The organism is Blastococcus sp. SYSU DS0753, assembly GCF_054051175.1.
Map to the genome: position 1 here is coordinate 1 of NZ_JBJHAT010000009.1, position 112605 is coordinate 112605.

A 112605-nucleotide genomic window follows, 5' to 3' on the forward strand; every position below is an offset into this window, starting at 1 on the left:
AAAGACAAACACCCCCCCCCCCCGGCCCCCCCGCCGCCGGGGGGGCCCCCCCCCCCCCCCCCCCCCCCCCCCCCCCGCACCCCGTTTGATCAGGTCACCTGATCATCAGAGGTCAGTCGGCGATGAGGGCCTCGATGGTGGCGAGCAGGGTGCGGACCGGGACGCCGGTTCCGCCCTTCGGCGTGTAACCCCAGGGCGCCGAGGTGTTGTAGCTCGGGCCGGCGATGTCGATGTGCGCCCACGGCAGCCCGGCCGGCACGAACTCGGCGAGGAAGTGGCCGCCGACGAGCATCCCGCCCATCCGGTCGGTGTTGGCGTTGACGAAGTCCGCGACCGTCGAGTCGATCCCCTTCCGGAGCTCCGGCGGCAGCGGCATCGGCCACATCGACTCGCCGCTGCGGTCCGCCGCGGCGATGACCGCGTCGCGCAGGTCGTCGCTGCCCATCACGCCCGAGGTGCGGGCGCCGAGGGCGACCATCTGCGCGCCGGTGAGGGTGGAAGTCTCCAGCAGGACGTCGGGGGAGTCCTCGGCCGCGCGGGCGATCGCGTCGGCCAGCACGACCCGCCCCTCGGCGTCGGTGTTGGTGATCTCGGCCTTCTTGCCGTTGCGGAAGGTGATCACGTCGGCCGGGCGGTAGGCCGTGCCGCTGGGCAGGTTCTCCGCCATCGGCACGGTCGCGACGACCTCGACCGGCAGCCCCAGCTGTGCCACGAGGCACACGGTGGCGATCACGGCCGCGGCGCCGGCCATGTCGCTCTTCATGTCCTCCATCTTCGCGGCGGGCTTGATCGAGATGCCGCCGCTGTCGAAGGTGATGCCCTTGCCCACCAGCGCGACCTTCTTGCGCGCGCCCGCGCCGGCGTAGGTCAGGCGCAGCAGGCGCGGCTTGCGGGTGGACCCGCCCCCGACGGCGAGGATGCCGCCGTACCCGCCGGCCGCCAGTGCGTCCTCGTCGAGGATCTCCGCCGTGAGCCCGAGCTTCTCGCCGGCGGCGGCACCGCGGGCGGCCAGCTCGGCCGGGTACAGGTCGTTCGGCGGGGTGTTCACCAGGTCGCGCACGAGGGCGACGGCGTCGGCGACGGCGCGGACGCGGCGCAGGGCCGCCTCGGCGGCACCGGCGCCGGGCACGACTATGGTGATTTCGCTCGGCGGGGCCGGGCGGTCGGCGGGCAGCTGCGACTTGTAGGCGGTGAACTCGTACGCACCCAGCAGGGACCCCTCGCCGACGGCGTGCAGCCGCTCGGCGTCGGGCGTCCCGCCCACGGCGGCCAGGAGGCTCACCACCGAGCGCCGGCCGCGCAGTGCGCGGCTGGCCGCACCGGCGGCCCGGCGCACGGCCTCGGCGCGGTAGCCGCCGGACGGCTCGGGTGCGCCCAGGCCCACGACGGCGACGACCGGGAAGGGCCCCTGGCCGAACGAGGGCAGGCGGGTCACCTCGTCCTCGGCGCCGCGGGCGCCCAGGTCGGTCAGCGCGGGGAGCAGGCGGCCGCCGAGCAGGCGGTCGAGCGCCTCCGCGCCGGGTGTCGGGAGCGGCCCGTCGGGCCCCTTGCCGACGGCGACGACGACGGCGTCGCCGGTCAGCTTCTCGAGCGGGTGGTCGGTGGCGGAGATCGTCGGCGGCACCCATCGATCCTAGAAGGACCCCGTCGCCCCCCAGCACTCGCTCCGCCCGCGCCGGGTTCCTGCGACGGGGCCGTTCCAGCACGTCGCCGGGCTCGCGCCGGGTTCCTGCGACGGGGCCGTTCCAGCACGTCGCCGGGCTCGCGCCGGGTTCCTGCGACGGGGCCGTTCCAGCACGTCGCCGGCTCGTGCCGGGTTCCTGGGACGGGGCCGTTCCAGCACGTCACCATGCGGGGCCGCGCTAGCGTCCCTCCCGTGACCCCGCTGACCTCGCCCCTCCACGACCGGCACGTCGCCGCCGGAGCCAAGCTCGCCGACTTCAGCGGCTGGTCGATGCCGATCGAGTACGCCGGCGGGGGTGTTCTCGCCGAGCACGCCGCCGTCCGGGAGGGCGTGGGGGTGTTCGACGTCTCCCACCTGGGCACCGGCACGGTCCGCGGGCCGGGCGCCGCCGCGTTCGTCGACTCCTGCCTGACCAACGACCTGTCCCGCATCGGGCCTGGCCAGGCGCAGTACACGATGTGCTGCGTGCCCGACGGCGAGGCCGGCGCCGGGGGAGTGGTGGACGACCTGATCGTCTACCTGCACGGGCCGGACGACGTCCTGCTGGTGCCCAACGCGGCGAACGCCGCCGAGGTGCTCGGCCGGCTCGCCGACATCGCTCCGGCGGGCGTCGCGGTGGCGGACCGGCACACCGAGGTCGCCGTCCTGGCCGTGCAGGGCCCGCGGTCGCTGCAGGTGCTGGAGCTGCTCGGCGTCCCGGGCGAGATCGGCTACATGTCGTTCGTGACGGGCACCGGGGGGGCCGGCGCCGAGGTGACCGTGTGCCGCACCGGCTACACCGGCGAGCACGGCTACGAGCTCCTCGTCGGCGCCGACCGGGCGGGGGAGATGTGGGACGCCCTGCTGGAGGCGGGGCAGGACCTCGGCATCCGGCCGTGCGGGCTCGGTGCGCGGGACACGCTGCGGACCGAGATGGGATACCCGCTGCACGGGCACGAGCTCTCCCGCGAGATCAGCCCCGTCCAGGCCCGCGCCGGCTGGGCCGTCGGCTGGCGCAAGCCGGCATTCTGGGGGCGCGCGGCCCTGCTGGCCGAGAAGGAGGCGGGCCCGGCCCGGCTGCTCTGGGGCCTGAAGGCGACCGGGCGCGGGATCCCGCGCCCGGGCATGGCGGTGCTCGGCGCCGACGACGCCCGCGTGGGCGAGGTGACCAGCGGGACCTTCTCGCCGACGCTGCGGACGGGCATCGGGCTGGCGCTGCTGGACACCGCCGCCGGTGTGGTCGAGGGCGACCGGCTCGCCGTCGACGTCCGGGGTCGTCGGGAAGCCGTCGAGGTCGTGCGCCCGCCCTTCGTGCCCTCGCACGTGCGCTGAGCGGGACCGCTCGCTAGGGCGCGTTCTTGCGGGTGGGGTCGCTGTCGCCCTTCTCCGGCTCCGCCTTGGCCGGCAGGGTGTCGGCCTTCACGGCGTCCCGCTCACCCATCGGCAGCGGCTCGCCGTCGGTGGTGTCCATCCCGGTCTGGTGCTCGGCCTCGGAGTTGATCTCCGCGCCGAGGAGGACCAGGTAGCAGGTCAGGTACAGCCACAGCATCAGGACGATGACGCCGGCGATCGCGCCGTAGGTCTCGTTGTAGGAGCCGAAGTTGTTGACGTAGAAGCTGAAGCCCAGGCTCACCACCGCCCACACCAGGGTGACGACGACCGAGCCGAGGCTCACCCACCGCAGCCGCGGCGCGTCCCGGTCGGGGGCGACCCGGTAGAGGACGGCCAGCGATCCGCTGACGACGAGCAGCAGCAGGACCCAACGGGCGATCTGGGCGAGCACGCTCGCGACCCCGCCCAGCGGCAGCGCGTCCAGCACGAACGGGACGACGGCGACCAGGCCGATGGTCAGGACGACGAAGACGATCGCACCGAGGGTCAGGGCCAGCGAGAGCGCGCGGAGCTTCAGGAAGTTGCGGGTCTCGACCTCGTCGTAGGCGATGTTCACCGCCTTGACCAGGTTGTTCACGCCGCCGGAGGCGGTCCAGAGCGCGGCGAGGATCGACAGGACGAGGCCCCAGGTGAGCGCGCCACCGGCGTCGGTGATGTTGGCGACCTGGGCCTCGATGAGCGCACGGGCGTCCTCGGGGAGCCCGGTGGTCAACTCCTGGACCTGGGCGGCGGCCTGCTCGCGGGAGACGACCAGGCCGTAGATGGAGATCAGCGCCAGGAGCGCCGGGAAGATCGACAGGAAGCCGAAGAACGCCACCCCGCCGGCGATGATCGGCATGTTGTCGGCGTTGTTCTCCGCCCAGGCGCGCTTGAGCACCTGCTTCCAGCCGCCGGCCGGGATCTGCAGCGGGTTCGCGGCCCGGATGCCCGGCAGCTGCTCGGGCGCGGGCGCGTCCGGCGGGAGCCGATCGGGGTCTCCGGACTGCGTGCCGCCGGCTGCGGATCTCGCCGCTGCTGCGCGTCGGGCCGCCTTCTCCTCGACCCGCTGGCGGATCCGGTCGACGGCGCTCTCCCGTGGCCGGGTGCCGGTCATGAGCTCTCCCTGGTGCTGGGCCGGCGACCGGCCGCGGGGTGGTGGGGTCGGCGGTGGCCGGGTGCGGTGCCCGGCCACCGCGCCGGGTCAGTCGCCCGGCCACGCCCCGGTGAGCTTGGTGAAGCCCTGCGCCCCCAGGCGGTCGATGGTCGCCTTGGTGGCCGCGAAGATCGCGCCCTGGAGCGCGGCCGAGACGACGATCTCCCACATCGGGTACTCGCCCTGCAGCGCGTCCGGTGCGTCGTCCTCGCCGCTGATGCGCTTCCACACCTGCTTGAAGACCGCACCCGACACGGCACCGGCCGCGATACCCGCCGCCAGGCCGATCGGCCGGTAGGCGAGCTTGGCTCCCTTGCTCAACGCTTCCTCCTCGCATCCCGACGGGCCTGCTTCTCGGCCCGCTTGGCAGCCTTCCGCGCGGCGGCACGCCGGGCGGCCAGTTCCCGGCGCGCCCGCTTGGCCTCGCGCCTGCGGCCCACGCGCGCACCGACCAGGAGCTCCTCGGTGCTGGCCCGTCGCCGCGCGCGCCGCCGACGCCACAGCACTAGACCCACCAGACCGGCCAGCGCCGCGCCGGCGCCGGCGAACGCCGGGGGGCTCTCGCGGTAGGTCTCGACGGCGGTGTCCTTGGCCCGGGCGGCGCCCTCCTTGGCGCGGGCGGGCACGTCGAGGCGCTGGCTGAGCTCGTCGACCGTGCGGCCGAGCTGCTCGCGGGTCGCCTCGATGTCGGCCCGGATCTCGTCGGGCTGCGTCGGCCCGTTGCTGGACTGTGCGTCGTCGGGTCGCGACCCGCTGGGCGTGCTCACCGGCGTGCACTCTCCTTCACGGTCGTGATGTCGGCCTGGACGCTGGAGATGGCTTCCGTGGGCACCGGCGGGGATCCCTTCTGGACGTCCTTCTTGCCCACGAGGGCGAGGACGCCCGCGATGGCGAAGAGGACCAGGGTGACGATCAGCGCGGCCAGCCAGGCGGGCATGATCAGCGCCAGGGCGAGGATGGCGGTCGTGATGAGGGCGGCCAGCCCGAAGAAGGCGACGAGGCCGGCGGCCCCGAAGAGGCCGGCGCCGACGCCCAGTCTCTTCGCCTTCTGGGTCATCTCCACCTGGGCGAGGCGGGCCTCGTCCCGGACCAGGCGGCTGATCTGCTCGGTCAGCCGGCCGATCAACTCACCGGTGGATGCGTTCTGGGGCTCGGCGTCCACGGCCGCGCGGGTCGCGCCGGCCGTGGGGTCGGGGCGGGGTGTGCTCATCGGTCCTCCGGGTGGGCGGGGTCGATGCAGGTCCATGCCCCCGGCGGCGGGCCCGTAACCGGCGCCGTGATCACAGCCGGGGAACGATGCGCCCGGCGTGGCCCTCGCCACTAACCTGCCTGCATGAGCTGGCACTGGCGTCTCGAGGACCCCGCTGGATCACCTCTCGACCCCGCGGCGGTGGGGGTGGAGGTGCCGGCGGCCGACAACCAGGGCGACGCGGAGTCGTGGCTGGGGGAGAACTGGCGGGAGCTGCTCGACCGCGGGGTGGCCACGGTGACCCTCTTCGACGGCGACGAGAAGGTCTACGGACCGATGGGGCTCGCCGCCACCTGACCCTCCACGTGAGGTGGAGGGTCAGGTGGTGCGGCCTCCTCAGCCGCGGGCGGTCTTGGCGGGGTCCCGTTCCACGACGTCCCCGAGGACCTCGTCGATCCTGGCCATGACCTCGTCATCCAGGCGGACGCCGGCGGCCTTGACGTTGTCGTGCACCTGCTCCGGGCGCGTCGCGCCGATGATGGCGGCGGCGACGTTGCCGTTCTGCAGCACCCAGGCCAGCGCCAGCTGGGCCATCGACAGCCCGAGGTCCTCGGCGATCGGCCGCAGCTGCTGCACCCGGCCGAGGATGTCGTCGGTCATGAACCCCTGCATCGACCGCCCGGCCTCGGCGTGACCGGCCCGGCTGTCGGCCGGCGGCTGCTCGCCCGGCCGGTACTTGCCGGTGAGGATGCCCTGCGCCAGCGGCGACCAGACGATCTGGGAGAGCCCTTCCTTCTCCGACGTCGGCACCACCTCGGCCTCGATGACCCGCCAGAGCATCGAGTACTGCGGCTGGTTGCTGATCAGCTGGATGCCGAGTTCGCGGGCCAGCGCTGCGCCGGACGCGATCTGCTCGGCGTTCCACTCGGAGACGCCGATGTAGAGGGCCTTGCCCGACCGGACCAGGTCGGCGAAGGCGGTCATCGTCTCCTCGAGCGGCACCGTCGGGTCGTAGCGGTGGGCCTGGTACAGGTCGACGTAGTCGGTCTGCAGCCGCCGCAGCGAGGCGTGGCAGCTCTCGATGACGTGCTTGCGACCCAGCCCGCGGTCGTTGCGGCCGGGACCGGTGGGCCAGTAGACCTTGGTGAAGAGCTCGATCGACTCCCGGCGGTGGCCGGCGAGCGCCGTCCCGAGGACGGTCTCGGCGCGGGTGCCGGCGTAGACGTCGGCGGTGTCGAACGTCGTGATCCCGGCGTCCAGGGCGGCCCGGACGCAGGCGTGCGCGGCGTCCTCCTCCACCTGCCCGCCGTGGGTCAGCCAGTTGCCGTACGCGATCTCGGAGATGGTCAGGCCGGAGCGGCCGAGGCGTCTGAATTCCACGGACCGCGACGTTAGGCGCCGCGCCCGACCACCGCCCGATGGCCCCCTCCAGGGGCCCACCCCGAGCGTGCGAGGGGTGGGGAGGAGGGGGTCCTCTTTCAGACCTCGGCGCCCAGCGGGACCTCGGGCTTGGGGAAGCGCCACCGGCGGATCATGGTCGACCGGCTGATGCCGTACCAGACCAGGCCCTTCATCTTGTGGTCCCCGTCGGGGAACCGCTCGCGGACGGTGCGCTTGATCTTCCGCCCGAGCACCACCGAGTCCATGATCAGCAGCAGGAAGAAACCGAGCAGCAGGAAGCTCGTGTAGCTCTTCACCGCCATGCTGGGCACGAAGGTGCCGATGAGGGCCAGCGCGGCGATGGCCAGGAAGAAGCTGCCGATGTTGCGGCGGCTGTCGACGAGGTCGCGCACCAGCTTGCGCTCCGGGCCGCGGTCGCGGGCGGGCAGGTACTCCGTCTCACCGCGGGCGATGCCCTGGCGGGCCTCTGCGCGGCGCAGCGCCTGCTGCTCGCGCATGCGCTTGTAGGCCTCCTTGCGGGTGGTGGGCGGCGGCGGGGGAGGGCCCTGCCGCCGGCCCTGCGCCTCGTTGCGCTTCGGCGTCGGCCGGCCCTTGCCGCCGGCCTTCACCAGCTGCCCGGTCAGCTCGCCGTCGTCGCCGGGCGCGGCGGTGGTCGTCTCGGCATGGTCACGGCGGCCGGGCAGGCGGAGCTTCACGGCCCGGAAGTCTACGTGTGTGAGCAACGGAGCCCCGGACGTCGCGCTCGGAGCCGTACAGTGGGTGCGCACGGGAAGCGGAGCCGTTCCGACGGCGTTCGTCCGCGGCAGGACGCGCCTACGCGGACACCCCGGAGGGAGAGGACGGAAATATGACGGTGCAGGACACCACGGCCACCGGCGTCGTGCTCAGCGACGCGGCGGCAGCCAAGGTCAAGGCACTGCTGGACCAGGAGGGCCGCGACGACCTCCGGCTGCGCATCGCCGTCCAGCCCGGTGGCTGCTCCGGCCTGCGGTACCAGCTCTTCTTCGACGAGCGGTTCCTCGACGGTGACCAGACCTACGACTTCGACGGCGTCGAGGTCATCGTCGACCGGATGAGCGGTCCCTACCTCGGCGGCGCGGTCATCGACTTCGTCGACACCATCGAGAAGCAGGGCTTCACCATCGACAACCCCAACGCGCAGGGCTCCTGCGCGTGCGGCGACTCCTTCAACTGACGAAGGACCCCTCTGCCCCGCCGCTCGCGGCGGGGCAGAGGGGCCGTACGAGGCCCGGTTCCCCTTCTGGGGAACCGGGCCTCGTGGTGTTCGCGGGGACCGGTCATGACGAGGGGAGGCCCGGAGTGTCCGCGCGGGCGTGACGAAACGGCTCCACGTGATCGGGGGACGGCACGTGGCCGCGGTGCGATCGGCGAGGATCGCGGTGTCAGAGCCGGACGGGGTAGACCGTCTCCGGGATCTCGGGCGTGATCCGCTCCTCGACGAAGATGCCGTGCCAGACCATGAAGACCAGCAGGGTCCACAGCTTGCGGGAGTGGTCGACCGGTGAGCCGGCGCGCTGGTTCTGCCGGTGGGCGGTGAGCATGGCCAGGACCTGCTGCTTGTCCAGCCACTCGTCGGTCTGGCTGTCCTCGATGATCTGCCGGGCCCAGTCGTGCAGGTCCTCGGCCAGCCAGTGGCGGGTGGGGACCGGGAAGCCGAGCTTGCGGCGGTTCAGCACGTGCGGCGGCACGATCTGCTCCAGCGCACGCCGCAGGGCGTACTTCGTCGTCTCCTTGGTGACCCGCTGGTCCACCGGGATGGTCGAGGCCACCCGGAAGACCTCGGGGTCGAGGAACGGGACGCGCAGCTCCAGCGAGTTGGCCATGGTCATCTTGTCGGCCTTGACCAGGATGTCGCCGCGCAGCCAGGTGAAGAGGTCGACGTACTGCATCGCGGTGACGTCGTCGTAGCCGGCGGCGCGGGTGCGCTCGTACAGCTCCCGGGTGACCGCGACGTGCGAGAGGTCCGGGTCGCGCTTCTCGAGGAAGGTCAGCTCCTCGTCCCGGAAGATCCGCGCGTTGCCGTAGTAGCGCTGCTCCAGCGGGATCGAGCCGCGCCGCAGCAGGTCCTTGCCCCGCATCCCGTCGGGCAGCTTCGTCGACAGCGTGCCGAGGGCACGGCGGAGACCTCGCGGCAGCCGGTCGAAGGCGGCCAGGGACAGCGGCTCCCGGTAGATGTTGTAGCCGCCGAACAGCTCGTCCGCCCCCTCGCCCGAGAGCACCACCTTGACGTGCTTGCGCGCCTCGCGGGCGACGAAGTACAGCGGCACGAGCGCCGGGTCGGCGACCGGGTCGTCGAGGTACCAGACCACCAGGGGGATCGACTCGGCGAACTCCTGCGCCGTGACGACCGTGGTGATGTGCTCCACCCCGATCGCGGCCGCGGACTCGGCGGCGACGTCGATCTCGGAGAAGCCCTCGCGCTCGAAGCCGACGGTGAACGTCCTGAGGTCGGGGTTGTAGCGCTTGGCCAGCGCCGCGATCGCGGTGGAGTCGATGCCACCGGAGAGGAACGAGCCGACGGTGACGTCGGCCCGCATGTGCACGCGGACGGAGTCGTCGAGGACCTCGGCGATCCGGTCGTACAGCGCCTGCTGCTCGTCCTTCGCCACCGGCCGGAGCGGGAAGTCCGGGTGGAAGTACCGCTGCGTGGTGAGCTCGCCGTCGGCGACGGTGAAACTGGTGCCGCTCTCGATCCGCCGGATCCCCCGGTGCAGGGTCGCGGGCTCCGGGACGTACTGCAGCGTCAGGTAGTGCTGCAGGGACGCACCGTCCACACCCCCGGCGGCGACGCTGCCGCCGAGGAGCTCCAGCAGCGCCTTCTTCTCGGAGGAGAAGGCGATGGCCCCGTCGGCGAGGCGGGTGGTGAACAACGGCTTGATGCCGAAGGGGTCGCGCGCGCCGAACACGGTGCGGGTCTGGCTGTCCCAGATCACGAACGAGAACATCCCGCGCAGCCGGGTGACGACGTCCTGTCCCCAGAGGTGGAACCCGGCCACGATCGCCTCGGTGTCGCCCTCCGTGGCGAAGGTGGCGCCCGCCGCGGCCAGCTCCTCGCGCAGCTCGAGGTAGTTGTAGATCTCGCCGTTGAAGACGATGCGGTACCGGCCGTCGGCGTAGGGCATCGGCTGGTGGCTGTGCTCGATGTCGATGAACGACAGGCGGTTGAACCCGTAGACGACGCGGTCGTCGTGCCAGACCTCGTTCTCGTCCGGGCCGCGGTGGCGCAGACAGTGCAGGGCGCCACGGACGTCGGCGACGACGTCGTCGGTCACGCGGGGGGCGTCGGTGGAGAAGTAGGCGAGCAGGCCACACATGGGGCGCGGGACTCCGGGGGTCGGGGGAGGGGTGGCCAGGTCAGACGCGCTCGCCGGCGCGGGTCTTCGCGGTCGCCTTCCGCTCGGCGAAGAACGACAGCACCGGCACGGTGCCGGCGACCAGCGTGAGCACGGTGCCCTTGAACGTCCAGCGGGCACGGATCGCCAAGTCGACGGTGGCCAGGAAGAAGAGCCCGTACAGGAAACCGTGCGCAGTGCCGAGCACCGCCGACGGCTCCGGGATGCCGGCGAGGTGGTTGAGCGGCACCGCCACGAAGATCAGCAGGATGAGCAGCACGCCCACCACCCAGGCCATGGCCCGGTAGCGCTGCAGCGCCGCTCCGATGCTGCGGTCGTCCCCCCGCCCGGTCGGCGTGGCGGTCCGTTCAGCGGCCATTGCTGCTCCGTTGTCCGAGGGCCCGCTCGTTGAGCTCGGCGAGGTAGGCGTTGTAGGCGGCGAGCTCGGGGTCACCGCTGGTGTCGATGCGCGGGCGCTGGTAGAGCACGACCGCGTTGCCCGGCTGGTCGTCGTCCGGATCGCGGTGGAGCTCGATACGCACCATCCGCACGTAGAACCACAGCCCCATGAAGCCGTACAGCGGCCACTGGAGGGCGTAGCTCCAGTTGACGGCGCCGCCGCCGGCCTCGGCCTTGGAGAGCTGCCAGTAGCCGAGGAAGAAGGTGGCGACGAACAGGGCGACCACGAGCAGGTGCAGGAGCACCCATTTCGGGGTCAGCAGCCGGGAGAACACGGCACCGACTCTAACCGCCACCCAGGCGCGGCCGGTCCGCCCGCACCGGCGCGTCCCGCCGGGCGAGGGCGGCTGATGGGCGGCGGCCGGGGGGGTGAAGCCGCGGACGGGCCGCTGTGGCGGCCGGGGGTGCCGCGCGCCCCGCGGGGAGCGGGCCCGCGACCCGCCGGACCGTCTCCGGTGGTCGGCCGCTGAGGCGGGTCGGCTAGTCTCGGCCCACACTGAGTCCGGCGTGGTTGCACTCTGCCGAGGACCGGTGGAGGGACCCGCTGGAGAGACCGCCCGGACGTCGGGCGGAGGACGAGGAGGCAGCGAGCAGTGGCTCGAGGCAGCAGGCTCGCGCGGCTGGCCGCGCTCGGTCTCCTGGGGGTGCTGACCCTCACCGGATGCGAGCTCGGCGACAGCGCATGGTGGGAACGCAACTTCATCCGGTGGGGCTGGCCGGAGGGCGTCACCGACGAAGCCGAGGCGATGCGGGAGCTGTGGATCGGGTCCACCTGGGTCGCCCTGATCATCGGGCTGATCGTGTGGGCGCTCATCGCCTACACGGTGATCCGCTACCGCAAGAACAGCGACGAGCTGCCGCGCCAGACGGCGTACAACCTGCCGCTGGAGATCGTCTACACGATCTTCCCCTTCCTCGTCATCGCCGGCCTCTTCTTCTTCACCATCACCACGCAGAACCGGGTGATGGAGCGCAGCGAGGACCCCGACGAGGTCATCGCCGTCAACGCCTTCAAGTGGAACTGGCAGTTCGTCTACCCCGAGACGGCGGGCCCCGACGGCGAGCCGGTCGACACGGTGGGCACGAGCACGGAGATCCCCATCCTCGTCGTGCCGACCGACCGCACCGTCCGGTTCGAGCTGGCCTCCGCCGACGTCATCCACTCCTTCTGGGTGCCGGAGTTCCTCTTCAAGCTCGACGTGATCCCGGGCAACGAGAACGGCCGGGACAACGTCTTCGAGGTGACCGTCCGCGAGGAGGGCGCCTACGTCGGCCGCTGCGCCGAGCTGTGCGGCACCTACCACGCCTACATGAACTTCGAGGTCCGCGCGGTCTCCGGCGACGACTACGACGCCTACCTGGCCGCCCGCGAGTCCGGCCTGGGCACCTACGAGGCGCTCGAGGAGATCGGCCAGTCCGGCGTGGCCGGCACCACGACTCCGCTGGACCTGGTGCTGGACAAGACCGAGGAACAGCTGCAGACCGGTGGCTGAGGTCCTCGCATCCGGTAACCGGACCCCACACACGTACGAGGAGGCGCGGCCGTGAAGGTCGAGGCACTGATCTTCAATCTGCTCGCGGTGTTCTGCTTCGTCACCGCGGTCGTCTACGGCTTCTGGGCGCGTGAGCCCATCGGCACCACGGCGCTCGCGCTCTCGGGTGGGCTCACGCTGCTCATCGGTGGCTTCTTCTGGTTCGTCTCCCGCCGGATCGACGCCCGTCCCGAGGACCGCAAGGACGCCGAGATCGCCGACGGCGCCGGTGAGCTGGGCTTCTTCAGCCCCGCCAGCTACTGGCCCTTCACGCTGGCGCTGTGCGCCGGCCTGATGGGTCTGGGCATCGCGTTCTGGTACATCTGGCTGATCCTGCTGGCCACCATCGCGCTGCTGCTCGCCGTCGGCGGCCTGTTGTTCGAGTACTACGTGGGTCAGAACGCGCAGCAGAGCTGAGACCTCTCCCCACCACCAAGGCCCCCTCCACCCGCAGCGGGTGGAGGGGGCCTTAGTCGTCCAGGGGTGCGGTGCGGACGGCGCACAGTGGTTCCCCAGTGCCGTTCGGCCAGCTGGACGGCTGGAGCGGCCGCCACGGACGCCTGCCCGGGGATCACCTGCGCCCCGGCCGCCGGGTACCGGGGCCGTCGAGGGTTGCCGAGCCGGGGGGGGCAGCGGGTGTGGTGTGTCCGCGAGGTCCCAGCACCTCCGTGCGGTGGCCCCTCGGAGCGGCGGACGCGTCGCAGCCCCCCCGATCCGGCTCGTCGGCCCGCACCCTCTCGGCCGGGGCCGTGCCAGCTGGCGGCCGTGGGCGTGCTGGGGCCTGGCTGCCGCTAGCGGTGCGCCCGGCCGCCTGCCAGCCGGGCGGTGATCGGCCGAGGCGCCGCCGGACGCCGACGCGTCGACAGGGCGTGGCGGGGCCTGGCCCGGTCCGCTGCACCCGCCCGGCAGCGGAGTACCCCGGAGCGCCCGGTTGGTCGGTGACGGGCTGCGGGGGAGTGGTGGGAGCCCGATGGCCACGCAGGGCGCGGGTGACCTCGGGTGGTCGTCCCCGCGCCGGCTGCGGGTCGGCAGTCGGCTGCCAGGTCGCGCCCCTCCCGGTCAGCAGATGCAGAAGGGCCCCGGTGGAGATTCCACCGGGGCCCTACTGTCAGACGCTGATCAGTCGCGCGGGTCCTGCGGGCGGCCGCCGTCGGACGGGCGCCCACCCTCGGACGGGCGTCCCGAGGTCGTCAGCTCCCGGTCCGACTCGCTGGCCGAGAGCCCGCGGCCCTCGCCGCGCTGCTCGATCTCGACCGTCGTCGGTTCCTCCACGGGGGAGAAGAAACCGCGGACCGCGCGCCGTGCCGCACCGACCTGGTTCATCTTCTTCGGTACCGGAGCACCGCCGTAGGCGAGCTGCCCGTGGCCGTGGTCATCCACCGGGCCGATCGGCTGGTGCACCTCGATGAACTCGCCGTGCGGCAGTCGCCGGATGACACCGGTCTCGATGCCGTGCTCGAGCACCTCGCGGTCGTGCTGCTGCAGACCCAGGCAGATGCGGTAGGTGATCACGTAGACGATCGGCGGCAGGAGGACCAGGCCGATCCGGCCCGCCCACGTCATCGCGTTGAGGCTGATGTTGAACTTGTCGGCGATGACGTCGTTCCCGCCCGAGAGCAGAAGGATCACGTAGAACGTGATCGACATCATGCCCAGCGACGTCCGCACGGGCACGTCGCGGGGCCGCTGGAGCAGGTGGTGCGATGCGGTGTCACCCGTCAGCTTGCGCTCGATCATCGGGTAGAAGAGCAGCAGCATGAAGATGATGCCGGGCAGAACCGCCGTCGGCCAGAACAGCGCCGGGATCGTGTAGTCACCCGGCAGGTTCAGGTCCCATGCGGGGAACAGTCGGCTGGAGCCGTCCAGCCACATGATGTACCAGTCGGGCTGCGACGCGGCCGAGACCTGCGCCGGGTTGTACGGGCCCCACAGCCAGATCGGGTTGATCTGGGCCAGGCCACCGAGGGCCGCGCAGACCCCGAACACCACGAACAGCAGGCCGGTCGCCTTGCCCGCGAAGGTGGGGAAGAGTCGGTTGCCCACGACGTTGTGCTCGGTTCGCCCCGGACCGGGGAACTGCGTGTGCTTCTGCTTGACGAGGACCAGCAGGTGCACGGCGATGAGCGCCAGCAGGATCGCCGGGATCAGCAGGACGTGCGCGATGTAGAGCCGGCCGATGATCAGCTCACCGATGTAGTCCCCGCCGAAGACCGCCCAGTGCACCCAGGTGCCCACGACCGGGATGGCCAGGATGATCGCCGACATGATCCGCAGACCGGTGCCGGAGAGCAGGTCGTCGGGCAGGGAGTAGCCCGAGAAGCCCTCGAGCAGCGCCAGGATCAGGATCACGACGCCGATGAGCCAGTTGCTCTCCCGCGGGCGGCGGAAGGCGCCGGTGAAGAAGATGCGCAGCAGGTGCACCACGATCGCCGCCACGAACAGCAGTGCGGCCCAGTGGTGCAGCTGGCGCATGAACAGGCCGCCGCGGACGTCGAAGGACAGGTCGAGGGCGGACGCGTAGGCGATCGACATGTCGAGCCCACGCAGCGGGTCGTAGGACCCGTCGTAGGTGACCTCGGTCATCGAGGCCTGGAAGAAGAAGGTCAGGTACGTGCCCGACAGCAGCAGGATGATGAAGCAGTAGAGCGCGATCTCGCCGAGGAGGAAGGACCAGTGGTCGGGGAAGACCTTGTTGAGGGTCCGCCGGACGGGTCCGGCGACGATCATGCGGTCGTCGAACTCGAGCGCGGCCTTGCCGACCCGCGTGGTCGGGGCCCCCGGCGCCGTGGCGGTGCGAGCTGCCATCAGATGCGCTCCCGGTTCCAGTACGTGGGGCCGACGGCCTCAGGGTAGTCACTGCGGGCGACGAAGAATCCTTCGTCGTCCACGGTGATGGGCAGTTGCGGCAGTGAGCGGGTGGCCGGGCCGAAGACCGGCTTGGCGCCCTGCGTCACGTCGAACATCGACTGGTGGCAGGGGCACAGGATGCGGCTGGTCTCCTGCTCGTAGAGCGACACCGGGCAGCCGGCGTGCGTGCAGATCTTGGAGTAGGCGACGTAGTCGCCGTAGCCGTAGTCGGCGTGCCCCTCGCGCGGGCGCAGCGACTGGATCTGCTCGGGGCGCAGCCGGATGAGCATGGTGGGCGCATCGGTCTGCCGGTTGCCGCCGGGGACGGCCGGGAAGACCGTCTCCAGCGAGCCGGGTTCCTGGTCGCCGGGCCGGACCGGACTGCCGTCGTAACGGACCAGGCGGACGCCCTCGGCCCACGCGGTGCGCCCGAGCACGTTCCCGGTGCTCGGGTTGTTGATCAGCCCGCCGAGCGGCGCCAGCAGCATGACGCCGACGCCGGCGCCCATGAAGCCGAGCGACCGGGTGATCAGCTTGCGCCGGGGAAGCCCGCTGTTGTGGTACCCGCCGACCAGCGTGGCGCCGGTCGTGACCCGATCGAAGTGCGAGCCGTCGTGCTTGTCCTGGACGGCGGTCTCGTGGGGGAGCAGCTTCTTGGTGTAGAGGACCAGGCCCACGCCCACCAGCGTCAGGGACAGCCCCATGCACAGGCCCAGGAGCGGGGTGAACAGGGCACTCCAGGTGCTCCCCTCCTCGGCCCAGGACCACTCGGGGAGGAACCAGCCGGAGCCGACGTACACCACGAGGAACAGGAAGGCGAAGACCCCGGCGAGGGCGAACGTCCAGCCGACCTGGCGCACCGCCCGCCGCTCCATGGCGGACCCCGGTTCCGGGCCCGGGTCGACGTGGAGGATCTCCACGCCGTCGTACCGCGCGCCGAGCAGGTCGAGCTCCTCACGGCTCATCGCCGCGAGCTGCTCGGGGGTGTAGTCGTCGTCCGGGCCGCCGTGCAGCGGCCCTTCGGTGTCCGCGCCGCCGGCCGAGCCGGGGCGGGTGTCGCGCGTGCTCACGCCTTGCTCCCCATCCAGAAGATGCCCAACATCAGGGCACTGACGCCGACGACCCAGATGACCACGCCCTCGGCGGCCGGCCCCAGCCGGCCGACGCCCGCGCCGCCCGGGTCGGTCATGTTCGTGATGGTCTGGACGTAGGCGATGATCGAGCGCTTCTCCTCCGGCGACAGCTGGTTGTCCCCGAACACCGGCATGTTCTCCGGGCCGGTCAGCATCGCCGTGTAGATCTCCAGGTCGGTCGCGTCGTGCAGGCTCGGGGCGTACTTCCCCGAGGAGAGGGCACCGCCCTCACCGACGAAGTTGTGGCAGGACGCGCAGTTGAGCCGGAACAGCTCACCGCCCAGGGCGAGGTCCCCGTTGCGCAGGTCACCGGAGGGCAGCGTCGGCCCGCCGCCGTTGGCCTGCACGTAGGCCATCAGCTGGTCGATCTCCTCGTCGGAGAACACCACGGGCTTGTCCGGCGCCTGGGCCTCCTGGCGCACCAGCGGCATGCGCCCGGTGTGCACCTGGAAGTAGACCGAGGCCTCACCGACGCCGATCAGCGACGGGCCGCGGTTGGGCACGCCCTCGAGGTTCGAGCCGTGGCAGGAGATGCAGCTGCGCTCGTACAGCTCGCGCCCGGCCGCCTCGGCCGCCGACTCGGTCTGCGTGCCGGCCGGAGCGGCCTGCGCCGGCGCGAACACCGAGTACAGCGCCCCGGTGAGGATCAGCGAGGCCATCAGGCCGGCGACGTTGGCGAGACGACGGCGGTGCTTGGACCTCCGTCGCGCGCGGGCCCGCTGGTCCGGGCTCGCGGCGTCGGCGAGCGGGGCGTCGGGGTGAGGGTTCGTGGTGGACACCGGTTCCCTATCGGATGAAGTAGATCGTGGCGAACAAGGCGATCCACACCACGTCGACGAAGTGCCAGTAGTACGAGACCACGATGGCGGAGGTCGCCTGGGCGGGCGTGAAACGGCCCATGGTGGACCGGATGAGGACGAACACGAAGGCGATCAGTCCGCCGATGACGTGCAGGCCGTGGAAGCCGGTCGTGAGGTAGAAGACCGAGCCGTAGGTGGACGACGAGATCGTCGTGCCGTGGTGCACCAGCTCGTAGTACTCGTACGCCTGCCCGAGCACGAAGACGAGCCCCAGGGCGAAGGTGATCGTGAACCACCGGCGCAGCCCGTAGACGTTGCCCTCCTCGGCCGCGAACACACCGAACTGGCAGGTGACCGACGAGCTGACCAGGATCAGCGTGATCACGAGCGCGTACGGGACGTTGAGCTCCGTGGGCTCGGGCGGCCAGCCGCTCTCGGCGCCGGCCCGTGCTCGGGCGGTGAAGTACATGGCGAACAGGCCGGCGAAGAACATCAGCTCGCTGGCGAGCCAGATGATCGTGCCGACGCTGACCATGTTCGGTCGGGTCAGGGAGTGCACCCGCGAGGTGTCGAAGGTGCTGCTCGCGACGGGGGCCGTTGTCACGAGGGTCATCATGGCATCGGCAGGACCCCGTCACGACTGCGGGTGGTGACGGCGTGGCGCCAATGTGACCAGCTCGATACCGACTCACCGGCCGGGCCTGCGCAGACGTCTCCGGGCACTAGGCTCGGCGGCGTGAGTGCTGCCGAGAAGCCCGCCGCCCCGGCCACCGTGCTCGTCTACAGCCACCGTCCGGAGGTGCGCGACGCGGTCCGCGCAGCGGTCGGCCGGCGGCCCGCCGCTGACGTGGGTCCGCTGACCTGGCTGGAGTGCGTGACCGGCGACGAGGTGGTCGCCGCGGTCGACGCCGGAGGGATCGACCTGTGCATCCTCGACGGCGAGGCCCAGCCCGCCGGGGGCATGGCCCTCGCCCGGCAGCTGGAGATGGAGGTCGCCGACCGCCCGGCCGTCTGCCTGCTCGTCGCCCGGCAGCCCGACCGCTGGCTGGCGCACTGGTCGCGCGCCGAGGCGACGCTGGCCCTGCCGGTCGACCCGCTGGTGGCGCCCGGGGTGGTGGCCGACCTCCTGCGCGCTCGCGCGGGACGGTCCGTGGCCCGCCGGTGACGTCCTCGTCCGCCCCCACGTGGCCGGGGCTGCTGAACCGCCTGCTCGCCGGCCAGGACCTCACCGCCGAGGACACCCGTTGGGCGATGCGCGAGGTCATGACCGGCGAGGCGACGCCGGCCCAGGTGGCCGGCTTCACCGTGGCGCTCCGGGCCAAGGGCGAGGCGCCGCAGGAGGTCGCGGGACTGGCCGCCGAGATGCTGGCGCAGGCGACGCCGGTGCAGCTGCCGATGGACTGCGTCGACATCGTCGGCACCGGTGGCGACGGCGCGCACACGGTGAACATCTCCACGATGGCCGCGGTCGTGACGGCCGCCGCCGGCGCGCCGGTGGCCAAGCACGGCAACCGGGCGGCGTCGTCCTCTTCGGGCGCCGCCGACGTGCTGGAGGCGCTCGGGGTGGTCATCGACCTGCCCGCCGACGCCGTGGCCACGTGCGTGCGCGAGGCCGGCATCGGGTTCTTCTTCGCACCGGTCTTCCACCCCGGCATGCGGCACGCCGCCGCCCCGAGGCGGGAGATGGGCATCGGCACCGTCTTCAACTTCCTCGGGCCGCTGACCAACCCGGCGCGCCCGGTGGCGGCTGCGATCGGTTGCGCCAACGCGCGCATGGCGCCCGTCCTCGCCGAGGTGCTCGCCGCCCGGGGGACGCGGGCGCTGGTGTTCCGGGGCGACGACGGACTCGACGAGCTGACCACCGCGGCGACGTCGGCGGTGTGGACGGTCCGGGACGGCGCCGTGTCGGCCGAGCGGGTGGACCCGGCTGCGCTGGGCATCGAGGCGCCCGCCCCGGACGCGCTGCGCGGCGGGGATGCCCGGGACAACGCCGAGGTGTTCCGGCGGCTCGTGGACGGCGACCGCGGAGCGGTGCGCGACGCCGTGCTGCTCAATGCCGCCGCGGCGCTGGTGGCGTTCGACGAACGGCCCGCGCGTTTGCACGACGCCCTGGCCGCGGGGATGGAGCGGGCCGCCGCAGCGATCGACGACGGTCGGGCGGCGGCGCTGCTGAACCGCTGGATCGCCGTCAGCCGGGAGGTCGCCCCGCCCGGCCGCTGAGCGCCGGCCGCTCAGGCTTCGGTGTCGAAGCCGATGGAGAAGGCTGCCTCGAGGTCGTGGCGCGAGTAGGCGCGGAAGGCGATGTGGGTGTCGGTGTCGAGGACTCCCGCGACCTTGTTGATCCGGCCGGCGATGACCTCCGCGACCTGCTCGAACTCGCGGACGCGGACGATGGCGATCAGATCGGCATCGCCGGCGACGGAGTAGACCTCGCTGACCCCGTCGAGCTCGGCGACGGCCTGGGCGACCTCGGCGATCGAGTCGGTGGCGGCGTCGATCATCACGATGGCGGTGATCACGCGGGGGATGCTATCCGCTCCGGCCGGGCGCGGGTGCCCAGCGACCGCCCGTCGGCGAAGGGGTCCTGCGCGTCACGCCCGGACTCCACCCGCGCCAGGAACCCGCTGTAGGCGCCGGTGCCGGGTGCGGGGGAGGCGAGGGTGCCGGTCAGTTGCACCAACCGGGTGCCGGGCTTCTCCAGCCAGCGGAGGACGAGCTCGGTCTCGTCGACCGACGTCGGGTCGTCCGCACCGGGAACGGTCTCCGCGGTCGCGAGCAGGCCCGGCAGCACGCTCCGCACGGTGGTGCCACGCAGCGCGTTCCCGGCCGCGGCGAGGCGCCCCAGCCGGACGACGGACAGCTCCCACCCGCCCTGGCCGTCGGGACGGGCCAGCACGAGCTCGGGCACGGCAGCCAGCGACTCGAGCCGTTGCCGACGGCGGAGGGCCCGGACCAGCACGGCGACCCGGTCGCGCAGCACGGCGGCGTCCTCGTAGCGCTCCTCGGCGGCGAGCCGCTCCACCCGGTCCAGCAGCGGGGCGAGCAGGGGACGGGGGTCGTGGCCCACCGCGGCGGCGAAGACCGCCGCCACGCCGGCGTACTCGGGAACCGACTGGGCGCCGGTGCAGGGGGCGCCGCAACGCCCCATGTCGGCCAGCGCGCAGGCGTTGACCGGCGTGCGGGGGGAGAGGCGGGCGGTGCACTGCCGCAGCGGCAGCACCTCGTGGACGGCAGCCACGGCGGCGTCCGCGGCGCGGCGGTCGGGGAACGGCCCGAGGAACACGCCGGCTTCGGGGCGGACCCGGCGGACCACCGACAGCCGCGGGAAGGGCTCGTCGGTGAGCCGGACCCACAGCGCGCGCTCGGGGAAGCGGGACCGCCTGTTGTACCGCGGCTTGTGGCGGGCGATGAGCCGCAGTTCGCGGACCGCGGCCTCGAGCGCGTGCGCGCACGGGATCGGCTCCACCCGCTGGGCGAGGCCGACCATCTCGGTGATGCGGCTGCGCTGCTCGCCCGAGGTGAAGTAGCTGCGGACCCGGCTGCGGAGGTCGCTGGAGGTGCCCACGTAGAGCGGCTCGTCCCCGGGGCCGCGGAACAGGTAGACGCCGGGGCCGCTGGGGACGGCGTCGGCCAGGTGCCGCTTCCGCCGACGCTCCGGATCGACCTGCCGGGTCAGCCCGGTCAGCTCCTCGAGGGTGGTGACGCCCAGGGGGCCGAGCCGCTCGAAGAGGCCGTGCAGCACGTCCACCGTGGCCCGCGCGTCGTCCAGGGCCCGGTGCGTGGGCGAGGTGGTGGCGGAGAAGTACGGGGCCAGGGTGGCCAGCTTGCAGTTGGGCACCTCGTCCCGGCTGAGCAGCCGCCGGGCGAGGACGGCGGTGTCGACGGACGCCGCCGTGGGCCACACCAGGCCGTTCTCGGCGCACGCCGCCTTGAGGAACCCGAGGTCGAACGGGGCGTTGTGGGCGACCAGGACGGCGCCGCGGGCGAACTCGAGGAAGGTGGGGAGCACGGCCCCGATCCGCGGGGCCGTGGCGACCATCGTCGAGGTGATCCCGGTCAGCACGCTGATGTAGGGCGGGATCTCGTGGCCTGGGTCGACGAGGGTCTGGAACTCGCCGAGCACCTGCCCGCCGCGGACGCGCACGGCCCCGATCTCGGTGATGGCGCTGTCCTTCGGGGACCCGCCGGTGGTCTCCAGGTCCACGACGACGAACGTGACCTGCGCCAGCGGTGTCCCGACCTCCTCGATGGAGACCTGCTGGTAGCGCAGCGGTGCGGGGGAGGGGGCCACGGGGCGGACGCTAGGTCGGGGGGCTGACACTCCGGGGGACGCGCGCCGGGGCCGGCCGCGCACCGGCCCCCTGACCGGGGGTCCGGGGCTGCCCGCATCGAGTGGGACCTGGTGTTCCGGCCCCGATCGGGACACCATGCCTGCCAGTGGCCGTCGCGTCCGGTTCGACCGGCCCGCAGGCAGAGGTGGTCGGTGATGCCCGCGCGCTCGAGGTGGCGCCCGCCCGCCCGGGCCCGGCGGTGCGTGGTGGCCGCGGTGCTGGTGGCGGGCGCGGCCGTGCTGCTGCCCGCCGGGCCGGTGGCCGCCGCGCCCAGCGACCAGCCGGGTGGCACCTCCGGCGTGCTGGACAGCCGCGACCTGGACCAGCTGCAACGGCGGGCCGCCGAGGTCCAGGAGGACCTCCGCGCGCGCCAGGGGCAGGTCGTCGCCGCACGCGAGGCGCTGGCCGAGGCGCAGCGGTCGGTGGACGAGGCGAGGGCGGTGCTCGAGGACGCCCGGGGCGTGCTGGCCGGGCACCAGCGCGAGGTCGCCGGGTACGCCGTCGCCGTCTACCGGGACGGTGGCGCCCTCACCCCCCTCACGCTCCTGCTCGCCGGTGGGGATCCGGGGGAGGTCCTCGCCGGCATGGGCTTCCTCGACGCCGTCGACGCGCACCTCGCCCACCTCATCGGCATCGCGGAGAGCCACCGGCGCGCCGCCCTGGACCAGCAGCAGCGCGCCCAGGCCGCGCTCGACGCAGCCCAGGGGCGGGCGGACGAGGTGGCCGCGCGGGTGGCCGCGCTGGAGGCGGCCGCCGACGCGGTCACCACGGAGCTGCACGACACGCTCGCCGTCGTCGACCGGCAGCTGGCGGCGCTCCAGGGGGAGCAGGCGTCGGTGAACGAGCAGACGGCGGCCAGCTGGCGGGCCTACGTCGACCAGCTCCGGACCGCCGGCCTCGCGGACGTGCCCGCCGCTGCGCTGCGGGAACCCGAGCGCAGCCTCCCCGACCGCCTGGCTCCGGTGGGCGCCGCCGGGGGCGGCGCGCAGCGCGGGGTGGCCCAGCTGCCCGGGCGGCCGAGTTCGCTCCTGGTGCTGCCCGCCGAGACCCTCGCCGCCGTCAGCGGCGCGATGGAGGCCCTGGGGCAGCCGTACGCGCCGGGGACGGCGGGGCCGGAGTCCTGGGGCTGCGGCGCACTGGTCCGGGTGGCCTACGGCCGGGCCGGTGTCCAGCTGCCCGCGACGCAGGAGGAGCTGTTCGCGAGCGCCGTGCCGGTGGACCGCGCCGACGTCCTCCCCGGCGACCTGGTCTTCCTGGGCTCCCCGGAGGCGGGGCTCGGGCACGTGGGCATCGCCCTGGACCCGCGGACCATGCTGACCGCTGACGCGCGGGCCGGCGCGGTCGTGGTGCGCACGCTGCCGGGCGACCAGGTGCTGGCGATCGGCCGCCCGGTCCTCGGCCAGCGGCCCCCTGTCGCCGTCCCGGGGCCGGCCGCGGGGGCGCTGCGGACCGAGTGCGGCAACACCGTCTACCCGCCCAGCTACGACGGAGCCCGCGCATGGGGCGGCTACCCGAACGGCCTCATCCCGCCCAGCGCCATGTGCCCGCTGGGCGTCGGCGGGCACGCGCTGCGCTGCGACGCGGCCGCCGCCTACCGCGCCATGTCGGCGGCCTACGCGACCGCCTTCGGCAGCCCGTTGTGCATCACCGACTCCTACCGGACCTACGCAAGCCAGGTGCGGCTGTACGGGGAGAAGCCGGCCCTGGCCGCGGTGCCCGGCACCAGCAACCACGGCTGGGGTCTGGCGGTGGACCTGTGCGGTGGCGTCGAGACGTTCGGCACCCCGCAGTACGCCTGGATGGCTGCCAACGCCGGCCGGTTCGGCTTCCTGCACCCCACGTGGGCCGATCCGGGCAACGGGCGCGAGGAGCCGTGGCACTGGGAGTTCGCGGGCAGCTGATCCGGCGCGGGCCGTCGGTGGCGCGGCGGAAATGTCGGTGGCCCTTCCTACCGTGCGCAGCAACTCACGGAGGAGAAGAAGCGATGCTCATCGATTGCGACACCTGCACCGCCCGCGGGACCGGCTGCGCCGACTGCGTCGTGACCGTGCTGCTGGGAGCCCCGCCCGGGTGGCAGGGGGGCGACCCGGTCGTCGTGCCGATGACCGGGCGGCCGCGTGGCGGGCCGGCCGCGGCCGCCGAGGACGTCGTCGTGCCACCGCCGGGCGTGGTGGTGGAGTTCGACGAGGTGGAACGCAGCGCCGTGCGCGCGCTGGCCGAGGGCGGCCTGGTTCCCCCGCTGCGGCATCCCGACGGGCACGGCGGGGAGCGGTCCGGACGGCGCACCGGCTGATCGCCGCCGCACCCCGCGGCGAGGGCCGGGTGACCACCCGATCGGGTGAATGCCCAGGTGGGCGGCCAGGCGCCCGACGCACACGTCTCAGCTGTCCCTGTTTGTCACAGGCGCATCACGGTCGTAGGGTTCCCTCCGTTCGGCCGGGTGGTCGTCATCCATCGATGGATGGCCTCGACCGGACACCGCCTAATCACCGCGTGGCGCGCACCACTGCGCCCGAGGTGTACCGGGGACCCACCGCACTCTGGGGTGAGTTCTCCCGCCGCCGGCTCGCCGGTGGGTGGGGGATAGGGCCAGTCTTCCCAGCCCGAACCCGTCAGCTAACTCGGTCGGCGGTCGAAGTGGAAGAAACGGAGAGCCGCCGCACGTGGCGACCCCTCACGCACTACTGACGCACGCCCCCGAACAACTCCACACCGCCGGCCGGCGCAGCTCCGCCAGCGCCCGCCGCTTCGGACCGCTCCGTTCGGGGCTCCTGGTCAGCGCCGTCGCAGCCCTGACCGTCACCGTCCTCCCGGGTACCGCGTCGGCGGTCCCCGGCACCGCCGACGAGATCGCCGCCCAGGTGGCCGAGGCCAGCCACGAGCTGGAGGTCGTCTCCGAGCAGCTGAACGAGGCGCGCGTCGTCCTCGAGGGCCACCAGCGCGACGCGCAGGCCGCGAGCGAGGCGGTCGCGGAGGCGGAGGGCCGGCTCGGCTCCCTCGACGGCCACATGCGCCGGCTGGCCCGCAGCGTCTACACCGGCAGCGGCATGTCGCCGCTCGACGTCCTGCTGACCAGCACCTCGGCCGACCAGCTGGTCGACCAGCTGGGCACCCTCGACGCCATCGCCGGGCACACCAGCGAGGTGCTCACCGAGGTGTCGCGCGCGGCCGAGGACGCGGAGCAGGCCCGCGACGCCGCCGAGGAGGCCGCGGCGGACGCCCGGCGGACGGTGGAGCAGATCGCCGCCCAGCAGGAGGAGCTCGAGGCGAAGATCGCCGACTACCAGCGCCGGTACGAGGCGCTCACCGCGCCGCAGCAGGAGCAGGTGGCGCAGGCCCACGGTGGTACCGGCCTCCCGGCGCCCACCGGCGCCGTCATCGCGCCGAGCTCGGCCGCCCAGGTGGCGGTGAACACCGCGCTCGCCCAGATCGGGGACCCGTACGTGTGGGGTGCCGGCGGGCCGAACGCCTTCGACTGCTCGGGGCTGACGTCGTACGCCTACGCCGCGGCGGGTGTGATGCTGCCGCACTCCAGCCGGTCGCAGAGCCAGATGGGCAGGCCCGTCTCGCGCGGCGAGCTGCAGCCTGGCGACCTGCTGTTCTTCTACAGCCCGGTGAGCCACGTGGGCATGTACATCGGCAACGGCCAGATGGTGCACGCCTCCACCTCCGGCCAGCCGGTGAAGGTGGCGAGCGTGGACTCGATGGGGAACTACAACAGCGCCCGTCGCATCGCCGGCTGACGGCTCCGGGAGCATCGCAGCGAGGAACGAGGGCCGGTGATCCCGACAGGGGTCGCCGGCCCTCGCGGTCGCTGGCCGGTCAGGTGACCGAGGGCCCGATCCCGAGGACCTCGGGCAGGCCCGGAGGACGGGAACACGGTGAGGGCGGGCCTCGCGACCGGGTCGAGCAGGATGCCGGCCGCCCAGCACGTCCCCGAACCGGGACGGGCCGCTGCGGTTGGCCCGCCTAGGATCGGCCGGGTGAGCGTTCGCCGGGCCGCCCTGGTGGCCGCGGCCCTGCTGGGGATCGCCGTCGTCGTCGTCATCGTCGTCCGCACCCCGTGGGACGTGCTGCCCGAACCGCCCGGAGGGCACACCGAGCCCGACCCGACCGCTGGCCTGGACCCCGCGGCGATCGAGCGCGCGGAGGCCTTCGCCGCCGCCCTGCGACCCGCGTCGCTGCTCTCCCTCGTCCTCGGGCTGGCGGTCTCGGCCGTGCTGGGGCTCACCCCGCTGGGGGCCCGCCTGATGCGGTCGCTGGGGGCGCGGTGGAGGGACCGCTGGGTCGTGCAGGTGGTGCTGGGGGTGCCGGTCCTGCTCCTCCTGGGCCGCGCCGTGACCCTGCCGATCTCCGCCTACGCGGAGTCCGTGCGCACGCGCTACGGCCTGTCCACCCGCGGCTGGGGGCTCTGGCTGCGCGACGTCGCCGTCTCGTGGGCCATCAGCGCGGCGCTGACAGTGGTCGTGGTGCTGGCCTTCCTGTGGCTGGTCCGTCGCGCGCCGCGCACCTGGTGGGCCTGGGGCGGGGCGGCAGTGGCCGGCTTCGTCGTCGTCGGCTCGTTCCTCTACCCGGTGGTCATCGAGCCGGCGTTCAACTCCTTCGAGCCGCTGCCGGCGGGTGAGCTGCGCAGTGACCTGCTGGCGCTCGCCGAGGAGAACGGCACCCCGGTGCAGGACGTGCTGGTCTCCGACGCCTCCCGGCGGACCACGGCGCTGAACGCCTACGTCTCCGGGTTCGGCTCCACCCGGCGCATCGTGGTCTACGACACCGTCCTCGGCGAGCTGCCCGACGCGGAGATCGAGTCGATCGCGGCGCACGAGCTCGGGCACGTCGCCACCGACGACGTCCTCACCGGCACGCTCATGGGCGCGCTCGGCGCGGGCGCGGCGACCGCCCTGCTCGGCTGGTTGCTGATGTGGACGCCGCTGCTGCGCCGCGCCGGGGCGCCCTCGGCCGGCGACCCCCGCGTGGTCCCCCTGCTGCTGTTCCTCGTCGCCGTGGGCAGCCTGCTGGCCACACCCGTGCAGAACCTGGTGTCGCGCCAGGTCGAGGCCCGCGCGGACCTGCACGCCCTCGACCTCACCCGCGATCCGGAGGCCTTCACCGCCATGCAGCAGCGGCTCGCCACGGCCAACCTCGGCGATCCGGACCCGCCGGCGGCCTGGCACTGGTTCTTCGGCAGCCACCCCACGACCGCGCAGCGCATCGCGATGGCCGAGGACTGGGCGCGCCTGGAGGGGCCGTGAGCCGGACGCTCGTCGTCACCAACGACTTCCCGCCCCGGCAAGGGGGCATCCAGACCTTCGTGGCGGCGCTGCTGGAGCGACGGACGCCGGACTCGCTGGTCGTGCTGGCGTCGGACGCACCGGGCTCGGCCGAGCACGACCGATCCCTGCCCTATCCGGTGGTGCGCCGGCCGACCGGGATGCTCCTCCCGACGCGGGCGACCGCCCGCGCGGCCGTGGAGCTGGTGGAGCGGTACGGCTGCGACACCGCGTTCTTCGGGGCGGCCGCGCCGCTGGGGCTGCTCGCGCCCGCGCTGCGCGCCGCCGGGGTCCGGCACCTGGTCGGCGCCACGCACGGCCACGAGACCGGCTGGGTCGCCCTCCCGGGCAGCCGGCAGGTGATGCAGCGGATCGCCACGGGGCTGGACGTCCTCACCTACATCAGCGAGTACACCCGCGAGCGCCTCGCCCCGCCGCTCGGGGGCCGCACCCGGCTGGCCCAGCTCTCGCCCGGGGTCGACGTCGACCGGTTCGCCCCCGGGGTCGACGGGACGGCGGTGCGTGCCCGCCACGGGCTCGGTGACGCACCGGTGGTCGTCTGCGTCTCCCGGCTGGTCGCCCGCAAGGGGCAGGACGTGCTCGTGGCGGGGTGGCCGCGGGTGCTCGCCCGTCACCCGGGGGCCCGGTTGCTGCTGGTCGGTGGTGGGCCGGACGAGGGCAAGCTGCGTCGTGCGATCGCCGCCCGCGGCCTGCAGGGCTCCGTCGTGCTGACCGGCCCGGTGGACCACGACGAGCTGCCGGCGCACTACGCCGCCGGAGACGTGTTCGCCATGCCCTGCCGCACCCGGCGCGGGGGACTCGACGTCGAGGGCCTCGGCATGGTCTTCCTCGAGGCCGCGGCCAGCGCCCGCCCGGTCGTCGCGGGCACCTCGGGCGGTGCGCCGGAGGCGGTGCGCGACGGCGTCACCGGGCACGTGGTGGACCCGCGGTCACCGGAGGCGGTGGCGTCGGCTCTGGTGGGGTTGCTCGACGACCCGGGGCGCGCCCGGGCGATGGGCCTGGCCGGGCGGGCCTGGGTGGAGCAGCGGTGGTCCTGGACCTCGATCGCCGCGACGTTCGACGAGCTCCTCACGAAGCACTGAGGCCCGCCGCGCAGGGGCGCGGCGGGCCTCGGTACGCGGCGTTCAGCGGCTGTAGAGCGCGTCCACGTCGGAGCCGAACTCCTTCATGACCACGTTGCGCTTCAGCTTCAGGCTGGGCGTCAGCATCCCGTTGTCCTCGGTGAAGTCGGTGGCCAGCACCGTGAACTTCTTGATCGCCTCGGCCTGGGAGACCGCCTTGTTGGCCTCCTGCACCGCGGCGTCGAGCTCGGCGAGCACGTCGGGGTCCTCCCGCAGCTGGGCCGCGGTGAGGGAGGTGTCCTTGCCCCTGGACTCCAGCCACTGCGGCAGCGCCTCTTCGTCGAGGGTCACCAGCGCGGCGATGTAGGGCCGCTGGTCGCCGACGACGATGCACTGGCTGACCAGCCGGTGGGCGCGCAGCCGGTCCTCCAGCACCGCCGGGGCGACGTTCTTGCCGCCCGCGGTCACCAGGATCTCCTTCTTCCGGCCGGTGATCCTGAGGAAGCCGTCCGAGTCGAGCTCGCCGATGTCACCGGAGTGGAAGAAGCCCTCGGAGTCGATGGCCTCCTTCGTCGCCTCCGGGTTGTTCCAGTAGCCGCGCATGACGATGCCGCCCCGGATGAGCACCTCGCCGTCCTCGGCGATCCGGAACGTGACACCGGGCAGCGGCCGGCCGACGGTGCCGATGCGCAGGGCCGCGTCGTGGTTCACCGAGGCGGCCGCGGTGGTCTCGGTGAGGCCGTAGCCCTCGAAGACGGTGACGCCGATGCCGCGGAAGAAGTGGCCGAGCCGCTCGCCCAGCGGGGCACCGCCGGAGATGGCACCCAGGCAGCGCCCGCCCAGGGCGGCCCGCAGCTTGCCGTAGACCAGCTTCTCGAACAGCGCGTGCTGCACGCGCAGGCCCAGCCCCGGGCCGCCGGTGTCCTGGGCGCGGGACCAGTCGATGGCCACCTGTGCGGCCCGGTCGAAGATCTTGCCCTTGCCGTCGCCCTCCGCCTTGGCCTTGGCCGAGTTGAAGACCTTCTCGAAGACCCGGGGGACGGCGAGCACGAACGTCGGCCTGAACTCGCCGAGGTCCTCGACGAGGTTCGTCACGTCGGGCGTGTGGCCGATGACGGTGCGGTTCTTGATGGCGCCGACCTGCAGCACGCGGGCGAGCACGTGGGCCAGCGGGATGAACAGCAGGAGCGAGCCCTGCACGTTCATGAACCGGTCCAGCAGTGTGATGCCGTTGCCGATCTCGAACAGGAAGTTGGCGTGCGTCAGCTCGCAGCCCTTGGGGCGGCCCGTGGTGCCGCTGGTGTAGATCAGCGTGGCCGGGCTGTCGGCGTGGAGCGTGGCCCGGCGGGCGTCGAGCTCGCCGTCGGGCACCTCCCGGCCGGTCGCGGTCAGCTGCTCGACCGCGCCGTCGTCGATGACGAAGACGGCCTTCAGCTCGGGCGCCTGGTCCCGGATCGACTCGATGGCGGCGGCGTGCTCGTCGCGCTCGACGACGGCGACCGTGGCCCCGGAGTCGGAGAGGATCCACGCCACCTGGTCGGCGCTGGAGGTCTCGTAGACCGGGACGACGACCGCGCCGGCGGTCCAGATGGCGTAGTCGAGGACGGTCCACTCGTAGCGCGTCTTGGCCTGCAGGGCGACGCGGTCGCCGGCGGCCACCCCCGCGGCGATCAGGCCCTTGGCGACGCCGCGGACCTCCTCGCCGAACTGCTGCCAGGTCACGTCGGTCCAGCGGCCGTCCACCCGGCGCCGGAGGCCGACCTCGTTCCCGTGCTCGGCGACGTTGGTCGTGAGCATGTCGGTGAGGGCCTCGTCGGGGCCCACCTCGTGGGTTGCTGGAACGCTGAACTCGCGCACGCCCGGTCCTTTCCTCCCCGACCGTCCGGAGGCACCGTCGCCCGCGGCCCCGGTACGGGGACGTCCGAACAATCTAGCGGCTGGTGCTACCCGGGAGTAGCCGAGTGCCGTGGCGTACGGGGGCCGGGCACGGCGGGGAGCGGCTAGCCTGCTGCCCATGGCCGACCAGTCCACCCAGTCGATCGTCGTCGAGGCGCCTGCGGCCGAGGTCATGGCGGTGATCGCCGACTTCCCCTCGTATCCGCAGTGGGTGACCGCCGCGAAGAAGGTCGAGGTCCTCGAGACCTGCGCGGACGGCCGGGCCCGGCGGGTGCACTTCGTGCTGGACGCCGGCGCGGTGAAGGACGACTACGTCCTCGAGTACACCTGGGACGACGACCGCCGGGTCTCCTGGACGCTGGTCCAGGGACAGATGCAGAAGCGGCAGGAGGGCTCCTACACCCTCGCCGAGACCGGCGGCCGCACCGAGGTCACCTACTCGATCACCATCGACCTCTCCATCCCGATGCTCGGCATGATCAAGCGCAAGGCGGAGAAGGTCATCCTCGACACCGCGCTCAAGGAGCTCAAGAAGCGCGTCGAGGGCTGAGCCGAGTGCGCACCCTCCTGGTCACCGGCCCCGGCGGGACGGGCTCCTCGACGCTGGCGGCCGCCGCGGCCGTCCGCGCCGCCCAGGAGGGCCGGCGCACGCTGCTGCTCTCCCGGCAGCCGCCACCCGTGCCCGGCCTCGACGAGGTCCCGGGGCTGCGCACGCTGCGCGTGCAGGGACGCCGGGCGGTCGAGGACCTGTGGGGAGCCCACGCCGGTGCGCTCGGTGCGCTGCTGCCGCACCTGGAGCTGCCGCCGGCCAGCTCGGTGCTGCCGCTGCCGGGCGCCGAGGAGCTCGCGCTGATGGTGGCCCTCGGCTCCGCCGACGCCGACCTGGTGGTGGTCGACGCCGGCCCCCTGCGGGACGGGCTGGCGCTGGCGGCCCTGCCCGGCGTCCTGCGCTGGTGGCTGGACCAGGCGCTGCCGCCGACGGCCCGGGCGCTGGCCGCCGTGCGGACGGCGACGGTGGCGGCGGGGGCGGCCCGCCAGGGACCGGTGGACGCGCTGCTCGCCGCGCTGCCCGGGCTCGAGCGGCTGCTCGCGCGGGAGCGGCTGGCCGATTCGACCGCCACGGCGGTCTGGCTGGCCGCCGCCGCCCGCGGCCCCGCCGTGCCGGAGCTGCGGAACGCGGCGACCGTGCTGGCCCTGCACGGGTTGCGGGTCGCCACCGTGCTCGCCCGGGTGCTGCCGGTCGGCGGTCCGGGGGAGTGGTGGGCGGGACGCATCGCCGAGCAGGACGCCGCCCGGTCCCGGCTGGCGGAGGTGGCCGCCGTGCACGACGTCCCCGAGCTGCCGGCCTCACCGGCGGACGTGGCCGGTGCCCGGGCCCTGCTGGACGGGCTGGATCTCCCGGCGTCCGGCGGGCCGGCGAGACCGGCCCCGCACCGGGGCGGGTCCGGGTGGCAGTTGGTCGTCCCGCTGCCCTTCGCCGACCGCGCCGCCGTGGGGCTGACCCGGTGGGGCGATGACCTCGTGCTGTCGGTAGGGGAGGATCGTCGTTCGCTGCGCCTGGACTCGCTGCTGCGCCGGTGCGAGGTGACGGGGGGACGGCTGCTCGCCCCCGGCACCGCCGACGCCCGCCTCGAGGTCAGTTTCCGCCCGGATCCGCAGCAGTGGCCGGCCGACCTCCTGGCGGCCGAGGGGAGGATCAGATGACCACCGGTGCCGACTGGCTCGACCAGGCCCGCCGCCTGTTCGACGTCGTCCGGGCCAGCGCCGAGCGGCCCGCCGCCGCTTCCGGCGACGGGCATGGCGGGGACTGCCGCTGGTGCCCGGTCTGCCAGGCGGCCGCCGTCGTCCGTGGTGAGCGTCCCGAGGTGACCGCCGCGCTGGCCGACGTCCTCACCACCACCGCGGCCGCGCTCCGGGCGTTCGCGGAGGACCAGGGCGCCGGCGGCGCCACCCCGGCGACCGGCGACCGCGCCCCCGAGCAGCCCCCCGAGCAGCCCACCGAGCAGTCCACCGGCCAGCCGGCCGTCCAGCGGATCGACATCGCGTGACCGGGCCGGGGGTGACGGCCCGCCCGGCGCTCGGCATCGACATCGGCGGCACCAAGGTCGCCGGTGGGCTGGTGGCGCCCGACGGCACGATCGTGGCCACCGCGCGGCGGGCGACGCCCGGCGCCTCGGTGAGCGACACCGAGGACGCCATCGCGGCCGTCGTCGACGAGCTCGCCGGGGGGCTGGGGGACGAGGTCGTCGGCGTCGGCGTGGGTGCCGCCGGCTGGTTCGACCGCACGGGGGACACCGTGCTGTTCAGCCCGCACCTGGCGTGGCGGAACTCCACCCTGCGCAAGGACCTGGGCGCGCGGCTGCAGCGCCCGCTGTGGGTGGGCAACGACGCCGACGCCGCGGCGTGGGCCGAGTACCGCTACGGCGCCGCCCGGGGTGCCGACCTGGCGCTGATGATCACCCTCGGCACCGGCATCGGGGGCGGCATCGTGCTCGACGGGCGGCTGCGCCGGGGCTCGCACGGGGTCGCGGGGGAGTGGGGGCACATGCGCGTGGTCCCCGACGGGCGGCTGTGCGCCTGCGGCAACCGGGGCTGCTGGGAGCAGTACGCCAGCGGGACGGCGCTGGGCCAGACCGCGCGGGAGGTGGCCCGCACCTCGCCGGCGGCCGCCGCGCTGCTGCTGGAGCGGGTCGACTGCGAGCCCGACCGGCTGACCGGCGAGCACGTGGCCCGCGCCGCCTACGACGGCGACCCGCTGGCGCTCGAGCTGGTCACCGACGTGGGGTACTGGCTGGGCCAGGGGATCGCCGACCTGGCGGCGGTGCTCGACCCCGAGGTCGTGGTGATCGGCGGCGGGGTCAGCGTGCTCGGCGAGATGGTGCTGCGGCCCGCCCGGGAGCGGCTGGAGCGCGCCCTGCCCGGCCGCGGCTTCCGCCCCGGCCCCCGGGTCGTCGTCGCCGAACTGGGGCCGCAGGCCGGCATCGTGGGCGCGGCCGACCTGGTGCGGAGGGCCGTCGCCGAGGGCGAGGCCTAGTCCGCCGGCGCCAGCTCCCGGGCCAGCTGCTCCAGGAACAGGCCGATGTCGGTGACGATGCCGATCGCCTGCGCGCTGCCCCGGTCGGCCAGCTTGGTGACCGTGGCCGGGTTGATGTCGACGCAGACCAGCGGGATCGACGCCGGCAGGATGTTCCCGGTGGCGATGGAGTGCAGCATCGTCGCCACCATGATCGCGAAGCCGACGTCGTGCAGCTCGGCGCGCATCGCGCGCTGACCCTCGATCACGTCGGTGTGCACGTCGGGCAGCGGCCCGTCGTCGCGCACCGAGCCGACCAGCACGAACGGTCTCCCCGCCTGCACCATCGCGTGCATGACCCCGCCGGTGAGGACGCCGGAGTCGACGGCCGCCGGGATGGAGCCGGCCGCCCGGATCGTGTTGATCGCGCGGATGTGGTGCTCGTGGCCGTGCGGCACCCCCGAGCCCTTCGCGAGGTCGACCCCCAGCGAGGTGCCGAACAGCGCCGACTCGATGTCGTGGGTGGCCAGGGCGTTGCCGGCGAAGAGGACGTCGACGTAGCCGGCGCGGATCAGCCGCACCATCGCGGGGGCGGCGCCGGTGTGCACCACGGCCGGCCCGCCCACCCACAGCACCCGCTTCCCGGCGGCCCTGACCTCGCGCATGCGCTCGGCGATCTGCCGGACCAGCAGCGCCTGGGGCTTCTCGCTGGACACCGCGGAGGACATGAACCCGAAGTCGTCCTCCGTGCCGCGTGGGGCCTGCACGGGCAGCTCCACCCGCACCCCCTGGGCCCCGCAGACGACGGTGTCTCCCGCGCGCACGTCGCTCACGGGCACCGTGCGCACGACCGTGCCGGTCTCCTCGGTGGACACCACCAGGCCGCAGTCCATCTCCGGGTTGCGCACCCGCAGCCACTCCCCGTCCAGGCGGACGAGGGTCTCCAGGTTGGTGGTCGAGTAGAAGTCGTCCGGGAAGACCCCGTCCGCGGGGGCGGGGCGGGTCGTCGCCGTCCCCGTCCCCGGGTCGACGGCGTTGGCCCCGTGGACCTGCACCCGCATGAGGATCCGCTCGAGCCGCTCGGCCTCGTCGGCGGTGATCTCGATCAGCGCCGTCGACTCGTCGGCGTGCTCGCGCCCCAGGGCCAGGTCGGCGATCCGGTAGTCCCCGCCGTACTCCAGGACGTCGTCGAGGATGCGGGCGAGGGTGCCGGTGTCCATCAGGTGGCCCGCGACGGTGACGGTGGCGGTGGCGGTGCCCATGCTCAGACCACCGCCCCGTCGTCGCCGTCGTCGGAGCGGTCGCGCATGCGGGAGACCAGCAGCGCCACGCCACCGGCCACCACGCCCACCCCGAGGACGAGGCCGGCGTCGGCCGAGAGGCCGATGATCGAGGGGACGCCGATGAGCAGGATGCCGGCGGCCACCAGCAGCAGTGCGTAGAGGACCGCCGGTGCGGGGACCGGCAGCGGCGGCGGGGCCGGCGGCTCGAAGTGCTCCTCCGGCCGGTCGAGCACCGGCACCTCGTGCGGCGTCGGCGGGGGCGCGTCCGACGGCGCCCCGTCGACGGCCGTGGGGCCGTGCTCGGCCTCGAAGGCGGCCACGATGCGGCGCCATTCGGCGTCCTCGTCGAGGTCGCGCCCGGCGGGCCGGCGGAGCACGCGCGGCTCGGCCGGGTGCTCGTCGGCGTGCTGCTCGACCAGCCCCCGCGCCTCGGCCTGGCGCGACCGGTCGACGAACAGCCGGTCCGACGGCGGGCTGGGGAGGACGACCGACCGGGTGTAGGGGCCGACGTCGGCGGCCGGCTCCAGGTAGGCGGCGATCCCGGCGGCCTCGAGGACGTCGAGGAGGTGCTCGCCCACGCGTGGGTCGACGTCGCGCACCGGGCTCCAGAGCGCGGCGTCCAGGCCGTTGTCGCGGCGGCCCCGTCCGCGCCGCTCGGTCACCGACGCCCGCCCGACGAGGCGCCGGTCTCGTCCACCGGCACGCGCGCGCGGATCCACTCGGCGGACCGGCGGAAGACCAGCGGGGCGTCGTTGTCCAGGGTGGCCACGTGGTAGCTGTCCTCCAGCACGACCTCGGTGGTGTCCGGGCTGGCCACACCGGCCAGCAGCAGGGCGCTGTTCACGGGCTCCACGACGTGGTCCTCGGCGCTGCGGAAGACGATGACCGGCGCCGTGACCAGCCCCAGGTCGGCGCGGGTGGCGGCCCAGAGGCCGCGCAGCTGCAGCATCGCGCGCGTGGGCAGCTTCGGGTAGGCGAGCTCGGTGACGCCGGGCTTCTTGATGTCGCTGGCGATCGGTGCCCAGCGGGGGGTCAGCCGGGCCAGCAGCGGGAGCAGCTTGGCGTCCAGCCGCTGGGTCGTCAGCGCCGGGTTCACCAGGAGCAGTCCGGCGACGTCGCCCGCGCGCACCTCGGCCAGGCGGGTGGCCAGCGTCCCGCCCATCGAGAGGCCGGCGACGAACACCCGGTCGCAGGTGGCGGCGAGCTGGTCGAACGCGTGCTCCACCGTCTGCGTCCACTGGTCGGAGGTGCTGGCGTTGCAGTCCTGCCAGCGGGTGCCGTGGCCGGGCAGCAGCGGGCACCGGACGGCGAAGCCCTCGGCGGCCAGGTGCTCGCCCCAGGGCCGCACGCTCATCGGCGTCGCGGTGAACCCGTGGACGAGGAGCACGCCGGTGCGCCCCGCCGGCCCCTCGCCGCCGGGGAACTCGAACGGCTCGGCGCCGGGCATGACCTCGGGAACGGGGGTCGGTCCGGGCACGGCGCTCCTCCTCGGCATCCGGCGTCGCGCCGGTGTCGGCTACCTCACGACGGGGCCCGGATTGTGATCGGGGCCCCAGGCTCCCTAGTCTGGCAGTCCCCGAGGGAGGCGTGTTGTTCTACTGGTTCCTCAAGTTCGTCGCGATCGGTCCGGCGGTGACCGTGGTCTGCCGCCCGAAGGCCGAGGGCGTCGAGCACGTGCCGGCGACGGGTGCGGCGATCCTGGCGAGCAACCACCTCTCCGCGGCCGACTGGATCTTCATGCCCCTGCAGCTGAAGCGGCGGGTGACCTTCCTGGCGAAGGCGGAGTACTTCACCGGCAAGGGCGTGAAGGGCTTCCTGCAGCGTGCCTTCTTCTCCGGCGCCGGCCAGGTGCCGATCGACCGGTCCAGCGCGTCGGCGGCCGAGAACGCCATCCAGACCGGCCTGCGCATCCTCCGCCAGGGCAAGCTGCTCGGCATCTACCCGGAGGGCACGCGCTCGCCCGACGGCCGGCTCTACCGCGGCAAGATCGGGGTCGCCCGCATGGCGCTGGAGACCGGTGTCCCGGTGATCCCGGTGGCCATGTGCTACAGCTCCCGGAAGCTGCCTTTCGGCAAGGAGCTGATGCGGGTGAAGGTCGTCTTCGGGGAGCCGCTGGACTTCAGCCGCTACGAGGGGCTGGCCGGGGACCGGTTCGTCGAGCGCTCCATCACCGATGAGATCATGTACGAGATCATGACGTTGTCGGGCCAGGAGTACGTCGACGTCTACGGCGCCACGGTGAAGAAGTCGATGGACGCGACGGGCGCCAGCGCCAACGACGTCATCGCGACCCTGCAGCCGCCGGTCACCGAGGCCGCCGACCGCGCACCCACGACGCTCGCCGGCTGACGGGGCAGCAGCCGGTCGAGCACGTCGCGCAGCAGCGTGAGCAGCGCGGCTCGGGGCATCGTGGGGCTCCCGGACCCACTGGGCGACGAGGTCCTCGTTGACGGAGAAGAACGCGCGCACCAGCTGCCGTCGGCGGCGACCTACGGTGGACGGCGTGCGGCGCTTCTTCTACGACACCGAGTTCATCGAGGACGGCACCACGATCGACCTCGTCTCCATCGGCGTCGTCGACGAGACCGGCCGGGAGTTCTACGCCGTGAGCACGGAGTTCGACCCCGGCAAGGCCATTCCCTGGGTGCGCCGCAACGTGCTCGACCAGCTGCCCCCGCCGGCGGACAAGGCGTGGCGCAGCCGCCAGCGGATCCGCGAGGACCTGCTCTCCTTCCTGACCGCACCGGGGGAGGAGATCGAGCTGTGGGCCTGGTTCGCCGCCTACGACCACGTGGCGCTGTGCCAGCTGTGGGGCGCGATGCCGGCGCTGCCCCGGCCCATCCCGCGCTTCACCCGGGAGCTGCGGCAGCGCTGGGACGACCGGGGGCAGCCGCCGCTGCCGCCGAAGCCGCAGGGCACCCACGACGCGCTGGTCGACGCCCGGTACAACCTCGCGCGCTGGCACGCCATCGAGGCCGCGGGCTGACGTGCCCACCACCCGCAGGTGGACCCCGGGGGCGGGAGACGGAACAGTGCCCGGTGTGGGCCGACCCAGCGAGCGCCCGGAGTCCGAGGTGCTGGCGGAGGTGGAGGACGCCTCCGCCCGGGAGCACGGGGTGCCGGCGTCCCTGCTCGACGGGTACCTGACCGCGCTGACCGCCGTGGCGGTGCAGGGGCGCCGGCTGACGGCCGCCGAGGAGGCCCACTGCCGGCAGCTCGGCGCGAGGGCGGCGGAGCAGGGGGTCGGGCTGCCCGCGCTGGTGGACCTGTACATGACCGCGTCGCGCAGGCTCTGGCCCCGCCTCCCGGGCCTCGTGGGTGACTCCCGCGGACGGTCGGGCTCCGTCGACCTGGTGTCCGTCGGCGAGGCGGTGTGGCGCGGGGCGGACACGGCGCTGGCGGCCCTGGCCGCGGGGCACGTCGACGCCGAGCGGGACGTGGTCCGTCGCGAGGAGGCGTTCCGGCGGGAGTTCGTCGACGACCTGCTCACCGGCCGGTCGGAGGTCGGCGCGCTCGTCGAGCGGGCCGCCCGGCTGGGGCTGGCGCTGACCGGCAGCCACACCGTGACGGTGGCGGCGACCGACCGGCCCACCGACTCCGGCATGCCCCTGACCGGGTGGCTGGAGGCGGAGGCGCGCGCCCGCTTCGGCGACCGAGGGCTGCTCGTCGCGGCGAAGGACGGTCGGCTCGTCTGCGTGCTGTCCTCGGTCCCGGCGCCGGGTGGGCGGGCCCCCGACGACGACGCGCTGGCCGAGCTGTCCGGCCAGGCGGTGGGCCGGCTGACCCGCCGTGCGCGGTGGCGGGTGGGGGTGGGGCGCTCGTACCCCGGTCCGCGGGGGGTCCTCCGCTCCTACCGCGAGGCGGTGGACGCCCTCGAGGTCGCGCAGCGGCTGAGCCTCCCCGAACCGGTGGTCCACGCGCGGGACATGCTCGTCTACCGGGTGCTGCTCCGGGACGAGGAGGCGATCGCCGACCTCGTCGGCACGGTGCTCGGTCCGCTGGTGGACGCCCGGGGTGGCCCCGAACCCCTCGTCGCGACGGCAGAGGCGTACTTCGCCGGCGGGCGCAATGCGGCCTCGGCGGCCCGTCGGCTGCACCTGAGCGTGCGTGCGGTGACCTACCGGCTGCAGCGGATCCGGGAGCTCAGCGGGTACGACCCGGCGGATCCGGCCGACCAGCTGCCGCTCCTCGTCGCCGTCACCGGAGCGCGCCTGCTCGACTGGCCGGCGAGGCCCCTCACCCTCCGCTGAGCAGCGGGTTGCCCGGTCGACGCTGCCGGATCTCGGCAACGAGTGGCAGCGGGTGTCGTCCGGCCCGGCCCCTGCCGGCGGCGGGCGCGCAGTCCTAGCGTCGGGACATGGCTCGGACCTTCCACCCGCTCCCGCGGCCCACCGCCTCCCCGGCCACCCCGTCGGTGGCCCGACCCGGCCGATCCGCGCAGCGGCTGCGCGCCGGGCACCCGGCGTCCCGGCACACCGGCGCGGTCGCGGACGGTGCCGAGCTGACCCTGGATATCCGGTGGGGCGGGCGCCGTCCTCTCGTCGAGGTGTCCGGTGAGCTCGACCTGGCGGGCGCTGATCTGTTCGCGGCCCTCCTCGCCCACGTGCGGGCCACCGATCCGGGGCCGATCGCGGTCGACCTCGGCCGCGTCAGCTTCATCGACTCGCACGGGCTCTCCCCGGCGCTCGCCCGCGACGTCGTCCTGGTGGCGGCCTCGCCGGTGGTCGCCCGGGTGCTGCGGCTGCTGGGCCTCCCGATCCCCCCGCCGGGCGAGATCCGGCACGGCGTCGGTCGCCCCCGCCGCGGCCGTCCCCGGTCCGGCGGCGCCTGAGCCGTCGCGGCGAGCCGCTTGCCGCCACCGGGAAGAGACGGCCCCCGGAACGCTGCCCGGTCCCGACCGGGTGCGCTCCCACCGCCCCGGACATCCGCAGCACGTCCGCCACGTCGTCGTGAAGAGGTTCCCCGTGCTCTCCCTGCTCTGGTTGCTCGTCGTCGGTCTGATCGCCGGTTTCCTCGCCCGGGCGCTCGTGCCCGGCAAGGACACCATGAGCCTGGGCGCCACGCTGTTGCTCGGGGTGAGCGGCTCCGTCGTCGGTGGCCTGCTCCTCGGCCTCCTCTTCGGTGGCTTCCGGGACCGCGGCTTCGGTCCCGCCGGGATCATCGGTTCCGTCCTGGGAGCGGTGCTCGTGCTCCTGCTCTACAACCGGTTCTCCGGCCGGCGCCAGGCCGGCTCGGGGGCACGGCGCGGCGTGCGCTGACCTGAGAAGCGCAGAAGGCCCTCTCCCGTCGCCGGGAGAGGGCCTTCCGCCACGCGGCGGCGGCTACACGGTGAAGACGGCGAGCAGCCGGTTGAGCTCCTTGGACAGCCCGTCCAGCTCCTGGGCCGCCGAGCGGGCCCGCTCCACGTCGGTCGCGCTGTCGTCGGCGTCCCGGCTCACCGTGGTCAGCGTGGTGGTGACGGTGCCGGCGCCCTCCGCCGCCGTCGCCACGCTGCGGCTGAGCTCCCGGGTGGTCGCCGTCTGCTCCTCGACGGCGCTGGCGATCGTCGTCTGGTGGTCGTTGATCGCCCGGACCACTTCGGCGATGCGCGAGATCGACCGCACCGCGTCGGTGGTCTCGGACTGGATGCCCTGCACCCGCTGCGCGATCTCCTCGCTGGCCTTCGCCGCCTCCTGCGCGAGCTCCTTGACCTCGTTGGCGACGACGGCGAAGCCCTTGCCCGCATCGCCCGCGCGGGCCGCCTCGATGGTGGCGTTGAGGGCCAGCAGGTTGGTCTGCTCGGCCACCCCGGAGATGACCTTCACGACGTCCCCGATCTCCGCGGAGCTCGCCCCGAGCGCGGCGATCGTCGTCTCGGTCTGCTCCGCGAGGGACGCCGCCTGGCGGCCGACCTCCGCCGCCTCGGCGGCGCTGCGGGCGATCTCGGTGATCGAGACCCCCATCTCCTCGGCGCCGGCGGCCGCGGAGGAGACGCTGCTGCTGATCTCCGCCGCGACGCCGTGGGCCCCCTGCGCCTGGTCCCGGCTGCGGGAGGCCCGCTGCGCCAGGCCGTCGGCGACGGTGGACACCCCTGCGGCGGAGGCGGCGACGTCCTGCGCGCACCGGTGGATGTCGCGCACGGTGCCGGCCACCTTCTCCACGAAGCGGTTGAAGGCGCCGGAGAGCTGCCCGACCTCGTCGTCGCGGGAGTCGTCCATCCGCTGGGTCAGGTCGCCCTCCCCGTCGGCGATCTCGGCCATGCGGTCGCGCAGGTGGGTCAGGGGCTGGGTCAGCCGGTGCCCGACCCACCGGGCGAGCACCCCGCCCAGCACGGCGATCACCAGGCCGGCGACCACCATCGCCCACATCATGGACGAGCGGCCGGACGCGAGGGACTCCTGGGCGCCGGCGAAGTCCTCGTCGCGCGCCACGGTGGCGATGACCCAGTCCCAGGGGGCGTAGTACGACACCCGGACGGTCGTGGGCCCGGCCTGGGGGTCGTCGTAGCGCACGGTCGCCTGCTCGCCGCCTTGCAGTTGCAGGGCGGCGTCGACGATCTGCTGCACGTAGGGCGTGCCGTCGGCGTCGGTGGCCGAGAGCATCTGCTCGCCGTCGCGGCTGCCGTCGGGGCTGATCAGCACGGTGCCGGTGCGGTCCCCCGTGCCGCCGTAGATCTCGACGTGGCCGTTCTCCCCGATGGTGGTGGCCTGCAGGCCCTCGCGGAGCGCGGGCAGGTTCTCCTGCTTCACCCCGACGTAGAGGACGCCGACCACGTCACCCGCGGGCCCGAGGATGGGTTCGTAGGCCGACACCAGCCAGGAGTCGACGACGAAGGCGTTGCCGCGGTAGGTCTCGCCCTTGCTCACGGCGGAGGCGACCGGGTTCGGCGCGCCGTCGGGGTTGACGGCGGGGATGTAGGTGCCGATGGCGCGGGCGCCGCTCGCGGCCTGCACGTTCGTGGCCACGCGCAGGAAGTCGCCCGAGGGCGTCTTCTGGAAGATGGTCACGGTGGCCCCGACCATCGTCTTGACGGTGTCGACCACCGGCGTGGGGACGGCGGCGTCGCTGTTCTTCCCCAGCCACTCGCCGCCGACGAGGACGCGGGGGAGGGTCAGCGGCGTGACCTCGCCGGTCAGCTGGTTCTTGGCGTCCCAGAGGACCAACCCGGTGCCGGAGTCGTCGATCGCGAACCCGCCGGCCTGCTGCAGGACGTACCGGGCGGTGGCGAGGTCGGAGTCGACCTTGGCGGCGGTGGAGGCGCCCTGGGTGGCGACGACGTCGTAGGTGCCGCGGGCCGCCCGGCTGATGTCCTGCTCGACGAGGGCGTCCATGTGCTGCGCGGCGTCGTCGGCGAACCGGCTGCTCTGCCAGGCGCTCACGCCGCCCATGGCCACGCCGGTCGCGGTGACGCTGGCCACCGCGAGGGCCACGACCTTGGTCCGGATGCCCGTGTTCGAGGGAACCGCCCAGGCGGGCAGGTTCGTCCAGCGCATGTTCTGCCTTCCAGGTAGGGGCGGCGATCTGGGTGCCGCCGCTCGACCGGGATATCGGCAGCTCAGCGCGGGGTTCGCCGCGGGAGCGACCGTCTGTGGCCTGATCGTCACCGCGCGGGGCGGGTGGTGCGCCTGGATGGAGTCGCTCCACGGTCCGCCGGCGCCCGCGCCGGGACGCCGTCCCGCTTCGTGGGACGACTCCCTGGCCAGCCCGGAGGGGTCTCGCCGTACCCTCGGGGCGTGAGCCTCCCCGAACCTGCCCAGCTGGTCCCCGGTCTGGACCGGTGGCGGGAACTACCCGCCGCCCAGCAGCCGCGGTGGCCCGACCGGGCCGCGCTGGACGCCGTGCTGGCGACTCTCTCCTCGGTCCCGCCGATCGTCGCCCCGAGCGAGGTCGACACCCTCCGCGCCCAGCTGGCCGACGTCGCGCAGGGCAAGGCGTTCCTGCTGCAGGGTGGTGACTGCGCGGAGACGTTCGACCTCAACACCGAGCCGCACCTGCAGGCCACCACCCGCACGATGCTGCAGATGGCCATCGTGCTCACCTACGGCGCGAGCGTGCCGGTGGTCAAGGTCGGCCGCGTGGCGGGGCAGTACGCCAAGCCGCGCTCGTCGGACACCGATGCCCTGGGCCTGCCCTCCTACCGGGGCGACATGGTGAACGACCTGGAGCCGGTGCTGGAGAAGCGCATCCCCGACCCGAACCGCCTGGTGCGGGCCTACGCGAACTCCGCCGCCGCCATGAACATGATCCGGGCCTACGCCCGCGGCGGCATGGCCGACCTGCACGCCGTGCACGACTGGAACCGCGACTTCGTCGCCAACTCGCCGGCGGGCGTGCGGTACGAGGTGATCGCCCGGGAGATCGACCGCGCACTGGCGTTCATGCGGGCCTGCGGCATCGACTCCGACGCGCTGCGCGGGGTGGAGCTGTTCAACTCGCACGAGGCGCTGATCCTCGACTACGAGCGCGCACTGCTGCGCATGCACGAGGGCCGGCCGTACGCCCTCTCCGCCCACTTCGTCTGGGTGGGGGAGCGGACCCGCCAGATGGACGGCGCGCACATCGAGTTCGTGTCGCAGCTGGCGAACCCGATCGGCGTGAAGATCGGCCCGACGACGACGCCGGAGCAGGCCGTGGAGCTCGTCGAGCGCCTCGACCCGGACGGCGTGCCGGGCCGGCTCACCCTGATCAGCCGGATGGGCAACGGGAAGATCCGCGACGTCCTGCCGGGCATCGTGGAGAAGGTCACCGCCAGCGGGCACACCGTCGTCTGGCAGTGCGACCCGATGCACGGCAACACCCACGAGTCCTCGACCGGCTACAAGACCCGGCACTTCGACCGCGTGGTCGACGAGGTGCTCGGCTTCTTCGACGTGCACCGGGCGCTGGGCACCTGGCCGGGCGGCATCCACGTGGAGCTGACCGGTGAGGACGTCACCGAGTGCCTCGGCGGGGCGATGGAGATCAGCGACGAGGACCTCAACAGCCGGTACGAGACCGCCTGCGACCCGCGGCTGAACACCGGTCAGTCGCTGGAGCTGGCATTCCTCGTGGCGGAGATGCTGCGTGGGTAAGGACCCCCAGAAGGACCCCGTCCTCCCCACCGCTCGCACGCTCGCGGCGGTGCCCTGGACGGGGCCACCGACCCTTGGCATGCTCGGGACGAGCCTCTGGACGGGGCCGTGATCGACCTCCGCTCGGACACCGTCACCCGGCCCACCGCGGCGATGCGCCGCGTCATGGCCGAGGCCGAGGTGGGCGACGACGTCTACCGCGAGGACCCGTCGATCACCGCGCTCGAGGAGCGGGTGGCGGCGATGTTCGGGCACGAGGCCGGCCTGTTCGTCCCCTCGGGGACCATGGGCAACCAGATCGGCATGCGGCTGGTCTGCGAGCCCGGCCAGGAGGTGCTCTGCGACGCCGACGCGCACGTGGTCACCTACGAGATGGGTGCCGCGGCGGCGGTCTTCGGCATCTCCACCCGCACCGTGGTCTCCGACCGGGGTCGGCTGGACGCGGACCAGGTCATCGCGCAGGTGCGGCCGAAGGACGACTGGCACCTCACCGCCACCGCGGCCGTCGCCGTGGAGAACACCCACAACCGCGGCTTCGGCCGGGTGCAGCCGCTCGACCAGCTCCAGCGGCTGTGGGACTGGTCGCGCGGCGCCGACGTCGCCGTCCACCTCGACGGCGCCCGCATCTGGAACGCGCACGTCGCCTCCGGCGTCGACCTGGCGACCTACGGCCGGCTCGCCGACACCGCCTCGGTGTGCCTGTCCAAGGGCCTGGGGGCGCCGGTGGGGTCGGTGCTGGTCGCGTCGGCGGAGCGGATCGCGGCCGCCCGGCTGTGGCGCAAGCGGCTGGGCGGTGGCATGCGGCAGGCCGGGGTGCTGGCCGCGGCGGGCCTGCACGCCCTCGACCACCACCTGCCGCGGCTGGGCGAGGACCACGAGCAGGCGCAGCTGCTGGCCAAGCGGCTGGGGGTCGACCCGGCGTCGGTGGAGACCAACATGGTGGTCGTCGACGAGGTGCCGGCCCCGATGATCGCCGAGGCGGCCAGGGCGCGGGGCGTGCTGGTCGGGCAGGTCGGCCCGCGCCGGATCAGGCTGGTGACCCACCTGGACGTCGACCGCGTCGCGGTCGACCACGCCGCCGACGTCCTCGCGGACCTCCTCGACCGCTAGCGGCCGGGCGGACCGGTGAGAGCGGCCGGCACCGCCAGATCTGCGATGTGGCCCGCATCGGGCGGCTGATGGGGGCGAGTGTGCAGATCTCGCCCGGGTCCGGCCGGGGTCAGTCGCCGATCAGGGAGTTCAGCAGCTTGATGTCCGCGGCGTGGCCGCCGCACGGGTCGCCGTCGCGCAGGCTCGGCGTCTCCACGACCATGGGCACCCCGGCGGTGGTGCGGTGGCGCAGCAGCTCGGCGAACGGGCCGGTGCCGTACTCGCCCGACCCGATCAGCCCCTCGCCGATGGTCGTGTGCCGGTCGCGCTTGGAACCGCAGGCGTCGAGCGAGTCGTTCACGTGCACCAGGCCCAGCCGGCCGGGGCCCACGGTGGCCTCCAGCGCCTCGAGGGTGGCCGACATCCCGCCGGGGGCCGCGAGGTCGTGGCCGGCGGCCCAGGCGTGGCAGGTGTCGAAGCACACGCCCAGCAGCGGGTGGTGCTCCAGCGCGGCGAAGTAGGGGCCGAGCTCCTCGACCGTGGCGGCGAGGGCCTTGCCGCCGCCGGCCGTCGGCTCGATCAGCAGCCGCGGCCCGTCGGGGTCGGCGGCCTCCAGCACGGGCAGCAGCTGCTCGTGGAGCTGGCGCAGGGCCGGTTCGTACCGGTCCTCCCCGACGGCGGACCCGGCGTGGACGACGACGCCCTGGCAGCCCAGCTGCGCGCCGCGCCGCAGGTTGTGCGCGATCGAGGCGACCGACTGCGTCACGGTCGCCTCGGTCGGCGAGCCGACGTTCACCAGGAACGGGGTGTGGATGAACGAGGGCACGCCGCGCTCGGCGCAGCCGGCGGTGAACCTCGCGTCCTGCGCCGGGTCGCCGTCGGTGAGCTTCCAGCCGCGGGGGTTGCCCACGAAGACCTGGACGGCGCGGGCGGCGACGGCGTCGGTGTAGGCGAGCCCGCCCGTGGCCAGGCCGCCCTTGATCTGGATGTGCGCGCCGATGGCGGGCACACCGGGGGAGGTGTGCGACAAGGACCTATCCGAAGGTGAGCAGGATGGTGACGGGGGTGCCGCGCTCCACGGTCTCGCCGGCAGCGGGGCTCTGCCGCAGCACCCGGTTGCCGAAGAACCGGGTGGCCTCCACCTGCAGGCCGGCGGCCCGCAGGATCGCGGTGGCCTCGTCGCCGCTCTTGCCGACGACGTCGGGCACGGTGACCAGCGGGACGCCCGCCGAGACCTGGATGCGCACGGTGCTGCCGTAGGGGACGGGGCCCGCGCCGGGACCTGGTTCGACGGCCATGACCTCGCCCTTGTCGACCTGGTCGCTGCGCCCGTCCTCGTCGCGCTCGACGGTGAAGCCCTGCGCCTCGAGGTTGGCCCGCGCCTGCTCCGGGGTCTGCCCGGTCACGTCGGGGACGGCGACCGGTGCCCGGCCCTGGCTGACCACGACCGTCACGACCTGGTCGCGCTTGAGCGCGGTGCCCGCGGGCGGGTCGAAGCCGATCACATTGCCCGGGGGCACGGCGTCGTCGTAGGCCTGGCCCCGGGTGATCTGGATCGGCAGGTCGGCCTGCAGGCGCGCCTCGACGTCGTCGACCGGCTGGCCCACGAGCTCCGGCGGCACGGTGTAGCGCTCGGGCCCCTTGGAGACGACGACGCGGACGTCGGTGCCGCGGATGAGCTCGCCCGACGACGGGTCGGTCGAGATGACCACGCCCTCCGGCACCGACTCGCTCCACTCCCGCACGACCGGGTCGGGGTCGAGCCCGGCGTCCTGCAGCAGGTCGATGGCCGCGGCCTCCTGCTTGCCGGTCAGCGCGGGGACGTCGGTCCAGCGGCCGGAGCCCAGCCACCAGCCGACCGCGCCGACCGTGATCGCCATGAGCAGGACGACGGCGACCAGCAGCCGGGCGCGGCGCCGCCGGATGTGGTCGGGGACGCCGGGACGCGGCCGCGCCGGCCCGGGGCGACGGCCCTGCACGTCGGTCGTGGGACCGGCGCCCATCCCCGGCAGCATGCTGGTGCGCCCGGCGCGCGAGCCGCGGCCGCCGAGCACCTCGGTGCCGGGATCGCTGGGGTGGCCGGGCCGGGGCCGGGTCGGGCGGTTGGTGGGCCGCAGCGTGGCCGGGCCGGCCGTGCTCTGCCCGGTCGGCACGGGGACCGGGTCGATGCCGAGGTCGGTGCGGACGTCGTGCAGCTCGGCGAGGAACGCACCGGCGTCCAGGGGTCGCCCGGCCGGGTCGCGGCGGGTGGTCCGGGCCACCAGCTCGTCGACCTGCCAGGGCAGGCCGGGAACCTCCGCGGACGGTGCGGGCACGTCGTGGTGGACGTGCTGGTAGGCCACCGCGAGCGGGGTGTCACCGCCGAACGGCGGATGCCCGGTGAGCATCTCGTACAGCACGATGCCGGCGGCGTAGATGTCGCTGCGGGCATCGGCGCGGCCGCGCTCGAGCTGCTCGGGGGAGAGGTAGGCGACGGTGCCGATGAGCACCCCGCCGGTCTGGCTGGTCTGGCCGGTGCCGACGACGGCGCGCGCCAGGCCGAAGTCGGCCACCTTGACCACGCCGTCGACGCCGATGAGCACGTTCTCCGGCTTGATGTCGCGGTGCACGATCCCGGCCCGGTGCGCGGCGGTGAGCCCGGCGAGCACCGGCTCCAGGACGGCGAAGGCCTCGCCGACGGTGAGCCGGCCGCGGGCGCTGAGCAGGTCGCGCAGCGTCCGCCCGCGCACGAGCTCCATGACCAGGAAGACCAGCCCCTGGTCGCTGCCCTGGTCGCTGACCCCGACGACGTTGACGTGGCTGAGCATCGCCGCCGCCCGCGCCTCGCGGGTGAACCGGTCGACGAACGTGGGGTCGTGGGCCAGGTGCTCGGCCATGACCTTGACCGCGACGGTCTTGTGCAGCCGGAGGTCGGTGGCCGCGTAGACGGTGGACATGCCGCCCCGCGCCACCCGCTCCTCGAGGCGGTAGCGCCCCTCGAGAACGAGGCCGACCACGGGGTCGGTCACGGCGGTGTCCACACGGCCGAGTGTAGGAGCGGGGAGGGGCCTGGTCGCTCCACGACGCGGCGACGGGGATCACCGGGGCGCCTGTGACGGATGGAGAAGGACCTCCCCGCAGGGGCCCGGCGCTCGCGAGCTCGCGCCGGGCCCCTGCGGGGAGGCCGCATCAGGCGAGGTCGAGGCCGGGGTACAGCGGGTGCGCGGCCAGCAGCTCGGCGGCCGCCGCCCGGGTGCGGTCGGCGACGCCGTCGGCCACCACGTACCTCGCCTGCGAGGCCGCGCCGTCGCGGGTCGCCGCCGGGGTGGTGGCGGAGAGGACGTCGACGATCAGCTCCGCCGTCCGGTCGAACTCGGCCGGACCGAAGCCGCGGCTGGTCAGCGCCGGGGTGCCCAGCCGGACGCCGGAGGTGTACCAGGCGCCGTTGGGGTCGGCCGGCACTGCGTTGCGGTTGGTGACGATGCCGGCGTCCAGCAGCGCGGACTCGGCCTGGCGGCCGGTCAGGCCGAAGCCGGTGACGTCGATGAGCACCAGGTGGTTGTCGGTGCCGCCGGTGACCAGCCGGGCGCCGCGCTTCGTCAGCCCCTCGGCGAGGGTCTGCGCGTTGTCGGCGACCGCCTGGGCGTAGCCGGCGAACTCGGGGCGGCGGGCCTCGGCGAAGGCGACCGCCTTCGCGGCCATCACGTGCGGCAGCGGGCCACCGAGCACCATGGGGCAGCCGCGGTCGACGGCGTCGGCGAACTCCGGCTGGGCCAGCACGAATCCGCCGCGCGGGCCGCGCAGCGACTTGTGGCTGGTGCTGGTGACGACGTGCGCGTGCGGCACCGGGTCGAAGTCGCCGGTGAGCACCTTGCCCGCGACCAGGCCGGCGAAGTGCGCCATGTCGACGACCAGGGTGGCGCCCACCTCGTCGGCGATCTCGCGCATCGCCGCGAAGTCCACCCGCCGCGGGTAGGCGGAGTAGCCGGCCATGAGGATCAGCGGCCGGAACTCGCGGGCCCGGGCGCGGACGGCGGCGTAGTCGAGCAGCCCGGTCGACGGATCGGTGCCGTAGGACGACTGCTCGAACATCTTGCCGCTGATGTTGGGGCGGAAGCCGTGGGTGAGGTGACCGCCGGCGTCCAGCGACATCCCGAGCATCCGCTGGTCGCCCAGGGCGCGGCGCAGCTGCGCCCAGTCGGTGTCGGTGAGGTCGTTCACGTGCCGGGCGCCGGCCTCCTGCAGGGCGGGCAGCTCGACCCGCTGGGCGAGCACGGCCCAGAAGGCGACCAGGTTGGCGTCGATGCCCGAGTGCGGCTGCACGTAGGCGTACGGCGCGCCGAACAGCTCGCGGGCGTGCTCGGCGGCGAGCGCCTCGACGGAGTCCACGTTCTGGCAGCCGGCGTAGAAGCGGTGCCCGACGGTGCCCTCGGCGTACTTGTCGCTGAACCAGCTGCCCATGGTGAGCAGCACGGCGGGGCTGGCGTAGTTCTCGCTGGCGATCAGCTTCAGCGAGGCGCGCTGGTCGGTCAGCTCCTGGCTGATCGCGTCGGCGACCCGGGGCTCGACGGCGCCGATCACGGCCAGGGCGTTGCGGTAGGCGGCCGAGGCGGCGGTGCCGTCGAAGGAGTGGGTGATGCGGGGGGCGGTGGTCATGAGGGCTCCTGCGCTGAACGACGGTGAGGTGCCCAGGCGCACGGCGACGGTGGTGCGGGCCGCTCCCCGGTGGTGGCCCACCTCGACGCGCCAGTCACGGCCCTCCGGGAGGTTATCGCGCCGCCACCACCGTGTCGGCGGGTACCGACCGGACGTCGTCGAGCCCGCACAGGACCATCGTGTGCTCGAGCTCCTCGGCGAGGCCGCCGAGGACCCGCGCCACGCCCTGCTCGCCCCCGGCGGCGAGCCCCCAGACGACCGGCCGGCCGAGGAAGACCGCCGAGGCCCCCAGGGCGAGCGCGGTGAGCACGTCCGACCCGGAACGGATGCCGCCGTCGGCGTAGACCTCCACGTCCTCGCCGACGGCGTCGACGATCTCGGGGAGCGCCTGGGCGCTGCTCACCGCGGGGTCGACCTGCCGGCCACCGTGCGTGGTGACCCACACGGCGGCGGCGCCGGCCTGCACGCAGCGGACGGCGTCGTCGCCCCGGAGCACGCCCTTGACCACCACCGGCAGGCCGGAGAGTTCTCCGAAGCGGGCGATCTCGTCGAAGGTCCAGGTGGCGGTGGCCAGGCCGTCGAGGGTCGGCTCCTCGCCCTCCGGGGGCCGGTTGGCCATCCGCACGCCGGCGCGGTGCACGAAGTCGTGGCGCAGGTCGCGCCGGCGGCGCCCCAGCAGCGGGACGTCGACGGTCATGACCAGCGCCCGGTAGCCGGCGTCCCCGGCGCGGCGGGCGAGGTCGTCGGTGTGCCGCTCGGAGTGCATCCGGTAGAGCTGGAACCACTTCGGGCTGCCGGGCTCGACGGCGGCGACCTCCTCCAGGCTGTGGGTCGCGCTGGTGGACACGGTCATCAGGGCACCGGTGGCGGCGGCGGCCCGGGCGGTGGCGAGCTCGCCGTCGGGGTGCGCCATGGCCTGGTAGGCCCAGGGGGCGATGCCGATCGGGGTGCCCACCGACGTGCCCAGCAGCTCGGTGGCGAGCGAGGCGGTGGTGGTGCCGCGCAGCACCCGGGGCCGGAGCCGCCAGGTGCGCCAGGCCGCCGTCGCCTCGCCCATCGTCGTCTCGGTCTCGGCGCCGCCGGCGTAGTAGTCGTAGACCGGCCGGGGCAGCAGCTCCCGGGACCGGGCCTCGAGGTCGACGAGGTCGACGAACGGCGGCTCCGGGCGGGGGTCCTCGGCAACCTCGGTGACCTCGGCGGCCTCCGCCCCGTCGTGCCGGCCGGTCGGTCCCGGCACCGGGCTGCCCGCTGGTCCGCTGTTCGCCATAGGCTGACACTCTATGGAGACGCTCACCCCCGCGGAGGTCGCCCAGCTGCTGGGCACCTCCCCGAACCGGGTCCGGCAGCTGCTGCGCGACGGGAAGCTGATGGCCGTCCCCGGCAGCGGGAACGGCAAGATCCCCGCCGACTTCGTGCAGGACGGGGTGGTCCTCAAGCACCTGCCCGGGCTGCTGACGGTCCTCCGGGACGGCGGCTTCAGCGACGAGGAGGCCTTCGAGTGGCTGTTCCGGGAGGACGAGTCGCTGCCCGGCACCCCGGTGCAGGCGCTGCGGGACGACCGGCACACCGAGGTCACCCGGCGGGCGCAGGCGCTGGCGCTCTGAGCCGGGTGCATCCGGGGGCGGGCCGGGGACGGAAGCGGGTTCCGTGGAGCGGCTGACGTACCTGGGCCTGCTGGTCGGCTGCCTGGTGGTGACCGCACCGCTGGAGCTGCTGCTGGGCGTGCGCGTCTACGCGCGCTGGCGGCGGTTCCTCCTCGCCGTCCTCCCGATGTTCGTCGTCTTCGTCGGCTGGGTGCTCTACGCCATCGCGCAGGGCCACTGGGACTACTCGGCGGCGCGCACCGTCGGCGTCCGGCTGCCCGGGGGGATCCCGGTGGAGGAGGTCCTGTTCTTCCTCGTCGTCCCGCTGTGCTCGGTGCTCGCGCTCGAGGCGGTGCGGAAGGTGACCGGCTGGGATGCGGGCTATCCGGCGAGGGAGGCCGAGAGGTGAGCTACAGCGCCCTGGCGGTGACCGCGGTCGCCGCCGTCCTCGTGGTGGACCTGGCGGTCCTCCGCACCCGCATGGTCACCCGGCGGGTGTTCTGGGTCGCCTACGCGATCATCGTGTTCTTCCAGCTGCTGATGAACGGCGTGCTCACCGGGCTGGACGTGGTGACCTACGACCCGGCCACGATCTGGGGGCCGCGGATCGCCTACGCGCCGGTGGAGGACCTGCTCTTCGGCTTCGCCATGGTCACCCTCACCCTCGCCACCTGGGCGGCGGTCAACCGCCGGGCGAACACGGCCAGGCGGCGCGGCCTGGAGACCGACACCCGCCGGTCGAGCACCCGGTAGTCGGCCCGCTCGATCTCGGTGAGGATCCCGCCGTAGAGGGCGGTGGCCGCGCGCACGCAGTCGCGCGACTCCGGCGCCAGCATCGGGGTGCCGGGCGCGGCGTCGTCGTACCGGCGGCGCACGATCGCCACCATCTCCCGCATCAGCTGCCGGAACCGGTCGTCGAACCGCTTGGCCGCCAGCTGCTCCCGGGTCACCCCGTGCGCGGCCATCAGGTCGGCGGGCAGGTAGACCCGGCCGCGGTCGACGTCCTCGCCGACGTCGCGCAGGAAGTTCGTCAGCTGGAACGCCTCGCCGAGGGCGACGGCGTGCGGTGCCGCCTCCTCGCGGGCGATGCCCGGAGCGGTGCCCAGCACGGGGAGCACCTGCAGGCCGATGACCGACGCCGACCCCCACATGTAGCGGTCCAGCGCGTCGAGGTCGGCGTAGCCGGTGACGTCGAGGTCGCTGGTCATGGCGGCGAGGAAGTCGACCAGGTGCTCGACCGGGATGCCGTAGCGCCGGTAGGTGTGCACCAGCGCGAGCCGCACCGGGTCGTCGGACCAGCCCGTCTCCAGCTCGGTGAGCAGCGCCGCCGACCAGGTCATCAGGTCGCCGGCCGGGTCGGCGCCGGGGTGGTCGACGAAGTCGTCGGCGACCCGCGCCGCGGCGTAGAGGGCGTGCACCGCCGGCCGCCGCTCGGGGGTGAGCAGGCGGGTGGCCAGGTGGTAGCTCTTGCCGTGCTCCGCGGCGATGGCGGCGCAGTGCCGGTAGGCGGCCGCCAGCTGCGCCTGCCGGGCGGCCTGGGTACCCGGCGGCCGGAGCGGGCTCACCGCGCCACCGGCCCGGTGATCCGCTCGGCGGCCAGCCGGCCGCTGATCAGCACCATGGGGACCCCGACGCCCGGCTGCACCGACGACCCGGCGAGCACCACGTTCTCGGGGCCGCGGCGGGGCAGCGTCGGGGTGCGGAACGGGCCGGTCTGGCCGAAGGTGTGCGCCAGCGCGAACGGCGTTCCGGCCGCCATGCCCTGGGCGGCCCAGGTGGCCGGGGTGTCCATGTGCTCCACCTCGATCGCGCCGGTGACGCCGGTGAAGCCGCGGGCCTCCAGGGTGGCCAGCAGCTCGTCCCGGTAGCGGGGCCCGAGGGCCGCCCAGTCCAGGTCCGGGTTGCCGCCGCTGCGCGGGTCCAGGTTCGGGGTGGGCGCGACGACGCTGAGCACCTGCCCGCCCTCGGGGGCCAGGGACCGGTCGGTGACCGAGGGCATGCTGATCAGCAGGCTGGGGTCGCTCATCGGCCGGCCGTCGCGGGTGAGCTCGTCGAACACCCCGCGCCAGGAGTGCCCGAAGCTGATCGTGTGGTGCGCCTGCCCCGGCAGCTCGGCCCGCACGCCGAGGTGCAGCGCGACGCAGGAGGGCGAGTAGACCGGGCGGCGGGGGCCGCGCAGCCCCGGCACCAGCGCGTGCGGCGCGTCGGTGGTGACGACGACGGCGTCGGCGGGCAGCCGATCGCCGTCGGCCAGGACCACGCCGGTCACCCGGTTGCCGAGCGTCTCCAGTTCGCCGACGGCGGTGTCGTACCGGAGGACCACCCCGGCGTCGGCGGCGGCGCCGGCCAGCGCGCGCGGCACCGCGCCGATCCCACCCACCGGGTGCCACACGCCGGCACCGATGTCGAGCTGCGCGATCACCGCGTAGGCGGCGATGGCGCGGAAGGGGGAGACCCCGGCGTAGAGGGCCTGGAAGCTGAACAGCCGGCGCAGCCGGTCGTCGGCGAAGTACCGCGCGACGTGCCGGGACAACCGGCCGAAGCCACCCCGGCGGGCGAGCGCCAGGAGCTCGGGGCCCAGCAGGTCCAGCGGCGAGTCCAGGTTGCGGTCGATGAACGTGGTGAGCTGCAGCCGGTACAGCTCGGCGAGGTCGGCGAGGTAGCGCCGCAGGGCGGCGGCCTCGGCCGGCCCGCACAGCGCGGCCACCTCGGCGGCGAACGCCGCGGGGTCGGCGTGCACGTCGAGCGAGGTGCCGTCGGCGAACTGCGCCCGGTAGCTCGTCCGCAGCGCGCGCAGCTCGAGCCGGTCCTCCAGCCGCTCGCCGACGGCGGCGAGGGTCTCGGCCACGATCTCCGGCGCGGTGAACACCGACGGCCCGGTGTCGAGCGCGTAACCGCGGCGCTCGATGCGCCCGGCCCGCCCGCCGGGCCCCCCGGCGCGCTCGACGACGGTGACCTCGCGGCCGGCCCCGCGCAGGCGCAGCGCCGCGGCCAACCCCGCGAGCCCCGCCCCGACGACGACGACGCGGTCGGTGCGACCCGGAACGGTGCGCACCATCAGGCGGTGCGTGACGTCGCGGCGACCGCGAGCGCGTCCAGCGCCGCGCGGGCGTCCTCGGCGAGGGGTGCCTCGGCGATGGCCTGGCGGGCCCGGGCGGTGCTGGCGGCGATGCGCTCCTCCACCCGGTCGCGGGCGCCGGTGGTGACCAGCAGCGCGCGCAGCGCCTCGAACTCGTCGGGCCCGGCCGCGGGGTTGCCGAGCAGGTCGCCGAGCAGCCGGCGCCCGGCGTCGTCGGCGGCCTCCTCGGCCAGCGCGACCAGCAGCGTCTGCTTGCCCTCGCGCAGGTCGTCGTCGACGGACTTCCCGGTGACCTCGGGGTCGCCGAAGACCCCGAGCAGGTCGTCGCGGAGCTGGAACGCCTCGCCCAGGGGCAGCCCGATGGCCGAGCAGGCCTCGACCACGGCCGGGCCGGCCCCGGCGATGGCGGCGCCCAGCTGCAGCGGGCGCTGCACCGTGTACCCCGCGCTCTTGTAGCGGGCCACGGTGAGCGCGCCGTCGGGCCCGGGCAGCCCACCGGCGGCGCGCAGCAGGTCCAGGTACTGGCCGGCGGTGACCTCGGTGCGCATGGCGTCCCAGACGGCGCGCGCCCGGCCCAGGGCCGGCTCCGAGATGCCCGAGCAGCGCAGCATCTCGTCGGACCAGACCAGCGCCAGGTCGCCGACGAGGATCGCCGCGCCGACGCCGAAGAGGTCCTGGTCGCCGGAGAAGCCGTGGGTGGTGTGCCGGTCGGCGAAGCCGATGTGGGTGGTGGGGCGGCCGCGCCGGGTGCCGGCGGCGTCCATGACGTCGTCGTGCACCAGCGCGCTGGCGTGCACGAACTCCAGGGCCGCGACCGCGCGCAGGACGGCGTCCTCGTCCTCGCCGGCGCCCGGGCCCTGTCCGCGCGCTCCCCGCCATCCCCAGTAGGCGAACGAGGGGCGCAGCTTCTTGCCACCCGCGGCGACGGCGCAGACCTCGTCGACCACCGGGACGAGGCTGGCGTCCATCGCGGCGAGCGTGCTGCGCTGCTGGTCGAGGAAGCGGGTGAGCGCCTCGGCGACCGCGGCGCGCACCCGGTCCAGGTCGGCCACCGACAGCGGAGGTGCGGGGCGGGCGGACTCGCGCGGCTGCGCCCCGACGATCATCTGGTCAGTATCGCCCGATCCGGTGGGGTGCCGCCGCACCAGCAGGGCGGCGGGGGTGCTCCGCTGCATCGTTCCTCCGTCGCTCGGTGGTCGGGACACGCCTTCTTCCGGGCGCGGGAGCGCTGCGGATGCACCTGCCGGGGGAGTTCTCCGACAGGACGGTCGCGGGCGGGCTGCCGCACCGCCCGTACCCTCGGATGCCGTGACACCCACCGTCCGTGAGCTCCTGGCCACCGAGCGCCCGACGTGGTCGTTCGAGTTCTTCCCGCCGAAGACCCCGGCGGGTGAGGAGCTCCTCTGGACGGCGCTGCGCGAACTCGAGCGGTTGCACCCCTCGTTCGTGTCGGTCACCTACGGCGCCGGCGGCTCGACCCGCGAGGGCACCGTGGCGATGACCGAGCGGATCGCGGCGGACACCACGATGACGCCGCTGGCGCACCTGACCGCGGTCGACCACAGCGTCGCGGAGCTGCGGCACGTGATCAGCCGCCTGGCGGCGGCAGGGGTCCGCAACATCATGGCCCTGCGGGGTGACCCACCGGGTGCCGATCCGCAGGCGGAGTGGGTGGCTCACCCGGAGGGGCTGCGCTACGCCGCCGAGCTGGTGGAGCTGATCCGCTCGGTCGGCGACTTCTCGGTGGGCGTCGCCGCCTTCCCCGAGCGCCACCCGCGCTCGCCGGACTTCGACACGGACGTCGAGATGTTCGTGGCGAAGTGCCGGGCCGGTGCCGACTTCGCCATCACCCAGATGTTCTTCCGGGCCGAGGACTACCTGCGGATGCGGGACCGGGTCGTCGCCCGCGGGTGCGACGTCCCGGTCATCGCCGGGGTCATGCCGGTCACCAACGTCCGGCAGATCACCCGGATCGTCCAGCTGTCCGGTCAGGCGTTCCCGGCGGAGCTCGCCGACCGGTTCGCCGCGCTGGACGGCGACCGGCCGGAGGACAAGGCCGCGGTGCGGGCGCTGGGCGTGGAGGTGGCCACCGACCTGTGCCGGCGGCTGCTCGACGAGGGGGTGCCGGGGATCCACTTCATCACCATGAACCGGTCCACCGCCACGCGTGAGGTCTTCGCCAACCTGGCCGGGAGCGCACCGGCCGTCCGCTGACCAGGGTCTGCCCGGGCGCGCGACGGGGCATGGAGGCCCCATGGTCGCGGAAGAGGAGCAGGTGGATCGGTACTCCTGGCTGGTGCGCGCCGGGCGGCGGGCCTGGGCCGCGCTCGGCGTGCTCGCCCTGGCGGTGCTGGCGTACCTGCTGCTGCGCGAGGTCAGCGTGGTCGCCACCCCGCTGGCGATCGCCCTGTTCCCGGCCGCCGTGCTCTGGCCGGTGGCGGCCTGGCTGAAGCGGAAGGGGCTGCCCTCCACCGTCGTCGCGCTGCTGCTGCTGATCTTCCTCCTCGGGCTGCTGGGGCTGGCGATCTGGTTCGTGGTGCCGCGCTTCGCCGACGAGATCCCGGCGCTGGCGGAGAGCGTCGAGGAGGCGCTCAGCGACCTGGCGGAGCTGGTCGCTGACACGCCCTTCTCGCTGCCCTTCGACGTCGGCGACGGTGGGCTCGCCGACATGGCCCAGCAGGCAGCCGGTGCGCTCGGCGGCGGCGGCAGCGACGTCGTCGACCGCGGGCTGCAGGTGGCGCGGACGCTCGGCGACGTCGCCACCGCCGTCGTCCTGTTCCTGGTGGCCCTGTTCTTCTACCTGCGCGACGGGGGGCGCATCTGGTCGGGGATCATCAGCCTGCTGCCCGAGCGCACCCGGCAGCACGTCGGTCGGGTGTCCGGGCAGCTGTTCTGGACCCTCGGCGCCTACTTCCGCGGCCAGCTGATCGTCGCCCTCGTGGACGCCGTGGCGATCGGGATCGGGCTGGTCCTCCTCGGCGTCCCGCTGGCCATGCCGCTGGCGGTGCTGGTCTTCCTGGGCGGGTTCTTCCCCATCGTGGGGGCCTTCGTCTCGGGGCTGCTGGCCGTCCTCGTCGCGCTGGCCGACCAGGGGCTGACGACGGCGCTGCTGGTGCTGGCCCTCGTCGTGGTGGTGCAGCAGGCCGAGGGGAACCTGCTCGAACCGCTGATCCTGAGCCCGGTGCTGCGGCTGCACCCGTTCGCGATCATCCTCGCGGTCACGGTGGGGGGCGTGACCTACGGCGTCCTCGGCGCCTTCCTGGCGGTGCCGATCGCCGCCTGCGTGGCCCGGGTCGTGGACTACCTGCGCGGCCGGGAGCCTGCTGCCGGGCCGGGCTGGCGCGACCCGGAGCGGGACGACGCGCAGGACGAGAGCCGGGACGAGGACCGGGACGAGGGCCGGGGCGGTGCCCGGGACGCCGCCCCCGCGGAACCGGCGAGCGCCCGCACCGGGTAGGGCGGACTGCCGGGGCGGCCGGCCCGCACCACCCGGGCGTCAGCCCTGCCGCGTCCCCTCCAGCAGGTCGGCGGCGCGGGCAGCCGCCCGCCGCAGCCCCTCGCGCTCGGAGGCGTACCCGCCGGCCACACCGACGACCGGCAGGTTCGACAGGGCGCGGGCGAACAGCTTCCCCTTCGGGCGGGCGTCCAGCGCGTCGTCGATTCGGCCGAGCAGCCGAGCCGCCCGCCACAGCGTGCGGACGGCGCCCTTCGCCCCGCGGCGCTCGTCCCGGGGGCCGAACGCGCCCTCCACGTAGGTGCCCTTGCTCCGGGTGAGCAGCGGCTCGACCTGGGTCGGCGTGAGCTCCCGGCGCAGCAGGACCCGCGCCAGCAGCGACACCCGGTCGGCCGGGGCGGTCACCCCGTGCTCCCCGGCGACACCGAGCACCACCAACGACTGCACCGCGGTGCCGACGCTGTTCTGCAGCGGCAGCAGATCGGCGAGTTTGCCGGCGAAGCGGGGGACCGCCGACACGCCCGCGGCCACCCGGGACACCCGGTCGGCCCACCAGCGGTCGCGCTCCTCGCGCGGCAGCTCCGGCGGCCGGCCCATCCGGTCCGCCAGCGGGGTCAGCAGGCGGTCGAGCCGGCGGAGGACGTCGACGACGACGGCGTCGCTGATCTGAGCAGCCATGGGCACGGGGTGCCCCGTACCCGGTTTCTCGATGCGTGGCGGTGGTGTGGCGCTCAGTACGGCGGCGGCGAGGTGGTGGCGACCAGACCGCTCGGGGTGGTGACCGTGAGGGTCCCCTCGCTGCCGAGGTCGTGGCGCCACCCCGGTGCCTGGTGCTTGCCGCGGTGGTCGGTGGTGCAGTAGCCGGCGAGGTTGCCGGCGCTGGTGGGACCGTCCGGATACGGGCGGTGGTGGTCGAGCTCGCCGCCGCGGGGCACCCGTCGACGGCAGCCGGGGAACCGGCAGCGACGATCCCGCGCCCGCACCCACCGATCCAGCTCGCCCGAAGGGCGGTAGCCGGTGCTGGGCCCCGGGGCGCCGAGGCCGGGCCGGTCGGAGAGGTCGTGGGTGCAGCGACCGGTGCTCCGACGGCAGCTCGGACGGTCGCAGCTGCCCGCGCGGCGCAGACCGGGCAGGTCGGTCAGGGCCAGCAGCGTGCCGGACAACGCGTCGGTCAGGGCGATCCTCGGCCGCTCGGCCAGCCCACCGCCACCGGTGCTCCCCAGCAGGTCGGCGAGCCACGCCCGTTGCCCGTCGGAGGCCGACCGCAGCGCCGCCAGGGCGTCCTCCGCTGCGGTGAGCCGCCCTCCGGGGCCGGCCCGCCAGGTGGCCTCGTCGTCGGCGTCGGCCGTGACTGCCGTGCGGACCAGTCGACCGGCGCGGGAGAGCTCCTGCTCCGCGCGGAGCACGGCGAGGCCGGCGGTCTCGACCGCCTCGTCGGCCAGCGTCCACCAGCCGGTTTCGGGCGAGGTGGCCGCCGGCCCGGGAGGTACCGCCCTGGCCGTGGTCGCTGCTGCCGGTGAGGAATTGCCGGCATCCGGTGGGGTGTCCTCCGGTTCCGGCGCCGGAGGATCACCGCGCCGCCGGTCCGGCCCTCGCGACGTCGGTGAGGCTGCGGTGCACCCGCGGCGCTCCTGGGCCACGGCGGCGTCGGTACCGGTGTCGGCGCGGGGCGCGTCCTCGATCTCGGCGCCCTCGATCGCGTCGCCCGGGAGTGCGTCGTAGGTGGTGTCGGCGCGGGGCGCGTCCTCGATCTCGGCGCCCTCGATCGCGTCGCCCGGGAGTGCGTCGTAGGTGGCGACGTCCGGGGGAGGGGCGAGGTCGCCGTTGCCGTCGGGGTCGGGATCGACCAGCTCACCGCTGAGCAGCCGGCGCTCCGTCTCGGCCAGCCACCACTCCAGCTCGGCCTGCTCCTGCGCCTGCCACGACATCGAGCCGGACGGCTGCCCCGGGGCCGGCTCCGCGGAGTCGGATCCCAGCGGCCGGCCGGTGAGCGCTGTCAGGAAGTGGCGGATCATCTCGGCCGGCACGACCTGCCCGTCGATCTCCCCGGAACCGTCTCCGCCGGCGAGGGTGGCCAGCGAGGCGACGACGGTGAGCAGCACCTGCACCGGCGGCAGATCGGTCTCGCCCGGGCGCAGCACCAGGTCGAGCAGGCAGTCGACCATCTTCTGGCCCCGCGTGCGCTGATCGTCGTCGCCGTCGTCGAGCGCCTCCGCGCAGGCGGTCAGTGCCCGGTACAGCGCCTGGGCCTCCGGCATGGTGGCGTACACGCTCACGGTCGCCATGCCGTCGACGGCATCCGGGCGGATGTGGACCCCGCGCCGCTTCAGCGCCTCCTGCAGCGTGCGGGCCGCGGCGCGGGCGTCCCGCTGGGCCACCTCGCGGCGCGCCTTGTCGTTCAGCTGCGCAGGCGTCACCACCCGGCCCGCAGCCCAGCGCAGCAGCTCCGCCTCGACCTCGGCACGCACCCGGTCGTCGGCGATGGGAGCGACCTTCTCGAGCATGGTCCAGAGGTGCCCGGGGTGCAGGGCCCCCGCCTCCAGGGCGGCCAGCGTGCCGGGCAGCCGCTCCACGAGCGTCAGCGAGCGGACCAGCAACGCTTCCGCGGCCCGGGCGGAGAGTGAGAGGGCGATCATGAGCTCCTGCGTCGCCCACTCGCTCACCCCGCGCAGCACCTCGGGACGCGCGGCCCACCGCTCCGGGCTCATCGCGCCCGGCTCACCCTGGGCACGGTCGCCGTCGGCGGGCCGGTCCGCGGCGAACCTGGCGACCGCGCGGGCGCGCAGCGCGGTCTGCCGGGCGATCTCGCGGTCCGCGGCCTGCACCTCGCCGAGCGGGCCGGCGGCCAGCCTCACCGGCGGGGCGAACTCGGGCCACTCGGTGGACGCCTCGCGGGCTCGCCGGCGCCGTCCGGCGGCCACCGCCCGGGCGCGGGCGGTGGCGTACCAGTCGCTCACCGCCCCGACGTCCGCCATGCATCGAACATACGTTCGATCGCCCCGGAAGGCAAGACGGATTTGTGCGAAGGTGCTGCTCAGCGCGGTGCGGCCCCGGGCGCGGAGTCGTGTCGTCCCGCGCCGCGGTGGCCACCCGGACCGGGTCAGACGCCGCTGCCGTGCCTGCCCTCCCCGGCGGCGAAGCGTGCGGCCCCCGGCAGCGCGTCGACGGCGAGGGAGGCCATGCCGTGGCGGAACTCGTTGGCCATGGCCGCCTCCTCGTCGAGGCCGTCCTGCTCCAGCAGGGAGGCCCGGTCCTCCCGCAGGCAGGTCTGGGGGAAGGCGGCGATCCGGGCGGCCAGCGCCCGGGCCTCGGTCAGCGCCTGCCCGGCGGGCACGACCCGGTTGACCAATCCGATCTGCAGCGCCTCGGCGGCGTCCACCCCTCGCCCGGTGAGCACCAGGTCCATGGCCCGGGAGGTGCCGATCAGTCGCGGCAGCCGCACGGTGCCGCCGTCGACCAGTGGCACGCCCCAGCGGCGGCAGTAGACCCCGAGAATCGCCGTCTCGTCGGCGACCCGCAGGTCGCACCACAGCGCGAGCTCCAGGCCGCCGGCGACCGCGTGCCCGGCGATCGCGGCGATGACGGGCTTGCGCAGCCGCATCCGTGTGGGGCCCATGGGCCCGTCCCCGTCGGTCTCGGTGCGGTTGCCGCGGTCGGTCCCGATGGCCCGCAGGTCCGCGCCGGCGCAGAAGGTGCCGCCCTCGCCGTGCAGCACCGCCACGGCGGCCTCGTCGTCGGCGTCGAAGGCCCGGAACGCGTCGGCGAGCGCGGCGGCGGTGGGCCCGTCGACGGCGTTGCGTGCCGCCGGGCGGGACAGTCGCACCGTCGTCACCGGACCGTTCCGCTCGACGGTCACCGTCTCGCTCACGACGAGCGCCCCGCGGCGTCGGCCCACAGCGGCTCGCGCAGGGCCCGGCGGAGGATCTTCCCGACGGGGGAGAGGGGGAGCTGGTCGACGACGTGCACGGTCTTGGGGACCTTGTAACCGGCGAGCGCGCCGCGCACCGCGTCCCGCAGCTCGTCGGGGGTGGCGCTCGACCCGGGGCGGAGCGTGACGAAGGCGGTCACCGCCTCCACCCACGTCGGGTCGGGTGCGGCGACGACGGCCGCACCGGACACCGCCGGGTGGGCCATGAGCACCTCCTCGACCTCCCGCGGGTACACGTTGTAGCCGCCGGTGATGATCATGTCGCTGGTCCGGTCGACAAGCGTGAGGTAGCCGCGGTCGTCCAGCCGGGCCAGGTCGCGGGTGGCGATCCAGCCGTCCCCGCTGATCGTCTCGGCGGTGAGGGTGGGCGCGTCGTGGTAGCCGGCCATGCCGAAGGGGGCACGCACCTGGAGCTCGCCGATCTCGCCGGCCGGCAGGGCGCCGCCGTCGCTGCCGACGACCCGGACCTCGGCGTCGACCGAGGGGTGGCCGCACGAGCCGGCCAGGGACGGGTCGGTGTGGTCGAGGGCGTCGAGCACGGTGATCGCCAGGGGTGCCTCCGTCTGCCCGTAGTACTGCACCAGGCGTGGACCCCACACGTCGAGGGCCTGCGCCAGCACCGGGCCGGGCATGGGGCTGGCGCCGTACACCGCCGTGCGAAGGCTGGAGACGTCGGCGCGCTCGGCGGCGCCGGAGGACAGCAGCATGCCGAGCATGGTGGGTACCAGGTTGATCTCGGTGGCCCGGTAGCGGGCGAGTGAGTCCAGGTAGCTGGCGGGGTCGAAGCCCGGCAGGACGGCGGCCGCGCCGCCGCGGATCCAGTAGGGGAGCACGAACGTGCCGCTGGCGTGGATCAGCGACGCCGCGTGCAGCATGACCGAGTCCCGGCCGGGGGAGACCAGGTTCGCCAGGATGTTGGCGCAGATCGCGGCGTAGCTGGCCTGGGTGTGCACCACCGCCTTGAGCGCGCCGGTCGTGCCCGAGGTGTAGAGGATCAGCACCGGGTCGGTGGGCTCGGCGGGCAACCGCGGGTCGGCGGCGCTCGCGTCGGCCATCTCGTCGAGCAGGTCGAGTGCCTCGACGTCGGAGGTCTGGCCCAGGCTGACCAGCCGGAGGCCGTCCACCCGCCCGGCGAGCTCCGCCGCCCGGTCGGCGAGCGCCGCACCGTGGATGAGCATCCGGACGCCGGTGGCGGCGAGCATCCGCGCCTGCTCGTCGGCCGCCAGCCGGGCGTTGAGCGGCACGCGCGCGGCGCCGGCCTTGAGGCAGGCGAAGTCGATCGGCACCGACCACAGCCCGTTCTCGACCAGGAGGCCGACCCGGTCCCCACGGGCCACCCCCAGCCCGATCAGCACGTGCGCCATCCGGTTGGCGGTCTCGTCCACCTCCCGGAAGGTCAGCGACGCATCGCCGCTCATCACTGCCGTGCGGTCCGCGAACCGCCGGGCGCCCCTCCGCACCAGCTCCACCGTCAACACCGGTCACCACTCCCTCTCGAGTCGGACGGCAACTTACAGTCCGTTCGGACGGTTTGTCAGTACCTATCCTGACGCGGTGACGGAGCGACGTACCCAGGAGCAGCGCCGGGCGGACACCCGGGCGCGGCTGCTCTCCGCGACCATCGACTGCCTGGTCGAGCACGGCTACGCCGGGACGACGACGCAGCGGGTGCAGGAGCGGGCGGGGCTGTCCCGCGGGGCGCTGCTGCACCACTTCGCCACCAAGGAGGCGCTGCTGGTCGCCGCCGTCTCGCACGTCGCCGACGCGCAGATCCAGCAGGTGCGCGCCGATGCCGCGACCGGCCGGGTGGCCAGCGAGGTGGACCTCCTGCACCGGGTGATGTCCGGCCCGCTGTTCCTGGCCGGACTGGAGCTGTGGGCCGCCGCACGCACCGAGCCGGTGCTGCGCGCCGCGCTGCTCCCCGCCGAGCGGCGGGTGGGGGCGGCCGTCCGCGACCTGGTCGCCGAGCTGTTCCCCGGCTCCTCCCGGGACCGGACCGAGATCGACGGCCTGCTCGCCCTCTACCGCGGGCTGGCTCTCACCAGCGTCCTGCGCGAGGACGGCGACCGCGACCGGCGCGTGCTGCAGCTGTGGGTCGGCCGGGTGCTCGGCGCCGCGCCCGTGGTGTCCGTGGACCGAGCCGCCCGATAGCCCTCCCGGTGAGTTCCCGGTGAGGATCGCCGCGGGACCCACCGGGCCGGCCGGGGCTACGGTGACCGCATGGCGTCCGGACCGCGGGCGGCGGCTCCGCGCTGGGCCGTCGTGGGGGCGGTCGTCGCGGTCCTCGTCGCGCTCCCGGCGCTGGTGGGCGCGCTCCCGGTCGAAGACTCGGCGGTGCCCGCGGCCGAGCTGCGTGCGGCGGTCCTGGCCTCGCGGGACGTGCAGTACTCCGGGTACGCCGAATCGGCCGGCGGGCTGGCCCTGCCGGTGACCGACCAGCTGGACTCCCTCGCGGACCTGTTCAGCGACCGCACGGAGATGCGCGTGTGGTGGCGGGGCCCCGACGACCATCGGGTCGCCGTCATCACCACGGCCGGTGAGACGGGCATCCACCGCGATGCCCGGGGCACCTGGACCTGGGAGTACGAGCGCGCCACCGCGACGTGGGCGGACGCCACGCCGTTCGCCCTCCCCGCCCCACCGGACCTGCTGCCCGCCACCCTGGGCCGCCGCTTGCTGTCCGAGGCCGCCGACGAGGAGCTGACCCGCATCGGGGCCCGGCGGATCGCCGGGCGTGATGCCCTCGGGCTGCGCTCGACCCCGGCGGACCCCGCCTCGTCGGTGCGGCAGGTCGACGTGTGGGTGGACCGGGCCAGCGGCCTGCCGGTGCAGGTGGTGGTCCTCGGCAAGACCTCCGAGGTGCCGGCGCTGGACACCCGCTTCCTGGACCTGGAGCTGGCGGTCCCGGATGCCGCGACCACGTCCTTCGCCCCGCCCCCGGACGCCCACCTGCGCACCGCCGACCAGGCCGAGATCGTGCTCGAGGCGGGGCGGCGGCTCCCGCCGGTGCGCTTCCTCCCCACGCTGGCCGGGCTGCCGCGCCGGACGCTCGACGGCGCTCCGCCCGGCATCGGGCTCTACGGGCGCGGTGTCACCCTGCTCGCCGTCGCCCCCGTGCCGCGGCTGGTGGCGGAAGCCTTGCGCCGCACGCTGGCGCAGAGCCCGGACGCCGTCACCGACGAGACGAGCACCCGCATCGCGGCCGGCCCCGTCGCACTCATGCTCGTGGACCCGCAGGACGCGGAACCGTACCTGCTCACCGGGACGGTCACCCTCGACGCACTGGTCGAGGCCGCCGCGGAGCTGCCGGTGCTGGGGCGGCAGCGGTGAGCACGGTCATCGCGACCCGCGGTCTGGCCAAGCAGTACGGGCGGGTGCGCGCCGTCGACGGCATCGACCTGGACGTGCGCGCCGGCGACGTCTACGGCTTCCTCGGCGCCAACGGCTCGGGGAAGACGACCACCGTGCGGATGCTGCTGGGCCTCGTCCTGCCGACCCGCGGGGAGATCGACCTGCTCGGCGGGCGGATGCCGCGCGCCGGCCGCCGCGTGCTGCCCCGGGTGGGAGCGCTGATCGAGTCGCCTGCCGCCTACGGCCACCTCTCCGGCAGGGAGAACCTCGCGCTGCTCGACGCCGCCGGCCCCGGTGGACCGCGCCGCGACCGGCGCCGGCGCGTCGCCGAGGTGCTCGACCAGGTCGGGCTGGGGGGCGTGGGACGCCGGCCGGTGAAGGCGTATTCGCTCGGCATGCGGCAGCGCCTCGGCCTGGCCGGCGCGCTGCTCCGCCGTCCCGAGCTCCTGGTGCTCGACGAGCCGACCAACGGGCTCGACCCGCAGGGCATCTCCGAGATCCGCGAGCTGCTGCTGGAGCTGCACCGCGGCGGGACGACGGTCTTCCTCTCCAGCCACCTGCTGGCCGAGGTCGAGCAGCTCTGCACCCGCGTGGGCGTGCTCGACCGCGGCCGCCTCGTGCTGCAGGACGACCTGGCCACCCTCACCGCCCCGACCGGCGCCACCGTCGTCCGCACGCCCGCGCCCGGGCAGGTGCGCGCGGTGCTCGACGGCCGCGTCACCGCCGTGGACGGCGAGCGGGTGGTGGTGCGCGGCGGCGACCCCGCCGAGGTCAACGCGCTGCTGGTGCGCGCCGGCGTACCGGTCACCGGCCTCGCGGCCGATCGCCCGACGCTCGAGGAGGTGGTGCTGGCGGCCGCGGCCACCAGCGCCGACCGGGTGGAGCGCGCACGGTGATCGCCGTGGAGCTGCGCAAGCTGTTCCGGCGGCCGCGCACCTGGGCGACGATCGCCGTGCTCAACGCGCTGCCGGTGCTCGTGGCCGTGCTGCTCGTGCTCACCGACCTGGCCCCGCGGCCGGGCGAGGGCCCGCCGTTCCTCTCTGCCGTCCTCACCAACGGCGCGCTGTACCCGCTCGCCGCGCTGGCGATCGTGCTGCCGCTGTTCCTGCCCATCGCGGTGGCGGTGGTCGCCGGCGACTCGATCGCCGGCGAGGCGCAGGCGGGCACGCTGCGCTACCTGCTGGCCCGGCCGGCGGGGCGGACCCGGCTGCTGGTGGCCAAGCTCGTGGCCGTCCTGGCCTTCGTGCTGGTCACCGTGGTCGTGGTCGCGGCCGTCGGGTACCTCGTGGGGACGACGCTGTTCGAGGCGCGGCCGGGTACGGGGACGTCGGTGTCGGGGACGTCGCTCAGCGCGGAGGAGCTGGGCATGCGCACCGTGCTGGCCGTCGGCTACGTCGGGGCGTCCATGCTCGGCGTCGCAGCGTTCGCGCTGTTCTTCTCGACCCTCACCGACTCACCGCTCGGCGCGACGATGGGCGCGCTCGCCGTGCTGGTCACGTCCTCGCTGCTGTTCACCCTCGACGCCGCCTCGCCGATCGCGCCCTACCTCCCGACGCGCTACTGGCTGGCGTTCGTCGACCTGTTCCGCGACCCGATCCTGTGGCGGGACATCACCCGCGGGCTCGCGCTGCAGGCGGTCTACGTCGGCGTGCTGCTCGCCGCCGCCTGGGCGAACTTCACCACCAAGGACGTCACCAGCTAACCGCTCAGGCGGGCGCAGTCGGCGGCGTCCAGCGCCACCGGCTCCCCGGCGGTGAGCTGCTCGAGCACGATCGACTGCACCAGCGGGTCGCCGGGCAGCTGCCCGTGCCCGACCCGGCTCTCCGCGCACACCGACTGCACGGTCAGGTTGAGCGCACCGTCGAGCCGGGCCGAGTCCGGCGGGGTGACCGTGCGGTCGAGCGTGGTCCAGACCGACACCCAGCCCACGTCACCCGGCGTCTCGTCGCCCGCGTTGAGCCGGGCGAGGACCGGGCTGTCGGTGGCCAGCTGCCGGCACCCCTCCGGGCAGGAAGACGGCGCCACCTGCCCGGCCAGGTCCGCGAGCCCCGTGCCGTGGTGCGGCGAGCCGAGCGTCACGACGCGGCGGGTCACCTCCGCGCCGCCGTCGGCGACCCACAGCCGGGCGATCACCCCGCCGGCCGAGTACCCGACGACGTCCACGCTCTCCTCGCCGGTGCGATCCAGGGCCGCGCGGGCGGCCTCGTCGAGCGCCGCGGCAGCCTCGCCCAGGTCGCCCGTGCCGTTCCCGGGCAGCGGCACCACGGTGGCGTCGCGGCCGGCCTGCTCCAGCCGGTCGGCCAGCGCCACCAGAGACGCCGTCCCTCCGCCGTACCCGGGCACCAGCAGCACCGGCCCCGGCCGCGCCTGCGGACCCGGGCCCGGGCCCTCGACGTCGGTGGTCCGGGTGGCCAGCAGCACGCCGAGGCCCACGACCGCGGCGGTGACGAGGACGAGCACCGCGACGACCAGACGGCGGCGGGCGGGGGAGAGACCGGCGAGCACTCACCTACTGTCCCTGGCGGAGGGGCCGGCGTCACCGGAGGGCGCCGGTCGCGGGAGGGGGCGCCGTGCTGAGCCGTGACGAGTACCTCGAGGCCTGGTCGCGCTGGCACGGCGGCGCCGACACGCAGGCACCGATCGTGCGGGGTTGGCTGACCCTCGCGCACGCGCTCGCCCGCCCGCTCGCGGCGCTGCCCCCGTCGCTCGCCACGGCCGCCGGCGTGGTCGTCGCGGTCGCGGCCGTGCCCCCGGCGGCCGCGGGCGGCGCCTGGCTCCTCCTGGCCGGCGTGCTGGTGGGGCTCTCCGGCCTGCTGGACAGCCTCGACGGGGCGTTGGCGATCGGTACCGGGCGCGCCTCCCAGCGCGGCTTCGTCCTGGACTCCGTGGTCGACCGGCTCACCGAGGCCGCCTACGCGGCGGCGCTGTGGGTCGCCGGGGCGCCCGGCTGGCTGGCGGTCGCCTTCGGGGCGCTGTGCTGGCTGCCCGACTACCTGCGCGCCCGCGCCGGGCAGGCCGGTGTGGACCGGACCGGCCCGATCTCGCTGTGGGAGCGGCCCACCCGGGTGGCCATGGCGGGACTGACGCTCGGCGGTGCCGGGGTGGTCAGCGGGCTGGAGGTCGCGGGGGTCGACGGCGCCACCCTGGCCGTCACCGCCGGCGCCGCCGCGGGCCTCCTCCTCGGCGTCGTGGGCACGGTGCAGCTCGGCCGGTGGCTGGGGGCCGAGCTGGCCGGTCCCGGTGAGGACGTCGCACCGCCGCACTGACGGCCCTCGGGGCGGCGGCGTCCGTGCGCGGCACCTAGGGTGTGCGGTGCCCGACCCTCGCCGTTCCTCTCCCGTTCCCCGCCCGGTACCCGCGGCGCAGCGGGCCGGAGGCAGCCCGACCCGGAGGAGCGCCCCTCGTGCCCGTCGTCGTCACCGGATCCATCGCCACCGACCACCTGATGACCTTCCCCGGTCGGTTCACCGAGCAGTTCGTCGAGGGGCAGATGGAGAACGTCTCCCTCTCCTTCCTCGTCGACGACCTGGTGCAGCACCGCGGCGGCGCCGGGGCCAACATGGCCTACGGGCTCGGCCTGCTGGGGCTCGCACCCGTGCTGGTGGGGGCGGTCGGCAGCGACTTCGCCGACTACGACGCCTGGCTGTCGCGCCACGGGGTGGACACCGGCAGCGTGCACTGGTCGGAGCTCAAGCACACCGCCCGCTTCGTGTGCACCACCGACGAGGCCAACAACCAGATCGCGTCGTTCTACTCGGGCGCGATGGCCGAGGCCGCGCAGATCGAGCTCGCACCGGTCGTCGACCGGGTGGGCGGTCCCGACCTCGTCGTGGTCGGGCCGAACGACCCCACCGCGATGGTGCGCCACACGCAGGAGTGCCGGCAGCGCGGCTACGCCTTCGCCGCGGACCCCAGCCAGCAGCTGGCCTGGGCCGACGGCGAGATGATCCGCGAGCTGGTGCACGGCGCGGAGGTGCTGTTCACCAACGAGTACGAGTCGGCGCTGCTCCTGCAGAAGACCGGCTGGACGGCCGACGAGGTGCTCGCCCGCGTGGGCATCTGGGTGACCACCCGCGCCGCCGACGGCGTCCTGGTGCGGCGGGCCGGCGAGGAGCCGCTGTCGGTGATCGCGGTGCCCGAGACCAAGCCGGTGGAGCCCACCGGGGGTGGCGACGCGCTGCGCGCCGGGTTCATCGCCGGACGGACGTGGGGGCTGGGCCTGGAGCGCGCCACCCAGCTGGGCTCCGCCGTCGCCACCGCCGCGGTCGAGGTCATCGGCACGCAGGAGTACGACCTGCCACGGGAGAGCTTCCTGGCCCGCTTCGCCGAGGCGTTCGGGGCCGAGGCCGCCGACGAGGTCGCCGCCCACCTGCCGGGCTGACCGCGGTCACTCCCCGCGGACGGCTTCCCCGATCGCGGGGTCCTCGGCCCACCGGCGGTAGGGGATGCGCGCGATCTCGCGGATCTGGCCCACCGTCGTCCACTCGTTGCCGCCGAGCCGGGCCAGCGGCTTGAGGTGCTCGATCCGCGGCCGCCCGTCCCGCACGGCGTCGGCCCACACGCTGATGTGCCGGACCCGGCCGAGGACGACGGTGCTGTCGCCCAGCCGCAGGGTCGAGTGCAGGACGCACTCGATGGACACGGGGGACTCCGCCACGCGCATCGCGGCGACCGTGTCCGCGGGCTCGAGCCGCACCCCGGCCTGCTCGGCCTCGCTGGTGTCCGGCGGGAAGTCGGTGGCGGTGGCGTTGACCTGCTCGAAGAGGGCCTCGGGCGTCAGGTTCACGGTGAACTCGCCGGTGGCCTCCACGTTGCGCAGCGAGTCCTTGCGGCCCACCGAGGTGAACTGGACGACCGGCGGGTCGACGCAGGCGACGGTGTAGAAGGAGTGCGGGGCGAGGTTGTGCACGCCGGCGGCGGAGCGGCTGCACACCCACGCGATCGGGCGGGGCACGACGACGGAGTTCAGCACCCGGTAGAAGGCGCCGGCGTCCATCGCGGCCGGGTCGAACGAGGTGCGTGGGCGCTGCTGCTCGGCGGAGGTCACCGGCTCATCGTCGCCGACGCCGCCGGCCGGGTCGCGCCGACGGGTCGGCCGCGCCAGCGCAGGGTGCCCCGCCGACGCCCCCGGACCGACCGGATCATCAGGACGTCCAGGGCCAGCACCGACACCGGGTGCGCGAGGGCGTCCGGCCAGGCGCGCGCTCCGCTGGCCCGTGCACCGGCGAGGCGGCCGGCCACCCCGGCCAGGTAGCCCACCAGCCCGGCGGGCGAGCCACGGAGGGCAGCCAGGGGCGGGACGACGTAGACGGCGGTCAGCGTGGCCGCGGCCGCCAGCCCGGCCACCGGCGTCCCGCCCACGGAGGCCCACAGCGACTTCGCGTAGCCGTCGCGGACCGCTGCCCACCCGTCGTACATCCGGCAGGCGGCGAGGCACGAACCGTCGATCGGCACGCCCCGCCCGCCGGCGCGCTTGACCGCCCGCAGCAGGGCGATGTCCTCGAGCACCTCCCCGCGCACGGCCGCATGGCCCCCGGCGCGCTCGTACGCCGAGCGCCGCACCACGAGGAACTGGCCGTTGGCGGCGGCCAGCGACGGGCGGGGCGAGCGCTCGGCGAGCCGCAGGGGCAGGGTCGTCAGCCAGAGCCACGGGGCCAGGGGCTGCACCAGGCGCTCCGCCGGGCCCACCGCCAACGGCCGCGGCCACGGCGAGACCAGGTCCAGGCGGTGGGCGTCGAGCACCGCCACGGCCGCGGCGACGGCGTCGGGGAAGAGGCGGACGTCGGCGTCGACGAACACCAGCACCTCGGCGTCCCCGGCCTCGGCCGCCCCCACCGCGCAGGCGTGCGGCTTGCCCAGCCACCCGGCCGGCAGGGTCGGGGCGGTCACCAGCCGCACCCGCGGGTCGCCCACGGCCCGGACGACGTCGGCGGTGCCGTCGGTGGAGCCGTCGTCGACCACGACGACCCGGAGCCGCTCGGCGCCGCGCTGGTCGAGCAGCGCCGCCAGGCAGCCGGCGACCTGCTCGGCCTCGTCGCGCACCGGCAGCACGACGGTGACCGGCCGGTCCACCGCCGGGGGATCCGCCGGCGGGCGGCGCAGCAGCGCGGTGTTGACGGCAGCGTGCACGGCGCCGGCGACCGAGACACCGGCCAGCGTGCGCAGCAGGCGCCCGCTCACGGCCGCCCCGCGCGCCGGCGCTGCAGCGCCAGGACGGCCAGGACGCAGGCGCCCAGCGCCGCCCCCCAGGCCGCCGAGCCGGGCAGGCCCAGCCAGCCGGCGTGCGCGAGGGCGCCGCCGAGGGTCATCCACGCCAGCGCGAACAACGGGGCGCCCGGGCCGACGCGTGGTTCGCTCGCGGTGCGGGCGACCAGCACGTCGAGCAGCGTCATCAGCACCAGCCCGGCCAGCAGCCACCCGGCGAGGTTGGTCAGCGGCACGGTCTCGATGCCCGGCAGGCCGGGGGAGGGGTGCTCCCACGTCCAGTAGCCGGCCTGCACCAGCTGCGGGTCGAGGACGACGTCCCACGCCGCGAAGACCGCCGCCGCCCAGGCGACCCGCGCCGGCCGGCGGCGGCTCGCGCGTACCGGGCGGGCCAGCACCTCGCCGAGCAACCAGCTGGGCCAGGCCATCATCAGCCAGGCCAGCGGCACCAGGAACGGGACGCCGAGCAGGGTGGGGCCGAGGACGTCGCTGTAGCGGTAGCTGCCGTAGGGGAACCCGGTGGCCACCCCGACCGACTCGAACGCGATGGCGACCGACGCGACCAGCACGAGCACGGCCAGCCCGGTGCGGGCACCCCGGCTCAGCCCCGCGTGCGCGACCGACAGCGCCGAGCCGAGCAGCACGATGCCCCAGGAGACGACGTCCCGGTCGGGGCCCGAGGTGAGCGGGTAGGCGATCGCCGTGGCGACCAGCGCCGCGACCAGCAGGACGGGGACCACGCGCGCCGCGGTCGGTGCCGGCGGTGCCGCGGTGGTGGTCGTCACGCCCTTCCCGCTCCGTCCCGGATCCGGCGGACCGCGCGGCCGGCCGCCGCCCGCGCGCGGGGCAGCGCCCGGCGGTCGGCGAGGACCGTGCGGGCCGCCGTCCGCCCGGAGTTGCCCGAGACCCCGCCGCCGGGGTGGGTGGAGGCGCCGGAGAGGTACAGGCCGGGGAGCCCGGGCACGCGGTAGCCCGACAGGCCAGGGGCCGGGCGCAGGGCGAACATGCTGGCCAGGCCCATCTCCACGTGCATGACGTTGCCACGGGGGAGGGACAGCTCCCGCTCGAGGGCCAGCGGGGTCTGCACGTACGTCTCCCGGACCGAGGCGGCGAACCCGGGGGCGTGGCGGTCGACGGCCTCGATCAGCCGCCGGGCCTCGGTGTCGGCCAGGGCGTCCCAGTCGCCGCCGTCGGCCAGTGCGTACGGGTACCACTGGCCCCAGATCGTGACCACGTGCCGCCCGGGCGGGGCCAGGGTGTCGTCGCTCGCGGAGAACGACATGGCCAGCGGCACCGGCTCGCGGGGCAGCTGCCCGGCACCCCAGTCGCCGTGCGCGGCGGCCAGCTGCGCCCGGTCGGTGCAGAGCAGCTGGAGGCCCTGCAGCGCCTCCGGCCCGGCACCGGGGTAGGACGGCGGGGCGTCGGTCAGGGCACGGACCACCAGGCCGAAGCCGTTGCCGACCGGTGGGGCGGCGTCGGCCAGGACCGGCGGGGCCGCGTCGCCGGCCAGCTCCCGGGTGACGCCGATGTGGCAGGCGGCCACCACCGCCGGGGCCCGGACCACCCGGCCGGCGCGGGTCTCGACGCCGGCGACCCGGCCGTCCTCCACGAGCAGCCGCGCGGCGCCGTCGCCGAGCACGACCCGGCCGCCGTCGGACTCCAGCCGCCGGCGCAGCGCCTGGGTCAGCCCGCCGGAGCCGCCCACGGGGTGCCCGGGTGGGACGTCGTGCAGCAGCGCCACCCAGCCGACCATCGCCGCGGTGCCGGGCTCGGACATCGGTGGGCCCGACTGGGCGCCGAACCACGCCAGCGCCGCCTTGAGCCGCTCGCTGCCGAACCACTTGTCCAGCAGGGCGTCGCCGGAGCCGAGGAAGTCGACCGCCAGCTTACCGCCCGGGGTGCGCGGCCGTCCCTCGGTGGGCGCACCCAGCGGCCAGAACGACCGCACCAGGCCACCGGCCGACGGTGCGCGGCCGAAGGAGGCGACCACGGCCCGGCTGCGGGGACCCCAGACCTCGACGAACCGGCGGTAGGCCGCGGCGTCGGCCGGTCCGCAGGCGGCCGCGATCGAGGCGCAGGTGGCGTCGAGGTCCACGGCGAAGACCAGCGGCCGGCCGGCCGGCCCGGGATCGCCGGGCGAGGGGGCCGGCGCGAAGCCCCACGGGTCGCAGTCGACGTAGCGCAGCCCGTGGGCGGCGAGGTCGAGCTCCTCGACGATGCCGCTGTGCCGGACGATGACGTGCGCGCTGGACCCGCGGTCCACGCGGACCCCGGGCCAGCGCTCCACGGTGGAGACCGCCCCGCCGAGGACGTCGTCGGACTCGACGACCTCCACGGACAGGCCCTCCCGGGCGAGGTAGCAGGCGGCCACGAGGCCGTTGTGGCCGGAGCCGACGACGACGACGTCCACGGGTGCGACGTCCACGGGTGCGGCGGGTTCGGGGGCGGTCACGACCGGGAGTTCGTCGCGGAGGGGTCGCGCGGATGCAGCGGCAACCGTGCGCCCAGGATCGCGAAGGGGCGGGAATCGCCGGGGAAGTGGTAGCCGCGGGCCAGGTCGACGAACCCGTCGGCGCGGTACAGCCGGAACGCCTTGGTGTCGGCGTCCGGTGTGGAGAGCAGGGCGACCGGGTGCGGCAGGCCCTCGACCAGCGCGTGCAGCAGCCGCCGGCCCAGCCCCTGGCTCTGCGCGTCGGGGTGGACGTGCAGCTCGCAGACCTCGAAGGCGCCGGGCAGCCACTTCTTCGCCGTGCGGCGGTCCAGCGCCGCGCGCACCTGGTCGTGCCACCACTGCCCGGGGGCGATGAGGTAGCCGTACCCGAAGCCGACCAGCCGCTCGCCCTCCGGGGTCTGCGCGAAGGCCCCGACGGCGCGGAAGCCGGGCCGTTCGGTGTGCTGGATCGCGTAGCCGTACCGGCCGGCGACGATGCCGGAGTCGTAGCCCATGGCCAGCCCGTAGATGGCCAGCACCTCGTGCATGTGCTCCCGCATCCAGGGGACGGGGAGCTCGAGGATCCGGGTGGCCGGGCGGGTGCCCGTCACGGCGCGACCCCGGTGGCGTCCGACAGGTCGCCGCCGCCGACCGTCGTGGCGGTCCCGTCGAGCGGACCGCCGCCCACCTCGGCCGCGGTGCCGGCGGTGATGCGGAGCAGCTCGTCGTAGCTGGTCGGGAAGACCGCCGTCGGGTGCCCCGCCGCGGCCCACAGCCGGTCGTACCGGGCGAGCTCCACGTCGACGAGGGTGCCGAGGGGGGCCGGATGCCCCACCGGGGCCACCCCGCCGATGGGCTGGCCGGTGTGCTCGCGGACGACGTCCGCGGGGGCGGGCGCCAGGGAGCCGACGCCGAGCAGCGCCGCGACCTGGACGACGTCGACGCGGTGCGCGCCGCTGGTGAGGACGAGCAGGGGCGCGCCGTCGGCGAGGAAGAGCAGGCTGTTGACGATCGCACCGACCGGCACGCCCAGCGCGGCGGCGGCTGCGGCCGCGGTGCGGACCTCGGCGGGGAGGACTCTCACCTCACCCTCGGCGCCGGCCGCGGCGAGGGCCCGGGCGACGGCGGCCACCCGGGGGTGCGGGGGTGGGCTCATGCACTGATCCTGCCACCGCCCGGAAAGAGGCGCGCCCGGTGTGTCCCGTCCGGCGGGGGGTGCGGGCGCGGTCGACGGACACGCCGTGGCCCGGCTTGACGAGGGGTGGGCGCTCGGGTCTACTGGTCGTCGTTCGAACGCGTGTTCGAACGACGACCGGCCCGTCCTTCCCGGCTCTCTTCCCCGCCGGTGGGGTGGCGGGCGTGCGCGCGGGGTGAGGCGTGGGGAGGCTGTCATGAGCCGGGTGCTCGGTGAGGTCGTCGGTCGGGCCGGCGAAGAGGTGCAGGTCGAGCGCGGCCCGCTGGGGCCGGTGCAGTTCTGGCGCGGGCAGTCCCGGTACGTCGTGGGCGAGCTGCTCGACTCCTGGCTGGAGACCGCGCCGTGGTGGCTGCGGGACGCGGAGGCGGGCGGTGCGTCCGACGACCTGGTGGCGCCCCGTGAGGTCTGGCGGGTGGAGGCGGTGCGGGCCGGGCGGTCCCGGATGAGCTTCGCCGGCGTCTACGATCTCACGTGGGACGCCGCCGGCAACCGCTGGTGGCTCGTCCGGGTGCACGACTGATGGGCGCCGTACGAGCCGTGCCGGCCGGCCAGCTGCCGCTGCCGCCCGCGTTGCCCGCCGCGGCCGCCGGGCTGCTCCGCCAGGCGCACCGCGGCCTGGCCGAGGCGGCCGCGGCCACCGATCCGCGGGAGCGGTACGCCACCGCGCACCTGGCGGCGCTCCGGGCCGCCGCCGCGGTGCTGGCCGCCCGCACCCGTCCCGAGGGCGGCCGCCGGCGGCCGCGCAGCGCCTGGGTCCTGCTGGGGCAGGTCGCCCCCGAACTGGGGGAGTGGGCCACCTTCTTCGCCGCCGGTGCGGCCAAACGCGCCGCGGCGGAGGCGGGGTTGTCCCGGGCGGTCACCGAGCGGGAGGCCGACGACCTGGTCCGTGACGTGCGGGGCTTCCTCGCCGTGGTCGAGGCCGGGCTCGGGGTCGACGCACCGCCCGAGCCGCCCCGCTACCCGAGGCCGCACGTGGTCGGCGGGGCGCCGTCCCGGTCGGGGTCCCGGTCCACCGGGTCCCGGACGTGAGTGACCCCTTCGTCCACCTGCACGTCGCCTCCGGCTACTCCATGCGGTACGGGGCCAACCACCCCGCCGATCTGGTGGCCCGGGCCGCCGAGCACGGCATGCCGGCGCTGGCCCTGACCGACCGGGACGGGCTCTACGGCGCGGTGAAGTTCGCGCTGGCCTGCCGGTCGGCCGGGGTGCGGCCGATCTTCGGGGTCGACCTGGCGGTGGCGCCGGCGCTGGGTACCAGCGTGCCGCCGGCGCTCGCGCACGTGCTGGGGGAGGAGCCCTCCGCAGCCCGGTCCCCGCGGTCGCGGGCCGCGGCGCCCCCGCGCCGGACCCCGGCCCGGGGCGGGGTGAACGTCGACCCGCGGCTGCCCCGGGTCACCTTCCTCGCGCGGAACGGGGCCGGCTGGCGGTCGCTGTGCCGGCTGACCAGCGCCACCCACCTGCGCGGCACCCGCGGCGAGCCGGTGAGCTCGCTGGCGATCGCCGCCGAGCACGCCTCCGGGCTGGTCCCCCTGCTCGGTCCCGACTCCCCGGTGGGCCGGGCGCTGCTGGCGGGTCGGGCCGACCTGGCCGGCCAGCAGCTGGACGCCTGGCGGGCGGTCTTCGGGCCGGGGCTGGCGCTGGAGGTGGTGCACCACCGGGGCCGGGGTGACCGGCAGCGCGCCCAGGCGCTGCTCCGGTTCGCCGCCGAGCAGCAGGCGCCGGTGGTCCTGAGCAACGCGGTCCGGTACGTCGACGCCCTCGACGCCCCGACCGCCGACGTGCTGGACGCCGCCCGGCGGCTGGTCCCGCTCAGCGCCCGGCACGTCGACCGCACCACGGCCGAGGGCTACCTGAAGTCGGGCAAGGAGATGGCCGAGGTCGCCGAGGACCTGACCGGCCCCGACCGGGACGCCGCCCTGCGGCTGCTCGAGCGCACCGCCCGGCTGGCCGAGCAGTGCGCCGTGGACCCCGCGGGCGACCTGGGCATCGGCAGCGTGCGGTACCCCGAGCTGGACGTCGTCACCACGCCGGCGGAGCGGGGGATGGGCCCGGCGCAGGTGCTGCGCGCCCGGTGCGAGGCGGGGCTCGGGCGGCGGGGCGTGGTGCCCACGACCCGGGTGCGGCAGCGGCTGGAGGAGGAGCTCGGGGTCATCGACTCCCTCGGCTACCCGTCCTACTTCCTCACCGTCGCGGACGTGGTCGACCTCATCAAGAGCTTGAGGGTTCGCGCGGCGGCTCGCGGCTCGGGCGCCGGCAGCCTGGTCACCTACCTGCTGGGCATCTCCGACGTCGACCCGCTGCGCTACGGGCTGCTGATGGAGCGGTTCCTCTCGCCGCTGCGCCACCAGTTGCCCGACATCGACATCGACGTGGAGTCCGCGCGCCGGATGGAGGTCTACGACGCGGTGATCGACCGCTTCGGCGCCGACCGGGTCAGCTGCATCTCGATGATGGACACCTACCGGGTGCGCCACGCGATCCGCGACGTCGGGGCCGCGCTGGGCCTGCCGCAGGCGGAGGTCGACGCCGTCGCCAAGGCGTTCCCGCACATCCGGGCCAATCAGGTGCACGCCGCGCTGCGCGACCTCCCCGAGCTGCGGGCCAGCCGGTACGGCTCGCGCCGCGCCGGCGGCACCGGCGACCTCGACCTGCTGTTCGACCTCGTGTCCCGGCTCGACGGGCTGCCCCGGCACATCGCCCTGCACCCGTGCGGGGTGCTGCTCTCCGACGCCACGCTGCTGGACCGCACCCCGGTGGAGAGCAGCTACCTCGGCTACCCGATGAGCCAGTTCGACAAGGACGACGTCGAGGAGCTGGGGCTGCTCAAGCTGGACCTGCTCGGCATCCGGATGCAGTCGGCGATCGCGCACGCCCTCGACGAGATCGAGCGGGTCGACGAGGAGGCGGTCGACATCGACGCCGTCCCGCGGGACGACCCGACGACCTTCGAGCTGATCCGCAGCACCCGCACGCTCGGCATGTTCCAGATCGAGTCGCCGGGGCAGCGCGAGCTGGTCGGCAAGTTCGGGCCGCGGACGTTCGAGGACATCATCATCGACATCTCGCTGTTCCGGCCCGGACCGGTGAAGAGCGACATGGTCACCCCCTTCCTCATGGCCCGGAACGGCTGGCGCGAGGTGGAGTACCCCCATCCGGACCTGGAGTTCGCGCTCGCCGAGACCGCCGGGGTGGTCGTCTTCCACGAGCAGGTGCTGCAGGTGGTGGCCCGGATGGCCGGCTGCACGCTGGCCGAGGCCGACGAGGTGCGCCGCGCCCTGGGGGAGAAGGACGCCCACCCGGAGGTGCGGGCGTGGTTCGTGCCGCGGGCGCTGGCTGCCGGCTACCCGGTGGAGGTGGCCGAGCGGGTGTGGGAGGTGCTGGCGTCCTTCGGGTCGTTCGGTTTCTGCAAGGCCCACGCCGCGGCGTTCGCGCTCCCCACCTACCAGTCGGCCTGGCTGAAGACCCACCACCCGGCGGCCTTCCTGGCCGGGGTCCTCACACACGACCCCGGCATGTACCCGAAGCGGCTGATCCTCGACGACGCCCGCAACTTCGGCATCCGGGTGCTCGACCTGGATGTCAACGCTTCGACCGGCAGCTACCGCGTCGAACGGCTGGTCGCGGACGACGACGTGGACGACGACGCGACGAGCCCTGACCGTGAGGTGGAGGCTGAGAGTTCGGGCTGGCGGCGTCCGGAGTGGATGCCCGCGGCGATGCCCGACCCGACGCGGTACGGCATCCGGCTGTCGCTGGCCGACGTGAAGGGCATATCCGACGACGAGGTGGCGCGGGTCGTCGCCGGCCAGCCCTATCGGTCACTGACGGATTTCTGGGCGCGGGCGTCGGTGTCCCGCCCGGTGGTCGAGCGGCTGGTGCTGGCCGGTGGTTTCGACTCGCTCTACGGCTTCGGCATGCGGGACCGGGAGGCCGGCCGGCCGACCCGCCGGCGCCGGCAGGTGACCCGGCGCGACCTGCTGCTGCAGATCAGCGAGCTCGACCGGTGGAGCCGCAGCGGCGCGCGGGCGACGTCCGACGGGCAGCTGAGCCTGGACCTCATGGGGCTGGAGCTGTCCGAAGAGTCCGCCGGGGAGCCGGCCGGCCCGGAGTGGGCAGAGAGCAGCGGATTGCCCGAGTTCACCGACGCCGAGCTGGTGCGGGCAGAGCTGGAGGTGCTCGGGCTGGACGCCAGCCGGCACGTGATCGACTTCTACCGGCCGTTCCTGTCGGCGCTCGGCGCGGTGCCGGCCGGTGAGCTCCTCGGCTGCCGCAGCGGCGCGGAGGTGCTGGTGGCCGGCGTCAAGGTGGCCACCCAGACCCCGCCGATCCGGTCCGGGCGCCGGGTGGTGTTCGTGACCCTCGACGACGGCACCGGCTGCACCGACTCGACCTTCTTCGAGGACGCGCAGGGCCCCTACGCCGCGACGGTCTTCCACTCGTGGCTGCTGGTCATCCGCGGGGTGCTGCGCCGGACGGGGCCGCGCGGGGTGTCGCTGCGGGCCACCGGGGCGTGGGAGCTCCCGGCGCTGCACGAGGCCTGGGAGGCCGGCGGGCTCGAGTCGGTCGCCGAGCTGATGGCGGCTCCGGGGGAGTACACCGAGCAGGCGATCGCGGGGGCCGCGGCCTCGCACGGCTCCCGGCCGGTGGTCGTGCGGCCGGTCCTGGTCCACCCGACCGGGTTCCGGATGTCGCCCTACGCCGACATCAAGCCCGCCGGCGACGAGACCAAGGGCGCCGCCCGGCGGGCCGCGGCCGCGCCACCCCGCAAGCTCTGGCACTCCAGCCCGGGCAGCTCCGGTCACTGAGGAACCAGTGCGCTCAGCCCTCGCCGTCGGTGGCGTCCTCGACCTCCTGCTCGACGTCGTCGACGCCCTGCTCGATGTTCTGCTCCACGTCGTCGTCGACCACGTCGTCCCCGCAGGCGACCGTCGTGAGGGACGCGGCGGTGATGGCGAACGCGGCCGCGGTCCGGCGGACCAGGCGGGGGCGGGGGGCCCTGACCATGGGAACTCCTCGCGAGGGTTCGACGGTGCTGACGACGGGTCCGTGCCCCCGGGGGCCGGCCCGGTAAACGACGGGCGATCCGGTCGGCGGGTGCCCCGCCGCCGGCCGGGAGGTGGATCGGCACGATGGGCCCGGTGAGCCGTGATCTGCGCGTCTGCTTCATCGGTGACTCCTTCGTCGCCGGGGTCGGCGATCCCGAGCACCGGGGCTGGGTCGGCCGGCTGTGCGCCCGCAGCCACGGCGCCGGCCTGCCGCTGGCCGCGTACAACCTCGGCGTCCGCCGCGAGACGAGCGCCGACGTCCTCGCCCGGTGGTCCGCGGAGTGCCGGCCGCGGCTGTCGGCCGGGGACGACCGCCGGGTCGTCGTGGCCTTCGGCGTGAACGACACCACCGTCGAGGCCGGGGGCCCGCGCGTGCCCGAGGACGCGTCCGTCGCCGTGCTCGCGGAGCTGCTGGCCGCGGCCGCGGACGCCGGGTGGCCGGTGCTGGTCGTGGGGCCGCCCCCGGTCGCCGACGCCGGCCAGAACCACCGCATCGCCGCGCTCGACGTCCGCTTCGGCGAACTCTGCGCCGCCCGCGGAGTGCCCTACGCCGGCGTGCTGGCATCCCTGACCGGCAGCGCCACCTGGCGCCGGGAGGTCGCCGAGGGCGACGGCGCGCATCCCGGCGCCGCCGGCTACCAGCGCTACGCCGACCTCCTCTGGCCCGCATGGGCGGCCTGGACCGGCCTGCGCGACGACCGATGAGTCAGGGCGCCGGCGGCAGTCCCACCACCGACGTCGGCATCCGGCCGGCGCGAAGGAGGACCGGCCATGCCCAAACAGATCCCGTGCCTGTGGTTCGACGGCACCGCCGAGGAGGCCGCGGCGCTCTACACCTCGGTCTTCCCGAACTCCGGCATCGGGAAGGTCACCCGCTATGGGCCCGGCCTGCCCCCACCGATGAAGGAGGGCGACGTCGTGACCGTGGACTTCACCCTCGACGGCCAGGAGTACACCGCGCTCAACGGGGGCCCGGAGTTCTCGTTCACCGAGGCGGTCTCCTTCCAGATCATGTGCGCCGACCAGCAGGAGGCCGACCACTACTGGCACCGGCTCACCGAGGGCGGCGAGGAGAGCATGTGCGGGTGGCTCAAGGACCGCTTCGGTGTCTCCTGGCAGGTGATCCCGGCGGAGCTCATGACGCTGCTCGGTGACCCCGACCCCGGCCGCGCCCAGCGTGCCACCCAGGCGATGCTGCAGATGCGCCGCATCGACCTGGCCGAGATCCGGCGGGCCGCCGACGGCGCGGACGCGTAGCCCGGGCCCGCGGCGCCCACCGGCGGGGAAGCGGTGGGCGCCGCGCTCCGCCACTAGGCTCCGGTGGGTGCCGACCGTTCCCGCTCCGCCGACCGCGGAGCAGCTGCCCGCCCGCACCGCCGCCGTGTGGGCCGCGCTCGACCCGCTGGTCGACGCCGGTGACGCGCTGCGCGTGCTCGACGTCGGCGGGGGGAGCGGGATGTTCGCCGTCCCGCTGGCCCGCCTGGGGCACACCGTCACCGTCGTCGATCCCAGCGCCGACGCCCTGGCCACCCTGCGCCGGCGTGCCGAGACGGCGGGTGTCGGCGGGCGGGTGCGCGGTGTCCAGGGGGACGGCGACCTGCTGCACGAGGTCCTCGCCGACGACGAGGGCGGGTACGACCTCGCGCTGTGCCACTCGGTGCTCGAGGTGGTCGACGACCCCGGGGTCACGCTGGCCGAGATCGCCGGCGCGCTGCGGCCCGGCGGCCGGGTGAGCCTCGCCGTCGCCAACCGGGCCGGCGCGGTCCTCGCCCGAGCCGTCGGCGGCCACCCCGCGGAGGCGCTGGCCCAGCTCCGGGACCAGGACGCCCACCCCGGCCGGCCGCTCCGCCGCCGGTTCAGCCCCGACGAGCTCCTGGCGCTCGTCGGCGGTGCCGGTCTGACCCCCGGCGCCTGGCGCGGGGTCTCCGTCGTCGCCGACCTGCTCGACTCCGCCTCCGGGGCCGATCCGGCCGCCGTCCGGGACCTCGAGCTCGCGCTCGCCGAGACCTCGCCCTACCGCGAGGTCGCCGCAGGCCTCCACCTGCTGGCGACCCGCGCGTGACCGGGGAGGGCGACGGCGTGCTGCCGCCCGACCTGCACCGGCCGGCCTACGGCGTCGCCACCCTCGCCGACGTGCTGCCCGGCGTCGCGGCGGCGCTGGGGACGCCGGTGCCCCGGGGGGACCTGCCCGCCGACCCGCTGGGCCTGGCCGACGCGCTGCACGGGGCCCGCCGCGTGGCGGTCCTGCTCGTGGACGGCCTGGGCGCCGACCTCGTCCGGGCGCACGCCGACCTGGCGCCCACGCTGGCCGGCATGAGCAGCCCGGCCGGAACCCTGCAGGCGCCCTGTCCCAGCACCACCCCGGTCAGCCTCACCACCATCGGCACCGGACTGCCCCCGGGCAGCCACGGGATCCTGGGCTTCGTCACCGAGGTGCCGGGGGAGGGACGCACCCTCAACCACACCCAGTGGACCGACGACCCCGACCCCGCCGACTGGCAGGCGCAGCCCACCGTCTTCGAGCGCGCCGCCGCCGACGGGGTGGCGGTCACCGCCGTCGGGCCGTGGGCCTATGCGGGATCGGGCCTCACCGTGGCCGCCTACCGCGGGGCCGAGTACACCGGGGCGGTGGGGCCCGGGGACCTCACCGCGCTCATGCGCTCGGGCCTGGAGGCGGGCCGACGGTCCCTGGTCTACGGCTACATGGCCGAGCTCGACCTCACCGGCCACGTCCGCGGGGTCGACTCGCCCAGCTGGCGCGCGCAGCTCGCCCTGGTCGACCGCGTCGTCGCGCAGCTGGTCGACGGCCTGCCCGACGACGCCGCGCTGCTGGTCACCGCCGACCACGGGATGCTCGACGTCCCCGCCGCGACGCGGCTGGACCTCGACGACGAGCCCGACCTCGCCGACGGGGTGCGGGTGCTCGCCGGTGAACCCCGCGCCCGGTACGTGCACACCGAGCCCGGGGCGGAGGCCGACGTGCTGGCCCGCTGGCGCGGGGTCCTCGGCGACCGGGCGTGGGTGGTGGGGCGCGACGAGGCCGTCGCCAGCGGAATCTTCGGGCCGGTGGACGACGCGCTGGCGGCCCGCATCGGGGACGTCGTGGCGCTGGCCCGCGGTAGCTGGGCGCTGGTCAGCCCCCGGCTGGAGCCGGGGCCGAGCCGGCTGGCCGCCTACCACGGGTCGTTGACCGCGACGGAGCTGGCGATCCCGCTGCTCGCCGCCCGGGGACGCGCGCTCCGCTGAGCCGGGCGGGTCAGCCCGGCGGTGCCGACAGCGACAGGTGGTGCCAGGTGCGCACCCGGCCGGCCGTGGTGGCGGAGCAGGTGAGGTGCACCGTCTCCGGTGACGGCCGGCTCTCCACGGTGACGGTGACCGGCCCCGCCGGGCCGGTCAGGATGACCTCCCACCGCTCCGCGCCCGGGTCCGCCGCTTCCCGCCGGGTCGAGCGGACCGGCGGCAGCTCGTCGACGCCGAGGACGCCGAGCTCCTCGCGCGCGTAGTGCTGGGCGGCCTGCACCGGTGCGGGCAGCCCTGCCCGTCCGCGCAACCACGGCAGAGCCACCTGCCCCCGGTCGTGCGCGGCGACGACCAGCCCGCCGTCCCCGGGGACCTGCCCGTAGTAGAAGCCGTGCGGCAGCACCAGCACGTTCGCCGCGAACCGGTCGCCCCCGAGGTGGCTGCACTCCCACACGTCGGTCGGGCCGGGCGCGGGCAGGGCACGGGCCAGCGGACGGCCGCGCAGCGCGCAGCAGGCGTCGTGGCCGCCGTGCGTGCACACCAGGTAGGCCGGCCCGGACGCCGGCTCGCCGACCGACCCGTCCCACGGCGCGCTGAGCAGGTCGGCGTCGGTCGAGCGCACCGACCACCACAGCCCCTCCCGGCCCAGCCGGCTGTCGGCGTAGGCCCAGCGCCGGCCGGAGTCGGCCAGCCGGTCGCCGGGCCGGCGGACCAGCAGGACCCGGACCCCCTCCCGCTCGGCCCGCTCGGCGAGCAACCGGGCCACGCGTGCGTCGAACCTCGACTGGAGCAGCGCCTGCCGTCCCCACGGCCCCGGCTGCTCGACCAGCAGCCAGCGGGACACCGGTGAGGCCGTCCCCACCCCCGAGTCGCCGCGCTCGAGCGCCTGCACCGAGCAGCGGCCGGCGTCGAGCCGGCCCGGCGGGCGGGCGGGGACCTCCGTGCGGCAGAAGTCGTCCTTCCCCGCCGGGTCCGGTGCGGTCACGCCCTCCACCGGGTCACCGGGGTTCCCCGGACGCCGCCCCCCGCCCGCCGTGCCCGGTGGCGGGCAGGGTCGCGTCGGGCACGGTGGCGATCGACTCGGTCACCAGCCGGCGGGCCAGCGTCAGGCGGTCCGCCGGGTCGAGGCCGGGCAGGTCGCCCACCTTCAGCTCGCCGGCGGCCAGCAGCTCGGTCAGCGCGGCCCGGGCGTCCTCCGGGAAGGAGTGGGTGCGCCGGCCCGCCACGAGGGTCACCCGGCCGTCGTCGGCGTCGCGCAGGGTGCACCGCAGGTGGCGGCGCAGTCGCAGCACCGTCCCCGGGTCCAGCGCGGCCGCGGCGACGGACTGCGCCAGGGGTGCGACCGGTTCCGGCCGCACCTGCGCCCAGGTCCGGGCCCGCAGGCGGTCGGCGACGTCGGCCGGGTCCACCCGGCCCAGCCACTCCCGCAGTCCCTCGACGACGGCGGCGACGTCGTCGGCCAGGGCGTCGGGATCGGACAGGTCGACGCCGAGGGGCAACGAGCTCCGCAGCGCGCGGTCCTCGGCCGCCAGCGTGCGCACCAGGTCCAGCACCGACTCGGCCGCCGCCCAGCGGGTCACCGAGTGGATGCCGACGGTCAGGTGCGCGCTGATCTCGCCGAGGGCCTTCGCCGAGTGCAGGAACCCACGCGGCAGGTAGAGGGCGTCGCCGGGCCGCAGCACCGCGTCGATCACCGGTGCCCGCTCGGCGGCCGCGGCCACCTCGGCAGCGCGGTCGTTCCACGGCTGGGTGCGCAGCGGATCGGGCAGCACCGGCTCGTGGATGGTCCAGTGCTTCTCACCGGCCACCTGGAGCACGAAGACGTCGTGCACGTCGTAGTGCGGGCTGAAGCCCTGCGACGACGGCGGGGTGACGTAGGCGTTGACCTGCGTCGGGTGGCCGAGGTCGGCGGCCAGCTGGTCGGCGAACTCGATCAGCGGCGGCCAGAGCCGGTGCAGCCCCTGGAGGACGACGGTGCTCCCGTCGGCGAACAGCCGCAGCACCGCGTCCGAGGAGACCTGGTCGGCGATCTCCGCGCCGGCCCCGCCCGACGTGGTGAACCGCTTCGCGTCGACGACCGCGCCGTCCTTGGCGATCCGCAGGAACGGTGTGCGCAGGCCGCGTCGGGAGAGCAGCTCGTCGACCGCCGGCAGGTCGAGCAGGTCGGTGAAGGAGTTGCCGGTGTCCTCGGCGCGGGTCAGGAGCGGGCGCCGCGCCCAGTGCTCCCGGGCGAACTGCTCGGGGGCCATGTTCGTGCACCGCCGCAGGGCCGGGCGGAGCTGTGGCTCCGTCCGGCCCCGCGGGGTCGGGTACTCGTTCAGGCCGAACCGTCCGCGCCACCGTCGGCGCCACCGTCCGCGCCACCGTCGGCGCCACCGTCCGCGCCGCTGTCGGCGCCGCCGTCCGCGCCGCCGTCCGCACCGCCGTCCGCACCGCCGTCCGCGCCGCCGTCGGCACCGCTGTCGGCACCGCCGTCGGCGCCACCGTCCGCGCCGCTGTCGGCACCGCCGTCCGCGCCACCGTCATGGGCGCCCGGGGTGCCCGAGGCGCCGCCGTCGGCCGGGCCCTCCGTGCTGGTCATGTCGTCGTCGTCGAGCGCCATGGCATCTCCGTCCAGGTCGATCAGGGGCGGCCGGCCGGCCGCCCCTGCGTCGCTGCTTACCTCCCTCACCCGGGTCTGACACCTGCCGTCCGGCCAGCGGTTTCCGCTGTGCGGGGAGGGTCACGATCGCGTGACGGCTCGGCGTCCGGTGCAGTCGTCTCCTTCCTGGCGGGCATCTCGTGTGGGTCCACCCCTGAGGGGCACCTCTGAGGGGTCAGAGGCACGAGACGACGCACGAGGAGGAGATGTCATGACAGAGGGTCGTACGCAGACAGGCGCGAGCGCCGACGTGACCCGGGAGACGTCGGGTGGCCGGCTGGACCCGGCCAGGGACGAAGGGGCGAGCCGCGTAGGCCTCCAGGACACGCACCACCAGACGCCGCCCACGCGCCGTGACCGCGTCCGCTGGGGCCCGGTCTGGGCCGGCCTGATCGTCGCGGTGCCCACCTTCCTGCTGCTGCAGCTGGCCACGCTGGCCCTGGGCTGGTGGGACATGGGAGGTGGTGACGGGAACAACGCCGACCTGATCAGCGGCATCAACGGGCTGCTCGCACTCTTCCTGGGTGGTCTCACCGCCGGGGCGACCGCGCTGTGGCGCGGGGTCAGCGAGGGGCTGCTCCACGGCATCCTGGTGTGGGCGCTGACCGTGGTCACCATCGTGCTGCTGACGCTGTTCGGTGGCGGTGCCCTGTTGGGTTCCCTGGCCGGCGTGGTCACCGACGTCGCCGGCATCCAGCAGGCCAACCTGCCCGACATCCAGGCCGGCCAGGCCGCCGAGACGGCGCGCTCGGCCGCCAGCTGGGCGGTCCTCGGGCTGGGTCTGTCGATCATCGCCTCCGCGCTCGGCGGGGTGATCGGCGCCAAGATGTGGCCGGGCAAGCAGGACACCGAGGTCGTCGCCCGCTGACCTCGGCGGGCCGGGGCGCGCCGGTCGGCCGCCCCGGCGCCGGACCGTTATCGTTCCCGTGGGTCGAACGCATGTTCGATCCACGGGAACGTGCGGGAGGTGGCGGTGGCGGGCGGCGTCGGACGGGCGGACGGGTGCACCGTCCTGCACATCGACATGGACGCCTTCTTCGCCAGCGTCGAGGTGCGCCGGCGCCCGGAGCTGGCCGGCACGCCGGTGATCGTCGGCGGGGCCGGGAACCGCGGCGTGGTCACCTCGGCCACCTACGAGGCCCGCAGGTACGGGGTCCACGCGGCCATGCCCACCGCCCGCGCGCTGCGGCTGTGCCCGACGGCGACGGTGCTGCCGGGGGACATGGCGCTCTACGCCGAGGTGTCCCGGGCGGTCATGGCGCTGTTCCGGTCGATCACCCCGCTGGTCGAGCCGCTGAGCCTGGACGAGGCGTTCCTGGACGTCTCGGGCGCCGGCCGGCGGCTGGGTGACCCCGTGGCCATCGGCGAGTACCTCCGCGCCCGGGTGTTCGACGAGCAGGGCATCACCTGCTCGGTCGGGGTCGCCGGCACCAAGTTCGTGGCGAAGCTCGCCTCCACCCGGGCCAAGCCCGACGGGCTGCTCGTCGTCCGCCCCCCGGAGGTCATGGGTTTCCTGCACCCGCTGCCGGTGGGTGCGCTCTGGGGAGTGGGTCCGAAGACGGAGGAGACGCTCCTGCGGCTCGGGCTGCGGACCGTGGGCGACCTGGCCCACGTGCCGGCGAAGACCCTCCAGCGGGCGCTGGGTGCCGCCGCGGGCGCCCACCTGCACGAACTCGCGTGGGGGCGCGACCCCCGGCGGGTCGTCCCCGACGAGCCCGAGCGCTCCACCGGCGCGGAGGAGACCTTCGCCGCCGACGTCGACGACCCCAGGGTGGTCCACCGCGAGCTGCTGCGGCTGGCGGAGCGGACGGCCGGGCGGCTGCGCTCGACCGGCTGCCTGGCCCGCACGGTCAGCATCAAGGTCCGCTTCGCCGACTTCACCACGATCACCCGCAGTCGCACGCTGGCCGCGCCCACCGACGTGGGGCAGGAGCTCTACGACACGGCCCGCGCCCTCTACGACGCCCTGGGCCTGGACCGGACCCGCATCCGGCTGGTCGGCGTCCGGGCCGAACGGCTCGTCGAGGCGGGTTCCGCCCCCCGGCAGCTGGAGCTCGGCGCGCGCGAGCACGGCCGCCGGGAGGCGGAACTGGCCGCCGATCGCGCCGCCCGGCGCTTCGGAGCGGGAGCGGTCCGGCCGGCGACGCTGCTGGGCTCCTCGGGGCCGGTCGGGCGGGCGGCTCGCTGACCAGGCACGACGCGCCGCGGGCTGCACCCGGAGGAGTGATCGGCCGGCGCGTCGGGCCGGTCACCGTGGCGTCGCCTTTCGCCGCGTCCAATCGGCTCGTATCCTCGGAGATACCGTCGGCGGGAGCCTCCGACGGAACTGGCTCCGCCCATTTGGAGGTCGACGTGCCGCTCTCCGAGCACGAGCAGCGTCTGCTGGAGCAGATCGAGCGCGCCCTCGTCGATGACGACCCGAAGTTCGCATCCTCGGTCCGCACCGGCGATCGCCGTCAGAAGGCTCGCCGCAAACTGCAACTCGGTGCCCTGCTGGTGCTGGTCGGCCTCGCCGTCCTGGTCGCCGGCGCGGTCGCCGAGTCCGTCCCGCTCGGCGTCCTGGGATTCCTGGTCGCCTTCGGCGGTGCCGCCCTCGGGGTGCTGCACTACCGGGGGGCCACCGGTGCGGTCGAGGCCGCCGGGCCCGCCGGGCCGCGCGGCTCCTCGGCCGCCGGCCGCGGTGGCAAGCGCGGGCGGCAGCCGATGAAGAACCGGCTCGAGGAGCGCTTCCGCCGCCGCTACGACCAGTAGCCCTCGCGCACCGACCTCCCGGCCGCCGTCCGCCCCGGACGGCGGCCGGAGCCGTACCGGGCCCACCGGGCGCCCCGTTCCCGGATCTCGGCCACCAGTGACGCCGGCCACAGCAGCGCCCGCACCCGCACCGCCCGCGGGCGCGCCCCGAGCAGCCCCCGGCGGGCCGTCCGCAGCGCCGCCTGCAGCTCGGCGTCCGGTCGCGCGCTGCCCGGCCGCCCGTAGCTGGCTGCCTCCTCGGCGCGGGCCAGCCGGCGCACGGCCGCCACCGACGACTCCACCGACGGTCCGCCGGGCCCCCGGGTCAGGGTGAGAGCCAGCGCGTCGGCCACCCGGCGCGGGGTCCACGAGGGATGCAGGTGCACGCCCAGGTCCGTGGCGGTGGCGCGCAGCTCCGCCCACGTCCCGCCCCCGGCCAGCCGGCGGCGGCGCTGCAGGGCACGCGCGGAGCCCGGGGCGGCCAGGACGACGGCGCCGAGCGCCAGCAGTCCCGCGCCGATCAGCAGCGGACCCCGGTCGGCCCCGGTCTGCGTCGGGGCGGCGACCTGGGGCGCCGCCTGCGGGAGGCGGTCCGTCCGGGGGGCCGCCGGCGGAGGCGCCACCGACGGCGCGGGGACGGCCGGTGCGGCGTCCAGCCGCTCCTGCGCCGTGGTCCGCGGCGACCAGGGGAGCTCCACCTGCCGGTCGGCGGCCAGCGGCGTGGGGTCGAAGGGCACCCACCCGATCCCCTGGAACCAGACCTCCACCCAGGCGTGGGCGTCGTCGCTGGTGACCAGCCGGGTTCCGTCGGGCGAGACGTCGCCGGGCGTGTACCCCAGCGCCACGCGGGCGGGCAGCCCCATCTGGCGGACCAGCACCGCCATGGCGCCGGCGTACTGCTCGCAGTAGCCGCGCTTGAGCCGCAGGAAGTCCACCAGGTCGTCGCCGCTGGTGCCGGGGGCGGTGGAGAGGCTGTAGACGAACCCGTTGGACCGGTCGGTCAGGTACGCCTGGATGCGCAGCACGCGCTCGTACGGGGTGCCTGCGCCCTCGGTCAGCCCGGCGACCAGGTCGGTGATCGCCGGGTCCAGCTCGGGCAGCGCGCCGAAGCGCTGCTGCAGGGGGTCGTCCGCGGGGAGCGGGGCCGCGCGCGCGAGCAGCTCGTCGGACGGGCGCGGCTCGATCGCGGTCACCCGGTACGTCAGCCCAGCGGTGGTGATCCCGCGGCCGAACACGGTCCCGGTCGCGTCGTCGAAGCGCCACGCGCCGTCCTCGCCGTCGGTGCGGACCGAGAGGGGGGAGGTCGGCACGGGGAGGAACCGGTCGTCGTGGTCCAGCACCTGCACCTCGGCGACCACCTGGCGGGCCGGCTGGCGGGCCGGCGGCGGAGCGAGGAGGTCGTCCTCGGCGACCGAGACCTCGCCGTCGAGGTTGCTCAGCGACCAGCCCTCCACCGGGTCGTACTCGTCGAGCGCCACCGCGCGCAGGTAGCCGGGGTCCTCCACCGAGGTGTCCACGCGCAGCAGCTCGATCGGCTCGGGCAGGGTCAGCTGCCCCCGCAGCTCCGCCGCCGGGTCCAGGGAGGTCCCCGTGGCCGACCCCGCCCCGCCGCCGAGCCCGGTGGCGAACGAGCCCTCCGGGAGGGTGGGCACCGCGGTGCCCAGGACGGCGCCCGCCGCCACCGCGACCACGCCGATGCGCACGGCGGTGCCACCGCCGGTGGGTCCCTCCAGGGAGCGGCGCTGGTCGGCCCACAGGAGCACGGCGAAGCCGGCGGCCGGCCCGACCAGCGCCACCAGCCCGATGCCGCCGGTCACCGTCGCCACGGGCACGCACACCAGGGGGAGCAGCGCGGCCCCGGCCACCGCCGCCTGCCGCACGGTGACCGCCAGCAGGTCCACCGCGACGGCCACCAGCCCGACGAACAAGGTGGTGAGGGCGAGCAGGCCGGTCAGCGGGAGCGCGGGCGTGGCCTGCTCCTGGATCTCGGCCGCCCCCGCCCCGAAGACCTCGGCGAGCCGGGCCAGCGCGGCCGGCGTGGGCAGCACCCCGGCCGGCGCGGCATCCGGCACGAACACGGCCGTGAGCACGCAGACGACGAGGACGAGCTGACCGACCGGCACCACCACGGGGCCCAGCGCCTCGACCGGCCACGAGCGTGTGCGGTCGCCGGCGAGCCGGGCGACCGCCGCGCGCAGCGCCAGGCCGCCGGCCAGCACGGCGACGACGACCGTCACCACCGGTGGCACCCACGCCCGGCTGGTGAAGACGGGGGAGAGCGCCAGCGCGCCGAGCAGGGTCGCTGCCGCGGCGGCGACCGGGGTGCGGACGTCCGTCGCGGTCATGCCGGCGCCCCGACGGGAGTCCCGGTCAGCGCGGCCCACGCCTCGCCGACGTCCTGCCCGGCCGACGCGGTGGTCACCCGCCAGCCGGCCGCGGAGAGGGCGGCGACGGCCTGGTCGCGCTGGGTCGAGAGCGCGTCCAGCGCGGCACCGGTCGCGCTGCGCCGGCCGCGGCCCGGCTCGCCCCAGGTCGCCACGTCCAGCAGCACGGCGAGGCCGGGCACCGGTCCCTGGCGCAGCCGCACGAGGTCGGCCACGTCGTCGGGTCCGACCGCGCCCAGCAGGCAGATCAGCGGCCCGTCGCCGGCGGCGCGGCACGCGGCCGACGCGGCGTCGGACAGGTCGCCGACCCGGGAGGCCCCGACGACGGCCAGCCGGTCCAGGAGCTCCTCGGCGCCGAGCGCGGCGGCGCCGGGATCGGGCGTCAGCTCCCCGGTGCTGGTCACGACCCGCAGCCGGGCGCCGCGCCGGGCCAGCGCGACCCCGATGCTGGCCGCCGCCTCGACCAGCCACTCCAGGCTGTCGGCGGGTGGCTGGTCGTCGCCCGGCGGCCCCGGAGCGCGCCGGGAGGCGTCCCACGCCGGAGCCAGCAGGTGCGCGCGCGCCCGCGTGTCCAGCAGCAGGGTGCCCTGGGCGCGCCACGGTTGTTCCTCGAGCCGCACCATGAGCTCGCCGGTGCGCGCGCTCGCCCGCCAGTGCACCCTGCGCAGGTCGTCACCGCGCCGGTACTCGCGGACGCTGACGTCGTCGTCGCCGTGGACGGCGAACGCGCGGTGCGTGCCGTCGTCGCCACCCCGGCCGCCACCCGGGCCACCGCGCCCCAGCGGTCGGACGCGGGGCACCACGACCAGGGGAGCGGTGTCGGAGCCGACGGCGGTGCGCTCGACCAGGCCGAACGGGTCGACGACCCGCAGCCGCAGCGGCCCCAGCTGGTAGCGGCCGCGGTGTCGACCGACCAGCCGGTACCTGACGGTGGTGCCGGCGCCCGGGGCCAGGCCGGCCACCGTGAACCGGTGCGAGCGGCCCAGCGCCGCCGGCAGCTGCTCGGTCAGCAGCCAGAGCCCGCCGCGCCGCGCGTCGGCGTTCTGCAGCTGCAGCTCGACCTCGGCCGGCGTGCCGCGCGGCACCCGTTGCGGGGTGACGGTGCGCCGGGTGGTGACCCGGAACCGCCCCCGCGCCACGCTGACGGCGGCGAGCAGCGGCAGGACCAGGACGAAGGCGGCCAGCTGCACCAGCGATCGTTCGCCGAGCACCGCCCCCACCAGCCCGAGCGTCAGGCCCCCGGCGAGGAGGCAGCGGCCGCGGGTCGTGAGGGCCCCGACGGACCGGCCGGGAACGCCGCGCACGCTCAGCGCCCGCGGAAGACCGGCACGGAGGCCACCAGCGAGGCCACCACCTGCTCGGCGCTGCGCCGGCCGACCACGGCCTCCCCGCTGAGCAGGAGGCGGTGGGCCAGCACCGGCACGGCGAGGGCCTGGACGTCGTCGGGCAGCACGTGGTCACGCCCGTCGAGGGCGGCGGAGGCGCGGGCGGCCCGCAGGAGCTGCAGGCCGGCGCGCGGGGAGGCGCCCAGGCGCAGGTCGGGTGACCGGCGGGTGGCCTCGACCAGGGCGACGACGTACCGGCGGACGGCCTCGGCGACGTGCACCCGGCCCACGGCGGCGACCAGGGACCGGACGAGGGTGGCGTCGGCCACCGGGCGCAGGGCGGTCAGCGGGTCGGCGGTGGAGCGGTCGTCGAGCATGGCCAGCTCCGCGGCCGGATCGGGATACCCCATGGACACGCGGGCGGTGAACCGGTCGCGCTGGGCCTCGGGGAGGGGGTAGGTGCCCTCCATCTCCAGCGGGTTCTGCGTGGCCATGACCAGGAACGGGCGGGCCAGCTGGTAGCTCACGCCGTCGACGGTGACCTGCCGCTCCTCCATGCACTCCAGCAGCGCCGACTGGGTCTTGGGGGAGGCGCGGTTGATCTCGTCGGCCACGACCAGGTTGGCGAAGATCGCCCCCGGCTTGAACTCGAACGCCCGGGTCTCCTGGTCGTAGACAGCCACCCCCGTCACGTCGCTCGGCAGCAGGTCGGGCGTGAACTGGATGCGCCGGACGCTGGCGTCGACGGCGCCGGCCAGCGCCTTGGCCAGCGTGGTCTTGCCGACCCCGGGCACGTCCTCGATCAGCAGGTGGCCCTCGGCCAGCAGCACGACCAGTGCCAGCCGGACGACGTCCTCCTTGCCCTGGACGACGCGGCTGACCGCGGCCGCGATGCGTGCGCCCTCCGCGGCGACGTCGACCGACGCGTCGGCCGTCCCGTCGGCGGACCGTGTCGCCTCCGTCACCGCTCCACCGTACGTGCGCAGTCGACCCCCCGTCCCGGGCGCGGATCACGGTGCTCCGCGACCCCGGTCGCGAGGGCGTTCCGCGAGGTGGGGGCGGTGGGTCACGACACGGCCTCAGGTGGTGTCCAGTGGGGGCCAGTGGGTTACTGTGTCGCCTGGTGGGGAGGCAGGGTCCCGTCCGGGGGAGCTGCAGAGCCATGGGAGGACCGATGCAGGGGGTGATCCGGTGTTCGTCGGCAGCTACCAGTTGCGCCTCGACGAAAAGGGCCGGCTCGCCCTCCCCGTCCGCTTCCGCGACCAGGTGGCCGACGGCATGGTGATCAAGAAGGGCCAGGAGCGCTGCATCTACGGGCTGACGATGGCCCGGGTCGCCGAGCAGAGCGCCGCGATGGCCGCCATGGCACCCTCCGACACCGCCGCGGCGCGCATGCGCGCCCGCATGAGCTTCGGCTCGATGGTGGAGCTGGAGCCGGACAAGACGGGCCGCATCACCATCCCCGCGAGCCTGCGCGAGTACGCCCACCTGGACCGCGACGTCGTCGTCGTCGGCGTGGACACCCGCTTCGAGATCTGGGACTCCGCGACCTGGGACGCCTACGTGGCCGAGCAGGAGGCCGCCTTCGCCGACATGGAGAGCGAGGGGATGCCGACGCTGTCGTGATCCCGGGATCGCCCCACCCGCTCCCACCGGCCTCCGCGACGCACCCGTTCGAGCCGCCTTCCCCGCGGCTCGACCGGACCGGGCCCCAGCCGCCTTCCCCGCGGCTCGGTCCCACGAGGAGGACCGCACGGATCAGCGGGCCGGCCCCTCGCCGGCAGGGGGTGACCCACCGGCCCCGCGGAACCCCACCTGACGCTCTTCCCCGACGCCAGGCGGAGCCGCGGGGCCGGACACCCCCCCGGATCCGGCCTCCCGCCGCCCCACTGCGCTCCACCGGCCCCACTGCGCCCCACCCACCCCACCGCGCCCCACCCACCTCCTGCCCCCCACCCGCCCGATCCCGCACGCCCCCGCTTCCGCGTCCCCCAGCGGCCGCCCGCGGCGCGGCACCATCGCGGGACCCGTCAGGACCACTCGAGAGGCAGCAGACGATGAGCAGCACCGGACCTGCCGCGGCCCCCGGGCCCGGGCAGCCCCCGGTGCACGTGCCGGTGCTGCTGGACCGGGTCCTCGAGCTCCTCGGCCCGGCGTGCGCCGCCGACGGTGCCGTGATGGTCGACGCGACGCTGGGGCTGGCCGGCCACACCCTCGCGATGCTCGAGGCGCACCCGGGGTTGCGGGTCGTCGGGCTGGACCGCGACCCGGACGCCCGCGCCGAGGCCACCCGACGGATCGAGGCCGCCGGGCACGCCGGGCGCGTGACGGTCGTGCCCGCCGTCTTCGACGAGCTCCCCGAGGTGCTCGACCGGCTCGGCATCGACGAGGTCCAGGGCGTCCTGTTCGACCTCGGGGTCTCCTCGCTCCAGCTGGACCGGCCCGACCGGGGGTTCAGCTACTCCACCGACGCCCCGCTCGACATGCGCATGGACCCGGGCGCCCCCCGGACGGCAGCCGACGTCGTGAACACCTACCCGCCGAAGGACCTCGCGCGCGTGCTGCGGGTCTACGGCGAGGAGCGGTTCGCCTCGCGGATCGCCGCCGCCATCGACCGCGAGCGGGCCCGCGAGCCGTTCACGGGCACCGCCCGGCTGGCCGAGCTCGTCCGCGAGTCCATCCCCGCGGCCACCCGGCGGACCGGTGGCCACCCCGCGAAGCGGACGTTCCAGGCCCTGCGCATCGAGGTCAACGACGAGCTCGGCGCGCTGGAGCGTGCCCTCCCTGCCGCGATCGACGCCCTCGCCGTGGGCGGTCGCGTCGCCGTCATCACCTTCCACTCCTTGGAGGACCGGATCGTGAAGCAGACCCTGGCCGCGGGAGCCGCGGACCGCACCCCGCCGGAGCTACCGGTGCCGCTCCCGGAGCACGGGCCGGTGCTGCGCCTGCTCACCCGCGGTGGCGAGGCCCCCGGGCCGGAGGAGACGGCCGGCAACTCCCGGGCGGCGTCGGCCCGGGTGCGGGCGGCCGAGCGCATCCGGCGGGCGGCATGACCCGGGCCGCCGCCGTGCGCACGCCCCTGCCGCGCGCCACGGCTCCCCGCACCCCCCACGCCCGCACCGCTCCCTCCCGGGCCACCGGTCCGGCTCCGCGCACCTCGCCGTCGGGTGCGCGCGGCACCGGCCGCGCCACGCCCCGCCCGGAGCTGCGGCTGGTACCGACCGGTGCCGCCGCCCGGCCGCGCCGGAGGGTGCGGAGCGCCGCGCGTTCCCGCAAGGCGCCGTTCGTCCTCCTGGTCGTCGCGCTCCTCGCGCTCACCACCCTCGGGCTGCTGGTGCTCAACACCGCCATCGCGGTGGACAGCCTGAAGGCGACCCAGATGCGCGGCGAGAACGCCGCGCGTGCCCAGGAGGTGCAGCGGCTGGAGCAGCTCGTGGTGGCCGGCAACACCCCTGCGGACGTCGCGCGGGCGGCGGTGGAGGCCGGGCTGGTCCCGGCCGGGGTCGCCGGCTACCTGGTGCTCGGCCCCGACGGCACCACGACGCTGCGCGGTGCACCCGAGCCCGCTCCCGCTCCCGAGCCCGCGCCCGAGCCTGAGCCCGAGCCCGCGCCGCCGGGCGGGAACTGACCCGTGCCGAGCAGCGTCCGCGGACCCGGCGCCCGCGCCCCCCGCCCGTCCCCGGCCGGCCGGGGGGAGACCGGGCCGTTCGTCCCCCGTCGCATCCCCGGTACCCGGCGCAGCGGTGCCGGGCTGTCGGTCGAGCAGCGCGGCCGCCGCAACCGGTGGGGGCTGGCCGTCCTGATCACCCTCCTCGTCGTCGTCGTCGGACGGCTGGTGGTGCTCCAGGGCATCGACGGCGGCTCCTACGCCAGCGCGGCGGAGCAGGACCGGCTGCGCACCATCCCGCTGGCGGCGATCCGCGGCCAGATCCTCGACCGGGACGGCGACCCGCTCGCCTACACCGTCGACGCCTCGAAGGTCGTGGCGGACCCGACCGTGGTCCGGGACCCGGCGCGCACCGCGCTCGCCCTCACCACGCTGCTCGACGTCCCGGTGCCCGAGCTCACCGAGAAGCTCTCCGCCGACAGCCGGTACGTGGTCCTGGCCACCCAGATCGCCCCGGAGACGGCCGACGCGGTCGCGGAGCTGGAGCTCGCCGGCGTCTACCTCCGGGACGACCCGGTGCGGCTCTACCCGTCCGGGGCGGTGGGCGGCCAGGTCGTCGGCTTCGTCGGACGCGAGGGCAACGGGCTGGCCGGCATCGAGCAGGTCTTCGAGGACCAGCTCTCCGGTTCGCCGGGGGAGCGGACCGTGGAGGTCGGCAGCGGCGGTCACCCGATCCCCTCGGGCATCGACGAGGTCACCGAGGCCGTCGACGGCCGGGACGTCACCCTCACCCTCGACCAGGACCTGCAGTTCGTCACCGAGGAGCGGCTGGGGCAGGCCTGTGCCGACGGCGCGACCACCCGGGCCTCGGCGGTGGTCCTGGAGGTGGCGACCGGACGCGTCGCGGCCATGGGCTCCTGCCCCGGGTACGACCCGGGCAGCTACGCCACGACCGACCCCGCCCTGCTGGGCAACCCCGTGGTCTCCGACGTGTTCGAGCCCGGCTCGGTCATGAAGGCGGTGACGCTCGCGGCCGCCGTCGAGGAGGGCGTCGCGACGCCCGACCGGGTGCTGACCGTCGACGGCCAGATCGAGGCCGGCGACCGCGTCGTCAAGGACGCGCACAACCACGACCCCGTCGACTGGACCGTCACCGGCATCCTGGCCAAGTCCAGCAACGTCGGCACGATCATGCTGGCCCGCGAGGTCGGTGACGAGAAGCTCGAGGAGTACCTGCGGGCGTTCGGCGTCGGTGAGAAGACCGGCATCGAGCTGCCCGGCGAGAGCCGCGGCATCCTCCAGGAATCGGGCGAGTGGAGCGAGGTGCGGGCCGCCAACGTGGCCATCGGCCAGGGCGTCTCGGTGACCACGCTGCAGATGGCCTCGGTCTACCAGGCGATCGCCAACGGCGGGGTGCGGGTGGAGCCCCGGATCGTGTCGTCGGTGACCGGCGCCGACGGCCGCCCCACGTCGCCCGGGGAGCCGGCCCGGACGCGCGTCGTGAGCGAGTCCACCGCCGAGCAGATGGCCTACATGCTCGAGGCCGTCGTCGGCACGGGCGGCACCGCGCCGCTGGCCCAGGTCGAGGGCTTCCGGGTGGCCGGCAAGACCGGCACCGCGCAGCGCGCCAACCCCGAGTGCAACTGCTACGCCGGCGGCGGCTACGTGACCACGTTCGTCGGGTTCGCCCCGGCGGACGACCCGCAGTACGTCGTCGCGGTGGACCTGGAGCGACCCACCAGCTCGGCCGAGGGCGGCCAGGTGGCCGCGCCCGTGTTCGCCGACATCATGCGGGCCGCGCTCATGGCCGACGGTGTCGTGCCGTCGGGCACCGCGCGCCCCGAGTTCACCCTGACCGGCGCGCCCTGAGGAAGGACCCCGCTGCCCCCCACCGCTCGCGAGCTCGTGGCGGGGCCCTGCAGCGGCGCCCGGGCGCGGTGACGCCGTGCGGACATCCGCCGCCGGTAGATTGGAGTCCCGTGACCCCGACCGACCCCGGGACGGCCCCGCGGCCGACGGGGAACCGCCCGCTGTCCCTCGCCCGGCTGGCCGACCTGATCGGCGCGCCCGAGGGCTCCGCCGCCGACGTCGCCGTCTCCGGGCTCACGCTGGCGTCCGGCGAGGTGCGCCCCGGCTTCCTGTACGCCGCCCTTCCCGGCGCCCGCACGCACGGCGTGCGCTACGCGGCCGACGCCGCCGCCCGGGGCGCCGTGGCGCTGCTCACGGACCCGGCCGGCCGGGCCGACGCGCTGGCGACCGGCCTGCCGGTGTGCGTCGTCGACGACCCTCGGCAGGTGCTCGGGGCCGTCGCCGACCGCGTCTACGGGGAGCCCAGCCGCCGGCTCACCGTCCTGGGGATCACCGGCACCAACGGCAAGACGACGACGAGCTACCTGGTCGAGGCGGGGCTGACCGCCGCCGGGCGGGCCACCGGCCTGATCGGCACGGTCCAGACCCGGACCCGCTCCGCGGACGGCACCGTCAGCGCCCTCCCGAGCGTCCGCACCACCCCGGAGGCGCCCGCCCTGCACGCGCTGCTCGCCGGCATGGCCGACGCCGGGGTGTCCGCCGTCGTCATGGAGGTCTCCAGCCACGCGCTGGTCCAGGGGCGGGTGGGCGGTGTGCGGTTCGCCGCGGCCGGGTTCACCAACCTGGGCCGGGACCACCTGGACTTCCACCGCGACATGGAGGACTACTTCCAGGCCAAGGCGCTGCTGTTCGACGGCCGGGCCGACGTGGAGGTCGTCGACGTCGACGACGCCTACGGCCGCCGGCTGGCGGCCCGGGCCGACCGCCCGCGGCCGGTCACCGTCGCCAGCAGCGAGGGGGCGGTGGCCGACTGGACCGCCTCGGACGTGGCCACGGCGCCCGGAGGTGGCTCGACCTTCACGCTGCACGGGCCCGGGGGCCGGAGCTGGCCGGCGCGGCTGCGGCTGCCCGGCAGGTTCAACGTGGCCAACGCGGTGCTGGCGGTGGCCCTGCTGGACGGCATCGGCGTCGCCGTCGAGGACGCGCTCACCGGGCTCGCCGCGACCGTGGTCCCGGGGCGCATGGAGCCGGTGGAGGCCGGCCAGCCCTTCGTCGCCGTCGTCGACTACGCGCACACCCCCGACGCCGTGCGCACCGCGCTCGCGGCCCTGCGGGGCGCCACCCCCGGGCGGCTGATCACCGTGCTCGGGTGCGGTGGTGACCGGGACCCGGGCAAGCGCCCGGAGATGGGCCGGGTGGCCGCCGAGGGCAGCGACGTGCTGGTGGTCACCGACGACAACCCGCGGTCGGAGGACCCGGCCGGCATCCGCGCCGCGATGCTCGCCGGGGCCCGGGAGGTGCCGGCCGACCGTCGCGCGGAGGTGCTCGAGGTGGGGGACCGCCGCGCTGCCCTGGCGACGGCGGTGCGGCTGGCGGAGGCCGGCGACACCCTGCTGGTCGCCGGCAAGGGGCACGAGACGGGCCAGGAGGTGGCCGGCACGGTGCACCCGTTCGACGACCGCACGGAGCTGCTCGAGGTGCTCGCCGGCTCGGGGACGCCGGCATGATCCGGCTGTCGCTGGCCGAGGTGGCGGAGCTGACCGGAGGACGGCTGTCGGTCCCGTCCGACGGCGCGGTCACCGGGAAGGTGACCCTGGACTCCCGCGCGGTCGCCGCGGGCGACCTCTTCGTCGCCGTGGTGGGGGAGCGGGCCGACGGTCACGACTTCCTGGGGGCGGCGGCGGCCGCCGGCGCGGTCGCCGCGCTCGCCACGCGCCCGGATCCGGCCCTTCCGTGCGTCGTCGTCGACGACCCGGTCGACGCGCTCGGCCGCCTCGCCGCCGGCGTCCACGTGCGGCTGACCGCCGCGGGCGTGCGCACGCTGGCCATCACCGGCTCGTCGGGGAAGACCTCCACCAAGGACCTCCTCGGCCAGGTCCTCGCCTCGGCCGGCCCCACGGTGAGCCCGCCGGGGTCCTACAACAACGACATCGGCCTGCCGCTGACCGTGCTCTCCGCCGCCGTCACGACCCGGTTCCTCGTGCTCGAGATGGGCGCGCGCGGGCCGGGGCACATCGCCCGCCTGTGCCGGGTGGCCCGGCCCGAGGTCGGGATCGTCCTCAACGTGGGCTCGGCCCACCTGGGCGAGTTCGGCAGCGCCGACGGCATCGCGCAGGCCAAGGGGGAGCTCGTGGAGGCGCTGCCCCCCGAGGGGACCGCCGTCCTCAACGCCGACGACGCGCGGGTGCTCGGCATGGCCGGCCGCACGCGCGCCCGGGTGCTGACCACGGGCCGCGCCGCGCAGGCCGCGGTCCGCGCCGTCGACGTCGGGCTGGACGAGAACGCCCGCGCCCGCTTCACGCTGGTCGCCGGGGGCGAGCGCCACCCGGTGGCGCTGCGGGTGGTCGGCGAGCACCAGGTCGCCAACGCGCTGTCGGCGGCCGGCGCCGCGCTGGCCGTGGGCCTCGCCCCGGCCGCCGTCGCCGCGGCGCTGTCGGCAGCGGAGAGCCGCAGCCGATGGCGCATGGAGGTCGACCGGCGGGCCGACGGCGTCACCGTCGTCAACGACGCCTACAACGCCAACCCCGAGTCGATGCGCGCGGCGCTGGCGGCGCTGATCGGGCTGCCGGGGGAGCGGCGCATCGCCGTCCTGGGGGGCATGGCCGAGCTGGGGCCGGACGCCGCCGCCGAGCACGAGCGGCTGGGCCGCGACGCGGCCGCGGCAGGGGTCGACCTGGTCGTTGCCGTCGGCGCCGATGCGGTAGGCATAGCGGAAGGCGCGGCCGCCGCAGGGCGGCGCGCAGGGGAGGAGTCGGTGCACGTGCCGGACCGGGGCGCTGCCCTCGCGTGGCTCACGGAGGTGCTGCGCCCGGGGGACGTCGTCCTCGTGAAGGCCAGTCGCTCCTACGGCCTGGAGCTGCTCGCGGCCGATCTGCTGGGCGGTGCCGCGCAGTGAGGAGCGTCCTCATCGCCGCGGCCGTCGGTCTGATCATCTCGATCCTCCTGACGCCGCTGGCCATCCGGGCCTTCCGCCGGCAGGGCCTGGGTCAGGAGATCCGCGACGACGGCCCCGAGAGCCACCTGTCGAAGAAGGGCACGCCCACGATGGGCGGCACCGTCATCGTGGGTGCCACCGTGGTCGGCTACGTCGCCGCCCACCTGGTGTTCGTCGGCGAGTCCGGCTGGGGCTTCAGCGCCACCGGGCTGCTGCTGCTGTTCCTCATGGTCGGCATGGGCACCGTCGGATTCCTCGACGACTACCTGAAGATCCGGCACCGGCGCAGCCTGGGGCTGAACAAGACGGCCAAGCTGGTGGGGCAGCTCGTCGTCGGTGTCACCTTCGCGGTGCTGGCGATCAACTTCCCGGACGGGAACGACGTCACCCCGGCGTCGACGGTCGTCTCCTACGTCCGCGACATCGCGCCGCTGGCCCTCGGGCCGATCGCGTTCGTGATCCTGGCCTACCTGTTCATCGCCGGGTTCTCCAACGCGGTGAACCTGACCGACGGGCTGGACGGGCTGGCCGCCGGCGCCTCGGCGATGGTGCTGGCGTCCTACATCGTCATCTCGTTCTGGCAGTTCACCCACGACTGCGCCAACGAGCTGATCGAGGGCTGCTACACCGTCCGGGATCCGCTCGACGTGACCCTCGTGGCCGCGGCGGGCATGGGGGCGTGCCTGGGCTTCCTGTGGTGGAACACCAGCCCGGCCCGCATCTTCATGGGCGACACCGGCTCGCTCGCCCTCGGTGGGCTCCTCTCGGGCCTGGCGATCGTCACCCGCACCGAGCTGCTCCTCGTCGTCCTCGGCGGGCTGTTCGTCGCGGTGACGCTGTCGGTGATCATCCAGGTGGCCTTCTTCCGGGCCACCCGGCGGCGGGTCTTCCGCATGGCACCGCTGCACCACCACTTCGAGCTCGCCGGCTGGACCGAGAACACCGTGATCGTGCGGTTCTGGCTGGTCACCGGCATGGCGGTCGCCTTCGGTCTCGGGCTGTTCTACGCCGACTGGCTGAACTTCGTGGGCCTGTGAGCGTGGCTGCCCCGGCGGTTGCCGGCCGCACCGTCCTCGTCGCCGGGCTGGGCGTCTCGGGCGCCGCAGCCGCGCGGGTGCTGCTGCGCTCCGGCGCCCGGGTGCTGCTCGCCGACGCCGCCCGGCCGGAGGTGGTCGACGAGCTGACCGGCGCCGGCGCGGAGTGGCTCGGCGCCACCGAGGCGCTGCCCGGGGGCGTCGACCTCGTCGTCACCTCCCCGGGCTGGCGGCCGGACGCCCCGCTGCTGGTCGACGCCGCGGCTCGTGGGGTCGAGGTGATCGGCGAGCCGGAGCTGGCCTGGCGGCTGCGCATCGCCGGCCCGGGCGGGGAACCGGCACCGTGGCTCGCCGTCACCGGCACCAACGGCAAGACGACGACGGTCACCATGCTGGAGGCGATCCTCATCGCCGCCGGCCACCGGGCCGTGGCGGCCGGCAACGTCGGGCGTCCGCTGGTCGAGGTGGTCACCGCGCGGGACGCCGACGGCGCCCCCGCCTACGACGTCATCGCCGTGGAGCTCTCCAGCTTCCAGCTGCACTGGTCCTCGTCGCTCGCACCCGCCGCCGCTGCCGTGCTCAACGTCGCGGACGACCACACCGACTGGCACGGCTCCTTCGCCGCCTACCGCGACGCGAAGGCCCGCATCCTCGAGCGCGCCCCGGTCGCCGTCGCCGACGCCGGCAACGCGGTGGCCGCCGCACTCGTGGCCGCCCATCCCCGCCCGGTCACCGTGACCCTGGGCGAGCCGGCGCCGGGCCAGCTTGGCGTGCGCGCCGGCGCGCTGGTCGACCGGGCGTTCGCCGTCGACGCGGCGGGGGAGCACCTGCTCACGCGCGGGGACCTACCGGTACCGGGGCCGCACAACACGGTCAACGCCCTGGCCGCCGCGGCGCTGGCCCGCGCGATCGGGGTGCCGGCCGAGGCGGTCGCCCGAGGGCTTGCCCGCTTCCGGGGCGGCGCGCACCGCAACGTGCTGGTCGCCACGGTCGACGGCGTCGACTACGTCGACGACAGCAAGGCGACCAACCCGCACGCCGCCGGAGCATCGCTGGCGGCCTACCCCCGGGTGGTCTGGGTCGCCGGCGGCCTGCTCAAGGGCGCCGACGTCGACCCGCTCGTCGCGGCGGTCGCGCCCCGGCTCGCGGGAGTGGTCCTGCTGGGCCGCGACCGCGCGCAGGTGGCCACCTCGCTGGCGCGACACGCCCCGTCGGTCCCCGTCGTCGAGGTCCCGAGCGGCGACGATGACGGGGTGGGTGGGACTGGTGTGACGGCAGAGGCGACGATGGCCCGCGTCGTCGCCGCGGCCCGCGGGCTGGCGCAGCCGGGGGACACCGTGCTGCTGGCCCCGGCCGCCGCCTCCATGGACGTCTTCCGGGACTACGGCCACCGCGGGCGCGCCTTCGCCGACGCGGTGCGCGGGCTGGCGGCCGGGCGATGACGACGACCGAACGCCCGGTGCGGACCCCGCGGCCGGCCCGCGGTCGCGCCCGAGCCTCGGCGCCCCGCACCCCGCCGCGTCGCTGGACCGGCCCCGCCTGGCTCGACGGTCCGCTGACCAGCTGCCACCTCGTGCTGGGCGCCGCCGGGCTGCTCCTGCTCATCGGCCTGGTCATGGTCTTCTCCGCCTCCGCGATCGAGGCGGCGCTGGCGGACCAGCCGGCGTGGGCGCCCGGCGTCAAGCAACTGGTGCTGGCGTGCATCGGCCTGGGCGCGATGGTGGTCGCGATGCGGCTGCCCGTGGGACTGGTGCGCCGCTGGTCACCCATCGCGCTGCTCGTGGTGATCGGCCTGCTGGTCCTCGTGCTGATCCCGGGCATCGGGCTGGAGCGCAACGGGGCCCGGCAGTGGATCCCGCTGGGCGTCACCGACTTCCAGCCGTCGGAGGCGGGCAAGCTGGTCTTCGCGCTGTGGGGCGCGCACGTGATCGCGCTCCGCGAGCGCTACCTGACGACGAAGTCGCTCCTCGTCCCGGTGGTCCCGGTGTTCGCCCTGCTGGCCTTCCTGCTCATCCTCGAGCCCGACTTCGGCGGGGTGGTGAGCCTGGGCCTGGTGCTCGTCGGCCTGCTGTGGGCCGGCGGGATGCCGATGCGCTGGTTCGCCGCATTCGCCGGCGTCGCGCTGGTGGCGATCGTGGTCATGGTGAAGGCGGCGCCGTACCGCATGGCCCGCATCACCGCGTTCCTCGACCCGTTCGCCGATCCCGACCACACCGGCTTCCAGGCGATCCGCGGCATGTACGCGCTGGCGACCGGCGGCCTCTGGGGCGTCGGCCTGGGCAACAGCGCGATGAAGTGGAACATCCTCCCGGAGGCCGAGTCCGACTACATCTTCGCGATCATCGGCGAGGAGCTGGGCTTCCTCGGGTGCCTGGTGGTCGTGACGCTCTACGGGGTCCTGGCCTACGCCGGTTTCCGCATCGCCCGGCGCTCGGCCGATCGGTTCGTCCAGCTGGCCTGCGTCGCGATCACCGTGTGGCTCATCGGGCAGGCGACCATGAACATGGGGTACGTGGTCGGACTCCTGCCGGTGACCGGGGTGACGCTCCCGCTGATCTCGGCGGGCGGCACCTCCTTGATCCTGACCCTCTTCATCGTCGGCCTGCTCGCCCGGTTCGCCCGGTCCGAGCCGGCCGCCATCGAGGCCCTGCGGACCGCCGAGCGCGGCCGCCTGGCCCGCCTGCTCGCGCCCGCCCCGACCGTGGCCGTGGACCAGGTGCGCCCGCGGCGCTCCGCCGCGGGCGACCTCCCCGAGCGGCCGGTGGTGGGCGGCGCCCGCACGCTCCTGCACGCGCGCGGGGCCGAGCCCCGGCGGTCGCCGGCGCCGGCCGGGCGTCCCGGTGCGGCGGGGCGCCCGCGTGCCGCGGTGCGCACCCCGGCAGCGGCGCGGGAGCCCGTGCGCGCCGCCGCCCCGCGGCAGCGACCGGTCGCGCCGCGCGGCGGCCGCCCGGGAAGCGACCGATGACCGCGGTCCGGTCGGTCGTCCTGGCGGGGGGCGGCACTGGCGGGCACATCGAGCCGATGCTGGCCCTCGCCGACGCGCTCCGGCGGCGGGACGGCGGCCTGCGCCTCACCTGCCTCGGCACGGCGCGCGGGATGGAGACCCGGCTGGTGCCCGCCCGCGGTTACGATCTGCGCCTCATCCCGCCCGTGCCGCTGCCGCGCAAGCCCACGCCCGACCTGCTGCGCGTGCCGGGCCGGGTGGTCCGGTCGGTGTCGCAGACCCGTGCGCTGCTCGACGAGCTGGCCGCCGACGTGGTGGTGGGCTTCGGCGGCTACGTGGCCCTCCCGGCCTACCTGGCCGCCCGCCGGGGCAAGGTGCCGGTGGTCGTGCACGAGCAGAACGCCCTGCCGGGGCTGGCCAACCGCGTCGGAGCCCGCATCGCCGCCCGCGTGGCGGTCACGGTGCCCGGCACGCCGCTGCACCGGGGCGAGCACGTCGGCATGCCCCTGCGCCGGGCCATCTCCTCGCTCGACCGGGCTGCCCTCCGGGCGGAGGCGCGGGCGGAGTTCGGGCTGGACCCCGACCGGCCGACCCTGCTGGTGTTCGGCGGCTCGCAGGGCGCCGCGTCGCTCAACCGCGCCGCAGTCGCCGCGGCCGACGCGCTGACCGGCGCAGGGGTGCAGGTACTGCACGCCCGCGGGCCCAAGAACACCGACGTCACCGTCCCCGCCCGCGCTGTGGGGCAGGCGCCGTACGTCGTCGTCGACTACCTGGAGCGCATGGACCTCGCCTACGCCGCCGCCGACCTGGCGCTGTGCCGCTCCGGCGCGGTCACCGTGGCCGAACTCTCGGCCGTCGGGCTGCCCGCGGCGTTCGTCCCGCTGCCCATCGGCAACGGCGAGCAGCGGCGCAACGCGCTGCCGGTGATCGAGGCCGGCGGCGGGCTCCTGGTGGAGGACGCCGACCTCGGCCCCGAGTGGATCACCGGCACCCTGCTGCCGCTGCTCACCGACCCGACCGCCCTGGCCGGGCTCGCCCGGCACGCCGCCGCGGCCGGCGTGCCCGACGCCGACGAGCGGCTGGCCGACATCGTCTGCGAGGTGGCGAGCGCATGACTGCCCACTCCGTCGCGGCCTGGACCGGGCCGGTCCCGTCCCTCCCCGAGCTGGGGGCCGTGCACTTCATCGGGATCGGAGGGGCCGGCATGAGCGGGATCGCCCGGATCCTGCTCGCCCGCGGGGTCCCGGTCTCCGGCTCCGACCGGCGGGACAGCCCCACCCTCCTGGCGCTGCGGGCCCTCGGTGCGCGGGTGGAGCTGGGGCACGACGGCGCGCACGTCGGCGAGGCCGACACGGTCGTCGTCTCCACGGCGATCCGGGCGGACAACCCCGAGCTCGCCGCCGCCCGGGAGCAGGGCCTGCGCATCCTCCCCCGGGCGGTCGCCCTGGCCGCGGTGATGGCCGGGCGGCGCAGCGTCGCCGTCGCCGGCACGCACGGGAAGACCTCGACCACCTCGATGCTCACCGTCGCCGCCCAGGCCTGCGGGGTCGACGCCTCCTTCGCGATCGGCGGCAACCTGAACGAGTCGGGCAGCAACGCGCACGCGGGGGAGGGCGACGTCTTCGTCGCCGAGGCCGACGAGAGCGACCGCTCGTTCCTCCTCCTGTCGCCCTTCGCCGCGATCGTCACCAACGTCGAGGCCGACCACCTGGACAACTACGGCGACCTGGCGGCCGTGGAGACCGCGTTCGACCAGTTCCTGCAGACGGTCGACCCCGGCGGTTTCGTGGTGCTCTGCGCCGACGACCCGGGCGCCGCGCGGTTGCGGACGGTGCCCGCCCCGGCGCGGGTGCGCACCTACGGCACGGCCGAGGACGCCGACCTGCGGCTGGTCGACCTCGCGGTCGGCCGCGAGCACACCACGTACACGGCGCTCCTGGGCGGCACCGAGCTCGGCCGGGTGCGGATCCGGGTCCCCGGCGAGCACATGGCGCGCAACAGCGCGGCGGCGCTGCTCGCCGGCCTGGAGCTGGGGCTGCCGGCGGAGGGCCTGATCGAGGGGCTGGGCCGGTTCGGCGGCGTGCACCGCAGGTTCGAGCTCAAGGGGACCGCCGGGGGCGTGCGGGTCTATGACGACTACGCCCACCACCCGACCGAGGTCGCCGCGCAGCTCCGCGCCGCCCGGGCGGTGGCGGGGGAGGGGCGCCTGGTGGTGGCCTTCCAGCCGCACCTCTACAGCCGGACCCAGGAGTTCGCCGAGGGCTTCGGCGCGGCGCTGGGCCTCGCCGACGAGGTCGTGGTCATGGACGTCTACGGCGCCCGGGAGGACCCGGTGCCGGGCGTGACCGGGGCGATGGTGGCCGACGCCGTGCCGCTGCCGGCCGAGCAGGTGCACTTCGAACCGTCCTGGTCGGCCGCCGGGCCGGCGCTGGCGGCCCGGGCCCGTCCCGGGGACCTGGTCATGACGATGGGCGCCGGGGACGTCTCCATGGTGGGGCCCGAGGTGCTCGACGCGCTGCGCGCCGCGGAGGGGACGGCCGGGGAGGGCGACACGGCGGACACCGGTCGGTGAACAGGACCGGCAGCACCACCCGCGATCGGACGCGGCGCAGCCGTGGCCGGGCCGACCGCCCGCCGGCCGACCGCAGGCCTGCCGACCGCCGCGGCGCCCGGGTCACCCCGCTGCCCGATCGGCGTCCGTCGCGGCGGAGCACCCGCCGGCGGCGTTCCCTGCAGGTCGCGACGGCGGTGACGGTCGTGGCCGGGCTCTGCTGGCTGCTGTGGCTGGGCCCGGTGCTGGCGGTCCGCACGGTGCAGGTGGACGGGACGGCGACGCTGTCGGCCGACCAGGTACGCGAGGTGGCGCGGGTGCCCGACGGCGTACCGCTGCTGCGGGTCGACCTGGGCGCCGTCGAGGACCGCGTGTCCCGGCTGCCGCAGGTCCGCGACGTCCAGGCGGCGCGCGGATGGCCCGACCGGATCGTCGTCACCGTCGCCGAGCGGGTGCCGGTGGCCGTCGTCGGCCCGCCCGGCCGGCGGTCGCTGGTCGACGCGGACGGGGTCCTGTTCGACAGCCTCACCGGCCCCGCGCCGCGCGGGGTGGTGCCGCTGGTCGTGACCGATCCGGGACCGGACCACGCCGCGACCCGGGCCGGGCTGGCCGCGATCGGCGCGCTGCCCGGCCGGCTGCGCGAGGACGTCGTCGAGGTCGCCGCCCCCGACGCGGAGTCGATCAGCCTCGCGCTGACCGACGGCACGGTGGTGGCCTGGGGCGGTGCCGAGGAGTCGGCGACCAAGGGCGAGGTGCTCGTCGCGCTGCTGGACCGGATCGCTGACGGCGAGCTCCCACCGGCGGAGCTGATCGACGTCAGCGCGCCGGACGCCGTCGTCCTGCGCTGACCGTGCGGCCGCCCGTGGCGGACCGTCGCCAGGTGGCTGCGCAGCGGCTCGGCTGAGCCGTCCGGGCGACACGCCGGTCGGTGCGACACGCCCGACACGCGCTCCGGCCCCGGATCTTTCTGCTCACCCCGGCCGGTGGGGCCTGCAGCCCGGGATGAGACGGATCCGGGGCGAGTCGTCACACCTCGTGGTGAGAATGTGACCAGTGAGTCCCGAGGGTTCGGTGCGATTCGGCGCCGCCGACACGCCGACCCGGAGAGGGTGCTTGTAGCGCCGTTCGGCACACACCTAACTTCATCCCCGTCGACCGAGTTGACATAACTGTAAGGCTGAACTTGAGGATGAGGGTCCAGTTGGGGAGCGCCGCATGACACCTCCGCACAACTATCTAGCGGTCATCAAGGTCGTCGGCATCGGCGGCGGCGGGGTGAACGCGGTCAATCGCATGATCGAAGTCGGCCTCAAGGGGGTCGAGTTCATCGCGATCAACACCGATGCGCAGGCGCTGCTGATGAGCGACGCCGACGTCAAGCTCGACGTCGGCCGCGAGCTCACCCGCGGGCTCGGCGCGGGCGCGCAGCCCGACGTCGGCCGGCAGGCCGCCGAGGACCACCGCGAGGAGATCGAGGAGGTCCTCAAGGGCGCCGACATGGTCTTCGTGACCGCGGGGGAGGGCGGCGGCACCGGCACCGGTGGCGCGCCCGTCGTCGCCTCGATCGCCCGCAAGCTCGGTGCGCTGACGATCGGCGTCGTGACCCGTCCCTTCGCGTTCGAGGGCAAGCGTCGCGCCGTGCAGGCCGAGTCGGGCATCGAGGAGCTGCGCAACGAGTGCGACACGCTCATCGTCATCCCGAACGACCGGCTGCTGCAGCTGGGCGACCGGAACGTGAGCGTCATGGACGCCTTCCGCACCGCCGACCAGGTGCTGCTCTCCGGTGTCCAGGGCATCACCGACCTGATCACCACGCCCGGCCTGATCAACCTGGACTTCGCCGACGTCAAGTCGGTCATGTCCGGCGCGGGCTCGGCGCTCATGGGGATCGGCAGCGCGCGCGGTGACAACCGCGCCCTGCTGGCGGCGGAACAGGCGATCGCCTCGCCACTGCTGGAGGCGTCGATGGAGGGCGCCCACGGCGTCCTGCTGTCGATCTCGGGCGGGTCGGACCTCGGTCTGTTCGAGATCAACGAGGCCGCCTCGCTGGTCTCCGATGCCGCGCACCCGGACGCCAACATCATCTTCGGCGCGGTCATCGACGACGCGCTCGGGGACGAGGTCCGGGTCACCGTGATCGCCGCGGGCTTCGACGGCGGCCGGCCCAACACGCGCTCGGACGGGGCCGCGGTGACCAGTGCGGTCCAGGCACCGGTGTCCACCGGCGGCGCCTCGCCGTTCGCGGCGCCCCGTCGGCCGGTGGCTGCCCCGCCGGTCGCCAGCGCCCCGCCGCCCGCCGCGGCGCCGGCACCCGCCCCGGCCCCGGCCGCCCCGCCGGCCACCGGTGAGCGGCTCGCCCAGCAGGCGCCGTCGGGCTCCGCGGGCCGGCCGGCTGCGGGGGGCGGGCTGACCGTGCCGCCGCTGCCGCCCATCCCGGGGCCGGCCGCGAACGGCCGTCGGCCGCTGTCCAACGAGGACTTCGAGGAGGAGCTGGACATCCCGGAGTTCCTCAAGGGTTGAGGACCCCCTCGCCCCCCGCGCCTCGCACGCTCGCCGCGGGGCCCTGCGAGGGGGCCTTCCAGAGGGGGCCAGGGCAGTAGGCTCACGTTCCGATGCCTACGAATCCGGCCGCTCCGTCGGCGGTGCGACCCCGCAGGGTCGTCACCGACCGGCGGGGCGGCCGTTCCCGTTCTCCGTACGACTCCTTCAACCTGGGGTCCCACGTCGGTGACGATCCCGGGGACGTCGCGGCCAACCGGGCCCGCGCGGCCCGGGAACTCGGCGTGCCGCAGGGCCACCTGGTGTGGATGGACCAGGTCCACGGCAGCGGCGTGGCCGTCGTCGACGGGCCGCAGGACCGGCCGGTCGCCGCCACCGACGCCCTGGTCACCGCCACCCCGGGGCTGGTGCTCGCCGTGCTGGCCGCCGACTGCGTGCCCGTGCTGCTGGCCGACCACGAGACGGGTGTCGTCGCGGCCGTGCACGCCGGCCGCGAGGGCGTCCGGCAGGGGGTGCTGCCCGCGGCGCTGTCGGCGATGGCGAGCCTGGGCGCCCGTGCCCGGCACGTGACCGCCCTGCTCGGCCCCGCGGTCTGCGGTGCCTGCTACGAGGTGCCCGAGGCGATGCAGGCCGACGTCGCGCGAGTCGCACCGGCGGCCGCGGTCCGCACCCGCTCGGGCACCCCCGGGCTCGATCTCCGGGCCGGGGTGGAGGAGGTCCTCCGCCGCGCCGGAATCCCGGAGGTGGTGCAGGACCCGCGCTGCACCGTCGAGGACCCCACCCTCTTCTCCCACCGGCGCGACGGCGTCACCGGCCGCCAGGCCGGGCTGGTCTGGCTGGCATGAGGACCCCCGCCCCCCGTCGCTCGCCGGCTCGCGCCGGGCCCCTGCACGGGGGCCGGTCGCTGGGAGGACACTCCAGGACGTGAGCTCGCTCGCTGAGAACCTGCGCGCGGTGCGCGCCCGCATCGACCGCGCCGCCCGGGCCGCCGGGCGCGACCCCGCGACCGTCTCCCTCCTCGCGGTGAGCAAGACCTGGCCCGCGGACGACGTGCGCGCGCTGGCCGCGCTCGGCCAGCGGGACTTCGGCGAGAACCGCGTGCAGGAGCTGCTGGGGAAGGCCGCGGCGCTCGCCGACGTGGAGCTGCGGTGGCACGTCGTCGGCCAGCTGCAGCGCAACAAGGCCGCCGCGGTGGCCCGGACCGGGGCGGTCGTCCACTCGCTGGACCGAGCCGCCCTGGCCGCGACGCTGGACCGCGCCGGCCAGGAGACCGGCCGGCCGGTGGACGTGCTCGTGCAGGTGGACCTCGGCGGGCCCGAGGGCCGGCTCGCCGCGCGTGGCGGGGCGCGCCCGGAGGAGGTCCCCGCGCTCGCCGACCTCGTCGCGTCGGCGCCGGGGCTGCGGCTGCGCGGGCTCATGGCCGTGGCTCCCCGGGGCGAGCGACCGGCCCCCGCGTTCGCCCGGCTGGCCGCCCTGGCCGACCGCCTGCGCGCCGACCACCCGCAGGCGGTGGAGGTCTCCGCGGGCATGAGCGCCGACCTGGAGGAGGCGGTCGCGGCGGGCGCGACGATCGTGCGTGTCGGAACCGCCTTGTTCGGTGCCCGCCCCCTACCCTGCGGTGAGTTCGAGGAACACCAGCCACGCGAGTCACAGCAGTCACACGAGCCGCTCGAGCACCGGGCGGACGGGGACGATGTGACGACGACCGTGCAGACGCGACGCTGAGGACACCAGCAGAGGGGGAGGTCCGATGGCCGGAACCATGCGGAGGATGGGGATCTACCTGGGGCTCGTCGAGGACGACGACCCCCGCGGCTACGGCCGGTACGACGCCCGCCCGTCGGACGAGCTCGACCGCGACCGTCGCTACGGCCGCTACGAGGAGGACCGCTACGGCGAGGGCTACGCCGATCGCGGCTACGCCGATGACGACGACTACGCCGACGGGTACGCCGACGACGAGCCCGCTCCCGCCGAGGTCCCCGCGGCCCGCGACCCCGAGCCCATCTCGGTGCGCCGCATCCAGGCCCGCCCGCTCGGCCTCGCGCCGGTCGGCGCCGGGTCCGGGTCGACCGGCGCCCGCGCGCGGAGCACCACCAGCGGCCCCGTCGCCGCGGCCGGCCTGGCCGTCCGCGAGCCGGTGGCGGCCCCCGAGCCCGAGCCGGAGGCGGCGCCCGCACCCGCGGCCAAGAGCTACCAGGTCGTCACGCTGCACCCGCGCACGTACAACGAGGCGCGCACCATCGGGGAGCGCTTCCGCGACGGCATGCCGGTCATCATGAACCTGACCGAGATGGACGACGCCGACGCCAAGCGGCTCGTCGACTTCGCTGCGGGCCTGAGCTTCGGACTGCGCGGTAGTATCGAGCGCGTCACGGCGAAGGTCTTCCTGCTCAGTCCGCAGGATGTCGCCGTCACCGCTGAGGACAAGGCGAAGATCCGCGAGGGCGGGTTCTCCGACAAGTCCTGAGCGGCGTGGAGTGGAGTCGGCACCCGGGGGTGCCCTGATCGAGCGGGGCCCGTGTCTCTTTTCTGGCAGATCGTCTCGTCGGTGCTGCTCGTCTTCCTCATCCTGCTCTTCGCGCGCTTCGTCGTCGACTGGGTGATGGTGCTGGCGCGCAGCTGGCGGCCCTCGGGCGCCGTCGCGGCCGGACTCGAGATCGTCTACTCCACCACCGACCCGCCGTTGCGGGCGGTGCGGAAGGTGATCCCGCCGCTGAACCTGGGGTCCATCCGACTGGACCTCGGGTTTATGGTGCTGCTGATCGCCGTGGTGGTTCTCCGGAACGTCACGCTCGCACTCGCATGACCGCTGAAACCCCCCGGGTCAGTGCCGTCGGACGGTGGCGCTCCGCCGCCGGTCCCACCACGTACCTGTTCCCGCCGTCCGACCTGAGGTGACCTGCGATGCCACTCACGCCTGCCGACGTGCACAACGTCGTCTTCAAGAAGCCGCCCATCGGCAAGCGGGGCTACGACGAGGACGAGGTCGACGCGTTCCTCGACGTCGTGGAGGCCGAGCTGGCCCGCCTGATCGAGGAGAACAACGAGCTGCGCTCCAGCGTGGGCCGTGCCGGCGCCCGCGCGGAGGAGCGGCCCGAGCCGCCGGCTCCCGCCCCCGCACCGCCGGCCGCCCCGGCGCCGCCGCCGGTCCAGCAGCCCCGGGAGGACGACAGCGCCCGGGCCTCGCGCATGCTCGCGCTGGCCACCGAGACCGCTGACCGCTACGTCAACGAGGCCAAGACCCAGGCCGAGCAGATGCTCAGCGGCGCCAAGACCAACAGCGAACGGCTGATGAGCGACGCGCGCGCCAAGAGCGAGCAGATGGTCGCCGAGGCCAAGCACCGCGCCGACTCCATGATCGGCGACGCGCGGACCCGCGCGGAGACGGTCGAGCGGGAGGCCCGCGCCAAGGCCGCCGCGCTCGACCAGGACGCCGAGCGCCGGCACATCGAGGTCATGGGCAGCCTCGAGGAGAAGCGCAGCAGCCTGGAGCGCAAGATCGAGGAGCTGCGCACGTTCGAGCGCGAGTACCGCACCCGGCTGCGGTCCTACCTCGAGTCGCACCTGCGCGACCTCGACAGCCGCGGCTCCGCTGAGCCCGCCAGCGCGGGCCGGCAGAACCAGCACGCCAGCGCCTGAGAAAGGCCCCCTCCTCCCCACCCCTCGCACGCTCCGGGCGGGACCCGGGAGGGGGTCGAAGGCCCCGGACCCCACGGTCCGGGGCCTTCGTCATGTCCGGGGGCGCGCGGCCGGCAGCGCGCGGTCGCCCTCGCCCCACGGCGAGGGCCCCGGACCGATCCGGTCCGGGGCCCTCGGTGCAGCGGGGGAGAGGGGCTCAGCCCTTGACGCTCCCGGCCAGCAGGCCGC

108 protein-coding genes, 1 pseudogene and 2 riboswitches (1 of these 111 only partly in view) are annotated in these 112605 nt (G+C 75.2%); of the genes and pseudogenes, 62 read left to right on the forward strand and 47 right to left on the reverse strand.

Features of this window, described 5'->3' with window-relative positions; all coding sequences use genetic code 11:
- Positions 1 to 112 precede the first annotated feature (112 nt).
- Positions 113 to 1624, reverse strand: coding sequence for a leucyl aminopeptidase (locus tag ACI799_RS09400; RefSeq protein WP_456612947.1), 1512 nt, complete (start codon positions 1622 to 1624; stop codon positions 113 to 115).
- 252 nt (positions 1625 to 1876) lie between these two features.
- On the opposite strand from ACI799_RS09400, the gene gcvT reads away from it, so the two are divergent.
- Positions 1877 to 2995: a glycine cleavage system aminomethyltransferase GcvT gene (gcvT, locus tag ACI799_RS09405; RefSeq protein ID WP_456612948.1), complete on the forward strand. Its 1119-nt coding sequence runs from the start codon at positions 1877 to 1879 to the stop codon at positions 2993 to 2995.
- 13 nt (positions 2996 to 3008) lie between these two features.
- Here the strand turns inward: gcvT and ACI799_RS09410 are convergent, their stop codons facing one another.
- The 4 genes from ACI799_RS09410 to ACI799_RS09425 form a co-directional block, all read right to left on the reverse strand.
- A complete protein-coding gene (locus ACI799_RS09410; protein ID WP_456589559.1) occupies positions 3009 to 4148 on the reverse strand; it encodes a YihY/virulence factor BrkB family protein in 1140 nt (379 codons plus the stop codon).
- 87 nt (positions 4149 to 4235) lie between these two features.
- Entirely contained in the window at positions 4236 to 4508 is a 273-nt protein-coding gene (locus ACI799_RS09415; RefSeq protein ID WP_456589558.1) for a DUF4235 domain-containing protein, read from the reverse strand.
- The gene (locus ACI799_RS09420) at positions 4505 to 4954 is read right to left on the reverse strand and encodes a DUF3618 domain-containing protein (protein ID WP_456589557.1); all 450 of its coding nucleotides are present in this window, start codon (positions 4952 to 4954) and stop codon (positions 4505 to 4507) included. The genes ACI799_RS09415 and ACI799_RS09420 overlap by 4 nt, the downstream gene beginning before the upstream one ends.
- Complete coding sequence (locus tag ACI799_RS09425) at positions 4951 to 5397, reverse strand: phage holin family protein (protein WP_456589556.1); 447 nt, start codon at positions 5395 to 5397, stop codon at positions 4951 to 4953. The genes ACI799_RS09420 and ACI799_RS09425 overlap by 4 nt, the downstream gene beginning before the upstream one ends.
- 123 nt (positions 5398 to 5520) lie before the next feature.
- Between ACI799_RS09425 and ACI799_RS09430 the strand changes: the two genes are divergently transcribed.
- Positions 5521 to 5733 carry a hypothetical protein gene (locus tag ACI799_RS09430; RefSeq protein WP_456589555.1) on the forward strand — a complete coding sequence of 71 codons (213 nt, stop codon included), beginning with the start codon at positions 5521 to 5523 and terminating at the stop codon, positions 5731 to 5733.
- A gap of 39 nt (positions 5734 to 5772) precedes the next feature.
- On the opposite strand, the gene ACI799_RS09435 is transcribed toward ACI799_RS09430, so the two are convergent.
- The gene (locus tag ACI799_RS09435) at positions 5773 to 6756 is read right to left on the reverse strand and encodes an aldo/keto reductase family protein (RefSeq protein WP_456599746.1); all 984 of its coding nucleotides are present in this window, start codon (positions 6754 to 6756) and stop codon (positions 5773 to 5775) included.
- Positions 6757 to 6854: 98 nt separating this feature from the next.
- Entirely contained in the window at positions 6855 to 7472 is a 618-nt protein-coding gene (locus tag ACI799_RS09440) for a DUF3043 domain-containing protein (RefSeq protein ID WP_456589553.1), read from the reverse strand.
- 152 nt (positions 7473 to 7624) lie between these two features.
- Here ACI799_RS09440 and ACI799_RS09445 point away from each other — a divergent pair, with 152 nt between their 5' ends.
- The gene (locus ACI799_RS09445; protein WP_456589552.1) at positions 7625 to 7972 is read left to right on the forward strand and encodes a HesB/IscA family protein; all 348 of its coding nucleotides are present in this window, start codon (positions 7625 to 7627) and stop codon (positions 7970 to 7972) included.
- Between the two features lie 208 nt (positions 7973 to 8180).
- Here the strand turns inward: ACI799_RS09445 and asnB are convergent, their stop codons facing one another.
- The 3 genes from asnB to ACI799_RS09460 are packed head-to-tail and all read right to left on the reverse strand — an operon-like array spanning position 8181 to position 10864.
- Positions 8181 to 10112 carry an asparagine synthase (glutamine-hydrolyzing) gene (gene asnB / locus ACI799_RS09450; protein WP_456589551.1) on the reverse strand — a complete coding sequence of 644 codons (1932 nt, stop codon included), beginning with the start codon at positions 10110 to 10112 and terminating at the stop codon, positions 8181 to 8183.
- Between the two features lie 40 nt (positions 10113 to 10152).
- Entirely contained in the window at positions 10153 to 10509 is a 357-nt protein-coding gene (locus ACI799_RS09455; RefSeq protein WP_456589550.1) for a DUF3817 domain-containing protein, read from the reverse strand.
- A complete protein-coding gene (locus ACI799_RS09460) occupies positions 10499 to 10864 on the reverse strand; it encodes a metalloprotease (RefSeq protein ID WP_456597188.1) in 366 nt (121 codons plus the stop codon). Before ACI799_RS09460 ends, ACI799_RS09455 begins: the two co-directional genes overlap by 11 nt.
- Before the next feature lie 318 nt (positions 10865 to 11182).
- Between ACI799_RS09460 and ctaC the strand changes: the two genes are divergently transcribed.
- Both ctaC and ACI799_RS09470 read left to right on the forward strand, forming a co-directional pair.
- Entirely contained in the window at positions 11183 to 12082 is a 900-nt protein-coding gene (gene ctaC / locus ACI799_RS09465; protein WP_456599749.1) for an aa3-type cytochrome oxidase subunit II, read from the forward strand.
- Between the two features lie 51 nt (positions 12083 to 12133).
- A complete protein-coding gene (locus ACI799_RS09470) occupies positions 12134 to 12538 on the forward strand; it encodes a cytochrome c oxidase subunit 4 (protein ID WP_456599750.1) in 405 nt (134 codons plus the stop codon).
- A gap of 702 nt (positions 12539 to 13240) precedes the next feature.
- On the opposite strand, the gene qcrB is transcribed toward ACI799_RS09470, so the two are convergent.
- The 4 genes from qcrB to ctaE are packed head-to-tail and all read right to left on the reverse strand — an operon-like array spanning position 13241 to position 17505.
- The gene (gene qcrB, locus ACI799_RS09475) at positions 13241 to 14926 is read right to left on the reverse strand and encodes a cytochrome bc1 complex cytochrome b subunit (RefSeq protein ID WP_456612949.1); all 1686 of its coding nucleotides are present in this window, start codon (positions 14924 to 14926) and stop codon (positions 13241 to 13243) included.
- Positions 14926 to 16038 carry a cytochrome bc1 complex Rieske iron-sulfur subunit gene (gene qcrA / locus ACI799_RS09480; protein ID WP_456589545.1) on the reverse strand — a complete coding sequence of 371 codons (1113 nt, stop codon included), beginning with the start codon at positions 16036 to 16038 and terminating at the stop codon, positions 14926 to 14928. The genes qcrB and qcrA overlap by 1 nt, the downstream gene beginning before the upstream one ends.
- Entirely contained in the window at positions 16035 to 16880 is an 846-nt protein-coding gene (qcrC, locus tag ACI799_RS09485) for a cytochrome bc1 complex diheme cytochrome c subunit (protein ID WP_456612950.1), read from the reverse strand. The genes qcrA and qcrC overlap by 4 nt, the downstream gene beginning before the upstream one ends.
- 7 nt (positions 16881 to 16887) lie before the next feature.
- Positions 16888 to 17505 (reverse strand): aa3-type cytochrome oxidase subunit III, encoded by a 618-nt coding sequence (gene ctaE / locus ACI799_RS09490; protein WP_456597193.1) that lies wholly within the window; start codon positions 17503 to 17505, stop codon positions 16888 to 16890.
- 132 nt (positions 17506 to 17637) lie between these two features.
- Here ctaE and ACI799_RS09495 point away from each other — a divergent pair, with 132 nt between their 5' ends.
- Positions 17638 to 18066: a hypothetical protein gene (locus ACI799_RS09495; RefSeq protein ID WP_456589542.1), complete on the forward strand. Its 429-nt coding sequence runs from the start codon at positions 17638 to 17640 to the stop codon at positions 18064 to 18066.
- Complete coding sequence (trpD, locus tag ACI799_RS09500) at positions 18063 to 19121, forward strand: anthranilate phosphoribosyltransferase (protein WP_456612951.1); 1059 nt, start codon at positions 18063 to 18065, stop codon at positions 19119 to 19121. The genes ACI799_RS09495 and trpD overlap by 4 nt, the downstream gene beginning before the upstream one ends.
- Before the next feature lie 11 nt (positions 19122 to 19132).
- Here the strand turns inward: trpD and ACI799_RS09505 are convergent, their stop codons facing one another.
- Together ACI799_RS09505 and ACI799_RS09510 are read right to left on the reverse strand one after the other, a co-directional pair.
- Positions 19133 to 19420 carry an Lrp/AsnC family transcriptional regulator gene (locus ACI799_RS09505; protein ID WP_456589540.1) on the reverse strand — a complete coding sequence of 96 codons (288 nt, stop codon included), beginning with the start codon at positions 19418 to 19420 and terminating at the stop codon, positions 19133 to 19135.
- On the reverse strand, positions 19417 to 21192 hold the full coding sequence (locus tag ACI799_RS09510) for a DEDD exonuclease domain-containing protein (RefSeq protein WP_456612952.1): 1776 nt from the start codon (positions 21190 to 21192) through the stop codon (positions 19417 to 19419). The genes ACI799_RS09505 and ACI799_RS09510 overlap by 4 nt, the downstream gene beginning before the upstream one ends.
- 195 nt (positions 21193 to 21387) lie before the next feature.
- Between ACI799_RS09510 and ACI799_RS09515 the strand changes: the two genes are divergently transcribed.
- The 5 genes from ACI799_RS09515 to ACI799_RS09535 all read left to right on the forward strand — a co-directional run bounded on the left by ACI799_RS09515 (position 21388) and on the right by ACI799_RS09535 (position 27602).
- Positions 21388 to 23133: a D-alanyl-D-alanine carboxypeptidase family protein gene (locus tag ACI799_RS09515; protein ID WP_456612953.1), complete on the forward strand. Its 1746-nt coding sequence runs from the start codon at positions 21388 to 21390 to the stop codon at positions 23131 to 23133.
- An 83-nt stretch (positions 23134 to 23216) separates the two neighbouring features.
- Positions 23217 to 23525 carry a hypothetical protein gene (locus ACI799_RS09520; protein ID WP_456589537.1) on the forward strand — a complete coding sequence of 103 codons (309 nt, stop codon included), beginning with the start codon at positions 23217 to 23219 and terminating at the stop codon, positions 23523 to 23525.
- Positions 23526 to 23701: 176 nt separating this feature from the next.
- Positions 23702 to 23878: riboswitch (cyclic di-AMP (ydaO/yuaA leader) on the forward strand.
- 17 nt (positions 23879 to 23895) lie between these two features.
- Positions 23896 to 24975 carry an NlpC/P60 family protein gene (locus tag ACI799_RS09525; RefSeq protein WP_456599755.1) on the forward strand — a complete coding sequence of 360 codons (1080 nt, stop codon included), beginning with the start codon at positions 23896 to 23898 and terminating at the stop codon, positions 24973 to 24975.
- Between the two features lie 240 nt (positions 24976 to 25215).
- The gene (locus ACI799_RS09530; RefSeq protein WP_456612954.1) at positions 25216 to 26481 is read left to right on the forward strand and encodes a M48 family metallopeptidase; all 1266 of its coding nucleotides are present in this window, start codon (positions 25216 to 25218) and stop codon (positions 26479 to 26481) included.
- Positions 26478 to 27602: a glycosyltransferase family 4 protein gene (locus ACI799_RS09535; RefSeq protein WP_456612955.1), complete on the forward strand. Its 1125-nt coding sequence runs from the start codon at positions 26478 to 26480 to the stop codon at positions 27600 to 27602. Before ACI799_RS09530 ends, ACI799_RS09535 begins: the two co-directional genes overlap by 4 nt.
- Before the next feature lie 42 nt (positions 27603 to 27644).
- On the opposite strand, the gene ACI799_RS09540 is transcribed toward ACI799_RS09535, so the two are convergent.
- Positions 27645 to 29438: an AMP-dependent synthetase/ligase gene (locus ACI799_RS09540; protein WP_456612956.1), complete on the reverse strand. Its 1794-nt coding sequence runs from the start codon at positions 29436 to 29438 to the stop codon at positions 27645 to 27647.
- A 157-nt stretch (positions 29439 to 29595) separates the two neighbouring features.
- On the opposite strand from ACI799_RS09540, the gene ACI799_RS09545 reads away from it, so the two are divergent.
- Genes ACI799_RS09545 through ACI799_RS09560 form a run of 4 tightly spaced genes read left to right on the forward strand, consistent with a single transcriptional unit; the run spans position 29596 to position 32511 of the window.
- Positions 29596 to 30027, forward strand: a complete 432-nt coding sequence (locus tag ACI799_RS09545) for an SRPBCC family protein (RefSeq protein ID WP_456612957.1) — start codon at positions 29596 to 29598, stop codon at positions 30025 to 30027.
- 5 nt (positions 30028 to 30032) lie between these two features.
- Entirely contained in the window at positions 30033 to 31181 is a 1149-nt protein-coding gene (locus ACI799_RS09550; protein ID WP_456612958.1) for an ArsA family ATPase, read from the forward strand.
- Positions 31178 to 31525: a hypothetical protein gene (locus tag ACI799_RS09555; protein WP_456599759.1), complete on the forward strand. Its 348-nt coding sequence runs from the start codon at positions 31178 to 31180 to the stop codon at positions 31523 to 31525. The genes ACI799_RS09550 and ACI799_RS09555 overlap by 4 nt, the downstream gene beginning before the upstream one ends.
- Entirely contained in the window at positions 31522 to 32511 is a 990-nt protein-coding gene (locus ACI799_RS09560; RefSeq protein WP_456589529.1) for an ROK family glucokinase, read from the forward strand. The genes ACI799_RS09555 and ACI799_RS09560 overlap by 4 nt, the downstream gene beginning before the upstream one ends.
- On the opposite strand, the gene ACI799_RS09565 is transcribed toward ACI799_RS09560, so the two are convergent.
- From ACI799_RS09565 to ACI799_RS09575, 3 genes are read right to left on the reverse strand one after another with little or no spacing between them, the layout of a single operon-like run.
- Complete coding sequence (locus ACI799_RS09565) at positions 32508 to 33752, reverse strand: ornithine cyclodeaminase, nickel-pincer nucleotide-dependent (RefSeq protein ID WP_456612959.1); 1245 nt, start codon at positions 33750 to 33752, stop codon at positions 32508 to 32510. The two genes, ACI799_RS09560 and ACI799_RS09565, sit on opposite strands and share 4 nt — an antisense overlap.
- A 2-nt stretch (positions 33753 to 33754) precedes the next feature.
- Entirely contained in the window at positions 33755 to 34435 is a 681-nt protein-coding gene (locus ACI799_RS09570; RefSeq protein WP_456589527.1) for a hypothetical protein, read from the reverse strand.
- Positions 34432 to 35250, reverse strand: coding sequence for an alpha/beta hydrolase (locus ACI799_RS09575; protein ID WP_456589526.1), 819 nt, complete (start codon positions 35248 to 35250; stop codon positions 34432 to 34434). The genes ACI799_RS09570 and ACI799_RS09575 overlap by 4 nt, the downstream gene beginning before the upstream one ends.
- A gap of 110 nt (positions 35251 to 35360) precedes the next feature.
- Between ACI799_RS09575 and ACI799_RS09580 the strand changes: the two genes are divergently transcribed.
- From ACI799_RS09580 to ACI799_RS09600, 5 genes are all read left to right on the forward strand, one after another.
- On the forward strand, positions 35361 to 36122 hold the full coding sequence (locus ACI799_RS09580; RefSeq protein WP_456589525.1) for a lysophospholipid acyltransferase family protein: 762 nt from the start codon (positions 35361 to 35363) through the stop codon (positions 36120 to 36122).
- 154 nt (positions 36123 to 36276) lie between these two features.
- The gene (locus ACI799_RS09585; RefSeq protein WP_456589524.1) at positions 36277 to 36759 is read left to right on the forward strand and encodes a polyadenylate-specific 3'-exoribonuclease AS; all 483 of its coding nucleotides are present in this window, start codon (positions 36277 to 36279) and stop codon (positions 36757 to 36759) included.
- Between the two features lie 55 nt (positions 36760 to 36814).
- The gene (locus ACI799_RS09590) at positions 36815 to 38023 is read left to right on the forward strand and encodes a PucR family transcriptional regulator (protein ID WP_456589523.1); all 1209 of its coding nucleotides are present in this window, start codon (positions 36815 to 36817) and stop codon (positions 38021 to 38023) included.
- 107 nt (positions 38024 to 38130) lie between these two features.
- On the forward strand, positions 38131 to 38604 hold the full coding sequence (locus ACI799_RS09595; protein ID WP_456612960.1) for an STAS domain-containing protein: 474 nt from the start codon (positions 38131 to 38133) through the stop codon (positions 38602 to 38604).
- A 118-nt stretch (positions 38605 to 38722) separates the two neighbouring features.
- Positions 38723 to 39031 carry a GlsB/YeaQ/YmgE family stress response membrane protein gene (locus ACI799_RS09600; RefSeq protein ID WP_456589521.1) on the forward strand — a complete coding sequence of 103 codons (309 nt, stop codon included), beginning with the start codon at positions 38723 to 38725 and terminating at the stop codon, positions 39029 to 39031.
- Between the two features lie 63 nt (positions 39032 to 39094).
- On the opposite strand, the gene ACI799_RS09605 is transcribed toward ACI799_RS09600, so the two are convergent.
- Complete coding sequence (locus ACI799_RS09605; protein ID WP_456612961.1) at positions 39095 to 41245, reverse strand: methyl-accepting chemotaxis protein; 2151 nt, start codon at positions 41243 to 41245, stop codon at positions 39095 to 39097.
- A 240-nt stretch (positions 41246 to 41485) separates the two neighbouring features.
- On the opposite strand from ACI799_RS09605, the gene ACI799_RS09610 reads away from it, so the two are divergent.
- Both ACI799_RS09610 and ACI799_RS09615 read left to right on the forward strand, forming a co-directional pair.
- Entirely contained in the window at positions 41486 to 42823 is a 1338-nt protein-coding gene (locus tag ACI799_RS09610) for a class II 3-deoxy-7-phosphoheptulonate synthase (RefSeq protein WP_456612962.1), read from the forward strand.
- Positions 42824 to 42931: 108 nt separating this feature from the next.
- Complete coding sequence (locus tag ACI799_RS09615) at positions 42932 to 43933, forward strand: threonine aldolase family protein (RefSeq protein WP_456589518.1); 1002 nt, start codon at positions 42932 to 42934, stop codon at positions 43931 to 43933.
- Positions 43934 to 44042: 109 nt separating this feature from the next.
- Here ACI799_RS09615 and ACI799_RS09620 read toward each other — a convergent pair whose 3' ends face one another.
- The 4 genes from ACI799_RS09620 to ACI799_RS09635 form a co-directional block, all read right to left on the reverse strand.
- Positions 44043 to 44942: a deoxyribonuclease IV gene (locus ACI799_RS09620; RefSeq protein ID WP_456589517.1), complete on the reverse strand. Its 900-nt coding sequence runs from the start codon at positions 44940 to 44942 to the stop codon at positions 44043 to 44045.
- A gap of 4 nt (positions 44943 to 44946) precedes the next feature.
- Positions 44947 to 46932, reverse strand: coding sequence for a Stk1 family PASTA domain-containing Ser/Thr kinase (gene pknB / locus ACI799_RS09625; protein ID WP_456589516.1), 1986 nt, complete (start codon positions 46930 to 46932; stop codon positions 44947 to 44949).
- A 148-nt stretch (positions 46933 to 47080) separates the two neighbouring features.
- Complete coding sequence (locus ACI799_RS09630) at positions 47081 to 48547, reverse strand: glycine hydroxymethyltransferase (RefSeq protein WP_456599767.1); 1467 nt, start codon at positions 48545 to 48547, stop codon at positions 47081 to 47083.
- Between the two features lie 23 nt (positions 48548 to 48570).
- Positions 48571 to 48655, reverse strand: a riboswitch (ZMP/ZTP riboswitch).
- A 4-nt stretch (positions 48656 to 48659) separates the two neighbouring features.
- Entirely contained in the window at positions 48660 to 49814 is a 1155-nt protein-coding gene (locus ACI799_RS09635; RefSeq protein WP_456599768.1) for an alpha-hydroxy acid oxidase, read from the reverse strand.
- 13 nt (positions 49815 to 49827) lie between these two features.
- Here ACI799_RS09635 and ACI799_RS09640 point away from each other — a divergent pair, with 13 nt between their 5' ends.
- The 3 genes and pseudogenes from ACI799_RS09640 to ACI799_RS09650 form a co-directional block, all read left to right on the forward strand.
- Complete coding sequence (locus ACI799_RS09640) at positions 49828 to 50151, forward strand: Rv2175c family DNA-binding protein (protein WP_456589513.1); 324 nt, start codon at positions 49828 to 49830, stop codon at positions 50149 to 50151.
- 43 nt (positions 50152 to 50194) lie between these two features.
- Entirely contained in the window at positions 50195 to 50539 is a 345-nt protein-coding gene (locus ACI799_RS09645) for a lycopene cyclase domain-containing protein (RefSeq protein WP_456589512.1), read from the forward strand.
- 44 nt (positions 50540 to 50583) lie between these two features.
- Positions 50584 to 50745: pseudogene (locus ACI799_RS09650) on the forward strand (lycopene cyclase domain-containing protein); the annotation flags it as partial.
- Here ACI799_RS09650 and ACI799_RS09655 read toward each other — a convergent pair.
- The 3 genes from ACI799_RS09655 to ACI799_RS09665 are packed head-to-tail and all read right to left on the reverse strand — an operon-like array spanning position 50742 to position 54384.
- Entirely contained in the window at positions 50742 to 51695 is a 954-nt protein-coding gene (locus ACI799_RS09655) for a phytoene/squalene synthase family protein (RefSeq protein ID WP_456589511.1), read from the reverse strand. The pseudogene ACI799_RS09650 and the gene ACI799_RS09655 overlap by 4 nt on opposite strands.
- Entirely contained in the window at positions 51692 to 53188 is a 1497-nt protein-coding gene (crtI, locus tag ACI799_RS09660; protein WP_456589510.1) for a phytoene desaturase family protein, read from the reverse strand. The genes ACI799_RS09655 and crtI overlap by 4 nt, the downstream gene beginning before the upstream one ends.
- Positions 53188 to 54384: a polyprenyl synthetase family protein gene (locus tag ACI799_RS09665; protein WP_456589509.1), complete on the reverse strand. Its 1197-nt coding sequence runs from the start codon at positions 54382 to 54384 to the stop codon at positions 53188 to 53190. The genes crtI and ACI799_RS09665 overlap by 1 nt, the downstream gene beginning before the upstream one ends.
- Positions 54385 to 54517: 133 nt before the next feature.
- Here ACI799_RS09665 and metF point away from each other — a divergent pair, with 133 nt between their 5' ends.
- Positions 54518 to 55423: a methylenetetrahydrofolate reductase [NAD(P)H] gene (metF, locus tag ACI799_RS09670; RefSeq protein WP_456589508.1), complete on the forward strand. Its 906-nt coding sequence runs from the start codon at positions 54518 to 54520 to the stop codon at positions 55421 to 55423.
- Between the two features lie 40 nt (positions 55424 to 55463).
- A complete protein-coding gene (locus ACI799_RS09675) occupies positions 55464 to 56666 on the forward strand; it encodes an AI-2E family transporter (RefSeq protein ID WP_456612963.1) in 1203 nt (400 codons plus the stop codon).
- A gap of 39 nt (positions 56667 to 56705) precedes the next feature.
- Here ACI799_RS09675 and ACI799_RS09680 read toward each other — a convergent pair whose 3' ends face one another.
- From ACI799_RS09680 to ACI799_RS09695, 4 genes are all read right to left on the reverse strand, one after another.
- Positions 56706 to 57341: a hypothetical protein gene (locus ACI799_RS09680; RefSeq protein ID WP_456589506.1), complete on the reverse strand. Its 636-nt coding sequence runs from the start codon at positions 57339 to 57341 to the stop codon at positions 56706 to 56708.
- 53 nt (positions 57342 to 57394) lie between these two features.
- A complete protein-coding gene (locus ACI799_RS09685; protein WP_456612964.1) occupies positions 57395 to 59638 on the reverse strand; it encodes a DUF222 domain-containing protein in 2244 nt (747 codons plus the stop codon).
- 125 nt (positions 59639 to 59763) lie between these two features.
- The gene (locus ACI799_RS09690) at positions 59764 to 60531 is read right to left on the reverse strand and encodes a crotonase/enoyl-CoA hydratase family protein (protein ID WP_456589504.1); all 768 of its coding nucleotides are present in this window, start codon (positions 60529 to 60531) and stop codon (positions 59764 to 59766) included.
- A complete protein-coding gene (locus ACI799_RS09695; RefSeq protein ID WP_456612965.1) occupies positions 60528 to 62069 on the reverse strand; it encodes a class I adenylate-forming enzyme family protein in 1542 nt (513 codons plus the stop codon). The genes ACI799_RS09690 and ACI799_RS09695 overlap by 4 nt, the downstream gene beginning before the upstream one ends.
- A 76-nt stretch (positions 62070 to 62145) precedes the next feature.
- Here ACI799_RS09695 and ACI799_RS09700 point away from each other — a divergent pair, with 76 nt between their 5' ends.
- From ACI799_RS09700 to ACI799_RS09715, 4 genes are all read left to right on the forward strand, one after another.
- Positions 62146 to 62742, forward strand: a complete 597-nt coding sequence (locus ACI799_RS09700; protein ID WP_456589502.1) for a TetR/AcrR family transcriptional regulator — start codon at positions 62146 to 62148, stop codon at positions 62740 to 62742.
- 69 nt (positions 62743 to 62811) lie between these two features.
- Positions 62812 to 63921 carry a LolA family protein gene (locus tag ACI799_RS09705; RefSeq protein ID WP_456589501.1) on the forward strand — a complete coding sequence of 370 codons (1110 nt, stop codon included), beginning with the start codon at positions 62812 to 62814 and terminating at the stop codon, positions 63919 to 63921.
- Positions 63918 to 64838: an ATP-binding cassette domain-containing protein gene (locus ACI799_RS09710; protein WP_456599769.1), complete on the forward strand. Its 921-nt coding sequence runs from the start codon at positions 63918 to 63920 to the stop codon at positions 64836 to 64838. The genes ACI799_RS09705 and ACI799_RS09710 overlap by 4 nt, the downstream gene beginning before the upstream one ends.
- Positions 64839 to 64843: 5 nt before the next feature.
- On the forward strand, positions 64844 to 65644 hold the full coding sequence (locus ACI799_RS09715) for an ABC transporter permease (RefSeq protein WP_456612966.1): 801 nt from the start codon (positions 64844 to 64846) through the stop codon (positions 65642 to 65644).
- Here ACI799_RS09715 and ACI799_RS09720 read toward each other — a convergent pair.
- Positions 65641 to 66447 carry a lipase family alpha/beta hydrolase gene (locus ACI799_RS09720; protein WP_456612967.1) on the reverse strand — a complete coding sequence of 269 codons (807 nt, stop codon included), beginning with the start codon at positions 66445 to 66447 and terminating at the stop codon, positions 65641 to 65643. The genes ACI799_RS09715 and ACI799_RS09720 overlap by 4 nt on opposite strands.
- A 65-nt stretch (positions 66448 to 66512) precedes the next feature.
- On the opposite strand from ACI799_RS09720, the gene ACI799_RS09725 reads away from it, so the two are divergent.
- Entirely contained in the window at positions 66513 to 67208 is a 696-nt protein-coding gene (locus ACI799_RS09725; protein WP_456589497.1) for a CDP-alcohol phosphatidyltransferase family protein, read from the forward strand.
- A gap of 137 nt (positions 67209 to 67345) precedes the next feature.
- Positions 67346 to 68323: a carbohydrate kinase family protein gene (locus ACI799_RS09730; RefSeq protein WP_456589496.1), complete on the forward strand. Its 978-nt coding sequence runs from the start codon at positions 67346 to 67348 to the stop codon at positions 68321 to 68323.
- A gap of 6 nt (positions 68324 to 68329) precedes the next feature.
- Here ACI799_RS09730 and ACI799_RS09735 read toward each other — a convergent pair whose 3' ends face one another.
- Genes ACI799_RS09735 through ACI799_RS09760 form a run of 6 tightly spaced genes read right to left on the reverse strand, consistent with a single transcriptional unit; the run spans position 68330 to position 73733 of the window.
- Positions 68330 to 68989, reverse strand: coding sequence for a flavin reductase family protein (locus ACI799_RS09735; protein ID WP_456612968.1), 660 nt, complete (start codon positions 68987 to 68989; stop codon positions 68330 to 68332).
- Entirely contained in the window at positions 68986 to 70122 is a 1137-nt protein-coding gene (locus ACI799_RS09740; protein WP_456612969.1) for a glycosyltransferase, read from the reverse strand. The genes ACI799_RS09735 and ACI799_RS09740 overlap by 4 nt, the downstream gene beginning before the upstream one ends.
- Positions 70119 to 70931 carry a carotenoid biosynthesis protein gene (locus tag ACI799_RS09745; RefSeq protein WP_456612970.1) on the reverse strand — a complete coding sequence of 271 codons (813 nt, stop codon included), beginning with the start codon at positions 70929 to 70931 and terminating at the stop codon, positions 70119 to 70121. The genes ACI799_RS09740 and ACI799_RS09745 overlap by 4 nt, the downstream gene beginning before the upstream one ends.
- A complete protein-coding gene (locus ACI799_RS09750) occupies positions 70928 to 72598 on the reverse strand; it encodes a phytoene desaturase family protein (protein WP_456612971.1) in 1671 nt (556 codons plus the stop codon). The genes ACI799_RS09745 and ACI799_RS09750 overlap by 4 nt, the downstream gene beginning before the upstream one ends.
- Complete coding sequence (locus ACI799_RS09755) at positions 72595 to 73188, reverse strand: GNAT family N-acetyltransferase (RefSeq protein ID WP_456589491.1); 594 nt, start codon at positions 73186 to 73188, stop codon at positions 72595 to 72597. The genes ACI799_RS09750 and ACI799_RS09755 overlap by 4 nt, the downstream gene beginning before the upstream one ends.
- Complete coding sequence (locus ACI799_RS09760; RefSeq protein ID WP_456589490.1) at positions 73185 to 73733, reverse strand: YbaK/EbsC family protein; 549 nt, start codon at positions 73731 to 73733, stop codon at positions 73185 to 73187. The genes ACI799_RS09755 and ACI799_RS09760 overlap by 4 nt, the downstream gene beginning before the upstream one ends.
- Before the next feature lie 235 nt (positions 73734 to 73968).
- Between ACI799_RS09760 and ACI799_RS09765 the strand changes: the two genes are divergently transcribed.
- The 3 genes from ACI799_RS09765 to ACI799_RS09775 are packed head-to-tail and all read left to right on the forward strand — an operon-like array spanning position 73969 to position 78577.
- A complete protein-coding gene (locus ACI799_RS09765; protein ID WP_456589489.1) occupies positions 73969 to 74292 on the forward strand; it encodes a DUF6504 family protein in 324 nt (107 codons plus the stop codon).
- A complete protein-coding gene (locus ACI799_RS09770) occupies positions 74292 to 74801 on the forward strand; it encodes an SAV_6107 family HEPN domain-containing protein (protein WP_456612972.1) in 510 nt (169 codons plus the stop codon). The genes ACI799_RS09765 and ACI799_RS09770 overlap by 1 nt, the downstream gene beginning before the upstream one ends.
- Complete coding sequence (locus tag ACI799_RS09775) at positions 74798 to 78577, forward strand: DNA polymerase III subunit alpha (RefSeq protein ID WP_456612973.1); 3780 nt, start codon at positions 74798 to 74800, stop codon at positions 78575 to 78577. Before ACI799_RS09770 ends, ACI799_RS09775 begins: the two co-directional genes overlap by 4 nt.
- 13 nt (positions 78578 to 78590) lie before the next feature.
- Here the strand turns inward: ACI799_RS09775 and ACI799_RS09780 are convergent, their stop codons facing one another.
- Positions 78591 to 78776 (reverse strand): hypothetical protein, encoded by a 186-nt coding sequence (locus ACI799_RS09780; RefSeq protein ID WP_456597237.1) that lies wholly within the window; start codon positions 78774 to 78776, stop codon positions 78591 to 78593.
- A gap of 134 nt (positions 78777 to 78910) precedes the next feature.
- Here ACI799_RS09780 and ACI799_RS09785 point away from each other — a divergent pair, with 134 nt between their 5' ends.
- The 4 genes from ACI799_RS09785 to ACI799_RS09800 all read left to right on the forward strand — a co-directional run bounded on the left by ACI799_RS09785 (position 78911) and on the right by ACI799_RS09800 (position 82063).
- The gene (locus ACI799_RS09785; protein WP_456612974.1) at positions 78911 to 79522 is read left to right on the forward strand and encodes a GDSL-type esterase/lipase family protein; all 612 of its coding nucleotides are present in this window, start codon (positions 78911 to 78913) and stop codon (positions 79520 to 79522) included.
- Between the two features lie 66 nt (positions 79523 to 79588).
- Positions 79589 to 80074 carry a VOC family protein gene (locus tag ACI799_RS09790; protein WP_456589484.1) on the forward strand — a complete coding sequence of 162 codons (486 nt, stop codon included), beginning with the start codon at positions 79589 to 79591 and terminating at the stop codon, positions 80072 to 80074.
- 67 nt (positions 80075 to 80141) lie between these two features.
- Positions 80142 to 80879, forward strand: a complete 738-nt coding sequence (locus ACI799_RS09795; RefSeq protein ID WP_456599773.1) for a class I SAM-dependent methyltransferase — start codon at positions 80142 to 80144, stop codon at positions 80877 to 80879.
- Entirely contained in the window at positions 80876 to 82063 is a 1188-nt protein-coding gene (locus ACI799_RS09800; protein ID WP_456589482.1) for an alkaline phosphatase family protein, read from the forward strand. The genes ACI799_RS09795 and ACI799_RS09800 overlap by 4 nt, the downstream gene beginning before the upstream one ends.
- Positions 82064 to 82073: 10 nt before the next feature.
- Here the strand turns inward: ACI799_RS09800 and ACI799_RS09805 are convergent, their stop codons facing one another.
- From ACI799_RS09805 to ACI799_RS09815, 3 genes are all read right to left on the reverse strand, one after another.
- Entirely contained in the window at positions 82074 to 83042 is a 969-nt protein-coding gene (locus ACI799_RS09805) for a sucrase ferredoxin (RefSeq protein ID WP_456589481.1), read from the reverse strand.
- 13 nt (positions 83043 to 83055) lie between these two features.
- Positions 83056 to 84306 (reverse strand): cupin domain-containing protein, encoded by a 1251-nt coding sequence (locus tag ACI799_RS09810; RefSeq protein WP_456589480.1) that lies wholly within the window; start codon positions 84304 to 84306, stop codon positions 83056 to 83058.
- Between the two features lie 68 nt (positions 84307 to 84374).
- Positions 84375 to 84659, reverse strand: coding sequence for a BatC protein (locus ACI799_RS09815; protein ID WP_456612975.1), 285 nt, complete (start codon positions 84657 to 84659; stop codon positions 84375 to 84377).
- A gap of 250 nt (positions 84660 to 84909) precedes the next feature.
- On the opposite strand from ACI799_RS09815, the gene ACI799_RS09820 reads away from it, so the two are divergent.
- The 3 genes from ACI799_RS09820 to ACI799_RS09830 all read left to right on the forward strand — a co-directional run bounded on the left by ACI799_RS09820 (position 84910) and on the right by ACI799_RS09830 (position 87449).
- Positions 84910 to 85566, forward strand: coding sequence for a permease (locus ACI799_RS09820; RefSeq protein ID WP_456612976.1), 657 nt, complete (start codon positions 84910 to 84912; stop codon positions 85564 to 85566).
- 99 nt (positions 85567 to 85665) lie between these two features.
- Positions 85666 to 86886, forward strand: a complete 1221-nt coding sequence (gene dinB / locus ACI799_RS09825) for a DNA polymerase IV (RefSeq protein WP_456612977.1) — start codon at positions 85666 to 85668, stop codon at positions 86884 to 86886.
- A 164-nt stretch (positions 86887 to 87050) separates the two neighbouring features.
- A complete protein-coding gene (locus ACI799_RS09830) occupies positions 87051 to 87449 on the forward strand; it encodes a DUF3040 domain-containing protein (RefSeq protein ID WP_456589476.1) in 399 nt (132 codons plus the stop codon).
- Here the strand turns inward: ACI799_RS09830 and ACI799_RS09835 are convergent.
- The 3 genes from ACI799_RS09835 to ACI799_RS09845 all read right to left on the reverse strand — a co-directional run bounded on the left by ACI799_RS09835 (position 87437) and on the right by ACI799_RS09845 (position 92102).
- On the reverse strand, positions 87437 to 89773 hold the full coding sequence (locus ACI799_RS09835) for a transglutaminase family protein (RefSeq protein ID WP_456612978.1): 2337 nt from the start codon (positions 89771 to 89773) through the stop codon (positions 87437 to 87439). The two genes, ACI799_RS09830 and ACI799_RS09835, sit on opposite strands and share 13 nt — an antisense overlap.
- Positions 89770 to 91023 carry a DUF58 domain-containing protein gene (locus tag ACI799_RS09840; RefSeq protein ID WP_456612979.1) on the reverse strand — a complete coding sequence of 418 codons (1254 nt, stop codon included), beginning with the start codon at positions 91021 to 91023 and terminating at the stop codon, positions 89770 to 89772. Before ACI799_RS09840 ends, ACI799_RS09835 begins: the two co-directional genes overlap by 4 nt.
- A 95-nt stretch (positions 91024 to 91118) precedes the next feature.
- Positions 91119 to 92102, reverse strand: coding sequence for an AAA family ATPase (locus tag ACI799_RS09845; RefSeq protein ID WP_456589473.1), 984 nt, complete (start codon positions 92100 to 92102; stop codon positions 91119 to 91121).
- A gap of 226 nt (positions 92103 to 92328) precedes the next feature.
- On the opposite strand from ACI799_RS09845, the gene mraZ reads away from it, so the two are divergent.
- From mraZ to wag31, 18 genes are all read left to right on the forward strand, one after another.
- A complete protein-coding gene (gene mraZ / locus ACI799_RS09850; RefSeq protein WP_456589472.1) occupies positions 92329 to 92763 on the forward strand; it encodes a division/cell wall cluster transcriptional repressor MraZ in 435 nt (144 codons plus the stop codon).
- A 431-nt stretch (positions 92764 to 93194) separates the two neighbouring features.
- The gene (gene rsmH / locus ACI799_RS09855; protein WP_456597249.1) at positions 93195 to 94190 is read left to right on the forward strand and encodes a 16S rRNA (cytosine(1402)-N(4))-methyltransferase RsmH; all 996 of its coding nucleotides are present in this window, start codon (positions 93195 to 93197) and stop codon (positions 94188 to 94190) included.
- Positions 94187 to 94765, forward strand: a complete 579-nt coding sequence (locus ACI799_RS09860) for a hypothetical protein (protein ID WP_456589470.1) — start codon at positions 94187 to 94189, stop codon at positions 94763 to 94765. Before rsmH ends, ACI799_RS09860 begins: the two co-directional genes overlap by 4 nt.
- Positions 94766 to 94768: 3 nt before the next feature.
- On the forward strand, positions 94769 to 96613 hold the full coding sequence (locus tag ACI799_RS09865) for a peptidoglycan D,D-transpeptidase FtsI family protein (RefSeq protein WP_456589469.1): 1845 nt from the start codon (positions 94769 to 94771) through the stop codon (positions 96611 to 96613).
- A 110-nt stretch (positions 96614 to 96723) separates the two neighbouring features.
- On the forward strand, positions 96724 to 98280 hold the full coding sequence (locus tag ACI799_RS09870) for a UDP-N-acetylmuramoyl-L-alanyl-D-glutamate--2,6-diaminopimelate ligase (protein WP_456612980.1): 1557 nt from the start codon (positions 96724 to 96726) through the stop codon (positions 98278 to 98280).
- Complete coding sequence (locus ACI799_RS09875; RefSeq protein WP_456612981.1) at positions 98277 to 99668, forward strand: UDP-N-acetylmuramoyl-tripeptide--D-alanyl-D-alanine ligase; 1392 nt, start codon at positions 98277 to 98279, stop codon at positions 99666 to 99668. The genes ACI799_RS09870 and ACI799_RS09875 overlap by 4 nt, the downstream gene beginning before the upstream one ends.
- The gene (gene mraY / locus ACI799_RS09880; RefSeq protein WP_456589466.1) at positions 99665 to 100744 is read left to right on the forward strand and encodes a phospho-N-acetylmuramoyl-pentapeptide-transferase; all 1080 of its coding nucleotides are present in this window, start codon (positions 99665 to 99667) and stop codon (positions 100742 to 100744) included. Before ACI799_RS09875 ends, mraY begins: the two co-directional genes overlap by 4 nt.
- Complete coding sequence (gene murD / locus ACI799_RS09885) at positions 100741 to 102183, forward strand: UDP-N-acetylmuramoyl-L-alanine--D-glutamate ligase (RefSeq protein WP_456612982.1); 1443 nt, start codon at positions 100741 to 100743, stop codon at positions 102181 to 102183. Before mraY ends, murD begins: the two co-directional genes overlap by 4 nt.
- Positions 102180 to 103706 carry a putative lipid II flippase FtsW gene (gene ftsW, locus ACI799_RS09890; protein ID WP_456589464.1) on the forward strand — a complete coding sequence of 509 codons (1527 nt, stop codon included), beginning with the start codon at positions 102180 to 102182 and terminating at the stop codon, positions 103704 to 103706. Before murD ends, ftsW begins: the two co-directional genes overlap by 4 nt.
- The gene (murG, locus tag ACI799_RS09895) at positions 103703 to 104800 is read left to right on the forward strand and encodes an undecaprenyldiphospho-muramoylpentapeptide beta-N-acetylglucosaminyltransferase (protein WP_456589463.1); all 1098 of its coding nucleotides are present in this window, start codon (positions 103703 to 103705) and stop codon (positions 104798 to 104800) included. Before ftsW ends, murG begins: the two co-directional genes overlap by 4 nt.
- A complete protein-coding gene (murC, locus tag ACI799_RS09900) occupies positions 104797 to 106257 on the forward strand; it encodes a UDP-N-acetylmuramate--L-alanine ligase (RefSeq protein WP_456589462.1) in 1461 nt (486 codons plus the stop codon). The genes murG and murC overlap by 4 nt, the downstream gene beginning before the upstream one ends.
- 176 nt (positions 106258 to 106433) lie before the next feature.
- Positions 106434 to 107084 (forward strand): cell division protein FtsQ/DivIB, encoded by a 651-nt coding sequence (locus tag ACI799_RS09905; RefSeq protein ID WP_456612983.1) that lies wholly within the window; start codon positions 106434 to 106436, stop codon positions 107082 to 107084.
- A 367-nt stretch (positions 107085 to 107451) separates the two neighbouring features.
- A complete protein-coding gene (ftsZ, locus tag ACI799_RS09910) occupies positions 107452 to 108756 on the forward strand; it encodes a cell division protein FtsZ (protein ID WP_456589460.1) in 1305 nt (434 codons plus the stop codon).
- A gap of 92 nt (positions 108757 to 108848) precedes the next feature.
- Positions 108849 to 109580 (forward strand): peptidoglycan editing factor PgeF, encoded by a 732-nt coding sequence (gene pgeF, locus ACI799_RS09915; RefSeq protein WP_456612984.1) that lies wholly within the window; start codon positions 108849 to 108851, stop codon positions 109578 to 109580.
- 79 nt (positions 109581 to 109659) lie between these two features.
- Positions 109660 to 110460, forward strand: coding sequence for a YggS family pyridoxal phosphate-dependent enzyme (locus tag ACI799_RS09920; protein ID WP_456589458.1), 801 nt, complete (start codon positions 109660 to 109662; stop codon positions 110458 to 110460).
- A 25-nt stretch (positions 110461 to 110485) separates the two neighbouring features.
- Positions 110486 to 111205, forward strand: coding sequence for a cell division protein SepF (locus tag ACI799_RS09925; RefSeq protein ID WP_456612985.1), 720 nt, complete (start codon positions 110486 to 110488; stop codon positions 111203 to 111205).
- Positions 111206 to 111256: 51 nt separating this feature from the next.
- Positions 111257 to 111544 carry a YggT family protein gene (locus ACI799_RS09930; RefSeq protein ID WP_456589456.1) on the forward strand — a complete coding sequence of 96 codons (288 nt, stop codon included), beginning with the start codon at positions 111257 to 111259 and terminating at the stop codon, positions 111542 to 111544.
- A 98-nt stretch (positions 111545 to 111642) separates the two neighbouring features.
- Positions 111643 to 112377 (forward strand): DivIVA-like cell division protein Wag31, encoded by a 735-nt coding sequence (gene wag31, locus ACI799_RS09935; RefSeq protein ID WP_456589455.1) that lies wholly within the window; start codon positions 111643 to 111645, stop codon positions 112375 to 112377.
- A gap of 196 nt (positions 112378 to 112573) precedes the next feature.
- Here wag31 and ACI799_RS09940 read toward each other — a convergent pair whose 3' ends face one another.
- A protein-coding gene (locus tag ACI799_RS09940) for a carbohydrate ABC transporter permease (protein WP_456589454.1) crosses the window boundary here: on the reverse strand, positions 112574 to 112605 show its end. Its footprint extends 892 nt past the window's final position; only the last 32 of its 924 coding nucleotides appear in the window; its start codon lies beyond the right edge, outside the window; its stop codon occupies positions 112574 to 112576.

What these genes read in the sequence shown, in the direction of transcription:
- ACI799_RS09675 (WP_456612963.1), top strand. Translation starts at nt 55,464, where the DNA reads ATGGTCGCGGAAGAGGAGCAGGTGGATCGGTACTCCTGGCTGGTGCGC.
- ACI799_RS09605 (WP_456612961.1), bottom strand. Translation starts at nt 41,245, where the DNA reads ATGCGCTGGACGAACCTGCCCGCCTGGGCGGTTCCCTCGAACACGGGC.
- rsmH (WP_456597249.1), top strand. Translation starts at nt 93,195, where the DNA reads ATGAGCAGCACCGGACCTGCCGCGGCCCCCGGGCCCGGGCAGCCCCCG.
- ftsW (WP_456589464.1), top strand. Translation starts at nt 102,180, where the DNA reads ATGACGACGACCGAACGCCCGGTGCGGACCCCGCGGCCGGCCCGCGGT.
- ACI799_RS09835 (WP_456612978.1), bottom strand. Translation starts at nt 89,773, where the DNA reads ATGACCGCGACGGACGTCCGCACCCCGGTCGCCGCCGCGGCAGCGACC.
- ACI799_RS09425 (WP_456589556.1), bottom strand. Translation starts at nt 5,397, where the DNA reads ATGAGCACACCCCGCCCCGACCCCACGGCCGGCGCGACCCGCGCGGCC.
- ACI799_RS09705 (WP_456589501.1), top strand. Translation starts at nt 62,812, where the DNA reads ATGGCGTCCGGACCGCGGGCGGCGGCTCCGCGCTGGGCCGTCGTGGGG.
- ACI799_RS09555 (WP_456599759.1), top strand. Translation starts at nt 31,178, where the DNA reads ATGACCACCGGTGCCGACTGGCTCGACCAGGCCCGCCGCCTGTTCGAC.
- qcrB (WP_456612949.1), bottom strand. Translation starts at nt 14,926, where the DNA reads ATGGCAGCTCGCACCGCCACGGCGCCGGGGGCCCCGACCACGCGGGTC.
- ACI799_RS09545 (WP_456612957.1), top strand. Translation starts at nt 29,596, where the DNA reads ATGGCCGACCAGTCCACCCAGTCGATCGTCGTCGAGGCGCCTGCGGCC.
- pgeF (WP_456612984.1), top strand. Translation starts at nt 108,849, where the DNA reads ATGCCTACGAATCCGGCCGCTCCGTCGGCGGTGCGACCCCGCAGGGTC.
- ACI799_RS09760 (WP_456589490.1), bottom strand. Translation starts at nt 73,733, where the DNA reads ATGAGCCCACCCCCGCACCCCCGGGTGGCCGCCGTCGCCCGGGCCCTC.
- ACI799_RS09765 (WP_456589489.1), top strand. Translation starts at nt 73,969, where the DNA reads ATGAGCCGGGTGCTCGGTGAGGTCGTCGGTCGGGCCGGCGAAGAGGTG.
- ACI799_RS09640 (WP_456589513.1), top strand. Translation starts at nt 49,828, where the DNA reads ATGGAGACGCTCACCCCCGCGGAGGTCGCCCAGCTGCTGGGCACCTCC.
- ACI799_RS09820 (WP_456612976.1), top strand. Translation starts at nt 84,910, where the DNA reads ATGACAGAGGGTCGTACGCAGACAGGCGCGAGCGCCGACGTGACCCGG.
- ACI799_RS09565 (WP_456612959.1), bottom strand. Translation starts at nt 33,752, where the DNA reads ATGGGCACCGCCACCGCCACCGTCACCGTCGCGGGCCACCTGATGGAC.
- ACI799_RS09515 (WP_456612953.1), top strand. Translation starts at nt 21,388, where the DNA reads ATGCCCGCGCGCTCGAGGTGGCGCCCGCCCGCCCGGGCCCGGCGGTGC.
- ACI799_RS09780 (WP_456597237.1), bottom strand. Translation starts at nt 78,776, where the DNA reads ATGGTCAGGGCCCCCCGCCCCCGCCTGGTCCGCCGGACCGCGGCCGCG.
- ACI799_RS09685 (WP_456612964.1), bottom strand. Translation starts at nt 59,638, where the DNA reads ATGGCGGACGTCGGGGCGGTGAGCGACTGGTACGCCACCGCCCGCGCC.
- ACI799_RS09665 (WP_456589509.1), bottom strand. Translation starts at nt 54,384, where the DNA reads ATGCAGCGGAGCACCCCCGCCGCCCTGCTGGTGCGGCGGCACCCCACC.
- murG (WP_456589463.1), top strand. Translation starts at nt 103,703, where the DNA reads ATGACCGCGGTCCGGTCGGTCGTCCTGGCGGGGGGCGGCACTGGCGGG.
- ACI799_RS09635 (WP_456599768.1), bottom strand. Translation starts at nt 49,814, where the DNA reads ATGGCGAACAGCGGACCAGCGGGCAGCCCGGTGCCGGGACCGACCGGC.
- ACI799_RS09790 (WP_456589484.1), top strand. Translation starts at nt 79,589, where the DNA reads ATGCCCAAACAGATCCCGTGCCTGTGGTTCGACGGCACCGCCGAGGAG.
- ACI799_RS09680 (WP_456589506.1), bottom strand. Translation starts at nt 57,341, where the DNA reads ATGGCTGCTCAGATCAGCGACGCCGTCGTCGTCGACGTCCTCCGCCGG.
- ACI799_RS09815 (WP_456612975.1), bottom strand. Translation starts at nt 84,659, where the DNA reads ATGGCGCTCGACGACGACGACATGACCAGCACGGAGGGCCCGGCCGAC.
- ACI799_RS09925 (WP_456612985.1), top strand. Translation starts at nt 110,486, where the DNA reads ATGGCCGGAACCATGCGGAGGATGGGGATCTACCTGGGGCTCGTCGAG.
- ACI799_RS09810 (WP_456589480.1), bottom strand. Translation starts at nt 84,306, where the DNA reads ATGGCCCCCGAGCAGTTCGCCCGGGAGCACTGGGCGCGGCGCCCGCTC.
- ACI799_RS09770 (WP_456612972.1), top strand. Translation starts at nt 74,292, where the DNA reads ATGGGCGCCGTACGAGCCGTGCCGGCCGGCCAGCTGCCGCTGCCGCCC.
- ACI799_RS09410 (WP_456589559.1), bottom strand. Translation starts at nt 4,148, where the DNA reads ATGACCGGCACCCGGCCACGGGAGAGCGCCGTCGACCGGATCCGCCAG.
- crtI (WP_456589510.1), bottom strand. Translation starts at nt 53,188, where the DNA reads ATGGTGCGCACCGTTCCGGGTCGCACCGACCGCGTCGTCGTCGTCGGG.
- ACI799_RS09860 (WP_456589470.1), top strand. Translation starts at nt 94,187, where the DNA reads ATGACCCGGGCCGCCGCCGTGCGCACGCCCCTGCCGCGCGCCACGGCT.
- ACI799_RS09630 (WP_456599767.1), bottom strand. Translation starts at nt 48,547, where the DNA reads ATGACCACCGCCCCCCGCATCACCCACTCCTTCGACGGCACCGCCGCC.
- ACI799_RS09520 (WP_456589537.1), top strand. Translation starts at nt 23,217, where the DNA reads ATGCTCATCGATTGCGACACCTGCACCGCCCGCGGGACCGGCTGCGCC.
- ACI799_RS09455 (WP_456589550.1), bottom strand. Translation starts at nt 10,509, where the DNA reads ATGGCCGCTGAACGGACCGCCACGCCGACCGGGCGGGGGGACGACCGC.
- ACI799_RS09430 (WP_456589555.1), top strand. Translation starts at nt 5,521, where the DNA reads ATGAGCTGGCACTGGCGTCTCGAGGACCCCGCTGGATCACCTCTCGAC.
- wag31 (WP_456589455.1), top strand. Translation starts at nt 111,643, where the DNA reads ATGCCACTCACGCCTGCCGACGTGCACAACGTCGTCTTCAAGAAGCCG.
- asnB (WP_456589551.1), bottom strand. Translation starts at nt 10,112, where the DNA reads ATGTGTGGCCTGCTCGCCTACTTCTCCACCGACGCCCCCCGCGTGACC.
- ACI799_RS09445 (WP_456589552.1), top strand. Translation starts at nt 7,625, where the DNA reads ATGACGGTGCAGGACACCACGGCCACCGGCGTCGTGCTCAGCGACGCG.
- ftsZ (WP_456589460.1), top strand. Translation starts at nt 107,452, where the DNA reads ATGACACCTCCGCACAACTATCTAGCGGTCATCAAGGTCGTCGGCATC.
- ACI799_RS09875 (WP_456612981.1), top strand. Translation starts at nt 98,277, where the DNA reads ATGATCCGGCTGTCGCTGGCCGAGGTGGCGGAGCTGACCGGAGGACGG.
- murC (WP_456589462.1), top strand. Translation starts at nt 104,797, where the DNA reads ATGACTGCCCACTCCGTCGCGGCCTGGACCGGGCCGGTCCCGTCCCTC.
- ACI799_RS09595 (WP_456612960.1), top strand. Translation starts at nt 38,131, where the DNA reads ATGGCTCGGACCTTCCACCCGCTCCCGCGGCCCACCGCCTCCCCGGCC.